Annotated in this window: 113 protein-coding genes, 2 tRNA genes and 2 pseudogenes (2 of these 117 cut by a window edge); 66 read left to right on the top strand and 51 right to left on the bottom strand. The window is 69.4% G+C overall.

The window, feature by feature from the left end:
• The 6 genes in view from coxB to HNQ70_RS15805 are tightly spaced (at most 55 nt apart) and all read left to right on the top strand, a layout consistent with a single transcriptional unit that may run on beyond the window.
• Nucleotides 1–376: the final stretch of a cytochrome c oxidase subunit II gene (gene coxB, locus HNQ70_RS15825; protein WP_183969479.1), read on the top strand. The gene continues 809 nt to the left of window position 1, outside the view; 376 of the gene's 1185 nt are visible here — the last part of the coding sequence; its start codon lies off the left edge, out of view; the stop codon is at nucleotides 374–376.
• 55 nt (nucleotides 377–431) lie between these two features.
• Entirely contained in the window at nucleotides 432–2015 is a 1584-nt protein-coding gene (ctaD, locus tag HNQ70_RS15820) for a cytochrome c oxidase subunit I (protein WP_183969477.1), read from the top strand.
• A gap of 32 nt (nucleotides 2016–2047) precedes the next feature.
• Complete coding sequence (locus HNQ70_RS19970; protein WP_221302841.1) at nucleotides 2048–2173, top strand: cytochrome oxidase small assembly protein; 126 nt, start codon at nucleotides 2048–2050, stop codon at nucleotides 2171–2173.
• A 37-nt stretch (nucleotides 2174–2210) separates the two neighbouring features.
• Nucleotides 2211–2798 carry a cytochrome c oxidase assembly protein gene (locus tag HNQ70_RS15815; protein WP_183969475.1) on the top strand — a complete coding sequence of 196 codons (588 nt, stop codon included), beginning with the start codon at nucleotides 2211–2213 and terminating at the stop codon, nucleotides 2796–2798.
• Nucleotides 2798–3010 carry a DUF2970 domain-containing protein gene (locus HNQ70_RS15810; protein WP_183969473.1) on the top strand — a complete coding sequence of 71 codons (213 nt, stop codon included), beginning with the start codon at nucleotides 2798–2800 and terminating at the stop codon, nucleotides 3008–3010. The genes HNQ70_RS15815 and HNQ70_RS15810 overlap by 1 nt, the downstream gene beginning before the upstream one ends.
• A 38-nt stretch (nucleotides 3011–3048) precedes the next feature.
• Nucleotides 3049–3915, top strand: coding sequence for a cytochrome c oxidase subunit 3 (locus HNQ70_RS15805; protein ID WP_183969471.1), 867 nt, complete (start codon nucleotides 3049–3051; stop codon nucleotides 3913–3915).
• A gap of 128 nt (nucleotides 3916–4043) precedes the next feature.
• Here HNQ70_RS15805 and HNQ70_RS15800 read toward each other — a convergent pair whose 3' ends face one another.
• On the bottom strand, nucleotides 4044–4259 hold the full coding sequence (locus HNQ70_RS15800) for a twin transmembrane helix small protein (protein ID WP_183969469.1): 216 nt from the start codon (nucleotides 4257–4259) through the stop codon (nucleotides 4044–4046).
• Between the two features lie 18 nt (nucleotides 4260–4277).
• Here HNQ70_RS15800 and HNQ70_RS15795 point away from each other — a divergent pair, with 18 nt between their 5' ends.
• The 6 genes from HNQ70_RS15795 (at nucleotide 4278) to HNQ70_RS15770 (ending at nucleotide 8775) form a co-directional block, all read left to right on the top strand.
• The gene (locus HNQ70_RS15795) at nucleotides 4278–5045 is read left to right on the top strand and encodes an SURF1 family protein (protein WP_183969467.1); all 768 of its coding nucleotides are present in this window, start codon (nucleotides 4278–4280) and stop codon (nucleotides 5043–5045) included.
• Entirely contained in the window at nucleotides 5029–5628 is a 600-nt protein-coding gene (locus tag HNQ70_RS15790) for an SCO family protein (RefSeq protein ID WP_343060806.1), read from the top strand. Before HNQ70_RS15795 ends, HNQ70_RS15790 begins: the two co-directional genes overlap by 17 nt.
• Nucleotides 5628–6791, top strand: coding sequence for a COX15/CtaA family protein (locus HNQ70_RS15785; protein WP_221302840.1), 1164 nt, complete (start codon nucleotides 5628–5630; stop codon nucleotides 6789–6791). The genes HNQ70_RS15790 and HNQ70_RS15785 overlap by 1 nt, the downstream gene beginning before the upstream one ends.
• An 86-nt stretch (nucleotides 6792–6877) precedes the next feature.
• The gene (gene cyoE, locus HNQ70_RS15780; RefSeq protein WP_183969462.1) at nucleotides 6878–7768 is read left to right on the top strand and encodes a heme o synthase; all 891 of its coding nucleotides are present in this window, start codon (nucleotides 6878–6880) and stop codon (nucleotides 7766–7768) included.
• Nucleotides 7769–7776: 8 nt separating this feature from the next.
• Entirely contained in the window at nucleotides 7777–8367 is a 591-nt protein-coding gene (locus tag HNQ70_RS15775) for an SCO family protein (protein WP_183969460.1), read from the top strand.
• 9 nt (nucleotides 8368–8376) lie between these two features.
• A complete protein-coding gene (locus HNQ70_RS15770) occupies nucleotides 8377–8775 on the top strand; it encodes a sirohydrochlorin chelatase (protein WP_183969458.1) in 399 nt (132 codons plus the stop codon).
• Nucleotides 8776–8925: 150 nt separating this feature from the next.
• Here HNQ70_RS15770 and rpoH read toward each other — a convergent pair whose 3' ends face one another.
• The gene (gene rpoH / locus HNQ70_RS15765) at nucleotides 8926–9822 is read right to left on the bottom strand and encodes an RNA polymerase sigma factor RpoH (protein ID WP_183969456.1); all 897 of its coding nucleotides are present in this window, start codon (nucleotides 9820–9822) and stop codon (nucleotides 8926–8928) included.
• A 237-nt stretch (nucleotides 9823–10059) separates the two neighbouring features.
• Here rpoH and HNQ70_RS15760 point away from each other — a divergent pair, with 237 nt between their 5' ends.
• A complete protein-coding gene (locus tag HNQ70_RS15760; RefSeq protein ID WP_246435005.1) occupies nucleotides 10060–11874 on the top strand; it encodes a diguanylate cyclase in 1815 nt (604 codons plus the stop codon).
• Between the two features lie 59 nt (nucleotides 11875–11933).
• Here the strand turns inward: HNQ70_RS15760 and ftsY are convergent, their stop codons facing one another.
• On the bottom strand, nucleotides 11934–13199 hold the full coding sequence (ftsY, locus tag HNQ70_RS15755) for a signal recognition particle-docking protein FtsY (RefSeq protein WP_183969928.1): 1266 nt from the start codon (nucleotides 13197–13199) through the stop codon (nucleotides 11934–11936).
• A 143-nt stretch (nucleotides 13200–13342) separates the two neighbouring features.
• On the opposite strand from ftsY, the gene HNQ70_RS15750 reads away from it, so the two are divergent.
• The 7 genes from HNQ70_RS15750 to HNQ70_RS15720 all read left to right on the top strand — a co-directional run bounded on the left by HNQ70_RS15750 (nucleotide 13343) and on the right by HNQ70_RS15720 (nucleotide 19096).
• Entirely contained in the window at nucleotides 13343–14782 is a 1440-nt protein-coding gene (locus HNQ70_RS15750; RefSeq protein WP_183969452.1) for a M16 family metallopeptidase, read from the top strand.
• A 73-nt stretch (nucleotides 14783–14855) separates the two neighbouring features.
• Nucleotides 14856–16184 carry a M16 family metallopeptidase gene (locus HNQ70_RS15745; protein ID WP_183969926.1) on the top strand — a complete coding sequence of 443 codons (1329 nt, stop codon included), beginning with the start codon at nucleotides 14856–14858 and terminating at the stop codon, nucleotides 16182–16184.
• Nucleotides 16185–16186: 2 nt separating this feature from the next.
• Nucleotides 16187–16780 carry a 16S rRNA (guanine(966)-N(2))-methyltransferase RsmD gene (gene rsmD / locus HNQ70_RS15740; RefSeq protein WP_343060804.1) on the top strand — a complete coding sequence of 198 codons (594 nt, stop codon included), beginning with the start codon at nucleotides 16187–16189 and terminating at the stop codon, nucleotides 16778–16780.
• 1 nt (nucleotide 16781) lies between these two features.
• Nucleotides 16782–17273 carry a pantetheine-phosphate adenylyltransferase gene (gene coaD / locus HNQ70_RS15735; RefSeq protein WP_183969450.1) on the top strand — a complete coding sequence of 164 codons (492 nt, stop codon included), beginning with the start codon at nucleotides 16782–16784 and terminating at the stop codon, nucleotides 17271–17273.
• Between the two features lie 14 nt (nucleotides 17274–17287).
• On the top strand, nucleotides 17288–17590 hold the full coding sequence (locus HNQ70_RS15730) for a YfhL family 4Fe-4S dicluster ferredoxin (RefSeq protein WP_183969448.1): 303 nt from the start codon (nucleotides 17288–17290) through the stop codon (nucleotides 17588–17590).
• 84 nt (nucleotides 17591–17674) lie between these two features.
• A complete protein-coding gene (locus tag HNQ70_RS15725; RefSeq protein WP_183969446.1) occupies nucleotides 17675–18139 on the top strand; it encodes a SixA phosphatase family protein in 465 nt (154 codons plus the stop codon).
• Nucleotides 18140–18295: 156 nt separating this feature from the next.
• Nucleotides 18296–19096, top strand: a complete 801-nt coding sequence (locus HNQ70_RS15720; protein WP_183969444.1) for a GNAT family N-acetyltransferase — start codon at nucleotides 18296–18298, stop codon at nucleotides 19094–19096.
• A 62-nt stretch (nucleotides 19097–19158) separates the two neighbouring features.
• Here the strand turns inward: HNQ70_RS15720 and plsB are convergent, their stop codons facing one another.
• Nucleotides 19159–22032, bottom strand: coding sequence for a glycerol-3-phosphate 1-O-acyltransferase PlsB (gene plsB, locus HNQ70_RS15715; protein WP_183969442.1), 2874 nt, complete (start codon nucleotides 22030–22032; stop codon nucleotides 19159–19161).
• Nucleotide 22033: 1 nt separating this feature from the next.
• Nucleotides 22034–23533 carry a Ppx/GppA phosphatase family protein gene (locus HNQ70_RS15710; protein WP_183969434.1) on the bottom strand — a complete coding sequence of 500 codons (1500 nt, stop codon included), beginning with the start codon at nucleotides 23531–23533 and terminating at the stop codon, nucleotides 22034–22036.
• 188 nt (nucleotides 23534–23721) lie between these two features.
• Here HNQ70_RS15710 and ppk1 point away from each other — a divergent pair, with 188 nt between their 5' ends.
• Nucleotides 23722–25785, top strand: coding sequence for a polyphosphate kinase 1 (gene ppk1, locus HNQ70_RS15705; RefSeq protein WP_183969922.1), 2064 nt, complete (start codon nucleotides 23722–23724; stop codon nucleotides 25783–25785).
• 74 nt (nucleotides 25786–25859) lie between these two features.
• The gene (locus HNQ70_RS15700) at nucleotides 25860–27971 is read left to right on the top strand and encodes a PhoX family protein (RefSeq protein ID WP_183969432.1); all 2112 of its coding nucleotides are present in this window, start codon (nucleotides 25860–25862) and stop codon (nucleotides 27969–27971) included.
• A 36-nt stretch (nucleotides 27972–28007) separates the two neighbouring features.
• Here the strand turns inward: HNQ70_RS15700 and HNQ70_RS15695 are convergent, their stop codons facing one another.
• The 3 genes from HNQ70_RS15695 to HNQ70_RS15685 all read right to left on the bottom strand — a co-directional run bounded on the left by HNQ70_RS15695 (nucleotide 28008) and on the right by HNQ70_RS15685 (nucleotide 30991).
• On the bottom strand, nucleotides 28008–29327 hold the full coding sequence (locus tag HNQ70_RS15695; RefSeq protein ID WP_183969430.1) for an MFS transporter: 1320 nt from the start codon (nucleotides 29325–29327) through the stop codon (nucleotides 28008–28010).
• The gene (locus HNQ70_RS15690) at nucleotides 29324–29887 is read right to left on the bottom strand and encodes a cysteine dioxygenase family protein (RefSeq protein WP_183969921.1); all 564 of its coding nucleotides are present in this window, start codon (nucleotides 29885–29887) and stop codon (nucleotides 29324–29326) included. Before HNQ70_RS15690 ends, HNQ70_RS15695 begins: the two co-directional genes overlap by 4 nt.
• Nucleotides 29888–30226: 339 nt before the next feature.
• A complete protein-coding gene (locus tag HNQ70_RS15685; protein WP_183969428.1) occupies nucleotides 30227–30991 on the bottom strand; it encodes a crotonase/enoyl-CoA hydratase family protein in 765 nt (254 codons plus the stop codon).
• A gap of 314 nt (nucleotides 30992–31305) precedes the next feature.
• Between HNQ70_RS15685 and HNQ70_RS15680 the strand changes: the two genes are divergently transcribed.
• On the top strand, nucleotides 31306–32889 hold the full coding sequence (locus tag HNQ70_RS15680) for a 3'-5' exonuclease family protein (protein WP_343060803.1): 1584 nt from the start codon (nucleotides 31306–31308) through the stop codon (nucleotides 32887–32889).
• Here HNQ70_RS15680 and HNQ70_RS15675 read toward each other — a convergent pair.
• The 3 genes from HNQ70_RS15675 to HNQ70_RS15665 all read right to left on the bottom strand — a co-directional run bounded on the left by HNQ70_RS15675 (nucleotide 32808) and on the right by HNQ70_RS15665 (nucleotide 34161).
• Nucleotides 32808–33584 (bottom strand): SDR family NAD(P)-dependent oxidoreductase, encoded by a 777-nt coding sequence (locus tag HNQ70_RS15675; RefSeq protein ID WP_183969424.1) that lies wholly within the window; start codon nucleotides 33582–33584, stop codon nucleotides 32808–32810. The two genes, HNQ70_RS15680 and HNQ70_RS15675, sit on opposite strands and share 82 nt — an antisense overlap.
• 93 nt (nucleotides 33585–33677) lie before the next feature.
• Nucleotides 33678–33938 carry a type II toxin-antitoxin system RelE family toxin gene (locus HNQ70_RS15670; RefSeq protein ID WP_183969422.1) on the bottom strand — a complete coding sequence of 87 codons (261 nt, stop codon included), beginning with the start codon at nucleotides 33936–33938 and terminating at the stop codon, nucleotides 33678–33680.
• Entirely contained in the window at nucleotides 33925–34161 is a 237-nt protein-coding gene (locus tag HNQ70_RS15665; RefSeq protein WP_183969420.1) for a CopG family transcriptional regulator, read from the bottom strand. Before HNQ70_RS15665 ends, HNQ70_RS15670 begins: the two co-directional genes overlap by 14 nt.
• 93 nt (nucleotides 34162–34254) lie before the next feature.
• Between HNQ70_RS15665 and HNQ70_RS15660 the strand changes: the two genes are divergently transcribed.
• The gene (locus tag HNQ70_RS15660) at nucleotides 34255–35514 is read left to right on the top strand and encodes an AAA family ATPase (protein ID WP_183969418.1); all 1260 of its coding nucleotides are present in this window, start codon (nucleotides 34255–34257) and stop codon (nucleotides 35512–35514) included.
• A gap of 46 nt (nucleotides 35515–35560) precedes the next feature.
• On the opposite strand, the gene HNQ70_RS15655 is transcribed toward HNQ70_RS15660, so the two are convergent.
• Complete coding sequence (locus HNQ70_RS15655) at nucleotides 35561–35980, bottom strand: PIN domain-containing protein (protein WP_183969416.1); 420 nt, start codon at nucleotides 35978–35980, stop codon at nucleotides 35561–35563.
• Nucleotides 35977–36216, bottom strand: coding sequence for a CopG family transcriptional regulator (locus HNQ70_RS15650; RefSeq protein ID WP_183969414.1), 240 nt, complete (start codon nucleotides 36214–36216; stop codon nucleotides 35977–35979). Before HNQ70_RS15650 ends, HNQ70_RS15655 begins: the two co-directional genes overlap by 4 nt.
• A 247-nt stretch (nucleotides 36217–36463) precedes the next feature.
• Between HNQ70_RS15650 and arsB the strand changes: the two genes are divergently transcribed.
• Genes arsB through HNQ70_RS15630 form a run of 4 tightly spaced genes read left to right on the top strand, consistent with a single transcriptional unit; the run spans nucleotide 36464 to nucleotide 39695 of the window.
• A complete protein-coding gene (gene arsB, locus HNQ70_RS15645) occupies nucleotides 36464–37492 on the top strand; it encodes an ACR3 family arsenite efflux transporter (protein WP_183969412.1) in 1029 nt (342 codons plus the stop codon).
• 49 nt (nucleotides 37493–37541) lie between these two features.
• The gene (locus HNQ70_RS15640) at nucleotides 37542–37964 is read left to right on the top strand and encodes an OsmC family protein (RefSeq protein ID WP_183969410.1); all 423 of its coding nucleotides are present in this window, start codon (nucleotides 37542–37544) and stop codon (nucleotides 37962–37964) included.
• A gap of 24 nt (nucleotides 37965–37988) precedes the next feature.
• The gene (locus tag HNQ70_RS15635; RefSeq protein WP_183969408.1) at nucleotides 37989–39437 is read left to right on the top strand and encodes a permease; all 1449 of its coding nucleotides are present in this window, start codon (nucleotides 37989–37991) and stop codon (nucleotides 39435–39437) included.
• A 21-nt stretch (nucleotides 39438–39458) separates the two neighbouring features.
• The gene (locus HNQ70_RS15630; RefSeq protein WP_183969406.1) at nucleotides 39459–39695 is read left to right on the top strand and encodes a thioredoxin family protein; all 237 of its coding nucleotides are present in this window, start codon (nucleotides 39459–39461) and stop codon (nucleotides 39693–39695) included.
• A 46-nt stretch (nucleotides 39696–39741) separates the two neighbouring features.
• On the opposite strand, the gene HNQ70_RS15625 is transcribed toward HNQ70_RS15630, so the two are convergent.
• The 4 genes from HNQ70_RS15625 to HNQ70_RS15610 form a co-directional block, all read right to left on the bottom strand.
• A complete protein-coding gene (locus HNQ70_RS15625) occupies nucleotides 39742–41202 on the bottom strand; it encodes a class I SAM-dependent DNA methyltransferase (protein WP_183969404.1) in 1461 nt (486 codons plus the stop codon).
• A 135-nt stretch (nucleotides 41203–41337) separates the two neighbouring features.
• Nucleotides 41338–42792 (bottom strand): ATP-binding protein, encoded by a 1455-nt coding sequence (locus tag HNQ70_RS15620; protein ID WP_183969402.1) that lies wholly within the window; start codon nucleotides 42790–42792, stop codon nucleotides 41338–41340.
• Entirely contained in the window at nucleotides 42785–44203 is a 1419-nt protein-coding gene (locus HNQ70_RS20540; RefSeq protein ID WP_183969400.1) for a restriction endonuclease subunit S, read from the bottom strand. The genes HNQ70_RS15620 and HNQ70_RS20540 overlap by 8 nt, the downstream gene beginning before the upstream one ends.
• A gap of 83 nt (nucleotides 44204–44286) precedes the next feature.
• Nucleotides 44287–47067 carry a type I restriction endonuclease subunit R gene (locus HNQ70_RS15610; protein ID WP_183969398.1) on the bottom strand — a complete coding sequence of 927 codons (2781 nt, stop codon included), beginning with the start codon at nucleotides 47065–47067 and terminating at the stop codon, nucleotides 44287–44289.
• Between the two features lie 214 nt (nucleotides 47068–47281).
• Here HNQ70_RS15610 and HNQ70_RS15605 point away from each other — a divergent pair, with 214 nt between their 5' ends.
• Genes HNQ70_RS15605 through HNQ70_RS15595 form a run of 3 tightly spaced genes read left to right on the top strand, consistent with a single transcriptional unit; the run spans nucleotide 47282 to nucleotide 48445 of the window.
• Nucleotides 47282–47923, top strand: a complete 642-nt coding sequence (locus HNQ70_RS15605) for a LysE family translocator (RefSeq protein ID WP_183969396.1) — start codon at nucleotides 47282–47284, stop codon at nucleotides 47921–47923.
• A 44-nt stretch (nucleotides 47924–47967) separates the two neighbouring features.
• Entirely contained in the window at nucleotides 47968–48192 is a 225-nt protein-coding gene (gene relB / locus HNQ70_RS15600; RefSeq protein WP_183969394.1) for a type II toxin-antitoxin system RelB family antitoxin, read from the top strand.
• Nucleotides 48176–48445 (top strand): type II toxin-antitoxin system RelE family toxin, encoded by a 270-nt coding sequence (locus HNQ70_RS15595; RefSeq protein ID WP_183969391.1) that lies wholly within the window; start codon nucleotides 48176–48178, stop codon nucleotides 48443–48445. The genes relB and HNQ70_RS15595 overlap by 17 nt, the downstream gene beginning before the upstream one ends.
• 147 nt (nucleotides 48446–48592) lie before the next feature.
• On the opposite strand, the gene ychF is transcribed toward HNQ70_RS15595, so the two are convergent.
• From ychF to HNQ70_RS15580, 3 genes are all read right to left on the bottom strand, one after another.
• On the bottom strand, nucleotides 48593–49687 hold the full coding sequence (ychF, locus tag HNQ70_RS15590) for a redox-regulated ATPase YchF (protein WP_183969389.1): 1095 nt from the start codon (nucleotides 49685–49687) through the stop codon (nucleotides 48593–48595).
• A 101-nt stretch (nucleotides 49688–49788) separates the two neighbouring features.
• Entirely contained in the window at nucleotides 49789–51063 is a 1275-nt protein-coding gene (locus HNQ70_RS15585) for an acetate/propionate family kinase (RefSeq protein WP_183969387.1), read from the bottom strand.
• Nucleotides 51060–52487: a bifunctional enoyl-CoA hydratase/phosphate acetyltransferase gene (locus HNQ70_RS15580; RefSeq protein WP_183969385.1), complete on the bottom strand. Its 1428-nt coding sequence runs from the start codon at nucleotides 52485–52487 to the stop codon at nucleotides 51060–51062. Before HNQ70_RS15580 ends, HNQ70_RS15585 begins: the two co-directional genes overlap by 4 nt.
• A 194-nt stretch (nucleotides 52488–52681) precedes the next feature.
• On the opposite strand from HNQ70_RS15580, the gene HNQ70_RS15575 reads away from it, so the two are divergent.
• Nucleotides 52682–53599 carry a 5'-nucleotidase gene (locus HNQ70_RS15575; RefSeq protein WP_183969383.1) on the top strand — a complete coding sequence of 306 codons (918 nt, stop codon included), beginning with the start codon at nucleotides 52682–52684 and terminating at the stop codon, nucleotides 53597–53599.
• Between the two features lie 19 nt (nucleotides 53600–53618).
• Here the strand turns inward: HNQ70_RS15575 and pth are convergent, their stop codons facing one another.
• The 7 genes from pth to HNQ70_RS15540 all read right to left on the bottom strand — a co-directional run bounded on the left by pth (nucleotide 53619) and on the right by HNQ70_RS15540 (nucleotide 59517).
• A complete protein-coding gene (gene pth / locus HNQ70_RS15570) occupies nucleotides 53619–54203 on the bottom strand; it encodes an aminoacyl-tRNA hydrolase (protein WP_183969381.1) in 585 nt (194 codons plus the stop codon).
• A 79-nt stretch (nucleotides 54204–54282) separates the two neighbouring features.
• Entirely contained in the window at nucleotides 54283–54885 is a 603-nt protein-coding gene (locus HNQ70_RS15565) for a 50S ribosomal protein L25/general stress protein Ctc (RefSeq protein ID WP_183969379.1), read from the bottom strand.
• A gap of 100 nt (nucleotides 54886–54985) precedes the next feature.
• Nucleotides 54986–55918 (bottom strand): ribose-phosphate pyrophosphokinase, encoded by a 933-nt coding sequence (locus HNQ70_RS15560; RefSeq protein WP_183969918.1) that lies wholly within the window; start codon nucleotides 55916–55918, stop codon nucleotides 54986–54988.
• A gap of 110 nt (nucleotides 55919–56028) precedes the next feature.
• Nucleotides 56029–56105, bottom strand: a tRNA-Gln gene (locus tag HNQ70_RS15555).
• Nucleotides 56083–57027: a 4-(cytidine 5'-diphospho)-2-C-methyl-D-erythritol kinase gene (ispE, locus tag HNQ70_RS15550; RefSeq protein ID WP_183969377.1), complete on the bottom strand. Its 945-nt coding sequence runs from the start codon at nucleotides 57025–57027 to the stop codon at nucleotides 56083–56085. The genes HNQ70_RS15555 and ispE overlap by 23 nt, the downstream gene beginning before the upstream one ends.
• Nucleotides 57024–57620 (bottom strand): outer membrane lipoprotein LolB, encoded by a 597-nt coding sequence (locus HNQ70_RS15545; RefSeq protein ID WP_183969375.1) that lies wholly within the window; start codon nucleotides 57618–57620, stop codon nucleotides 57024–57026. Before HNQ70_RS15545 ends, ispE begins: the two co-directional genes overlap by 4 nt.
• A complete protein-coding gene (locus HNQ70_RS15540) occupies nucleotides 57607–59517 on the bottom strand; it encodes a tetratricopeptide repeat protein (protein WP_183969373.1) in 1911 nt (636 codons plus the stop codon). The genes HNQ70_RS15545 and HNQ70_RS15540 overlap by 14 nt, the downstream gene beginning before the upstream one ends.
• A 65-nt stretch (nucleotides 59518–59582) precedes the next feature.
• Between HNQ70_RS15540 and mutM the strand changes: the two genes are divergently transcribed.
• From mutM to mutY, 3 genes are all read left to right on the top strand, one after another.
• Nucleotides 59583–60404 (top strand): bifunctional DNA-formamidopyrimidine glycosylase/DNA-(apurinic or apyrimidinic site) lyase, encoded by an 822-nt coding sequence (gene mutM / locus HNQ70_RS15535; protein ID WP_183969371.1) that lies wholly within the window; start codon nucleotides 59583–59585, stop codon nucleotides 60402–60404.
• Between the two features lie 192 nt (nucleotides 60405–60596).
• The gene (locus tag HNQ70_RS15530) at nucleotides 60597–62567 is read left to right on the top strand and encodes a dynamin family protein (RefSeq protein WP_183969370.1); all 1971 of its coding nucleotides are present in this window, start codon (nucleotides 60597–60599) and stop codon (nucleotides 62565–62567) included.
• Entirely contained in the window at nucleotides 62557–63627 is a 1071-nt protein-coding gene (gene mutY, locus HNQ70_RS15525) for an A/G-specific adenine glycosylase (protein ID WP_246435003.1), read from the top strand. Before HNQ70_RS15530 ends, mutY begins: the two co-directional genes overlap by 11 nt.
• Here mutY and rapZ read toward each other — a convergent pair.
• The 10 genes from rapZ to HNQ70_RS15475 form a co-directional block, all read right to left on the bottom strand.
• The gene (rapZ, locus tag HNQ70_RS15520) at nucleotides 63602–64480 is read right to left on the bottom strand and encodes an RNase adapter RapZ (protein WP_183969367.1); all 879 of its coding nucleotides are present in this window, start codon (nucleotides 64478–64480) and stop codon (nucleotides 63602–63604) included. The two genes, mutY and rapZ, sit on opposite strands and share 26 nt — an antisense overlap.
• Nucleotides 64481–64501: 21 nt before the next feature.
• Nucleotides 64502–65434 (bottom strand): HPr(Ser) kinase/phosphatase, encoded by a 933-nt coding sequence (hprK, locus tag HNQ70_RS15515; RefSeq protein ID WP_183969365.1) that lies wholly within the window; start codon nucleotides 65432–65434, stop codon nucleotides 64502–64504.
• A gap of 13 nt (nucleotides 65435–65447) precedes the next feature.
• Nucleotides 65448–65918, bottom strand: coding sequence for a PTS sugar transporter subunit IIA (locus HNQ70_RS15510; protein WP_183969362.1), 471 nt, complete (start codon nucleotides 65916–65918; stop codon nucleotides 65448–65450).
• A 252-nt stretch (nucleotides 65919–66170) separates the two neighbouring features.
• The gene (gene hpf / locus HNQ70_RS15505; RefSeq protein ID WP_183969360.1) at nucleotides 66171–66521 is read right to left on the bottom strand and encodes a ribosome hibernation-promoting factor, HPF/YfiA family; all 351 of its coding nucleotides are present in this window, start codon (nucleotides 66519–66521) and stop codon (nucleotides 66171–66173) included.
• A gap of 37 nt (nucleotides 66522–66558) precedes the next feature.
• Entirely contained in the window at nucleotides 66559–68058 is a 1500-nt protein-coding gene (locus tag HNQ70_RS15500) for an RNA polymerase factor sigma-54 (protein WP_183969358.1), read from the bottom strand.
• Nucleotides 68059–68103: 45 nt separating this feature from the next.
• Nucleotides 68104–68829 carry an LPS export ABC transporter ATP-binding protein gene (lptB, locus tag HNQ70_RS15495; protein ID WP_343060817.1) on the bottom strand — a complete coding sequence of 242 codons (726 nt, stop codon included), beginning with the start codon at nucleotides 68827–68829 and terminating at the stop codon, nucleotides 68104–68106.
• A gap of 80 nt (nucleotides 68830–68909) precedes the next feature.
• Nucleotides 68910–69551 carry a lipopolysaccharide transport periplasmic protein LptA gene (lptA, locus tag HNQ70_RS15490; protein WP_183969354.1) on the bottom strand — a complete coding sequence of 214 codons (642 nt, stop codon included), beginning with the start codon at nucleotides 69549–69551 and terminating at the stop codon, nucleotides 68910–68912.
• 16 nt (nucleotides 69552–69567) lie between these two features.
• The gene (gene lptC, locus HNQ70_RS15485) at nucleotides 69568–70161 is read right to left on the bottom strand and encodes an LPS export ABC transporter periplasmic protein LptC (protein ID WP_183969352.1); all 594 of its coding nucleotides are present in this window, start codon (nucleotides 70159–70161) and stop codon (nucleotides 69568–69570) included.
• Entirely contained in the window at nucleotides 70161–70745 is a 585-nt protein-coding gene (locus HNQ70_RS15480; protein WP_183969350.1) for a KdsC family phosphatase, read from the bottom strand. Before HNQ70_RS15480 ends, lptC begins: the two co-directional genes overlap by 1 nt.
• Nucleotides 70745–71740: a KpsF/GutQ family sugar-phosphate isomerase gene (locus tag HNQ70_RS15475; RefSeq protein WP_183969348.1), complete on the bottom strand. Its 996-nt coding sequence runs from the start codon at nucleotides 71738–71740 to the stop codon at nucleotides 70745–70747. Before HNQ70_RS15475 ends, HNQ70_RS15480 begins: the two co-directional genes overlap by 1 nt.
• Before the next feature lie 105 nt (nucleotides 71741–71845).
• Between HNQ70_RS15475 and HNQ70_RS15470 the strand changes: the two genes are divergently transcribed.
• The 22 genes from HNQ70_RS15470 (at nucleotide 71846) to tatC (ending at nucleotide 86653) form a co-directional block, all read left to right on the top strand.
• Nucleotides 71846–72646, top strand: a complete 801-nt coding sequence (locus tag HNQ70_RS15470; RefSeq protein ID WP_246435002.1) for an ABC transporter ATP-binding protein — start codon at nucleotides 71846–71848, stop codon at nucleotides 72644–72646.
• Nucleotides 72643–73419 (top strand): lipid asymmetry maintenance ABC transporter permease subunit MlaE, encoded by a 777-nt coding sequence (mlaE, locus tag HNQ70_RS15465; RefSeq protein ID WP_183969346.1) that lies wholly within the window; start codon nucleotides 72643–72645, stop codon nucleotides 73417–73419. Before HNQ70_RS15470 ends, mlaE begins: the two co-directional genes overlap by 4 nt.
• A gap of 15 nt (nucleotides 73420–73434) precedes the next feature.
• A complete protein-coding gene (mlaD, locus tag HNQ70_RS15460; RefSeq protein WP_183969344.1) occupies nucleotides 73435–73905 on the top strand; it encodes an outer membrane lipid asymmetry maintenance protein MlaD in 471 nt (156 codons plus the stop codon).
• Nucleotides 73902–74618 (top strand): MlaA family lipoprotein, encoded by a 717-nt coding sequence (locus HNQ70_RS15455; protein ID WP_183969342.1) that lies wholly within the window; start codon nucleotides 73902–73904, stop codon nucleotides 74616–74618. The genes mlaD and HNQ70_RS15455 overlap by 4 nt, the downstream gene beginning before the upstream one ends.
• A gap of 163 nt (nucleotides 74619–74781) precedes the next feature.
• On the top strand, nucleotides 74782–75399 hold the full coding sequence (locus tag HNQ70_RS15450) for an MlaC/ttg2D family ABC transporter substrate-binding protein (RefSeq protein ID WP_183969341.1): 618 nt from the start codon (nucleotides 74782–74784) through the stop codon (nucleotides 75397–75399).
• A gap of 5 nt (nucleotides 75400–75404) precedes the next feature.
• Nucleotides 75405–75686 carry an STAS domain-containing protein gene (locus tag HNQ70_RS15445; protein ID WP_246435001.1) on the top strand — a complete coding sequence of 94 codons (282 nt, stop codon included), beginning with the start codon at nucleotides 75405–75407 and terminating at the stop codon, nucleotides 75684–75686.
• Nucleotides 75673–76581, top strand: a complete 909-nt coding sequence (locus HNQ70_RS15440) for an ABC transporter ATP-binding protein (protein WP_183969339.1) — start codon at nucleotides 75673–75675, stop codon at nucleotides 76579–76581. The genes HNQ70_RS15445 and HNQ70_RS15440 overlap by 14 nt, the downstream gene beginning before the upstream one ends.
• A complete protein-coding gene (locus HNQ70_RS15435; protein ID WP_246435000.1) occupies nucleotides 76582–77352 on the top strand; it encodes an ABC transporter permease in 771 nt (256 codons plus the stop codon).
• A 66-nt stretch (nucleotides 77353–77418) separates the two neighbouring features.
• Nucleotides 77419–77661, top strand: a complete 243-nt coding sequence (locus tag HNQ70_RS15430; protein ID WP_183969337.1) for a BolA family protein — start codon at nucleotides 77419–77421, stop codon at nucleotides 77659–77661.
• A 26-nt stretch (nucleotides 77662–77687) separates the two neighbouring features.
• On the top strand, nucleotides 77688–78938 hold the full coding sequence (gene murA / locus HNQ70_RS15425) for a UDP-N-acetylglucosamine 1-carboxyvinyltransferase (protein WP_183969335.1): 1251 nt from the start codon (nucleotides 77688–77690) through the stop codon (nucleotides 78936–78938).
• Nucleotides 78939–78945: 7 nt separating this feature from the next.
• On the top strand, nucleotides 78946–79602 hold the full coding sequence (gene hisG / locus HNQ70_RS15420) for an ATP phosphoribosyltransferase (RefSeq protein WP_246434999.1): 657 nt from the start codon (nucleotides 78946–78948) through the stop codon (nucleotides 79600–79602).
• Nucleotides 79603–79606: 4 nt separating this feature from the next.
• A complete protein-coding gene (hisD, locus tag HNQ70_RS15415) occupies nucleotides 79607–80932 on the top strand; it encodes a histidinol dehydrogenase (RefSeq protein WP_183969333.1) in 1326 nt (441 codons plus the stop codon).
• The gene (hisB, locus tag HNQ70_RS15410) at nucleotides 80929–81522 is read left to right on the top strand and encodes an imidazoleglycerol-phosphate dehydratase HisB (RefSeq protein WP_183969331.1); all 594 of its coding nucleotides are present in this window, start codon (nucleotides 80929–80931) and stop codon (nucleotides 81520–81522) included. Before hisD ends, hisB begins: the two co-directional genes overlap by 4 nt.
• Nucleotides 81522–82160 carry an imidazole glycerol phosphate synthase subunit HisH gene (gene hisH / locus HNQ70_RS15405; protein WP_183969329.1) on the top strand — a complete coding sequence of 213 codons (639 nt, stop codon included), beginning with the start codon at nucleotides 81522–81524 and terminating at the stop codon, nucleotides 82158–82160. The genes hisB and hisH overlap by 1 nt, the downstream gene beginning before the upstream one ends.
• Nucleotides 82161–82257: 97 nt before the next feature.
• Nucleotides 82258–83004 (top strand): 1-(5-phosphoribosyl)-5-[(5-phosphoribosylamino)methylideneamino]imidazole-4-carboxamide isomerase, encoded by a 747-nt coding sequence (gene hisA, locus HNQ70_RS15400; protein WP_183969327.1) that lies wholly within the window; start codon nucleotides 82258–82260, stop codon nucleotides 83002–83004.
• Nucleotides 83005–83008: 4 nt separating this feature from the next.
• Nucleotides 83009–83782 carry an imidazole glycerol phosphate synthase subunit HisF gene (gene hisF, locus HNQ70_RS15395; protein ID WP_183969325.1) on the top strand — a complete coding sequence of 258 codons (774 nt, stop codon included), beginning with the start codon at nucleotides 83009–83011 and terminating at the stop codon, nucleotides 83780–83782.
• Nucleotides 83779–84231, top strand: a complete 453-nt coding sequence (gene hisI / locus HNQ70_RS15390; RefSeq protein ID WP_183969323.1) for a phosphoribosyl-AMP cyclohydrolase — start codon at nucleotides 83779–83781, stop codon at nucleotides 84229–84231. The genes hisF and hisI overlap by 4 nt, the downstream gene beginning before the upstream one ends.
• On the top strand, nucleotides 84224–84577 hold the full coding sequence (locus tag HNQ70_RS15385) for a phosphoribosyl-ATP diphosphatase (protein ID WP_183969321.1): 354 nt from the start codon (nucleotides 84224–84226) through the stop codon (nucleotides 84575–84577). The genes hisI and HNQ70_RS15385 overlap by 8 nt, the downstream gene beginning before the upstream one ends.
• 52 nt (nucleotides 84578–84629) lie before the next feature.
• A complete protein-coding gene (locus tag HNQ70_RS15380; protein WP_183969320.1) occupies nucleotides 84630–84992 on the top strand; it encodes a histidine triad nucleotide-binding protein in 363 nt (120 codons plus the stop codon).
• A 73-nt stretch (nucleotides 84993–85065) separates the two neighbouring features.
• Entirely contained in the window at nucleotides 85066–85281 is a 216-nt protein-coding gene (gene tatA / locus HNQ70_RS15375; protein ID WP_183969318.1) for a Sec-independent protein translocase subunit TatA, read from the top strand.
• Nucleotides 85282–85394: 113 nt separating this feature from the next.
• Nucleotides 85395–85826, top strand: coding sequence for a Sec-independent protein translocase protein TatB (gene tatB / locus HNQ70_RS15370; protein ID WP_183969316.1), 432 nt, complete (start codon nucleotides 85395–85397; stop codon nucleotides 85824–85826).
• A gap of 38 nt (nucleotides 85827–85864) precedes the next feature.
• Nucleotides 85865–86653 (top strand): twin-arginine translocase subunit TatC, encoded by a 789-nt coding sequence (gene tatC / locus HNQ70_RS15365; protein WP_183969314.1) that lies wholly within the window; start codon nucleotides 85865–85867, stop codon nucleotides 86651–86653.
• A 90-nt stretch (nucleotides 86654–86743) separates the two neighbouring features.
• Here the strand turns inward: tatC and HNQ70_RS15360 are convergent, their stop codons facing one another.
• Nucleotides 86744–87934 carry a Do family serine endopeptidase gene (locus HNQ70_RS15360; RefSeq protein ID WP_183969312.1) on the bottom strand — a complete coding sequence of 397 codons (1191 nt, stop codon included), beginning with the start codon at nucleotides 87932–87934 and terminating at the stop codon, nucleotides 86744–86746.
• Between the two features lie 37 nt (nucleotides 87935–87971).
• Here HNQ70_RS15360 and HNQ70_RS15355 point away from each other — a divergent pair, with 37 nt between their 5' ends.
• On the top strand, nucleotides 87972–88709 hold the full coding sequence (locus tag HNQ70_RS15355; protein WP_183969310.1) for a Nif3-like dinuclear metal center hexameric protein: 738 nt from the start codon (nucleotides 87972–87974) through the stop codon (nucleotides 88707–88709).
• Nucleotides 88710–88815: 106 nt separating this feature from the next.
• Here HNQ70_RS15355 and mscL read toward each other — a convergent pair whose 3' ends face one another.
• Nucleotides 88816–89256, bottom strand: coding sequence for a large conductance mechanosensitive channel protein MscL (mscL, locus tag HNQ70_RS15350; protein ID WP_183969303.1), 441 nt, complete (start codon nucleotides 89254–89256; stop codon nucleotides 88816–88818).
• A 217-nt stretch (nucleotides 89257–89473) separates the two neighbouring features.
• Here mscL and petA point away from each other — a divergent pair, with 217 nt between their 5' ends.
• The 6 genes from petA to HNQ70_RS15320 all read left to right on the top strand — a co-directional run bounded on the left by petA (nucleotide 89474) and on the right by HNQ70_RS15320 (nucleotide 93754).
• On the top strand, nucleotides 89474–90079 hold the full coding sequence (petA, locus tag HNQ70_RS15345) for a ubiquinol-cytochrome c reductase iron-sulfur subunit (RefSeq protein ID WP_183969301.1): 606 nt from the start codon (nucleotides 89474–89476) through the stop codon (nucleotides 90077–90079).
• Between the two features lie 35 nt (nucleotides 90080–90114).
• A complete protein-coding gene (locus tag HNQ70_RS15340) occupies nucleotides 90115–91536 on the top strand; it encodes a cytochrome b (RefSeq protein WP_183969299.1) in 1422 nt (473 codons plus the stop codon).
• 22 nt (nucleotides 91537–91558) lie between these two features.
• Nucleotides 91559–92419, top strand: coding sequence for a cytochrome c1 (locus tag HNQ70_RS15335; RefSeq protein ID WP_183969297.1), 861 nt, complete (start codon nucleotides 91559–91561; stop codon nucleotides 92417–92419).
• Between the two features lie 93 nt (nucleotides 92420–92512).
• A complete protein-coding gene (locus HNQ70_RS15330; protein ID WP_183969295.1) occupies nucleotides 92513–93127 on the top strand; it encodes a glutathione S-transferase N-terminal domain-containing protein in 615 nt (204 codons plus the stop codon).
• Between the two features lie 5 nt (nucleotides 93128–93132).
• On the top strand, nucleotides 93133–93669 hold the full coding sequence (locus HNQ70_RS15325) for a ClpXP protease specificity-enhancing factor (RefSeq protein WP_183969293.1): 537 nt from the start codon (nucleotides 93133–93135) through the stop codon (nucleotides 93667–93669).
• A 9-nt stretch (nucleotides 93670–93678) separates the two neighbouring features.
• Nucleotides 93679–93754, top strand: a tRNA-Thr gene (locus tag HNQ70_RS15320).
• Nucleotides 93755–93878: 124 nt separating this feature from the next.
• Here the strand turns inward: HNQ70_RS15320 and HNQ70_RS15315 are convergent.
• The 12 genes and pseudogenes from HNQ70_RS15315 to ilvA form a co-directional block, all read right to left on the bottom strand.
• Nucleotides 93879–94910 (bottom strand): tripartite tricarboxylate transporter substrate binding protein, encoded by a 1032-nt coding sequence (locus HNQ70_RS15315; RefSeq protein ID WP_183969291.1) that lies wholly within the window; start codon nucleotides 94908–94910, stop codon nucleotides 93879–93881.
• Nucleotides 94911–95122: 212 nt separating this feature from the next.
• The gene (locus HNQ70_RS15310; protein ID WP_183969289.1) at nucleotides 95123–95737 is read right to left on the bottom strand and encodes an LON peptidase substrate-binding domain-containing protein; all 615 of its coding nucleotides are present in this window, start codon (nucleotides 95735–95737) and stop codon (nucleotides 95123–95125) included.
• Between the two features lie 20 nt (nucleotides 95738–95757).
• Nucleotides 95758–96900 (bottom strand): hypothetical protein, encoded by a 1143-nt coding sequence (locus tag HNQ70_RS15305; RefSeq protein WP_183969283.1) that lies wholly within the window; start codon nucleotides 96898–96900, stop codon nucleotides 95758–95760.
• A 14-nt stretch (nucleotides 96901–96914) separates the two neighbouring features.
• Entirely contained in the window at nucleotides 96915–97262 is a 348-nt protein-coding gene (locus HNQ70_RS15300; RefSeq protein ID WP_183969281.1) for a phage holin family protein, read from the bottom strand.
• Nucleotides 97263–97341: 79 nt separating this feature from the next.
• Nucleotides 97342–97767 (bottom strand): universal stress protein, encoded by a 426-nt coding sequence (locus HNQ70_RS15295; protein WP_183969279.1) that lies wholly within the window; start codon nucleotides 97765–97767, stop codon nucleotides 97342–97344.
• Entirely contained in the window at nucleotides 97764–98372 is a 609-nt protein-coding gene (locus tag HNQ70_RS15290) for a UbiX family flavin prenyltransferase (protein WP_183969277.1), read from the bottom strand. The genes HNQ70_RS15295 and HNQ70_RS15290 overlap by 4 nt, the downstream gene beginning before the upstream one ends.
• 35 nt (nucleotides 98373–98407) lie before the next feature.
• Nucleotides 98408–100438: pseudogene (locus tag HNQ70_RS20255) on the bottom strand (recombinase).
• A gap of 9 nt (nucleotides 100439–100447) precedes the next feature.
• Nucleotides 100448–100768: a Grx4 family monothiol glutaredoxin gene (gene grxD, locus HNQ70_RS15275; protein ID WP_183969270.1), complete on the bottom strand. Its 321-nt coding sequence runs from the start codon at nucleotides 100766–100768 to the stop codon at nucleotides 100448–100450.
• Between the two features lie 88 nt (nucleotides 100769–100856).
• Nucleotides 100857–101690, bottom strand: a complete 834-nt coding sequence (gene prmC / locus HNQ70_RS15270; protein ID WP_343060801.1) for a peptide chain release factor N(5)-glutamine methyltransferase — start codon at nucleotides 101688–101690, stop codon at nucleotides 100857–100859.
• Nucleotides 101691–101817: 127 nt separating this feature from the next.
• Nucleotides 101818–102906: a peptide chain release factor 1 gene (prfA, locus tag HNQ70_RS15265; protein ID WP_183969266.1), complete on the bottom strand. Its 1089-nt coding sequence runs from the start codon at nucleotides 102904–102906 to the stop codon at nucleotides 101818–101820.
• Nucleotides 102903–104207 carry a glutamyl-tRNA reductase gene (hemA, locus tag HNQ70_RS15260; protein ID WP_183969264.1) on the bottom strand — a complete coding sequence of 435 codons (1305 nt, stop codon included), beginning with the start codon at nucleotides 104205–104207 and terminating at the stop codon, nucleotides 102903–102905. Before hemA ends, prfA begins: the two co-directional genes overlap by 4 nt.
• A 115-nt stretch (nucleotides 104208–104322) precedes the next feature.
• Nucleotides 104323–105825, bottom strand: a pseudogene (gene ilvA, locus HNQ70_RS15255) (threonine ammonia-lyase, biosynthetic); the annotation flags it as partial.
• Nucleotides 105826–105922: 97 nt separating this feature from the next.
• Here ilvA and HNQ70_RS15250 point away from each other — a divergent pair.
• Both HNQ70_RS15250 and HNQ70_RS15245 read left to right on the top strand, forming a co-directional pair.
• Nucleotides 105923–106414 carry a YqaA family protein gene (locus HNQ70_RS15250; protein ID WP_183969260.1) on the top strand — a complete coding sequence of 164 codons (492 nt, stop codon included), beginning with the start codon at nucleotides 105923–105925 and terminating at the stop codon, nucleotides 106412–106414.
• 57 nt (nucleotides 106415–106471) lie between these two features.
• Nucleotides 106472–107312, top strand: the start of a protein-coding gene (locus tag HNQ70_RS15245) for a DUF3683 domain-containing protein (protein ID WP_183969258.1). Its footprint extends 3242 nt past the window's final position; the window shows 841 of its 4083 coding nt (coding positions 1–841); it begins with the start codon at nucleotides 106472–106474; its stop codon lies beyond the right edge, outside the window.

The raw sequence follows: 107312 nt of genomic DNA, 5'->3' as shown, positions 1-107312 counted from the left end.
CGCCTGGGTCGAGCAGAAGAAGAAGGAGATCCTCGCCGCCCAGGAGGATCCGAACAAGGAGTGGGAACCCGCCGCCCTGGCGGCGCGCGGCGAGAAGGTCTACGCGTCCAACTGCGCGTCCTGCCACCAGCCCACCGGCGCTGGCATGCCCCCGACCTTCCCGGCCCTCAAGGGTTCGCAGATCGTCCTCGGCCCGCAGGACGGCCAGCTCGACATCGTCCTCAAAGGCAAGGCCGGTACCGCGATGTCCTCGTTCAAGCAGCTTTCGGACACCGAACTGGCCGCCGTCATCACCTACACCCGCAATGCCTGGGGCAACCAGCCCGAGGACAACGTGGTCCAGCCCGGGGAAGTGCTCGCCGCCCGCGGCAAGTGACGTCGCAGCGCATGCGTCGGCCTAGAGAATTCGGGAATTCAGTCAGGAGTTGGAAATGAGTGCAGTGCTGGATCATCACAGCGGTCACGACCATGCGCATGACCATCCGCATGGATGGCGCCGATGGCTCTTCGCGACCAACCACAAGGACATCGGTACGCTGTACCTGTGGTTCTCGTTCGCGATGCTCATGGTGGGCGGGGTCAACGCGCTGCTGCTGCGCAGCGAGCTGTTCCAGCCGGGACTGCAGATCGTCGAGCCGGAGTTCTTCAACCAGCTCACCACGATGCACGGCCTGATCATGGTGTTCGGCGCGATCATGCCGGCCTTCGTGGGCTTCGCGAACTGGCAGGTGCCGCTGATGATCGGCTGCTCCGACATGGCCTTCGCGCGGATGAACAACTTCAGCTTCTGGCTGCTGCCGGTCGCCGCCACGCTGCTGATCGTCTCCTACCTGGTTCCGGGCGGCGCCACCGCCGCCGGCTGGACGTTGTACGCGCCGCTCTCGACCCAGATGGGTCCGGGCATGGACCTGGCCATCTTCGCGGTCCACATCATGGGCGCGAGCTCCATCATGGGCTCGATCAACATCATCACCACCATCCTGAACATGCGCGCGCCCGGGATGACGCTGATGAAGATGCCGATGTTCGTCTGGACCTGGCTGATCACCGCCTACCTGCTGATCGCGGTGATGCCGGTGCTCGCGGGCGCGATCACCATGGTGCTGACCGACCGTCACTTCGGCACCTCGTTCTTCAACGCGGCCGGCGGCGGCGACCCGGTGATGTACCAGCACATCTTCTGGTTCTTCGGGCACCCCGAGGTCTACATCATGATCCTGCCGGCCTTCGGCATCGTCAGCGAAGTGATCCCGGCGTTCGCGCGCAAGCGGCTGTTCGGCTACAGCTCGATGGTCTACGCCACGGCCTCGATCGCCATCCTGTCGTTCATCGTGTGGGCGCACCACATGTTCACGACCGGAATGCCTGCCACCGGACAGCTCTTCTTCATGTACGCGACGATGCTGATCGCGGTTCCGACCGGCGTGAAGATCTTCAACTGGCTGGCCACGATGTGGCGCGGCTCGATGACCTTCGAGACGCCGATGCTGTTCGCGATCGGCTTCATCTTCGTGTTCACGATGGGCGGCTTCACGGGCATCATCCTCGCGGTGGCCCCGCTCGACATCGCGCTGCACGACACCTACTACGTGGTGGCGCACTTCCACTATGTGCTGGTGGCCGGCTCGCTGTTCGCGCTGTTCGCGGGCACCTACTACTGGCTGCCCAAGTGGACCGGCCACATGTACAGCGAGACCCTGGGCAAGTGGCACTTCTGGGCCAGCCTGATCACCTTCAACATCACCTTCTTCCCGATGCACTTTCTCGGGCTGGCCGGCATGCCGCGCCGCTACGCCGACTACCCGATGCAGTTCGCCGACTTCAACGCGCTGATCACCGTTGGCGCCTTCGGTTTCGGCCTGTCGCAGCTGATCTTCCTGTGGGCGGTGATCAAGTGCATCAAGGGTGGCGAGAAGGCGGCCGACAAGCCCTGGGAGGGCGCTGAAGGCCTGGAGTGGACGGTGCCCAGCCCCGCCCCCTTCCATACCTTCGAAGTCCCCCCGACGGTCCGCTGAGCGCAAGCGGCGGCAGGCGGAGCGGCGAAGCCATGGCACGACATGCATCCTCCGGACAGGGCGGCGGCAGCAATCTGCGCACCGCCCTGATCCTGCTGTCGATCGCCGCGGTCTTCTTCCTGGGCGTGATCGTCAACCGCTGGCTGTTCGGCGCCTGACGGCGCCGTCGCAAGCAACTCGAAGGGTGCGCAGGTCGTGAACGAATCGGGTCATCAGCAGGCGGAAGTCCCCCTGTCCAACCGAGTGCTGCTCAGGAAGCTCGCGGTGATCGCGCTGCTGATGTTCGGCTTCGGCTTCGCGATGATCCCCATCTACCGGGCGATCTGCGAGGTCACCGGCATCGGCCTGGTCACCCCGCGCGACAAGGAGGCCGAGGCCTTCGCGCGCAACACCCAGGTCGACACCACCCGCAGCATCGTCGTGGAGTTCGACTCCAACTCGCACGGGCAGTGGCAGTTCCGGCCAGAGCGCCGTTCGGTCACCGTGCATCCGGGCGAACTGGTGACGGTCGAGTACGAACTGGTCAACATGCAGGACCGGACGATGTCCGGCCAGGCGATCCCCAGCTACGCGCCGCAGCAGTCCGCAGCATATTTCCGCAAGGTCGAATGCTTCTGCTTCCAGCAGCAGACCTTCGGGGCGAAGGAAACCAGGCGCTTCCCGGTGGTGTTCGTGGTCGATCCCGAACTGCCGAGCAACGTCGGAACGATCACGCTGTCCTACACGTTCTTCGAGGTCGGCGGCATGCAGGCCGCTGACGGCGGGAAGCCCCGGGACGGCTGATGCAGGAAAACGGGAACAAGACCGGGCGCAAGGCAGGGCTGCTCGACACGATGAAGGCGGTGGGTGCATCGTTCTTCGGCGTACGGGGCGGCAGGGCGCACGATTTCGACATGGGCAACCTGAACCCGGTGCACGTGATCCTCGTCGGGATCGGGCTGGCACTGGCATTCGTGCTCACGCTCGTCCTCGTGGTGCGCGCGGTGGTCGGTTGAACGAGAAACCAGAAAGCAAGAGAGAGGGAACAACAACCATGGGCGGAACCACTACTCACGGCGCGCCGTACTACTTCGTGCCGGGCCAGTCGAAGTGGCCGGCAGTCGGGGCGATCGCGCTGGCGCTCTTCGGCTTCGGCCTGGCGAGCTGGTTCAATGGGGCAAGCTATGGCCCCTGGCTGTTCGCGGGCTTCGTGGCCGTTCTGATCTACATGATGGTCGGCTGGTTCGGCGACGTCGCGCGCGAGTCCGAGGGCGGCCTGTACAGCCAGCGGGTGGACGGGTCCTTCCGCTGGAGCATGGGCTGGTTCATCTTCTCGGAGGTGATGTTCTTCGCGGCCTTCTTCGGCGCGCTGTTCTATGCGCGCTCGATCTCGATGCCCTGGCTCGGCGACCTCGATCACAAGTCCATCCTGTGGCCGGACTTCACCGCGATCTGGCCGAACGCCGGCCCGGCGGGCACGATCGAGGCCTTCCAGACGATGGGTCCGTGGCCGATCCCCACGATCAACACCGCGCTGCTGCTGACCTCGGGCGTCACGCTGACCATCGCGCACCATGCGCTGAAGGAGAACCGCCGCGGCTCGGCGCAGTTCTGGCTGCTGGCCACGGTGCTGCTGGGCTTCATCTTCCTCGGGTTCCAGGCCTACGAGTACATCCACGCCTACCGCGACCTGAACCTGAAGATGACCTCCGGGATCTTCGGCTCCACCTTCTTCATGCTCACCGGCTTCCACGGCTTCCACGTGACCGTCGGCGCGATCATGCTGGCCGTGGTGCTGTTCCGGATGACCAGGGGGCACTTCACTGCGGAGAACCACTTCGCCTTCGAGGCTGCCGCCTGGTACTGGCACTTCGTCGACGTGGTCTGGCTGGGCCTGTACATCGTCGTCTACTGGCTCTGAGCACCGGTCCGGGGGCGCTGGCCGGTTGCCGGCGGCGCAGGCCCGGCCTCAGGATCCGGGCGGCGGACGGTCAGGTTCCCGCAGACAAGGCCGCACTTCGGTGCGGCCTTGTCGCGTATGGGCGCCGCTCAGCGCAGCCTTCCGACGGGAACGCCGCCGGCCTCGATCCAGCCGAGCTGATGCCCCAGCAGGATCAGCAGGAAGAGCGCGATGGAAAAGCCCACGCGCAGAGCAAGCGCGCGCACGACGTTGCGCGTGCGGCCGCGGTCGCGGATCAGGAATACCATCGCCGACATGAGGCTGCCGATGATCAGGATGAAGGCGACGACGATGACCCACTTCATGGCGTCCGGGGGCAGGGATTGAGCAGCGCGCATTCTAGCGGCTCGCCCGCGGGGCGCCGTTGGCGGCGCCCCGCGGCGCTGCCGACCCTGCTGGCGATCGGGCTGGTGGCGCTCACCGTCTCGCTGGGCAACTGGCAGATCCGGCGGGCCGAGGAGAAGGCGTCGATCCAGGCAAGCATCGACGCGGCCGGGCGCGACGCGCCGCTCTCGGTTACCGCCGACGCGACGGACCTGTCGCCGCTCGACGGTCGGCGCGTGCGGGTGCGCGGCAGTTTCATCGCGGAGCACACCGTGTACATCGACAACCGGACCCGCAAGGGGGTTGCGGGATTCCATGTCGTCACGCCGGTTAGAATCGAGGGCTCGCAGCGGCATGTGCTGGTGCTGCGCGGCTGGATCGCACGCGATGCGCGCGAGCGGACCCGGCTGCCGCAGGTGCCCACGCCGCAGGGGCTCGTCGAGATCGACGGGCTCGGCCAGGCCAGCATCGCGCAGGTGCTGGAGTTGCGGGAGGCGCCCGTGCCGGGGCCTGGAGACCGGCTCTGGCAGAACATCGATTTCGACCGTTTTCGCGCGTGGTCGGGCCTGGAGTTGCTGCCGCTGATGATCCGCGAGACAGGCCTGCGCGACGACGGACTGGTGCGCGAGATGCCGCCCGCCGGCGGCGACGTTGCCAAGCATCGCGGCTACGCCTTCCAGTGGTACTCGATGGCAGCGGCCACCATCGGGTTGTGGACCTACCTCACTTTCTTCAGACGACGTGAACGCAGTGCAGAACCCTCCTGAAGCCACGGGCGCCCGGACCAGCCGGGGCCGCTGGAAACTGATCGCAGTGCTGCTGGTGTGCGCGGCGCCGGTGATCGCGTCCTATCTCACCTACTACGTCATCCGGCCCGAGGGCCGGACGAACTACGGCGAGCTTATCGAGCCGATGCCCGCGATCACGGGTCTGGCGGTCGGTACGGCCGCGGGCGCTCCGTCCGACCTTGGGGCGGTAGGCGGCAAGTGGACCATGGTGGTGATCGAGCCGGGCGACTGTGCGAAGGTCTGCCAGGATCGCCTCTACGCGATCCGCCAGGTGCGGCTGACCACCGGCAAGGAGCGCGAGCGCGTGGAGCGGCTTCTGCTGCTGACCAGCCCGGCCGTGCCGGCCCCGGAGGTGCTCGCCGGCCACGAAGGGCTGCACCTGCGCCGCGCCGCGCCCGCGGCGGTGGCCGGTGTGTTTCCCGCGCCGGGCGGTGCGGCGTCCGACCACATCTACGTGGTCGACCCCCTGGGCAACGTGATGATGCGCTTTCCCGCGGACGCGGATCCGAGCCGGATGAAGAAGGACCTGGCCAAGCTGCTGCGCGCGTCGAGGATCGGCTGATGAGCAAGGTCGGTCCGGGATCGGCACGCAAGAGCGCCAAGCGCGCCGCGCGCGCTGCCGCCGCCGACGGCGCCGCGCTGTACGAGGTTGCCTACGACGCGACCCGCGACGTGGTCGCCAGGGTCAGCGCCCGGCCCGCAGCGGCCGGACCGGATCGCCGGGCCCTGCGCTTCCGGCGGCTGCTGGGCATCGCGGTCGTGCTCACGCTGGGCCTGCTGATGCTGGGCGCCTGGGTGCGCCTGACCGACGCGGGGCTGGGCTGTCCGGACTGGCCTGGCTGCTACGGCAAGCTGACTCCGGTACAGGCTGGCGCGCAGATCGCCGAGGCGGTCGCTCAGCAGGGCGGCGAGCACGGGCCGGTCTCGATGGGCAAGGCCTGGCGCGAGATGGGGCACCGCTACGTCGCCACCCTGCTGGGAATGCTGATCGTGGTCATCGCCGTGCTGGCCTGGTGCTGGCGCGCGCGGCTCGGGCAGTCGCCGTGGCTGGCCACGGTGCTGGTCGGCGTGGTGATCCTGCAGGGGCTGTTCGGCAAATGGACGGTCACGCTGCTGCTCAAGCCGGCGATCGTCACCGGGCACCTGCTCGGCGGACTGCTGGTCTTCGTGCTGCTGCTGTGGCTGTGGCTGCGCCAGTTGCCGCCGGCGCGCTACGTCGATCCCGAGCCGGCGGCCGGGCTGACGATGCCGGTGCGGATCGGCCTGCTGGTGGTGCTGGCGCAGATCTTCCTGGGCGGCTGGACCAGCACCAACTACGCCGCGCTGGCCTGTACCGACCTGCCCACCTGCCAGGGCAGCTGGTGGCCCGCGGTCAACTTTGCGGACGGCTTCCACTTCCTGCGCGAGCTCGGAATGACCGGTGACGGCGAACTGCTTCCCGCGCAGGCGCTGACCGCGATCCACCTCAGCCACCGGATCGGGGCGCTGGTCGCGCTCGCGGTCGTGGGCTGGGTGGGCTGGAGGGCCATGCGCGCCCCCGGCGAAGAGCGCCTGGGCGCCGCCCTGCTGGCCGTGCTCGCGCTGCAGTGGCTGCTCGGGCTCTCGAACGTCTGGTTCAGCCTGCCCCTGCCGGTGGCGGTCGCCCACAACGGCGGTGCGGCTGTTCTGCTGGCGCTGCTGGTGGTGCTACACTTCCGCGCAGCTCGCGCCCGACGGATGATCTGACCCGGGCCTGCCGCGGTGCCGTGCATTTCCGGCGCCGAACGCGGCCCCCGCACAGGGGCCGTCCGCGTCCACGGCGCTTCCCATCCATGCACGCCCACCCCACGCACCCTACCGACTGGCGACACATCGCATCGCAATATCTCGCGCTGACCAAGCCGCGGATCGTGCTGCTGGCGGCGTTCTGCGCGCTGATCGGGATGCTGCTGGCGACCGAGGGAATGGTGCCGCTGCGGATCCTCTTCTTCGGCACCTTGGGCATCGCCCTGCTGGCCGCGGCGGGGTTCGCCTTCAACTGCCTGATCGAGCGCGGCATCGACGCGAAGATGGCCCGTACCCGCGCCAGGCCGCTGGCCCGCGGCGAGGTCGGGGCGACCGGCACCGTGATCTTCGCCGTCGTGCTCGGCGTGCTCGGCGCCTGGATGCTCCATGCCTTCGTGAACGCACTGACGATGTGGCTGACGCTGGCCACCTTCGTCGGCTATGCGGTCGTGTACACGGTGCTGCTCAAGCCGGCCACGCCGCAGAACATCGTCATCGGCGGCGCTTCAGGCGCGATGCCGCCGCTGCTCGGCTGGGTCGCCGTCGCCAACGAGGTGAGTGCGCAGGCGCTGGTGCTCTTCCTGATCATCTTCGTCTGGACGCCGCCGCACTTCTGGGCGCTGGCGCTGTACCGCATCGAGGACTACCGAAAGTCCGGGCTGCCGATGTTGCCGGTCACCCACGGCTCCGAGTTCACGCGCCTGAACATCCTCCTCTACACCCTGCTGCTGGTGGCCACCACCGTGCTGCCATTCCTGATCGGGATGAGCGGATGGTTCTACCTGGTGTGCGCGCTGGCGCTTGGCGGCGTGTTCCTGGCCTACGCCTGGCGGCTCTGGCGCAACTACTCGGACGCGCTGTCGAAGCGCACCTTCGGCTATTCGATCTTCTACCTGGCGGCGCTGTTCGGCGCCCTGCTGATCGACCACTATCTCTGAGAGGCCCCATGCGCAGACGCCTGATGCTCCTCGCGCCGGCGTTGGCCGCGCTCTGGCTGACCGGCTGCGATTCCGACAAGCCCGCGTTCCGCAACACCGACGTCACCGGCGCTGACTTCGGCAAGGGCTTCGAGCTCACCGATCACAACGGCCAGCGCCGGACCCTGGCGGACTACCGCGGCAAGGTGGTCACCATCTTCTTCGGCTACACGCACTGCCCGGATGTCTGCCCGACGACGCTGAGCGAGATGGCGGAGGTGATGCGCCTGCTCGGCGACAAGGCCGAGCGCGTCCAGGCGCTGTTCGTCACGGTGGACCCGGAGCGCGACACTCAGGAACTTCTGGCCAGCTACGTTCCCGCGTTCGATCGCCGCTTCGTCGGACTGTACGGCGACCCGGAGAGCACCGCCAAGGTCGCCAAGGAGTTCAAGGTCTTCTACCAGAAGGTCCCCGGCAGCGCGCCGGGCATCTACACGGTCGACCACAGCGCGGGCAGCTTCGCGTTCGACGCCAAGGGCCGGGTGCGCCTGTTCATCAAGCACGGGCAGGGCGCCGAGCCGCTCGCCCAGGACCTCGAGCGCCTGATCGACGAAGGCTGATTTTCTGCGATGGACCAGCCTGACGAAGCACTCATCCTGTTCGCCCATGGTGCGCGCGACCCCCAATGGCGCGCGCCGCTGGACGGCCTGCACGAGCGGATGCAGGCGGCATTGCCCGGCTGCGCGGTGTCGGTGGCCTTCCTCGAGTTCATGTCTCCCGGCCTGGGGGATGCGATCGACGCTGCGGTGGCTCGCGGGGCGGGCCGCATCGAGGTTGCGCCGGTGTTCTGGGCCGCGGGCGGCCACCTGCGCAATGACGTTCCCGTGCTGCTCGACGCCGCGCGTGCGCGCCATCCGGGGGTGGAGATCGGGCTATGGCCGGCGCTGGGAGAGAGCGACGAGGTGCTCGATGCCGTCGCTGGCGCCTACCGGCGCCTGTGGGCGCGCAGCCGCAGCCCGCAACGCTGATCCGCGCAGCGCGTCCTCCCGCCTCAGGAAAGAAAAAGCCGCCTTCGGAAGATCCGTTGGCGGCCAAGGAGGAGGGAGGAAAAACACCGGAGAACCGGTTGCATTCGGCGACCGGAGCGCTCTCGCCGCTCCGACCGCGTCATGCACCCTTTAGACGTACTGCGCGAGCGAACCTTTCATCTTCTGCAGCGCCTTGGCCTCGATCTGGCGGATCCGCTCGGCGGACACGCCGAACTCGCCGGCCAGATCGTGCAGGGTGCGGCCGCCGCCTTCGTCCTCGTCGCGAAGCCAGCGGGCCTCGATGATCCGGCGGCTGCGGTCGTCCAGCCCGGCGAGCGCCTGCTCCAGGCCTTCGCCCTGCAGCTGGTCGTACTGGCGCCGCTCCAGGATCTGGCTGGGCTCGGACTGCGCCGCCGCCAGGTAGGAGATCGGGGCGAAGTCGTCGTCGCCGTCGTCCGAGCCCGCTTCCAGCGCAATTTCCTGGCCCGTCAGCCGGGCTTCCATCTCGACGACGTCCTTCTCTCGGACGTTCAGCTCCTTGGCGATCACCGCGACGTCTTCGGGCGACAGGGTGCGGGAGCCGGTCTTCATCGAGCGCAGATTGAAGAAGAGCTTGCGCTGCGCCTTGGTGGTGGCCACCTTGACCATCCGCCAGTTCTTCAGGACGTACTCGTGGATCTCGGCCTTGATCCAGTGCAGCGCGAAGGACACGAGCCGCACGCCGCGCTCGGGGTCGAAGCGCCGCACCGCCTTCATCAGACCGATGTTTCCTTCCTGGATCAGGTCGGCGTGCGGCAGGCCGTAGCCCAGGTACTGGCGCGAAATCGACACCACGAGCCGCAGGTGGGACATCACCAGGTCACGGGCGGCTTCCAGGTCGTTGTGGTCGCGCAGCCTGCGGCCGAGATCGGTTTCCCGCTCGGGCGACAGCATCGGCAGCCGGTTCACGGCGCTGATGTAGGCATCCAGGTTCCCGACGGCCGGCAGCATCATCGCGGCGCCGCCGGCGCGGGCGGAGATCAGGGCAGTCGGATTCCGTTCGGACATGTGTTCGCGTTCCTCTCTTGGTGCGTCGCCATATGCGACTTGGATTCAAAGAATAGCACTCATGGGTCGAGAGTGCTAATGGATCCTGGCGATGATCGCGATAGGCCCCGGCAATGAATCCGCGGCGCGCCTGGGGTGCGTAAAGCATTGATCCGAAAAGAGTTCATGCCCTGAGCGTGGGCGCGGTGGACATCCTGGCGGGCAGGCCTCAGGATCGAAGAAAACAGGTTCCTCCTCATGCGTCTGCTGACTCCTGTGTCGTCTTGCCGCCGCCTTCTGCGGCTGGCTGCAAGCTGTCTCCTCTTCGTCGCCGGATGCCTCCCGATCCTGTCACACGGTGCGGGCGGGCCCGTGCGCATCGGCGATTGCAGTCCCCTGGAGCTCGGGGCCCGGCACCTGGAGGCCTTGCGCGATCCCGCAGGCAGGACCGACCCGGTGGCAGTCCAGGGGGAGGCCTTTGCACCCTCTGACGGGAATCGCCTGAACTTCGGCCTCGTCAAGGGCGCGGTCTGGCTGCGTTTCGTGGTGGAGGCGGGCTCCGGCTGCCACGAGCCCGTGTTCCTCAAGCTCGGCAATCCGTTCGGCAACCGGGTGAGCGTGTTCCGGCGCGTGCAGGGCGAAGGATGGACGCTCGAGGCGTCGCCGCTGGATCCGGTCACGGGCGCCGGTCAGTTGCAGATCCGTCAGGCGATGGTCCCGGTCAATCCTCTGCCGGACCATGCCGCCGAGTACCTGATCCGGGTCGCCGGGCCGGGGCCGGTGCTGGCGGCACCGACGATCGTCTCCGGCCGGGGCCTCGCGGACGAGGTCGGCGACCGCACGCTGCTCGGCGGCCTGCTGGCTGGCGGCATCGTCTCGCTGGTGGCCTACTGCGCAGTGCTGGCGCGGCTTACCCGGCTGCGCGGCCTGTGGGCCTACTCCGCCTCCGCACTGGCGCTGGCGCTCTTCTACGGCATCGCCAGCGGGGTGTTCGACCGCGCCCTGCTGTGGCTGCTGCCGGCGGGGCAGGATCCCTTCGGCGCGGTGCAGCGGGTCAGCGGCTTCGCGGTGGCGATCGCCGCGCTGTTCCACTGGTTCTTCGTGCGCGGACTGCTGGCTGCCGATGCCGCCTCGTGGCGCAAGCCCTGGCATGCCGCGCTGCTGTTCGGCTGGCTGGCGCTGGCGATCTCGCTGCCCTTCGCGGCGACGCAGGCGATCGCGCTGCTCAGCGTCGCGGTCACGATCGCTGCGCTGGTCGCGGTCGCCGCGGAGATCGCCGCAGCGCTGCGCCGCGCACATCCGTTGGCGCGGGCCACCGCGGTGGCCTTCGGCTCGCTCGCGGTCGCCGCGACCGGTTTCGTCGCCATGTACCTCGGGCTGCTGCCCTGGTGGCCGGCGCTGATCCATGCGACGGCGCTGGGCGTCTGGGCAGAGGCGATCCTGCTGTCGGTGGCGGTGGGCTCGCAGGTCCGCGACCTGCGCGGCGAGCGCCAGCGGCTTGCCGAGCGGACCCAGGAGCTTTCTCGCCTGTCGCAGCGCGATGCGCTGACCGGCCTAGGCAATCGGCGGGCGTACGACCGCACGGTGCCCGAGACGCTCGATCGATGCCGTCGCGCCGGGGCGGCTGTTTCGCTGCTGGTGGTCGACATCGACCACTTCAAGGAGGTCAATGACAGGCACGGCCACGGCTTCGGAGATCAGGTCATCCAGGCGCTGTCGGCAACGGTGACCTGCAGCATCCGCACCAGCGACTTCGCGTTCCGCTACGGCGGCGAGGAGTTCGTGCTGCTGCTGCCGGGGCTTGCCATGGCCAGGGCGCTCGAGGTGGCCGAGCGGGTGCGGTCGGGCATGCGGGACTCGCGCCGCGCCGCTCCAGACGGCAGCCAGCCGGTGGTGTCGGTGAGCGTCGGCGTCGCGCAGATGCAGCCGGGCGACACCGCGGAGACGCTGTTCGCGCGTGCGGACGCGGCGTTGTACCGTGCCAAGGCCGCGGGCCGCGACCGCGTCGAACTCGAGACCGGCGGGGCGGGCGGCGCCGGGGCCGGTCCGTCCGGGGCGCGCTTTCCGGCCTAGCGTGAGCCCGCGCCACCGCCCGGCTGGCCGGCGGGGCGGGGCGTCGGCGACGAGGGCTGTCAGTCGACCAGCGCCGAGGCGAACTCTTCCGCGCTGAATGCCTGCAGGTCGTCCAGGCCCTCGCCCACGCCGATGAAGTAGACCGGGATCGGACGGTCCCGCCGCGTGTGCGCCAGCGCCGCCAGCGCGCCGCCCTTGGCGGTGCCGTCGAGCTTGGTCACGATCAGCCCGGTCAGGCCGACCGCCTCGTCGAAGGCCCGCACCTGCGCCAGCATGTTCTGGCCGGTGTTTCCATCCAGCACCAGCAGGCTCTCGTGCGGTGCGTCCGGCATCGACTTCGCGATCACCCGCCGGATCTTCTTCAACTCGTCCATCAGGTGGGTCTGCGTTGGCAGGCGGCCGGCAGTGTCGACCATCACGACCCCGACGCCGCGTGCCCGCCCGGCGGACACCGCGTCGAAAGCCACCGCGGCCGGGTCGCCGCCCTCCTGGGCGATCACCTGGACGTTGTTGCGCGCCCCCCATTCAGCCAGCTGCTCCCGCGCGGCGGCCCGGAAAGTGTCGCCGGCGGCGAGCAGGATGGACTTGCCCTCGCGCTGCAGGTGGTGAGCGAGCTTGCCGATCGAAGTCGTCTTGCCGGCGCCGTTGACGCCCGCGATCATGACCACCAGCGGCGTCGCCCGATCGATGTCCACCGGCTGCTCCAGCGGCTTCAGAAGTTCCACCAGCAGCGCGCGCAGCGCGTCGCGGACCTGGCTGGCCTCGGTCAGCCGCTGCTGGCGCACCCGCGTACGCAGGGAGTCCAGCAGCCACTGGGTGGTCTCCACGCCGGCGTCACTGACCAGCAGCGCGGTCTCGAGCTCCTCGTAGAGCACGTCGTCGATCTTCGCACCGCCGCCGAACAGCCCGGACAGATTGCTGCGCGTCTTGCTCAGGCCCTGGCGCAGGCGCTTCATCCACGACTGGCGCTCGGCAGCCGACGGCACGACCAGAACGGTCTCGACGGCAGGTTCGGCGGGCGCTGGAGCGGGAACCGGAGCGGGAGCCGGAGGCGGAGCAGGAGCCGGGACAGGAGCCGGGACAGGAGCCGGGACAGGAGCCGGGACAGGAGCCGGGACAGGAGCCGGGACAGGAGCCGGGACAGGAGCCGGGACAGGAGCCGGAGCCGGAGCAGGGGCCGGAGCAGGCACCGGTTCCGCCCGCAGGAACGACGGGATCGCCCGCTCGCTGGGCGGCGGCGGCGTGGCGGCGGCGTCGGCCGTTACGGGGGAAGACGGCTCGGAGGGAGTCGCCCCGGGCTGCTTGCGTCTGAGGAAACCGAACATGTTGGCGGGCCGCCGCCCGGAGGGGCGCCGGCGAAGGGAGGGCGTCAGGATCGGCGGGCCGGGCTCGACCATGAGGTCAATCCGGTTGCCGGAGGGCAATTCGGAGACAATTCTATCCGCACCCCGAACCCGGACCCCCATAGATGCCCCGACCCGCCCGTCAGTTCTTCGTCTCCCTTCGCTTCGCCAGGCCCGGGGCGTTGCGCGCACCCCGATCTGCGCGGACCTGGCTGCAGGCCCTGCTGCTCGCGCTCGCGCTGCCCTGGGCCGTGGGGGCCGCGTCAGCGCAGACCACCGAGCGAACGCTGGCCAACGGCATGAAGATGCTCGTCATCGAGGATCATCGCGCGCCCACCGTGGCCCACATGGTCTGGTACCGCGCCGGTTCCTACGACGAGGCGAGCGGCCGCACCGGAGTGGCCCACGTGCTCGAGCACCTGATGTTCAAGGCCACGCGCACCCTCGCGCCCGGCGAGTTCTCGCGCAGGGTCGCGGCGATGGGCGGCCGCGAGAATGCCTTCACTTCGCGTGACTACACCGGCTACTTCCAGCAGGTGCATCGTTCCCGCCTCGGTGAGGTGATGGCGCTCGAGGCCGACCGGATGGCCAACCTGGTGCTCGATGCGGACGAGTTCGCGCGCGAAGTGAAGGTGGTGATGGAGGAGCGCCGCTGGCGCACCGAAGACCGCGCCACCGCGCTGGTCTACGAGCAGCTGATGGCTGCCGCCTTCGTCGCCTCCCCGGTGCGCACGCCGGTGGTGGGCTGGATGAACGACCTGCAGTCGATGACCGTCGATGATGCGCGCGACTGGTACGAGCGCTGGTACGCGCCGAACAACGCGCTGCTGGTGGTGGCGGGCGACGTTGCGCCCGACGAGGCGTTCGCGCTGGCGGAGCGCACCTACGGCGGCATCCCGGCGCGAGCGCTGCCGGCGCGCAAGCCCCAGGAAGAGCCGCCGCAGCGCGGCGTGCGGCGCCTGTGGGTCAAGGCGCCCGCCGAGAACCCCTACCTGCTGATGGGCTTTCGCGTGCCCTCGTTGAGCGACGTCGAGCGCGACAGCGACCCCTACGCGCTCGAGGTCCTTGCCGCCGTGCTGGACCTGGACGAGAACGGCCGGCTCACCCGCTCGGTGGTGCGGGAGTCGCGCGTCGCGAACCAGGCCGGCGCTGGCTACGACATGTTCTCCCGGGGACCGGTGCTGTTCCTGCTGTCCGGCACGCCCGCCGCGGGCCAGGACGCTGCTGCGCTCGAGCGGGCGCTGCTGGCGCAGGTGCGGCGCATTGCCGAGGAGGGCGTCAGCGAGGAGGAACTGCGCAGGGTCAAGACGCAGTACGTCGCCAGCCGCGTCTACCAGCGCGATTCCGTCTTCGGCCAGGCGATGGAGGCGGCCGGGCTGGAGAGCGTGGGCTTCTCGCACCGCGACGCCGACCGGGTGCTCGAGCGCATCCGCGCAGTCAGCCCCGCGCAGGTGCGCGAGGCCGCCCGCCGGTGGTTTGGCGAGGATGCGCTGACCGTCGTCACCCTGCTGCCTCAGCCAGTCGAAAACGCAGGCGCCCGCCCGCCTGCCGGCCTGCGTCACTGAACCGGATCCACCGATGAGCCTCGTCCTTTCCCTTTCCCGTTCGTCGCAGGTCCACGGCCTCCGCCACGGTCGCATGGTGCGCCCCGCCCGCGGCGCGCCGACCTTCCTTCTGCTGACCTTCCTGCTGCTCGCTGCGCTGTGGCCCGGACGTGCCCACGCCGTGCTCCCGATCGAGCACTGGACCACGTCCTCGGGCGCGCGGGTCTTCTTCGTCCATGCGCCGGCCATCCCGATGCTCGACCTGGCGATCACCTTCGATGCGGGCGGCCGCTACGGCGCCGCCGACCGCGTCGGCCTCGCATCGCTGACCAACACGATGCTCGGCAAGGGCGTCCCGGGGCTCGGGGAGCCGGAGATCGCCGAGCGCTTCGCTTCGGTGGGCGCGCAGCGAGGCGGCGGCGCCAGCAGCGACCGGGCCACCGTCTCGCTGCGCACGCTGTCCAGCGCGGAGGAGCTCGGCGCCGCGCTCGAGATGCTCGAGCGGCTGCTGGCCGAACCCACCTTCCCGGCCGAGGTTCTCGCGCGCGAAAAGGAGCGCGTGATCCAGGCGCTGCGCGAGGCCCAGACCAAGCCCGAGACCATCGCCGGCCAGGAGTTCTCCGCGCTGCTCTATCCCGGTCATCCCTATGGCCGGCATGCCACACCCGAGACGGTGGCCGCAGTCACGCGCGACGACCTCGTCGCCTTCCATCGCGCGCACTACTCGGCGGACCGGGCAGTGGTCGCGATGATCGGCGCGGTGACCCGCGCCCAGGCCGAGTCGATCGCGCAGCGGCTCACCGCACGCCTGCCCGCCGGCAGCCCGTCGCCGGCGCTGCCCGAGGTGGCGCGCCCAGGGCAGGCGATCGAGCGGCGCATCGCTCACCCGGCCAGCCAGAGCCACATCCTGGTCGGTGCGCCGGCCATCGCCTGGGGCGATCCCGACCAGTTCGCGCTGATGGTGGGCAACTATGTGCTCGGCGGCGGCGGCTTCGTGTCCCGTCTCTACGACGAGGTGCGCGAGAAGCGCGGCCTGGCGTACAGCGTCTATTCCTACTTCTCCCCGTCGCTGCAGCCCGGACCCTTCACCATCGGCCTGCAGACCAAGAAGGAGCAGACCGGGCTGGCGCTGCAGGTGGTGCGCGAGACGCTGTCGCGCTTCCTCGCCGACGGGCCCTCAGCGGACGAGCTCAAGGCGGCGAAGGCGAACCTGGTGGGCGGCTTCCCGCTGCGCATCGACAGCAACGGCAAGATCCTCGACAACCTCACCACCATCGGCTGGTACCGCCTGCCTCTGGACTGGCTCGAGCGCTGGCCGCAGCGGGTCGAGGAGGTCAGCGCGCAGCAGATCCGGGACGCCTTCGCGCGGCACGTCCGCGCTGACCGGCTGGTCACCGTCGTCGTCGGCGACGACGGCCGCTGAACGTGGGCGCTGCACCGCATCGCGTGCGCATCGTCGGCGGCGCCTGGAAGCGCACGCCGCTCCAGGTGCCCGAGGTCGAGGGCCTGCGCCCGACGCCCGACCGGGTGCGCGAGACGCTGTTCAACTGGCTGGGCGGCGATCTCGCCGGCGCCAGCTGCCTGGACCTGTTCGCGGGCACCGGCGCCCTCGGCCTGGAGGCGGCGTCGCGCGGCGCGGCGACCGTATGGCTGGTGGAGAAGGACCGGCGCGCCCAGGCCGCCATCCGCGCCACCATCGCCCGGCTCGGCGCGGCACAGGTCTCGCTGCTGCCGGGCGATGCGCTGGCGGCGCTGGATCGTGCCCGCAGGGAAGGGCTGCGTTTCGACCTCGTGCTGCTCGATCCGCCCTTCGGTGCGGGCTGGCTCGAACGGGTGCTGCCGCTGCTGCCGCCGGTGCTGTCGGAACAGGCGGCGATCTACGTCGAAAGCGGAGAGGCGCTGACCGAGGATGTGCTCGGGCGGCTGCTGGGCCCGGGCTTCCGGATCGCGCGCGCCGGCCGCGCGGGCCAGGTGTTCTACCATCTGGTCCTTCGTTCGATTCCACAGGAAAGCGACTGACATGGCGACAGCGGTCTATCCCGGCACCTTCGACCCCCTCACCGGCGGTCACGAGGATCTCGTGCGGCGTGCATCGTCGCTCTTCGACCGCGTGGTCATCGGCGTCGCGCACAGCCGCGGCAAGAGCCCGTTGTTCGAGCCCGAGGAGCGGCTGGCCGTCGCGCGCGAGGTGCTCGAGCCGCTGGGCAACGTCGAGGTGGTGAGCTTTTCGGGGCTGATGGTGGACTTTGCGCGCAAGCACGGCGCCACGGTGGTGGTGCGCGGCCTGCGCAGCGTGACCGACTTCGACTACGAGTTCCAGCTCGCCGGAATGAACCGCCACCTGATGCCGGAACTGGAGACGGTCTTCCTGATTCCGGGCGAGCGCTACCAGTTCGTGTCCGCCACGCTGGTGCGCGAGATCGCGATCATGGGCGGCGAGGTGGGGCAGTTCGTGTCGTCGAAGGTCGAAGCGCGGCTGCGCGAGAAGGTCGCCTCGCTCAAGCGCGGCTGAGGCAGGAGCCCGCGATGGCACTCAAGATCACCGACGAATGCATCAACTGCGACGTCTGCGAGCCGGAGTGCCCGAACGGCGCGATCTCGATGGGTCCGGAGATCTACGTGATCGACCCCGCGCTGTGCACCGAGTGCGTCGGCCACTTCGACGAGCCCCAGTGCCGGCAGGTCTGCCCGGTGGACTGCATCCCCAACGATCCCCGGCATCCGGAAACGCGCGAGGAGCTCGAGGCGAAATTCCGCCGGCTCGAGGCGGGCGCGGCAGGGCCAGCGGATCCCGCAGGCCAGCCGGCCGCCCCTGCGACCGGCAGGTGACGATCCGGCGCGCCGATTCCGTCGCGCCGACATGCGCCCGTAACACGGGCGGGGGATGATGCCGGTCTTTCCGTGGAGGCGCCGATGAACCTGATCCTGTGGCGGCACGCCGAGGCCGAGGACGCGGAGCCCGATCTCGGGCGCAGGCTCACCGCGCGCGGCCGCAAGCAGGCGGAGAAGATGGCCGCCTGGCTCAAGCCGAAGCTGCCGGAGCGCTACGTGGTGCTCGCGAGTCCGGCGCAGCGGACCCGTCAGACGGCGGACGCGCTCGGCCCCGGCTATCGGGTGGACCTGCGGCTCGCCCCCGACGGCGACGTCCCCGACTGCCTCGCTGCCATCGAATGGCCTGAGGGGCCGCGAGACGCGGCGGGCACGGTCATCCTGGTCGGCCACCAGCCGACGCTCGGACGGCTGGCCAGCCTGCTGCTCTCCGGTCAGGAGGCGGACTGGAGCGTGCGCAAGGGCGCGATCTGGTGGCTGTCCACCCGCGAGCGCGACGACCGCCGCCAGCTGGTGCTGCGCACCGTGATCTCCCCCGAGCAGATCTGAGTCGCGCGGCGCCCCGGCGCGGCCCCGGTCCGCCGTGGCCGGCGCCTCGCTCGCGACGCCGGCTGCGGGAGTTTCATCCAATCTTCATCGCCCCGTCACCGGCAGGACATGGCGTCCCGGCATCTTGCGGTCATCCCCGAACCAAGGAGACCGCCGATGACCGCAGTGCATGCCGATGCGCGCCTCCCCGCGCTGCTGAAGGCGCCCAGCACCCCATCCCCAGCCCCGATCGCCCGTGCCGGGGATCTGGTCGTCACGGTGGCCGAAACTCCTGAAGAGGTCGAGCAGGCGCTTCGCCTGCGCTACCGCGTGTTCGTCGGTGAACTCGGCGCCAGCCACGGCGCGCGCGACGGCGTCGACCGAGACATCTTCGATCCCTACTGCCGGCACCTTGTCGTCAGCGACAGTGCCAGCGGCGCGGTGGTCGGCACCTATCGCGTGATGCTCCCCGAGCAGGCGCGGCTGCTCGGCTGCCTCTACTCGGACCGGGAATTCTGGCTGACCCGCCTGAACCCGCTGCGCGACTCGATCGTCGAGCTGGGCCGGGCCTGCGTGCATCCGGACTACCGGACCGGCGCGACCATCATGCTGCTGTGGTCTGGCATCGGCGCGCTGCTCGCTTCGTGCGGGCACCGGCACCTGCTGGGCTGCGTCAGCGTGCCGCTGGCCGACGGCGGCGCGCATGCGTCGCGTCTTTACCACTCGCTCGCCCGCAGGCACCTTGCCGACGAGACGCTGCGCGTGTGGCCGCGACAGCGGCTCGACCTTGGCGCCGGAACCGAGGCCGCTGGCGCGGGCGATGCCCCGATTCCTCCGCTGATGCGCGGCTACCTGCGCGCCGGGGCGAAGCTGCTGGGTGAGCCCAGCCGCGACGACGAGTTCGGCTGCGCCGACTTTCCGATGATGCTGCGTCTCGACGAGCTGACCGGCCGGTACCAGCGCCGCTTCATGCAGTGAAGCGCTGCGGTGGCGCAGGCGGTGGCGCAGTGGCGCTGTCGCGCCGCGGCCGGATCGCCCGTTCAGCGCCGCGGCTTGGCCGGCCGCAGCGCCCGCCGACGTCGCGCCGCCGGCTTCGTGCGGTGCGCGCCCAGGTCGGGCGCATGCTCCAGGTCGGACTGGGGCAGCGCTCCGGCATGCGCGATCGCCGATCGCACTTCGTCGGAGAGCAGGTGGTCGGCATCGCGGGCGCTGCGCTGCAGCGGCGGGCCGAAGTGCAGCGTGCCATCGCGCAGCTGCGCCAGCCCGGCCTCCTGCAGCGTGGTCACGACCGAGCGGAAGGCCACCGGGTCGGTGAAATCCGGGCCATCCGGCTCGTACAGATAGGCGAAGCGTTCGGCCAGCAGCACGCAGCGCTCCTCCAGCGCGGCCGGCGAGAGCGTTCCGCTGCCCGAGCCCACCAGCGCCTTCACGGTCAGGAAGTAGCGCTCCAGTGGCTGGCTGATCACCCGGGCCAGACCCTGCAGCGCGAGTGCTTCGCGCCGGTTCGGCGCGGGCGCCAGCAGCAGCGCGCCGTCGCGGGCGCGCAATGCGAACTCGCGCAGCCGGGTGGCGGGCTGATCCGCCTCGACCGCTCCTTCCACGTCCAGCAGGCCCAGTTCCGCGAGCAGGTCGATGCAGGCGTCCACCCGGGCGTCCAGCGTGGCCTCCGGCCAGGACAGGAACATTTCCGCGCGCAGGAAGGGGAAGAGCTGGCGGGTCAGCTCGCGCATCCGCGCGATGGTGATGCGCGGGTCGCGCAGCACCAGGCAGGCCACGAGCGAGGGCAGCGCCCAGGCGTGCAGCACGTTGTTGCGGAAGTAGGCGAGCAGCGGCACTTGGCGCGGGACCACGCGCACGATGTCGCCGAGCGGGTGCGCGATGCGCTCGATCCAGCCCTGCTGCTGCGCGTGCGCGATGACCGCGGCGCCGTCCATCGCGCTGAGCTGCTGCCGCCGCGAGTAGGGAATCCGGCCTGCGAGGCTGGCGAGCAGGTCGATCTGCTCCGCGAGCCGACCGGCGTCCATCGCCTGCCGCGACGCGCCCTGCATCGCGGTGGCCAGCAGGTTGACGGGGTTGATCACCAGCGCATCGTTGATGTGGGTGACGATTTCCCGGCCCAGCGCCTTCACCGTGGCCTCGCGCCGGTCGGCGGGGCCGTCCGGCCGGGACGGGCGCTTCGCGGTCGCTTCGGCGCGGTCGCTGCCGTCCTCGAGAAAGCTCAGCTGTGCCGCCTCGGCCGGCGCCGACACACCGCCCGATTCAACGCCCGATTCAACGCCCGATTCAACGCCCGATTCAACGCCCGATTCAACGCCACGCGCAACACCGTCGCGCGCATCCCCGCCGCTCGCTTCACCCTTGGGCGCATCACCGCCGCTCGCATCACCGTCGCCCGCTTCACCGCGCGCCGCGGCGACCGCCTCCCTGCGCCAGTCCGGCCAGTGCGCGTCGAGCACCCGGTCCAGGCGGATCGGCTCGCCGATGTTGACGTGCACCTTTCCGAAGCGGCGTCCGCGGATGTCGGCGATCGCGCGCAGCAGGCCGCCGAGGGTCTCCTTGCGCTTGGGCTGCCCGGAGAGTTCGGCGACGTAGCTGTCGCCCTCGAAGACCTGTTCGTAGCCGATGTAGACCGGAACGAAGACCACCGGACGGCTCGGCGCCCTCAGGTGGCTGTCGACCGTCATGCCGAGCATTCCGGTCTTGGGCGGCAGCATGCGGCCGGTGCGGCTGCGGCCGCCCTCGACGAAGTACTCGATGGGGAAGCCCTGGCGCATGATGGTGTGCAGGTACTCCTTGAACACGGCGGCGAACAGGGCTTCGCCCTTGAAGCTGCGCCGCAGGAAGAACGCCCCGCCCTTGCGCAGCAGCGCGCCCACCACCGGCAGGTTCAGGTTGCCGCCCGCCGCGATGTGCGGCGGCAGCAGTCCGCGGTGGTAGATGACGTAGGAGAGCAGCAGGTAGTCGAAGTGGCTGCGGTGGCAGGGCACGTAGACGATCTCGGCGCCGGCGCCGGCCTGGGCGATGTCCTCGAAGCGATGCACCTCCACGCCGCTGTACATGCGGTTCCACAGCGCGCCCAGGGCCACGTCGTAGGCGCGGATGAAGGGGTAGGAGTAGTCGGAGGCGATTTCATAGGCGATGCGCCGGGCGGCGAGCTCGGCCTGCTCGGTCTTGATCCGGCGCCGGCCAGCCTCCTCGTCGATGGCGCAGCGCACTGCGGGCGCGTCGACGATGACGTTGATCAGCGTCTGGCGGTGCGACAGGTTGGGACCCACTGCCAGCTCGCGCTCGCGGCGGAACTCCGTGCGCAGCAGCCTGCCGACCCGGCGCAGCGGCGAACGGCGCTCAACGGGTTCGCCGGCGCACTCGCGCAGCACTGCCCGCAGGGAGATCGGCGCGCCGAAGCTGAGCTGGGTCTGGCGGCCGTGGATCAGCAGCCGCAGTGCCTGGCGCAGGAAGCCGGGCGCCACCCAGCTGTCGGCGAAGAGCGCCTTGAGCACCGAATCCTGCTTGTCCGGCGCGCGACCCCAGAAGATGCTCACCGGCACGACCTGGACGTCCAGCGCGGGATCCGCCTCCACCGCGGCGATCAGCCGCTCCAGCCGCTTCGAGTACTCGTAAGGATTGCGCCGCAGCGGCGAGGGCTGGCCGCTGCGGGTCAGGAAGAAGAAGGAGCTGGGCTCAGGAGCTGCGCCCACGTCGAGCGGCGCCGACGGCAGCGGCAGGCCCAGGCGGCGCGCGACGTCGTCCAGCACCAGGAAGGCCGACAGCTGGCGGATGTGAAGCGCATAGCAGACCGGGCGGGAGCGGTCGATCCCGAGCAGGTCCGGATCGTCCGGCAGGCTGCGGTGCCGCACCACCAGGCGCAGCAGCGGCCGCAGCAGCGCGAGGATGAAGCGGTCGAGCGCGCGCATTTCAGATCCGTTCGTAGCTGACGTGCTCGAACACTCCGATCTCGTTCCAGGCTGCCGCCTCGGCGGTCAGCGTGGCGTCGCTCAGCGGATGCTCGAGGGCCCAGACGCGCGGCAGCTCGAGGCGCACCCTGCGACGCTTGAGGAACAGCGCCGGCAGGGGCACGTGGGCGCCGTCGCGCCGCCGGTGAAGGATGGAGGCCAGGCGCAGGCAGAGGATCATCAGCCACACGCGCTCGTCGGCGACCAGTTCGCGCAGCTTGCGCAGTCCGCCGACCTGGCCGAGCGCGATGTGCGACATCAGCGTCTGCTCCGCGCGAGTGAAGCCGGGCATGTCGGCGTTGCGCAGGACGTAGGCGCTGTGGCGGTGGAAGTTCTCGTGGGAGATGGTCCTGCCCGTTTCGGCGAGTTCCGCAGTCCAGCGCAGCAGCTCCCGGTGCTCGTGCAGCAGTTCGGCCACGCCGCGCGCAGCCTGGTCGTACAGCGCGAGCGCGGTGGCCGCCACCCGCCGTCCGTGGCTCTCCGACACCGCATAGCGGCTGCGCATCTGCGCCACCGTGATCTCGCGCATGTCGGCGCCCGCGTCGCGGCCGAGCAGGTCGTAGAGCACGCCCTCGCGCAGCGCCGCCGCGCAGTAGCGCATCTCGTCGACCTCGAGCTCGTCGAACACCGCGGACATCAGCGCCAGGCCGCCGGCGAACACAGGCCGCCGGTCGGCGCGCAGCCCGTCGAGCTTCAGGCGGTCCGCATGACCGGCCTTCTGCAGTAGCCGCGCCATCCGGTCCAGCGCGTCGCGGTTGAGCACCGGCAGTCCGAAGGCCAGCTGCGCGATCTGCGTCAGCGCCTTCGCCGTTCCTGAAGTCCCCACCGCGTAGCCCCAGCCGTGCTCCCGATAGGCGGCGCCGATCGGGGCCAGCGTATCCCGGGCAGCGAAGCGCGCCTGTTCGAAGTTGCGCGCGTCCACCTCGCCGCCGGGGAAGAAGCGTTCGGAGAGCGACACGCAGCCCACGGGCGCAGACTCCAGCAGCGCCGGCGTGTAGCCCTCGCCCAGCATGCACTCGGTGGAGCCCCCGCCGATGTCGACGATCAGCCGGTGCGCGGCGTCCGCTGGCAGCGCGTGCGCCGCCCCCATGTAGATCAGCCGTGCTTCCTCGCGTCCTGCGATGACGTCGATGGGGAAGCCCAGCGCGGCTTCCGCGCTCGCCAGGAAGTGCGCGGCATTGCGGGCCACCCGCAGCGTGTTGGTGGCGACAACGCGCACCGTGTCCGGGCTGAACGAGCGCAGTCGTTCGCCGAAGCGATACAGTGCGTCGACGCCGCGCTGGCGTGCGGCGGCGTCGAGCATGTTCTCGCCATCCAGGCCGGCGGCGAGCCGCACCGACTCCTTGAGCGTGTCCAGGGGCAGGATCTGCATGCCGAAATCGGTGGTCTCGACCCTGCCGATCAGCAGGCGAAAGCTGTTGGACCCCAGGTCCACTGCGGCGAGCAAGCGAGGTCCGGTCATCGATGGCAGGTTCGGGTGGGCGGCGCGAAGAGCGTCTTGCGCCGCGCAGGGTACCGCATTGCAGGGCATGCCGCAGTGGCGGCAGCCTCCGGGAGGCAGCCAGGATGGGCAGCATGGCAAAGAACGGCAATGTCATCAAATCGTCATCCGAGCGACCGACACTCGTGAAGATGACTACCCATGCTCCGATCGGGCAGGAGTACCCGCGACTGCTCAACCGAGAGCTGGGGATCCTCGCCTTCAACGAACGCGTCCTGGCGATGGCCGAGGATCTCGAGGTGCCGCTGCTCGAGCGGCTGCGCTACGTCACGATCGTGTCGAGCAACCTCGACGAGCTGTTCGAGGTCCGCATGGCCGAGCTGCGCGAGCTGGCGCTGGTCGACCGGCCCGACACCGCCCAGGTGCGCGAGTGCATGCGGCGCGTCGCCGAGCGGGCGGGCAGGCTGGTGGTCCGCAAGTACGCGGTTCTCAACCACCAGCTGATCCCGGCGCTGGCCGCCGAGGGCATCGTCCTGCACATGAGCGGCAGCTGGAACGAGACCCAGCGCGAATGGGCGGAGCGCCTGTTCCATGACGACATTGAACCGCTGCTCACGCCGATCGCGCTCGACCCCGCGCATCCCTTTCCGCGCATCCTCAACAAGAGCCTCAACTTCATCGTCGAGCTCGAGGGACAGGACGCCTTCGGGCGGCACCCCGGTTTCGCGGTGGTGCAGGCTCCGCGCGCGCTGCCGCGGGTGCTGCGGGTGCCCAGCGAGGTGTCGGGGGTGCGCGACGGGATGATGATGCTCACCTCGGTGCTGCTCGGCTTCGTCGGTTCGCTGTTCCCGGGGCTGAACGTGCGCGGCGTCCACCAGTTCCGCGTCACGCGCAACAGCGAGCTGTTCGTCGACGAAGAGGAGATCACCGACCTGCGTGCCGCGCTGCAGGGGGAGCTGCCTCAGCGTCACTACGGCGACGCGGTGCGCCTGGAGGTGTCCTCCGGCTGCCCTGAAGCGGTGCTCGAGCTCCTGCTGCGCGAGTTCGACCTCACCCGCGAGGACTGCTACATGGTCGACGGGCCGGTCAACCTCAGCCGCCTGGCGCAGGTGATCGACCTGGTCGACCGGGCGGACCTCAAGTTCCCGCGTTTCGAGCCGGCGGTGCCCGCCGCGCTGCGCGGTCGCGACCTGTTCGATGCCATCCGCAAGGCCGACATCCTGATGCATCACCCCTACGAGTCCTTCGTGCCGGTGATGGAGTTCCTGAGTTCCGCGGCCACCGACCCCAACGTGGTCGCGATCCGGCAGACCGTCTATCGCACCGGGGCCGACTCGGTGCTGATGGAATCTCTGCTGGCGGCTGCGCGCGCCGGCAAGGAGGTCACTGTGGTGCTCGAGCTGATGGCGCGCTTCGACGAGGAAGCCAACATCAACTGGGCCGAGCGACTGGAGCGCGCCGGCGCGCACGTGATCTACGGCGTGGTCGGCCACAAGACGCACGCCAAGATGGCGCTGGTGCTGCGCCGCGAGTCAGGCCGCCTGCGGCGCTATGTCCACCTCGGAACCGGCAACTATCACCCGCGCACCGCGCGGCTCTACGAGGACTTCGGGCTGTTCACCGCCAACGAGGAAATCTGCGCCGACGTCCACGAGATCTTCCGCAGGCTCACCGGCCTGGGCCAGGCAGGCGAGCTCAACGCGCTGCTGCAGGCCCCGTTCACGCTGCATGACGGCGTGCTGGAGGCGATCCGCCGCGAGGCGGAGCACGCAAAGGCAGGGCGGCGCGGCTACCTCGCCGCCAAGGTCAACGCACTGCTCGAGCCGCGGGTGATCGAGGAGCTCTACAAGGCCAGCCAGGCGGGGGTGAAGATCGACCTGATCGTGCGCGGAGTGTGCGCGCTCAGCCCCGGCGTGCCGGGCCTGTCCGAGAACATCCGGGTGCTCTCGGTGGTCGGGCGCTTCCTCGAGCACAGCCGCATCTACTACTTCTGGAACGACGGCGCGCGCGATGTCTGGCTCGCCTCGGCCGACTGGATGGACCGCAACCTGCTGCGGCGGGTCGAGGTCGCCTTCCCGATTCGCGAGGGTCGCCTCAAGCGCCGGGTGATCGAGGAAGGCATCCAGGAGCACCTGCGCGACAACTGCATGGCCTGGGTGATGGCGCCGGACGGCAGCTACGCGCGCCGGCGGCCGCGCGGGGCACGGCGGGTGTCGCAATTGCGCCTGATGGCCAAGCTGGTGGGCAAGCCGGAGCCCGACACCGGCGTGTAATCTGCGCGTCACTGCGCCGTCATCGTCGCGGCGAATACTCCGGCGTTCCAATCCAAGCTGGAGCGTGCCCGGAAATGTCCCATCTCCTCGATGACGACGGCGTCTCGAACCCGTCCCCGAACACCAATCTGACCGAACTCGTCGAACGCGCGATCGCGCGTTCGCCGGCCCGGCGTTCGATGCTCAAGTCAGGCCTGGGCCTTGCTGCGCTGTCCTTCATGGGCCTTGGGCTGAGCGCCTGCGGCAGCGATGGCGACGGCGGCGACGATGCGGCGACGCCGGCGCCGGTGCAGTCCTCCTTCAAGCCGATCGCGATCTCGATCGCTGACAACGTCCAGGTTCCCGAGGGCTACGTTGCGGAGCCTCTGCTGCGCTGGGGCGACCCGCTGGTCAATGGTGCGCCGGCCTGGATCGGCGACGGCAACGACACCTGGCAGGCGCAGGAGATGCAGTTCGGCGACAACTGCGACGGCAACTGGTTCTTCCCGTTCGCAGACGGCGCCGGCAAGCCGCGCAGCGATCGCGGCCTGTTCGTGTCGAACCACGAATACATCAACCCCGAGTACTTCTACGCTCCGGGCAACGACGCCGCCGACTGGCGCAACCCGTTCAGCTTCGACAAGGTCAAGAAGGCGCTCGCGGCCCACGGCGTGTCGGTTGCCGAAGTGCAGCGCGGCTCCGACGGCAAGTGGTCGATGGTGCAGGGCTCGGTCTACAACCGGCGCATCACCGGCTACACCCCGATGGACGTCACCGGTCCTGCTGCCGGCCATGCGTTGCTGCGCACTGCCGCCGACCCCTCGGGCAGCGAGGTGCTGGGCACGCTGAACAACTGCGCCGCCGGCTGGACGCCCTGGGGCACCTACGTGACCTGCGAGGAGAACTTCAACGGCTACTTCGGCTGGAACGGCGAGCGCACACCGAACGCGCTGGAGAACCGCTACGGCGTCGCCAGGGACGGCTTCGGCTACCGCTGGCACGAGGTGGATCCGCGCTTCGACGTCAACGCCACGCCCAACGAGCCGAACCGCCACGGCTGGATCGTCGAGATCGATCCCTTCAACCCGGCGTCCAAGCCGAAGAAGCGCACCGCGCTGGGCCGCTTCAAGCACGAGAACGCCGAGGTGGTGGTCGCCCCCAACGGCAAGGTGGTGGTCTACTCGGGCGACGACGAGCGCAACGAGTACATCTACAAGTTCGTCAGCGACCGCGCCTACAAGGCGGGCGACGCCGCCGGCAACCGCGACCTGCTGGAGTCCGGCACGCTGTACGTAGCGCGCTTCGACGCCGGCGCCACCGCCGGCGACCAGAAGGGCACGGGCGTGTGGATGCCGCTGGTGTTCGGCCAGAACGGCCTGACGCCGGAGAACGGCTTCGCCAGCCAGGCCGACGTGCTGATCCGCACCCGCCAGGCCGCCGATCGGCTCGGCGCCACGATGATGGACCGGCCCGAGTGGATCACGGCCAACCCGAAGAAGGCCGGCGAGGTCTACTGCGCGCTGACCAACAACAACCGGCGCGGCACCACGACCGCCTCGAGCAACAAGGCCGACGGCAGCACGGTGGCCGGCAGCGCCCGTCCGGCGGTCGACGACGCCAACCCGCGCGCCAACAACCTGTGGGGCTCGATCATCCGCTGGAACGAGGCTGGCGGCGACGTGACCGCGACGAGCTTCGACTGGGACATCTTCCTGATCGCCGGCAACCCGAAGAAGTACCCGGACCGCAGCGACCTGCGTTCGGGTTCGGCGGCGATCACCGTGGACAACCAGTTCAACAGTCCCGATGGCATCGGCTTCGACTTCCTGGGCCGGCTCTGGATCCAGACCGATGGCAGCTACAACAATTCCGGCGAGTACGACGGCCAGGGCAACAACCAGATGCTGATGGCCGACGTCCTCACCGGCGAGGTCAAGCGCTTCCTGGTCGGCCCCAGCGGCTGCGAGGTCACCGGGCTGACGTTCTCGCCGGACATGAAGACGATGTTCGTCGGCATCCAGCACCCGGGCGAGGTCGGCGGTCATCCCAACGCTCCGAAGAAGACCGACGGCAGCACCTACGGCGACAACGACATCGCGCGCGAGCCGACGAAGTTCTCGACCTGGCCGGACGGCGCGGCCGCCAGGCGTCCCCGCTCCACCGTGCTGGTGGTACGGCGCGCCGACGGGGGCGTGATCGGCACCTGAGTCTCGCGGGGCCGGCCGGGCGCCGCCCGGCGGGCTTCAGCGGGCCGCGGCGCGGTGACGCTGCCGCGCCGCGCGCACCAGCGTCACCGCGGCCACCGCAGCGACCCCGATCAGCACCAGCAGCACGTGATCGTAGTCGCCCAGCAGTTCCCAGAGCAGCGAGGCAGCCAGCGGGCCGGTCGCGGTCGCAGCAAGCACCGGGCGCGCGATCGCGCCCTGGATCCTGCCGTAGTGGCTGCGGCCCCACAGCTCCACCACCGCGCTGCCGCGCACGATGGTGATCAGCCCGTTGCCAAGGCCATAGGGCAGCGCGAACAGCGCCAGGATCCAGAAGGTCGTGCCTGCGGGCATCGACCACAGCAGCAGCAGCGCCAGGGGCAGGGTGCAGATCGCGATCACGCCCAGGTTCAGGATCGGCAGCCGGCGTCCCCAGCCAAGTTCGAGCAGCCGCCCGACCACCTGCATCGGCCCGATCATTGCGCCGATCAGCGCCGCGTCCGAAGTCGACAGCCCCTTGGCCTGCAGCAGCGCCATCAGGTGGGCCGACAGCGTGGAGAACAGCAGCGCGTGGCCGATGAAGCTCAGGCGAAGCGCCTTGAAGAGCGGGTCCTTGCGCACCGCCTCCGGGGCGGCTTCGGAGGGGGCCGGCGAGGGCGGAGCGGCCGCTGCAGCCGTCGCCGGCATTGCTGCCGTCCCGGCCCCGGCCGACGGTGCTCCAGCCGACGGTGCTCCAGCCGACGGTGCGGCAGCCGGCGGTACCGCCGGGCCCTCTGCGCCGAGGTCGGGTACCAGGAGCGCGTGCAGCGGCGCGCTCACCAGCAGGTTGAGCCCGGCGAGCACAAGCAGCGTGTCGCGCCAGCCCAGCCAGCCGATCAGCGCCTGCGTCAGCGGCCAGAAGATGGTGCCCGCCAGTCCGCCGAACAGGGTGACCAGCGTGATCGCCCGGCGCGGGTTGGCCCGGAATGCATGCGTGAGGACCACGAAGGTCGGCTCGTACAGCGTGCAGGCCATCGCTGCGCCCAGCCCCGCGTAGATCAGATAGAGCGCCGGGGCGGACTCGGCACGCGACAACGCGAACAGCAGCACTGCCACCGCAAGCGAGCCCGCGGTCATCAGCCGGCGTCCGCCGACGCGGTCGATGGTGGCCCCGACGCGGGGCGCGAGCAGCCCGGAACACAGCAGCGCCACCGAGAAGGCGCCGCCCACTGCGCCCCGGCCCAGGCCGAGGGCTTCCTGCATCGGCGCCATCAGGAAGCCGAAGCTGTAGAAGATCGAGCCCCAGCCGACGATCTGCGTGATGCCCAGCGCGACGATCAGCGACGCGCCGGGGTGGCGCTGCGCGCCCGCGGGGTTCACGCCTTGCCGGCGCGCACTTCCGCCGAGCGGTCCCAGAGGTTGGGCAGGCGCGCCGACGAATAGCCCGAGACGAAGTCGACGATGCGTCCGGCGTCGTCCAGGCGATGGCGGCGCACCGCGCCGATGTTGGCGCCGTAGACGTGGATGCTCACCGAGGGGCGGTCCTCCAGCGCATTGGCCACCAGGTGCCAGTCGCCCACGGTCGGCGACACCGCCTCGATCATTCCCGGCTTCATCGTGTGCTCCAGGCCGCGCGCCACGACGCTGCCTTCATTTGGCGCGTACTCGGTGCAGCGCTCGGCGCCGCGCAGCACGCCCACCAGCCCCCAGACGGTGTGGTCGTGGATCGGCGTGCGGTGGCCCGGGCCCCAGACGAAGCTGACCACGCAGAAGCGCTCCAGCGGGTCGCAGTGCAGCAGATATTGGCGGTAGGTGTCCACCGCGGGTTCGGCGAATTCGCCGGGCAGCCAGGCGTCGTCGGCGATCAGCGCGGCGAGCAGCTCGCGCCCGCGCGCCAGCAGGGTGGGCTCGTCGGCGGTCCGGTCGACCAGGCGGGTCATGCCGGTGACGAACTCGCGCAGCGGCGCGATGCGGTCGGTGGGGGAAGGCGGGACGGGCGGCGGCACTGCGTGTTCTCCTTCGGGAGCGCTGGCCCGGCCTTCGGGCAACGGCGCAGGGACGAGCGTAGCGCAAACGCGGGCGGCGCATCGCCGACGCCCGGGCGAAACGAACTTGAGACTGCGACCGGTCGGAAGATCTGCCGCGGCCGATCGGAGCGAGCTTCGCGGCCGATCCCGAAAACAGAACGCCGCGGCCGGAAACTTCCCGGCGCGCGGCGCTCCTGCTCTGAACGCCGCCCCGTCGAGGGCGGTGTCCAGATTCCGTCGATCAGGCGCGGATCACTTGCCCTGCCACTTCGGCGCGCGCTTCTCGGCGAAGGCGGCAGCGCCTTCGCGGGCGTCGGCGGAGGTGAAGACCGGCGCGATGATCTCGGCCTGCTTCTTCCACATTTCCTCGGCGTGCCAGTCGAAGGACTCGGCGACGATGCGCTTGCTCGCGGCGATCGCCAGCGGGCCGTTGGCGGTGATGCGGGCGGCCATCTCGATCGCGCCCTGCAGCGCCTGGCCCTTGGGCACCAGCTTGTTCACCAGGCCGAAGCGGTGGGCATCGGCGGCCGGCATGTGGTCGCCGGTCAGCACGTACTCCATCGCCACGTGGTAGGGGATGCGGCGCGGCAGGCGGATGACGCCGCCGGCAGCGGCGACCAGGCCGCGCTTGACCTCGGGCACGCCGAACTTGGCGTCTTCGGCGGCAATGATCAGGTCGCAGGCCAGCGCGAGTTCGAAGCCGCCTGCCAGCGCGTAGCCCTCGACTGCCGCGATGATCGGCTTCCTCGGCGGGCGCTCGGTGATGCCGCCGAAGCCGCGGCCCTCGACGCTGGGACGCTCGCCGCGCAGGAAGCCCTTGAGGTCCATGCCGGAGCAGAAGGTGCCGCCGGCGCCGGTCAGGATGGCAACGGTGAGGTCGGCGCGGCTCTCGAGCTCGTCGATCGCGGCGGCGATGCCCTCGGCCGCGGCCTTGCTCATCGCGTTCTTCGCCTCGGGGCGGTTGATGGTGATGATCTGGATGCCGTTCTCGGCCTTGACGATCACTTCGCTGGTCATGTCGCGGTTCTCCTGTGAAAGGTTGGATCTGGAAGAGGGCAATGGCTGGACCTGCCCGGGCCCGGATAGCCCATAAGAATGCCCGAGGCGCCGGGCGGAGTCGAATCGGGGCGGTTCGTTCGACGGGGTTCGACCCCGCGGCCGGAGCCGCGCGCGGCCTGCCGGAATTTCCGTACCATTCGCAGCCGGACCCCGGGTTCCGACCACCCCCGCACGACCGTCCCCGCCACACGATTCCGATCGCCCCTGCCGCCCGTGAACCGCCCCATCCGCAGCAGTGCCACCTTGCCGGCTCCGGACCGGTCTTCCGGCCCGTGACCGTGACTTTGCACGGGCCCTGGGTGCCGCCCGGGGGCCTGGCCTTCATCGACCTGGAGACCACCGGCGGCCCCGCTCAGCGCGAATCGATCACCGAGATCGGCATCGTCGAGGTGGACGGGAACGAGGTGCGCGAGTGGTCCAGCCTGGTGCGGCCCGGCATGCGCATCTCGCCGCACGTGGCGCGCCTGACCGGGATCGACGACGCGATGCTGGCCGACGCGCCGCCCTTCGAGGCGCTGGCGGGCGAAGTGTTCGATCGCCTGCAGGGCCGGCTGCTCGTCGCGCATAACGCGCGCTTCGACCACGGGCACCTGCGCGCCGCCCTGCGCCGCGCAGGGATGGACTTCAGGCCGCGGGTGCTGTGCACGCTGAAGCTGTCGCGGCTGCTGTTCCCCGAGGAGCGGCTGCACGGTCTGGATGTGCTGGTCGAGCGCCATGGGCTGCAGTCGCCGGGGCGGCATCGCGCGCTGGGCGATGCGCGCCTGCTGTGGCAGTTCTGGCAGCGGCTGCATGAGCGCATGGCGCCGGGTACGATCCGTGACGCGGTGCGCGAGCTGGCTGGCCGTTCAACGCTGCCGCCGCACCTTGACCAGGCTGCGCTGGACGACATGCCCGACGCCCCCGGGGTCTACCTCTTCTATGGAGAGAACGAACTGCCGCTCTACGTGGGCAAGAGCCTGCGCCTGCGCGAGCGCGTCATGTCGCATTTCTCGGCGGATCATCGCGACGACCGCGAGCTGAGCCTGAGCCAGCAGGTGCGGCGCATCGACTGGATATGCGCCGAGGGCGAGATCGGCGCGCTGCTCGAGGAGGCGCAGTTGGTCAAGCGCCTGCAGCCGACCCACAACCGCCAGCTGCGCCGCAATCGCGAGCTGTGCGCCTGGCGGCTGTCCGGCGACACCGACGCCGGGACCGGGACCGGGACCGGGCCGCGGATCGAGCTGGTTCATGCCGGCGACCTGGCCTTCGGACGCCAGGACCGGCTCTACGGCCTGTTCCGCAGCCGCCGCGAGGCCACCGAGCGGCTGCGCGCGCTGGCCGCCGAGCATGCGCTGTGCCCGGCGCTGCTCGGGCTGGAGAAGCTGCCGCCCGGGCGGCGCTGCTTCGCCCGCCAGCTGGGCAGGTGCCGTGGCGCCTGCTGCGGCGACGAGCCGCGGCAGGCGCACGGCCTGCGCCTGCTAGAGGCGCTGCGCGGGCTGGAGGTGCAGGCCTGGCCGCACGAGGGCCCGGTGGCGCTGCGCGAAGGCGCCACGCTGCACGTGCTCGACGGCTGGCGCTACCTGGGCGCCGCGCGCGACGAGGAGCAGGCCGCGGCGCTGCTGCGCAGCGGCCGTCCCGCTTTCGACCTCGACATCCATCGGATCCTGCGCAAGGCGATGGAACGCCTGGGGCCGCCGATTCCGCTGGACGCGTGCGCAGGCGGCTCGGCCGGCGCACGCGCGACCGGCGGAGCGGGCGGCGCCCGAAGGCGGACGCCCGCCGCCGTTCCTGGCCGTCAGCCGCGCGCCAGCGTCACCCCGCCGTCGACCACCACGGTCTCGCCCACCACGAAATCGCCCGCCCGCGAAGCCAGGTAGATCGCGGCCGCGGCCATGTCCTCCTCGGTGCCCACGCGGCCGGCGGGCACCCGCTTGGCCACCTGCTCGGCGTTGTCGCGCGCGTCCACGTTCATCTCGGAACCGAAGGGGCCCGGCGCGATCCCCGAGACCACCACGTTGTCTCGGATCAGCTCCATCGCCATCCGCTTGGTGAGGTGCAGGATGCCGGCCTTGCTCGCGGAGTAGGCGTAGGTGTGCCACATGTTGACCGAGATGCCATCGATCGACGAGACGTTGATCACCTTGGCCGGACGCGACTTCGCCGCGGCGCGCAGCTGCGGCGCCAGCGCCTGCGTGAGGAAGAAGGGCGTCTTCATGTTGAGGTTCACGGTCTTGTCCCAGCCGCTCTCGGGGAACTCGTCGAAGGGCGCGGCCCAGGCGGCGCCGGCGTTGTTCACCAGGATGTCGAGCGCCGGCTCGCGTTTCGCGATCTCGGCGGCCAGCGCGCGGATGCCGTCCATCCTGGAGACGTCGCCGGGGATGGAGACGCAGTCGCCCAGCGCCGAGAGTTCGGCCGCCGCGGCGTCGCACTGCTCTGCCTTGCGCGAAGTGATGTAGACGCGCCTGGCGCCCTGGCCCAGCAGGCCCTTGACGATCATCTTGCCGATGCCGCGCGAGCCGCCGGTGACCAGGGCCACGCGGCCTTCGAGCGAGAAGAGTTTCGAGGTGTCCATGGTGAGTCTCCTTGTGTTCAACGTGTTCGATACGCTTGGCGGCGCCGGAGTCCCGCATGACTCTGGGGCCGTGCAGCGACTCAAAGGTGTGTGTCAGAGCCGATAGATCTCGCGCCGGTGGCCGATCCGGATCACTTCGACCACGATGTGCAGGTCGTCGATCGAGTAGACGATCCGGTAGCGGCCCTGCCTGATCCGCCAAAGCGTCTGGCCGGCCAGACGCTCCGAGCCTTCGGGGCGAGGGGTGTCGCGCAAGGCTTCGATGCGCTCGAGAATCCGGCGCACGTCTGCCACGGGAACTCCGCGCAGGTCCTTTGCAACCGAAGGCTTGAAGCGCAGCTCAAAGCGTGCCATCGGCCTTGAGCTTGCCCAGGAATGCCTCGTAGCTGATCGTGGGTTCCTCGGCCCGCAGCGCAGCGCTGCGCAGGTCTTCCTCGTCTTCGCGCAGGGACTCGCGCACTGCTTCGGTGACGAGCTCGGAGATCGAGCGGCGCGTGAGCGCGGCCTTGAAACGCAGGGCCCTGTGAAGCTCCGAATCGAGGTAGATGGTTGCGCGGGTGGTCGATGGGGAGTCCATCAGTTGCTCCAGGGGGCATGAATCGATTCTGTCGTTTTGGCATCATGACGTCAAGACGGCTTGGCGTCTGCCCGCTCCGGTATCTTGCCGCTCATGTGGGAATCCTTCGTCGAAGCGCTCCGTGCCCAGCTGGCCAACCAGATGGTGGCCGGAGCGATCGCGCTGGGCCTGGTCGGCGTGCTGGCGGCAGCCTTGCGCAAGGTGCCGGGCGCGCTGTGGTCGCAGGCGAAGCGCGCCTTCGTGGTCACCGCCACGCTGGACAGCCGCAACGACCTCTTCCCCGCCTTCGTCGCCTGGATGGACGAGCAGCGCTTCGGCCGGCGCAGCCGCTGGTTCAGCGTGGTGCAGGCGCCGCCCGCGGTGGCCGGCGACGACGCCGAAGCCGACGACGCGCCGCCGCTGCAGTACAGCCCCGCGCCCGGCTTCCACCTGTTCTGGTACCGCGGCCGCCTGATGTGGCTGCACCGGGACATCGCGATGAACCTGCAGGTGGTGGAGACCATCCGGCTGGGCGCGCTGTTCGCCAGCCGGCGGCTGATGGAGGAACTGATGGAGGGCGTGGTGCGGCACGCCGGCGCGCGCCGCGCGCATCGGCTGTCGCTCTACACGATCGACCGCTGGGGCGAGCAGTGGCACCTGTCCGACACCAAGCCGCGCCGCAGCCTGGATTCCGTGGTGCTCGACGAAGGCGTGGCCCGCCGCCTGCACGACGACATCCACGAGTTCTTCGACCGCCGCGACTGGTACGCGCAGCTGGGCATTCCCTGGCGCCGCGGCTACCTGCTGCACGGCCCGCCGGGCACCGGCAAGACCAGCGTGGCCTATGCGCTGGCCGGCGAGCTGCGCCTGAAGCTGTGCACGCTGTCGCTGACCAACCCCAAGCTCAACGATCACACGCTGTCGGACCTGCTGCAGCGCACGCCGCCGCGCTCGCTGATCCTGATCGAGGACATCGACGCCTTCTTCAAGGCCCGCGACAAGCAGGATGCCCGCATCGAAGTGAGCTTCTCGGGGCTGCTGAACGCGCTGGACGGCGTGGCTGCGCAGGAAGGCCGCATCGTGGTGCTGACCACCAACCACCGCGAGCGGCTCGACCCCGCGCTGATCCGCCCGGGCCGCATCGACGTCGAGGTGGAGCTGGGCAACGCCAGCGCCGAGCAGCTGCGCGGCCTGCTGCTGCGCTTCCATCCCGAGGCCGGCGAGCGCGCCGCGCGGCTGGCGAGCGACTACCCGCCGGGCGTGCTGTCGCCTGCGCAGGTGCAGCAGATCCTGATCGAGGCCGACAGCCTGGACGAGGCCGAGGCGGCGCTGCGCGCGGCCTGGCGGGCGAAGGGCGCCGGCGACGGCGGGTGATCCGGCGGGCGGTTTGCCGATTGCGCAGGGACACGCCTCGCCCGCATCAGAAGGCCGCTGCGAACGCCGCGGGCTCGATCACCCGGCCGCCCATGCCGGGGTCTCGCAGCAGCAGTTTGTCCCCGGTGACCAGGAGCAGCTCCGGGCGCGCCGCAAGCAGCTCCCAAAGCAGCTGATCGCCGGGGTCGGGAGCGGGTCGAGCCGGAGCGGGAGCGAGCACGATCGCGTTGAATGCGATGTCGGTCAGCAGGGCGTCGATCTCCGTGACGCTGAGCCCGTGCAGTTTGCACAGCTGCGGCCGCACGAGCACCGTGCGGTACTCCGCGAGGAGGGCTTCGGACAGGGCATACGTGAATGCTCCAGTCAGCATCCCGTCGAGGATCCTGGCAACGGGCGAAGCGGCGTTGCCCGTCAGGAGGCCGGCCACGACGACGTTGGTATCGACGATGACCGCCTGCCTGCTCATGGCTTCGCGCGGACCGTGCGCACTTGGTCGAGGGCCACCGACATCGCCTCGTCTTCGGTCATGCTGCTGCGCGCGCGCGCGCGCCGCACGAGCTCGCGCGCATCTTCGCGGGACTTGATGCCGTAGAACTCGAGGCTCTCGTCGATGAGTTGGCCGATGGTCTTGTCGCGTTGCGCAGCGGCCTCCTTGAGCGCCCGGTAGCGGGCCTCCGAAAGCGTGATGGTCAGACGGCTCATGGCGATCTCACATTGATGTAAAAACACCAATATGCTACCGAAATTGGCGGCATTTTTATCCAATAGTTCAAGGATGATTGTAGACTTACGGGCCGCTTACGCGATCCATGCGTGCGGCGACCTGCCCTACCTGCCCCGGAGAAATCCATGAAACGCCTCCACGTCCGCCAGCATGTCGACGACCGCGCCGAACTCGCCGGCATGAAGGCCCGGGCCGATGCTCGGCCCGGCGCCGGCCGCTGATCCCATGGGTCTCTTCGAGCGTTACCTCACCGTCTGGGTCGGGCTGGGCATCCTCGCGGGCGTCGGCCTGGGGCTGGCGGCCCCGGGGCTGTTCGAGGCGGTGGCGCGCATCGAGTTCGCCCACGTCAACCTGGTGGTCGCGCTGTTCATCTGGGTGATGATCTATCCGATGATGATCCAGATCGACCTCGCGGCAGTGAAGGACGTCGGGCGGCGGCCGCGCGGCCTGCTGCTCACGCTGGTCGTCAACTGGCTGATCAAGCCGTTCACGATGGCGGCGCTGGCGGTGCTCTTCTTCGAGCACGTCTTCGCGCCCTGGGTCGATCCCGCGTCGGCGTCCGAATACATCGCCGGGATGATTCTGCTGGGCGTCGCGCCCTGCACCGCGATGGTTTTCGTCTGGAGCCAGCTGGTCAAGGGCGATCCGAACTACACGCTGGTGCAGGTGTCGGTGAACGACCTGGTGATGGTGTTCGCCTTCGCGCCGATCGCAGCCTTCCTGCTGGGGGTCACCGACGTCACCGTGCCCTGGGAGACGCTGCTGCTCAGCACCATCCTCTACGTGGTGCTGCCGCTGATCGCTGGCGCGCTCACCCGGCGGGTCTGGCTGCGGCAGGGGCAGACGCGGCTGGCGCGCGGGGTGGCCGCGCTCAAGCCCTGGTCGGTGGTCGGGCTGATCGCCACCGTCGTGCTGCTGTTCGGTTTCCAGGCGGGGACGCTGGTGTCGAAGCCGCTGGTGATCGCGCTGATCGCGGTGCCGCTGATCCTGCAGAGCTACGGAGTCTTCTTCATCAGCGCGCTCGGCGCGCGCCTGCTGCGGCTGCCGCACGCGATCGCCGCGCCGGCCTGCCTGATCGGCACCTCCAATTTCTTCGAGCTGGCGGTGGCGGTGGCAATCTCGCTGTTCGGCCTGAGTTCGGGCGCGGCCCTGGCCACCGTGGTCGGCGTGCTGGTCGAGGTGCCGGTGATGCTGTCGCTGGTGGCGATTGCCAACCGCACGCGGCACTGGTTTCCGGCGGTCGGCCGGGTGTAGATCCCGCAACGATGTGCTGCCGCACTTCATTCGCAATCCAGGCGGGGCGATGAACGAACCCAAGGCGAAGATGCAGTTCGAACTCCAGGCGGTGCGCGTCGACGCGCACGGCAGTCTTGCCCGGTGCAAGGACGCCGAGATCATGCTGGATACGGATCTCGGCGGCCGCACCGACGCAATGAATCCTGCAGAGCTGCTGCTGGCGGCGCTGGCCGCCTGCATGATCAAGGGGATCGAACGGGTCACCCCGATCCTGAAGTTCCGCCTCCAGGGGGTGCGTGTCAGGGTTCACGGCGTGCGCCAGGATGCCCCTCCGGCCATGGAGTCCATCGACTACGAGATCGTGGTCGACACCGACGAGGACGATCGCCGGCTCGCCCTGCTGCACGAGAACGTGCGCAAGTACGGCACCGTCTTCAACACCGTCGCGCCCGGAACCCGTCTGTCGGGAACGATGCGCCGGGGCGGCTGAGCGGCACACTTGCAGGCACTGCCAATGGAACTCTTCTTGCAGCTCCTCGCCGGCGGCGCCGGCAACCTGGCGGCCTACCTGGCTGCCCACGTGCTGCTGTGCCTGCTGCCGGCCTTCTTCATCGCCGGGGCCATGGCCGCACTGATCCCCAAGGCCAGCATCACGCGCTGGCTGGGGCGCACCGCTGCGCCGTACGTCTCCTACCCGGCTGCGGCCGCCGCGGGCTCGCTGCTGGCGGTCTGCTCCTGCACCATCGTCCCGCTGTTCGCCGGCATCTACCGCAAGGGCTCGGGCCTCGGGCCGGCCATCACCTTCCTGTTCTTCGCGCCGGCCGGCAACATCATGGCGCTCGCCTACACGGGCAGCGTGCTGGGTGCGGAGTTCGCCTTCGCGCGCTTCCTGCTGAGCCTGGTCTTCGGCATCGGCATCGGGCTGCTGATGGCGCTGATCTTCTGGCGAGACGACGCAGCCCACGACGCGCAGACCGACACGCTGTTCGCGGAGAAGGCGCGCATCGCGCCGGCGGCCGTGGGGGTGCTGCTTTCGCTGATCGTCCTGCTGATCGCCGGCACGCTCAAGCTCTGGCCGCTGACTGCCACCGTGGCCAGCATCGATCTTCCGTTGTCGTGGGCGCAGGCCTGGCAGGAAACGCTGCTGCGCTGGGTGCCCTTCGACGAGGCCAAGGGCGAGGAGGGCGTCAGCGTGCAGGGCTCGCTGCTGATCGCGCTGCTGGTGGCGATCGGGCTGACCGCCTGGAAGGGCATGGAGGACATCGTCGAGGGCGCCAACCGCTGGACCTGGGTGGCGCTGGGGCTGGCCGCACTCACGCTCGTGGTCGCCGCGCTGCGCTTCACCCCGCATGCCGGCGGCCTGGAGATCGGGTTCACCGGCCGCGCCTTCGCGGTGGCCCTTGCGATCTGGTCGGTACTGAGCTTCGCAAAGCGCCTGCCCCCCGAGGACTGGCAGAGCTGGCTCTGGGAGGCCTGGCGCTTCGTCAAGCAGATCTTCCTGCTGCTGGTGGTGGGGGTCTTCATCGTCGGCATCGTTCGCGAACTCATCCGGCCGGAGTGGATCCAGGCGCTCGCTGGCCGCAACGACCTGCTCGCCAACGTGGTGGCGGTGGTCTTCGGCGTCTTCATGTACTTCCCGACGCTGGTCGAGGTCCCGGTGGCGCGGATGTTCCTGGACCTGGGAATGCACCCGGGCCCGCTGCTCGCCTACCTGATGTCCGACCCCGAGCTCAGCCTGCAGAGCATCCTGATGGTGGCGGCGGTCATCGGCCGGCCCAAGACCTTCGCCTACGTCGGGCTGGTGGCGATCTTCAGCATCGTCGCGGGCCTGGTGTACGGTGCGTGGGTCGACGGCGCGAGCGTTGCGGGCATCGGGCTCGGCCTGCTGGGCTTCCTGTTCGTCCTCGCGTTCGTCCTGGGCTGGCTGCACCGGCGCAGGCAGGCCGCGGTCCGTACCACCTGACACACCCTCGGAGAACACATCATGCTCACCGTCAAGATCCTCGGTTCCGGCTGCGCCAACTGCAGGAAACTGGAGGCGGTTGCGCGCGAGGCCGCTGCCGGCGCGGGCCTCGAGGCCGAGTTCGTCAAGGTCACCGACATGAAGGCAATCATGGCCTACGATCTGCTGGCCACACCGGGGCTCGTCATCGACGAGAAGCTGGTCAGCAGCGGGCGGATTCCCACTCAAGCCGAAGTGCGGGGGTGGATGGGCGCCTGAGCCTCGCGCGGGGTGCATTGCCGCAGGCCCCAACTGATGCAGCCTGCTATGTCTTCGGCAGTGCAGCGGCCACGTCTCGAAACGACGCCAGCGCCGCCTCCAGGTGCTCGATGATCTCCTGCTGCAGAACGTCGGGCGGCGGCAGGTCGTCGAGGTTGTCCAGGCTGTCGTCCTTCAGCCAGAAGACGTCGAGGCTGGCCTTGTCGCGCGCGATCAGTTCGTCGTACGGGTAGTACCTGAACCGTTCGGTCTCCTGACGCTCGTGGCGGTTCGCCGGGTTGTAGCAGCTGATGAAATTCTGCAGGTCGTCGAAGCGCAGCGGCCGCGTCTTCAGCGTGAAGTGCCGGTTGGTGCGCAGGTCGTAGAACCAGACGCCCTTCGTGTGGATCCGGCCGTCCCGGGGTGCATTGTCGAAGAACACCACGTTGGCCTTTACCCCCTGCGCGTAGAAGATGCCCGTGGGCAGGCGCAGGATGGTGTGCACGTCGCAGGTCTCCAGCAGCTTGCGGCGGATCTTCGCGCCGGCGCCGCCCTCGAACAGCACGTTGTCGGGCAGCACCACCGCGGCCTTGCCGTCCGCCTTCAGCATGCTCACGATGTGCTGCAGGAAGTTGAGCTGCTTGTTCGACGTGGTCTCCCAGAAGTCCTGGCGCTCGTAGGTGAGCGCGTCGCGGTCTTCCTCGCCCTCCTCGTTGGTGATGGTCATGCTGCTCTTCTTGCCGAAGGGCGGGTTGGCCAGCACGTAATCCACCTTGTGCCTAGGCTCCGCGATCAGCGCGTCCGAGCGCTCGACCGCGGGCTCCCCGTCCAGTTCGCCGATGTTGTGCAGGAACAGGTTCATCAGGCACATGCGGCGCGTATTGGCGACGATCTCGTTGCCGACGAAGGCCTGGTTGCGCAGGAAGGCCTTCTGCGCCTTGTTCAGGCTGGCGCCGGGGCGCGTGAGCCACTGGTAGGCGCCGAGGAAGAAGCCCCCGGTGCCGCACGCCGGGTCGGCAATTGACTTGCCCGGTTCGGGGCGCAGGCATTCGACCATTGCCCGGATCAGCGGCCGCGGAGTGAAGTACTGGCCGGCGCCGCTCTTGGTGTCCTCGGCATTCTTCTGCAGCAGGCCTTCGTAGAGGTCGCCCTTGGTGTCGGCGTCCATGCCCACCCAGCTCTGCTCGTCGATCATCTGCACCAGGCGCGAGAGCTTGGCGGGGTCCTGGATCTTGTTCTGCGCCTTGAAGAAGATGGCGCCCAGCATGCCCGTCTGCTTCCCGAGGGCATGCAGCGTTGCCAGGTACTGGGCCTCCAGCGGTTCGCCGACCTTGCTGCGCAGGCTGGCCCAGTCGTGTTCGGCGGGGATGCGGGTGTCCCGGTTGTAGGGCTCCTGCGCGTACTCGTCGGCCATCTTCAGGAACAGCAGGTAGGTGAGTTGTTCCAGGTAGTCGCCATAGCCCACGCCGTCGTCACGCAGCGTGTGGCAGAAGTTCCAGACTTTCTGGATGAGGGTCGAGGTGTTCATCGGGGTTTGGTGTCCGGGCGCTCGGTCATCAAGTACCCGTCAAGTACCTGATGACCTGCAAGCTGTTGATTGGATGAGAGTTTCTGTTCTCCGCGGCTGCTCGCGGATGTTTCCATCAAGTACCTGTCAAGCAAATCACGCCCAGGACGGCACGTAGCGCCTGAGCTTGGGCGGCGCTTCCGGGTCCTGCAGGCGAACCGAGCCTGCGGCCAGGGCCTCCCGGAGCAGGCGCGATGCAGTGGCGCTGTTCTTCACGTCGATCCCGAAACGCTCGCGCAGCGAGGTGTTCGTCATGTGCTCCCGCTGGACGTAGCGCAGGCAGGCATGCAGGTAGACGGCCCGTATGCGGTCGTCCTTGTCCATGCGCGTCAGCGGTTGCGGCGCGAACAGTGTGCTGCGTGTCGAGTCGCCCACGACCTCGAACAGCGGCGCAGGCAGCTGATAGAGCTCGGTCTGGAACACCACCTTGTCCACGCCGCTGCCGCGCTCCTCGCAGACGCCGATCCGGCGCATCAGCGAGGCCAGGTGCTCGTTTCGAGAACGCGGCGGGCTATCCAGCAGGCGCTGCGTGTCCACCAGCGGAATACCGGGGTTGGTGATCTCCATGCGGTCATCGAAGATCTCCACCATCGGCCCGCTGCCGGTGATGCTGAAGTCCTGATGGATGAGGGCGTTTGCCACAAGTTCGCGGATCGCAAGTTCCGGGTACACCCGGACCGACTTGCGAAGCGCCTGCCCGATTACCTCGTTCACCGGCAACAGCCCGTTGATGAACTCGATCAGCCCGCCGAAGCCGGCGGCGTAGCCGCGGCCGCCTTCCTGCTCGCGCAGGGTCTGTACGCGGCCCTTGCCCTGGTACACCACCACGCGCACCGCCTTGCGCTGCAGGCGGTTGAAGTCGGCCAGGCGCCTGGCGAACAGGAGCGCCCCCAGGTTGAGGATGCGCCAGTGCCCGCCGCCCATGGGCTCGATCAGGCGATCGGCGGCCAGTGCGTCCAGCGTTCCGTCCCGTCCGCTCGGCAGCGGCCGGTCCAGCAGCTCGAAGTACGCCGGGTAGTCGAGCAGGCGAAGGACCTCGTCGCCGCTGATCTTCTCGGCGCATGGCAGCAGCTCGAAGGGCATTGCGTCGAGGACGCGCCAGAGGGCGCGCGCCTTCTCCGGGAAGTCCTTCAACCGCTTCTTGTAGGAGCCGACGCGGATGAACTCCGCGCCGCCGAACTGGACCGGGTGACGGTAGGCGCGGTCGATCTCCAGGACCACCAACGGCAGGCCTTCGATCATGACCCGCACGAAGCGAAACCCGATCTTCGGCGCAAGCTGGCGCAGCAGCCAGCTCTCCAGCTCCTCCTGGCCCACTCGTCGAGCGGGGTCGAAGCCCGTTCCGACCACCGCATGGCCGGCGTCGTCGATTCCCCACAGCAGGTAGGCATGCGCCTTGCCCTCCAGCGCGGCCGAGTTGGCCAGCGCCGAGATGTACTCGCCGATCTCCTGTGGCTCGCCCTTGTTGCGCTTGAACTCCAGCCAGCCGGTTTCGTCGGGCAAGGCACGCAGCTCGTGGACGAGGCTGAGCCAGTAGGCGTCGTCACGCATCGGCGGCTTTCCTGGCCTTCGTCCGGCGCGGCTTCTTCTCCTCGGCCTGCGCCGCGCGCTGCGCGCGGATGCGCGCCAGCAGCACGCTGGCAGGTTCGTCGTCGGGGTCTTGCGGGACCAGTTCGCCGGCGAAGGCGGCGCGGAGGATGTTCTGGCGTTGGGCGGCGGAGTGTCTAAGAGCGTGATCGATCGCGGAATGCTGCCGCTCGATCTGATCCAGTGCATGGTCGACGAGACGAACGATTTCCTGCATCTCGGCCAGCGGGGGTAAAGGCATAACGACACGCTCAACTATGGACTTGTTCAAGGCCGGTTGGTTGTTTCCGCTGCTTCCGCGCCGCGTCTGCTCGTACTGCGACCATAGCCAGCTGAAAACGTACTCAGGAGGTGCCGGGGTCTCGCTGACCCAAATGGCGGCGCAGTTCTGATTGTTGGCTGCCGGCATGTCGAGGATGGCAACCTGGCCGCGGGTTTTCCCCTCACCAATCATGCCGAGCAGAACGCTTCCGGCGGGGTTGATCCTAGTGCTGCTGTTCTCCAAACCGGCCTGGGTGATGGTTTCTCGCGTTCCTTTGATGCGGGTGAATCGAACTTCGCCTGAGCTGACCCATGGAATCGGTCCGCCCCAATAGCGCGTTTCCTTTCGGCTGGGGGTGGCCCCCACTAAGACCTGAAAGCACTCTCCCAGAGAGGTCCATACCCATTGCTCCGGAAGCATCGGCAGATCGCTGACATCCGGCTTCGCCGGCTCGACGTACTTGTCCTTCCAGTTCTTCGGCGGAGCCTTCCCCTGCTGCTCGAACTTGGCAAGTTGCCCCGCCTCCCAGCGAGCGCGACGCTCGGTGAGGATGCGCTGGAGGAGCTGGGCGCCGGTCTCGGACGGCGGGTTCCCTGCGCGCCACTCGGCGGTCAGGGCCCCTTCCACAGCGGCCTTCAGCAGTGCCTGACGATAACGCTCCAGCTTCTTGCGCGCGGCATCGAGTTCGGCGACTCCGGCGTCGAGGTCGGAGAGCAGTTCCTCGAGCTTGTCGACGATGCGCTCCTGCTGATTCGGTGTGTGGAAGGTCAATCGGTAAGCATCGATATCCTTTGGCCGCACCGCTGGATAGAGCGCGCCCTGGACGGCCGCCGTCATCGCTTCGATGAAGTCACGGGTCTGCACCAGCCGGTACAGGTACTGTGGGCGCAGCCAGCGTGACCGAAGTACGTGAAAGCCGGTCGAGGCGATGGCGCCGTCTAGTTCGGTTGGAACAACAGCAACGGCGTTCAGGTTCGGGCGCGTCATCGAAACCAGAACGTCCCCCGTCTTCAAAACCTGCCTGGCCCTGCTTGGGGCTTGATGGGCCTCCATCGACTTAGCGGCAAAGATCCGCTTCGTGTCCCTGTCGATGCTACTGATGTCGATGTACACGAACGACCTCGTAGGTCCCGTCTGATCCACCGGTTCGTCAGTCAGCTCTCCCAGGCAAGCCAGCGGTGCAATTTGGCCGTCGATCACGCCACCAGCTCCCGATTCATCTCGTCCATCAACGTATCCAGCTCCTTCCCGAATAGCCCCCAGGCGCGCTGCAGCCCGCCCCTGTCGGCCAGCTCCGCGAGATCGAAGTCGTCGCGGCCGATGCTGCAGCTGCTGGCGATATGGTCCTTCATCAGCCGCAGCCATTCGGTCTGCTCCGGCGTGAAGGCGGTGCCGCGCTGCGCGTTGTGCCGGAAGATCCAGGTCTGGAAGCGCTTGTCCACTTCGTCTGCAAAAGGCTTCAGTTCGCCGTCCAGGCCCAGCGCGAAGCGCACCAGCGACACCAGGTCGGTCAGCTGGCGCCGGCGGTCGGTGCCCTTAACCTGGCTCGCCTGCACCCGGGCGTAGGCGTTCCACAACCGCTCGGTGGTGAGCATCAGGGGCGGCCGGGCCAGGTGCTCGTGAAGCTCGTCGATCATGTCGAAGGTGAGCGCGCGCCGCCGGTACGGCTGCTCGTAGAAGAAGCCCAGCGCAGCGATCTCGTCCCGGTGCCGTTGCAGGTACTCGGCAAAGCCCTGGGTCGCCGCCCGGGCCTGCGCATCGGCCTGCTCTGAAAAATCGGAGACGACGACCGTGTCCAGGTTGATGTGGTCGATCAGCTGTTCGCGCTCGCGGCGCGCATTCTCGATCGCGTCGCGCAGCTCCGGTTTGTCGAAGGGCGCGCACGCGGCGGCCACCCGTTGCGCGCGCGCGGCCTCGATCTCCTCGGGCAGCAGTGTGTCCTCGGAGCGGGTGATGCCCTTGGCGCCGGCGGCGGCAAGGGCGGCCTGCACGATGGCGTCCGGGTTCACCGCGGCAATCAGGGCCTTGCCGAGCTCGCCGAGCGGGATGCCGGCCGCGGCTGCCTGGATACGCGCCTTGGCCTTGTCATCCAGCTGCTTGTCCAGGCGCACCAGCCGGCTGGCGAGCGAAAGTACCGTGTCGTCGTCGCGGCTGCCGATGGCCACGCCCACCAGCAGGTCCTTCAGCGGCACGCCTGGCTTCTTCTCCAGCGGCCGGCTCTCGGTCTTCAGCGACTTCTCCACGCCCACCGCGTCGATCAGCACGAAGCGGCTCTTGGCGCCCTCCGCGCTGTTGCTCACCCGTCGCAGGCCATCGGCATCCAGGCTGCGCACGCCGCGGCCCTTCATCTGCTCGTAGTAGCCACGCGAACGCACGTCGCGCATGAACAGCAGCACCTCCAGGGGCTTGACGTCGGTGCCGGTGGCGATCATGTCCACGGTGACCGCGATGCGCGGGTTGTAGTCGTTGCGGAAGCTCGCGAGCACGCTGTCGGGGTCTTCCTCGGCGCGGTAGGTGACCTTCTTGCAGAAGGCGTTCCCCTGGCCGTAGACCTCGCGCAGGATGTTGATGATGTCGTCCGCGTGGCTGTCGGTCTTCGCGAAGATGAGCGTCTTCGGCGTTTCCTTGCGCGCCGGGAAGATCTTCGTCTCCACCGCGGTCTTCATCGCCTGGATCACCTGCCGGATCTGGCTGAGGTTCACCACCGAGCGGTCCAGTTCCCTGCCGGTGTAATCGACGTTTTCCTCGGTTTCCGCCCAGCGCTTCTTGCGGGTTGCGCGGTCCCGATGGTCTACCCATTCCCTGGCCTTGACTTCGGCGCCCCGTTGGGTGACCTCGGTGACGATCTCGTAGACGTCATAGCCGACGTTGACGCCGTCGGCCACCGACTGCTCGTAGCTGTACTCGGCCACGATGTTCTCGCTGAAGAAGCCGAATGTGCGCTTGTCCGGCGTGGCGGTCAGGCCGATCAGGAAGGCATCGAAGTAGTCGAGCACCTGTTTCCACAGGTTGTAGATGCTGCGGTGGCATTCGTCGATGACGATGAAATCGAAGGTCTCCACCGGCACGGCCGGGTTGTAGCGGACGAGTTTCTGCTGCCCCGCGGCCTGACGGATTTCGTTCAGGGACACGTCCTCCGCGGACTCGTCGATGGGCTCCCCGCTCAGGATGGAGTACATGCGCTGGATGGTGCTGATGCAAACCTGCGAATGCGGGTCGATCGTCGAGGAGGCCAGGCGCTGCACGTTGTAGAGCTCGGTGAACTTGCGCGCGTCGTCCGGCGGCGTGTAGGCGGCGAATTCCTGGTGCGCCTGCTTGCCCAGGTTGCGGGTGTCCACCAGGAAAAGGATGCGGCGAGCCTGGCCGAACTTCAGCAGGCGGTACACCGCCGTGATGGCGGTGAAAGTCTTGCCTGCCCCGGTGGCCATGTGGATCAGCGCGCGGGGCTTGTTCTGCGCCAGCGACTTCTCCAGCCCCGTGACGGCGCTCACCTGGCAGTCGCGCAGGTTCTCCACGGGCAGCGCGGGCATCCGCGTGCCGAGGCGCCCGCGCAGGGTGTCGGGCTGCGCGGCCCAGGCGGCCAGCGTTTCCGGCCGGAAGAAATGGAAGACCTCACGCGACCGCGGGACCGGGTCAGCGCTGTCGGTGAAGCGGATGATCTGGCCGGTGGCCTCGAACAGGAAGCGCAGCGGCGTCTGCTCCTTGCGCCACTTCAGGCCGGCAGCGGCGTAGCGCTCGGTCTGGCGTTCGACGTCGGTGAGGTTCTCGCCCGCTGCGTCCTTCTTGGCCTCGATCACCCCCACCGCATTGCGGTTCACGAACAGCACGTAGTCGGCAGGCCCGGTGTCCGTGGGGTACTCGCGCACGGCCACGCCCATGCCTGCCGACGGATTCAGCGCCTTCAGGTCCTGCACGACCCAGCCGGCCTGCGTGAGCTTCTGGTCGATCTGTTGCCGTGCCGCGGCTTCCGGCGTCATTCGTGGGTCTCGAGTGTGAGTGCCATCGGGTTCAAAGGCTGTGTCCCCTGACATGTATCATCGTTTGACGTTCCTGCCGGTTCACGGCGTGGACCGAGAAGCCACCGGTTGGCGATGGGCAAGCCGATCCTGGCTGCGTCAACTCTAGCAACATGCGCCGGGTGCAGCCAGTGAGCCTCGCTGTGAGCTGGACCGATCCGGCAAGAAGGCGACCATGTCCACCGACCTCCTGCTCACCCTGCCGCAGGCCACCGCCTTCCTTGGCGCAGCCCTGCTCGTCGCGCTCGCCCCGGGCCCCGACAACCTGATGGTGCTGAGCCTGGGCATGGCGCGCGGCCGCAGGGCCGGCATGGCTTTCGGCCTGGGCTGCGCGCTGGGCTGCCTGAACCACACGCTGCTGGCGGCGATCGGCGTGAGCGCGCTCATTGCCGCCTCGCCGCTTGCGTTCACCGCGCTGCGGATCGCCGGCGGCGTCTACCTGGTCTGGCTGGGCATCCAGGCGCTGCGCAACGCGCGCCCCGTCGGTGCGCCGGCGGCGCAGGTGCGGCAGGAGTCCGCCGGCAGGCTGTTCACCAAGGGCCTGGTCGCCAACGCGATCAACCCGAAGGTGATCCTGTTCTTCCTCGCCTTCCTGCCGCAGTTCGTCGACGGCGCGCGCGGCGGGGCGGCCTGGCAGATCCTCCAGCTGGGCCTGCTGTTCACGCTGACGAGCGTGCTGGTCTTCGGCGCCATCGGCTGGTTCGCCGGCGGCATCGGCGAGCGGCTGGCGCGGCGGCCCGCCATCGGCACCTGGCTGGACCGGTCGGCGGGGCTGGTGTTCGTGGCGCTGGGGGTGCGGCTGCTGGCAGTGCGGTAGTCGACGCTATACTTGTATAGCGCCGTTCACAGGAGCGCCAGATCATGCTTGCCATCCGACTGCCCCCCGAAGTCGAAAGTCGTCTCGAGGCACTTGCGCGGGCTACCGGGCGAACGAAAACCTTCTATGCCCGTGAAGCCATCCTTCAGCACTTGGAGGATCTCGAGGATCTGTACCTTGCCGAGCAGCGCCTGGCCGACATCCGCGCCGGCAAGACCAGGGCGGTACCGCTCGATGAAGTGATGAAGCAGCATGGCATGGAGGATTGAGCTCGACCCGGCCATCGAGCGCGAACTGGGCAGGATCGACCCTCAGCATGCCAGGCGGATCCTGGCTTTCCTGCGTGACCGATTGGCTGCGCTGGATGATCCTCGAAGCATCGGCGAAACCCTCAAGGGATCGCGCCTCGGGGTGTTCTGGAAATACCGTGTCGGCGACTATCGAATCATCGCCAGCATCGAGGACGGCGCCTTGCGCATCCTTGTCGTGAGGATCGGCAATCGCCGCGAGGTGTACCGATGACAAGGGGCCCGCATTGATCGCGGCTGCATGGCGGCGCGAGGCGCGGCATCAGAGCCCCTGAAGCACCGCCGTCGCCACGAGCCGCCGACCTCGCACGGCACAGTGTCGATGTCGCAGCGCTGGGCGTAGTGCGCCTCGTCGACTGCGTCAGACGTTGAACCTGAAGTGCATCACGTCCCCGTCCTTCAGGACGTAGTCCTTGCCCTCCAGCCGCATCTTGCCCTTCTCCTTCGCGCCGGCCTCGCCCTTGCAGGCGATGAAGTCGTCGTAGGCGATGGTCTCGGCGCGGATGAAGCCGCGCTCGAAGTCGGTGTGGATCACTCCTGCGGCCTGCGGCGCGGTGGCGCCCACCTTCACGGTCCAGGCCCGCACCTCTTTTACGCCCGCGGTGAAGTAGGTCTGCAGGCCCAGCAGCGTGAAGGCGGCGCGGATCACTCGATTCAGGCCTGGCTCCGTCATGCCCATGTCTTCGAGGAACACCGCCTTGTCCTCGTCGGCGAGGTCGCCGATCTCGGCCTCGATTGCGGCGCACACCGGCACCACGATCGAGTTCTCGGCGGCCGCGTGCTTCTTCACCGCCTCCAGGTGAGGGTTGTTCTCGAAGCCGCCCTCGCGCACGTTGGCCACGTACATCGTGGGCTTGGCGGTGATCAGGCACAGCGGCCGCAGCAGCACCTGCTCTTCCTCGTAGAGTTCGAGCGAGCGCACCGGCCTGGCCTGGTCGAGCACCGCCATGCATTTCTCGAGCACCGGCACCATCCGCTGCGCTTCCTTGTCGCCGCCGGCACGGGCCTGTTTCGAGTAGCGCGTCAGCGCCTTCTCAACGGTGGCCATGTCGGCGAGCGCAAGCTCGGTGTTGATGACCTCGATGTCGGAGAGCGGATCGATCTTCCCGCTCACGTGCACCACGTTCTCGTCCTCGAAGCAGCGCACCACGTGGACGATCGCGTCGGTCTCGCGGATGTTGGCCAGGAACTGGTTGCCCAGGCCCTCGCCCTTCGACGCGCCCGCGACCAGGCCGGCGATGTCGACGAACTCGACCGTGGCCGGCAGCACGCGCTGCGGCTTGACGATGGCGGCCAGCGCGGCCAGCCGCGGATCGGGCACCTCGACGATGCCGACGTTGGGCTCGATCGTGCAGAACGGGTAGTTCTCGGCTGCGATGCCGGCCTTGGTCAGGGCGTTGAAGAGGGTCGACTTGCCGACGTTGGGCAGGCCGACGATGCCGCATTGGAGGGACATGGGATACCTTTCTCGAGGGCAGCATTGTAGCCGGCCGGGGGAAGCGGTCCGCCCGGCCGCGCAGGCGCCCGGCGGTGGCCGCACGGACGCGCGCGCTCCGGTCAGCCCTGCGCCAGCACCCGCTGCACGTGCCGCGCGATCATCCGTTCCTCGTCGGTGGGGATCACGCGCACCTCCACCCGTGAGCCCGGCGCGGAGATCAGCCCGTCGCGGTCGCGGCCGTGCCTGGCGTTGGCTGCCTCGTCCAGCTCCACGCCAAGCCAGCGCAGCCGCGCGCAGGCATGCGCGCGCAGCGCGGCGTCGTTCTCGCCGATGCCGGCGGTGAACACCAGCGAGTCCAGTCCCTCGAGCACCGCGGCCAGCGCGCCCACTTCGCGCAGCAGCCGCGCGACGAACACCTCGATCGCCTCGCGGGCGGCCGGCGCGTCGCTCGCGCGCAGGTCGCGCATGTCGTTGGAGATGCCGGACAGGCCCTTGAGCCCGGAGCGCTTGTAGAGCAGGTCGGAGATCGCTGCGGCGTCCATGCCGCGGTCGGTCATCAGCCAGAGCAGTACGCCGGGGTCGATCTGCCCCGGGCGGGTGCCCATCACCAGGCCGTCGAGTGCGGTGAAGCCCATGGTCGAGGCCACCGAGCGGCCGTCGCGAATCGCGCAGGCCGAGGCGCCGCTGCCCAGGTGCGCGACGATCACTCGGCCGCGGCCCGCCTTGGGCGAGAGCTGGGCAAGCCGGTCGGCGACGTGCTCGTAGGAGAGACCGTGGAAGCCGTAGCGGCGCACGCCTGCGTCGTAGAACTCGCGCGGCAGTGCGAAGGTTTCGTCCGCGAACGCGTGGCCGCGGTGGAAGGCGGTGTCGAAGCAGGCCACCTGGGGCACTGCGGGAAAGCGATCGCGCGCGGCGCGCACGCCCTCCAGGTTGTGCGGCTCGTGCAGCGGCGCCAGCGGCACCAGCTTCTCCAGTTCGCCGAACACTGCGTCGTCGACCAGCACCGGCGCGGCGTGCACGGCGCCGCCATGCACCACGCGGTGGCCGATCGCGCGCACCGACAGCGGCCGCACGTTCTCGTGCAGCCATTCGAGCACCACGCCGAGCGCGGCGCGCACGTCGCGCGGCGCGCCGGCTTCGCCGGGCGCCCAGCGGCGGTCGGCGGCGCGCTGCCTCGCCGCCGGCGCGCCCGCGCCCGCATCGGCGGCCGCGGCGACGTCCCCGTCCGCAGCGAGGCCCCCGTCCGCAGCGAGGTCCACCTTGAAGCGCGGCCGGCCCGGCAGGCCCTCGACCTGCCCGCGCAGCCGCTCGCGCAGCGCCCGCCCGTCCTCCTCGAACAGCGCGAACTTCAGCGACGAGGAACCAGCGTTCAGGACCAGCAGGTGTGCGCTCATCCCTGAAGCACCCGGCCGGCGCCGCCATCCTCCGGGCGCGGTTTGCCGCCGCGCCGGTGCCAGTCGTCGTGCAGCACCGCCAGCGCGCAGGACACCAGCCGCGCGCGGGCGCTGTCGGCCCGGCTGGTCAGCATCACCGGCACCGCTGCGCCCATCGCCAGCCCGGAGGATTCCGCGTGGGCGATGAAGGTCAGCTCCTTGGCGAGCATGTTGCCTGCCTCCAGGTTGGGCACGATCAGCACCTGGGCGCGGCCGGCCACCAGCGAAGTGATGCCTTTGCTGCGCGCCGCCTGCACGTCGACCGCGTTGTCCATCGCCAGGGGGCCGTCGACCAGTCCGCCGGTGATCTGGCCGCGCTCGGCCATCTTCGAGAGGATCGCTGCGTCCAGCGTCGAGGGGATGTTGGGGTTGACCGTTTCGACCGCCGACAGGATGCCCACTCGCGGCAGCTCGATGCCGCAGGCGCGCGCCAGGTCGATCGCGTTCTGCGTGATGTCGACCTTGGCGGCCAGGTCCGGGGCGATGTTGATCGCCGCGTCGGAGATGAACAGCGGATGCTCCATGCCGGGGACGTCCATCACGAAGACATGGCTGACCCGGCGGCCGGTCCGCAGCCCGCCGTCGCGCTTGACGATCTGGCCGAGCAGCGTGTCCGTGTGCAGCGCGCCTTTCATGATCGCCCGCGCCTTGCCCTGCTGGACGAGGCGCACTGCGTGCTCCGCGGCAAGTTCAGGCTGGGCGATGTCGAGCAGCTCGACGCCGTCGATGTGCCGGCCCAGCGCGCCGGCGGCGCGCTCGATCTCGACGCGCGAGCCGATCAGGATCGGCACGATCAGGTTGGCCGCGGCGGCCAGCAGCGCGCCCTCGAGCGAGGGCCCGTCGTGCGGGCAGACCACTGCGGTGGGCAGCGGCTCCAGCGTCTCGCACATCGCCAGCAGGCGCTCGAACTGCTCCTGCCGGTTGACGATCACAGAGGGCACCGACAGCTCCTCGAACACCATCTTCTTCGTGGGCGCGTAGACCTCGCCGATGCCGTCGGCCACCACCTCGCCGCTGTGCTTCGCAACGCGGGTGGCGACCACGATCAGGTCGGGCTCGCGCTTCTCGATGACCCGCACCGAGATCACCAGCTCATCGCCGACATGCACCCGGTCGCCGAAGGTGAAGGACTGCGCGCGATACAGCGAACCTGGCCCAGGCAGCAGGTTGCCGATCACGTGGGAAACCAGCGCGCCGACCCACATCGATGGGGCGAGCGGCGGGGTGGAGGGGTCGTCGTCCCCGTCGCGGTCCGGCAGGCTCAGCGGGTTCAGGTTGCCGGATGCGTTGGCGAAGATGAACAGGTCGTTCTCGGTGCAGACGCGTCGGGCGGAAGCGGTGTCGCCGACGGAGATCTCGTCGAACAGTCGGTTGGATATCGTCATGTCGCTCGAAGGAGGAGTGGCCGGTCGCCGACGTCGGTTGACCGAGGGGCAGTGAGGGGCACGGAGGGGCGGGGAGGGCGCCGCCCCCGCGGCATTGTCCGGTTGTGGGCGTGAAACGCAAGGCGGGCCGGCGCTATCATGGCGCGCACGCCAGGTTCGAACCCGCGCCGGCGCGCCATTCCACCGGACACCACATGCCTGCCACGCTGGAAGGAAAGCTCGTCGTCGCGATCTCGTCGCGGGCGGTCTTCGATTTCGAGGAGGAGAACCGCGTCTTCGAGCGCGACGACGACGCCTCGTACATGGCGCTGCAGCGCCAGCGGCTGGATCTGCCGGCGCCGCCTGGCGTGGCCTGCGCGCTGGTGCGCAAGCTGCTGGCCTTCGATGCGCCGCAGGTGCCGGAGCGCGAGCGGCTGGTGGAGGTGGTGGTGGTCTCGCGCAATGACCCGGTCAGCGGGCTGCGGGTGTTCCGCTCGGCGCGCCAGGCGGGACTGCGCCTGGAACGTGGCGTGTTCACGCGCGGCCGCAACCCCTGGCCTTACCTTGCGCCGCTCAAGGCCAACCTGTTCCTGTCGGCCAACGGCGACGACGTGCGCGCGGCGCTCGAGGCCGGGATCCCCGCGGCGCGGGTCTATTCCGAATCGGTGAAGGCGTCCGAGTCGCACCCCGAGGAGATCCGCATCGCATTCGACGGCGACGCGGTGCTGTTCTCCGACGAATCGGAGCGGGTGTTCCAGAGCGGCGGTCTCGACGCCTTTCAGCGCCACGAGGACGAGCACGCGGCGCTGCCGCTGCCTTCGGGGCCCTTCAAGCCGCTGCTCGAAGCGCTGCATCGTCTGCAGCGCGAGGGCGGCAGCGGCGGGATGCGGATCCGCACCGCGCTGGTCACCGCGCGCAGCGCGCCCGCGCACGAGCGGGCGATCCGTACGCTGATGGGCTGGGGTGTGGAAGTGGACGAGGCGATGTTCCTCGGCGGGCTCGAGAAAGGCCCGTTCCTGTCGGCCTTCGAGCCGGACTTCTTCTTCGACGACCAGACCGGCCACTGCGAATCGGCGGCCCGGGTAGCTCCCGCCGGGCACGTGGTCGCGGGCATCGCGAACGAGCGCCGCTGAACCAGGACGCCGCGCCTTCCTAGCGCGTGTGCAGCTTCATCGTCGCCGCCTCGAAGTGGCCGGCGACGGCGTCGGGCAGGCAGCGCAGCGCGCGGTCGATCGCATCGTCGATCTCCTGCCGGTGCTCGCGGCTGGGCCGGTGCAGCACGAAGTCGACCACCTGTTGCTCCAGCTGCAGCGTGCGCGGGTGCCCGATGCCCAGCCGCAGCCGCCAGTAACCGGGGCCGCCGAGCCTGGCGCCGATGTCCTTCAGCCCGTTGTGGCCAGCGCTGCCGCCACCCATCTTCAGCTTCGCCTGGCCGGGCAGCAGGTCGAGCTCGTCGTGCGCGACCAGGATCTCCGCCGGGGCGATCCGGTAGAAGCTGGCCAGCGCGGCCACCGCCTGGCCCGATCGGTTCATGTAGGTCTGCGGCTTGAGCAGCCAGACGGGGCGTCCGCCCAACTGGCTCTTCGCCACCTCGCCGTAGAACTTCGCTTCCTTCGCGAAGCCGCCGCCGTGCGCACGCGCGACCGCGTCGACGAACCAGAAGCCGGCGTTGTGCCGGTCGTGCTCGTGTCCGGGCCCGGGGTTGCCGAGGCCAACGATCAGTCGGATGCCGTCCATCGTTCCTCTGGGGAGAGCAAAGAAAAAAAGGCCCGGGGTTCACCCGGGCCTTCGTGCCGCGCGCCCGGTCGGGCGGGGCTCACTTCTTGCCGGCGGGGGCGGCGGGCGCCGGCTCGGCTTCGGCGATCGGCACCGTCACGTTGATGACGGCGGGGTTCTCGCCGGCGCGCAGGACGATGGTCACGCCCTCGGGCAGCGCGATCTCGCGCAGGTGGATCGTCTTGCCCGTCTCGAGGTTGGAGAGGTCGACCTCGATGAACTCGGGCAGGTTGCCCGGCAGGCAGGAAACCTCGATCTCGTTGAACACGTGACCGATGATCGCGCCGCTCAGCTTGACCGCCGGCGACAGTTCCTGGTTGGTGAAATGCAGCGGCACCTTCATCGTGATCTTCTGCGCCGCGTCGATGCGCTGGAAGTCGATGTGCAGCACCAGCTGCTTGTACGGATGCCACTGCACGTCGCGCAGCAGCACCTTCTCCGCCTTGCCGTCCAGCTCCATGTCGAGGATCGACGAGTGGAAGCTCTCGACGCGCAGCGCGTGGAACAGATTGTTGTGGTCGATCTCGATCGACGTGGGCGTGACGGTGCCCCCGTAGACGATCCCCGGCACCTTGCCGGCCCTGCGCAGACGGCGGCTCGCACCCGTACCTTGCGCGCTTCTCGTGTTGGCAACGACTTTCATCGTGTACTCCTGGTTCGGCCCCGTGTCCGCGACCAGACTGCGGGGCATTGCATGAGCCCGGGGCCGCGGCGCGGCCCGGACGGTCGGAAAACTGTGAGGGTCAGTCGACGAACAGCGACGAGACGGAATCCGCGCGATTGATGCGCAGGATGGTTTCCGCCAGCAGCTGCGCGCAGCTGATCACGCGGATCTTCTCGTTCACCCGCGCATCCTTGGGCAGCGGAATGGTGTCGGTCACCACCAGCGTGTCGAGCTCGGAGTTGGCGATGCGGTCGACCGCGCCGCCCGAGAGCACCGGGTGCGTGCAATAGGCCAGCACTCGGATGGCGCCGTGCGCCTTGAGCGCGGATGCGGCCTTCACCAGCGTGTTGGCGGTGTCGACCATGTCGTCCATGATCACGCAGGTGCGTCCGGACACGTCGCCGATGATGTTCATCACCTCGGCCACGTTGGCCTTGGGGCGGCGCTTGTCGATGATGGCCAGGTCGCAGTCGAGGCGCTTGGCCAGCGCGCGCGCGCGCACCACGCCGCCCACGTCGGGCGACACCACCATGACGTTCTCGAACTCCTGCTTGTGCACGTCGGCCAGCAGGATAGGCGCTGCGTAGATGTTGTCGACCGGGATGTCGAAGAAGCCCTGGATCTGGTCGGCGTGCAGGTCCATCGTGAGCACGCGGTCGACGCCGGCGATCTGCAGCATGTTCGCCACCACCTTGGCGCTGATCGCGACGCGCATCGAGCGCACTCGGCGATCCTGGCGCGCATAGCCGAAGTAGGGCAGCGCGGCGGTGATGCGTCCGGCCGAGGCGCGCTTGAGCGCGTCGACCATGATCATCACTTCCATCAGGTGGTCGTTGGTGGGCGCGCAGGTGGACTGCAGCACGTAGACGTCCTTGCCGCGGACGTTCTCGAGCAGTTCCACCATCACCTCGCCGTCGGAGAAGCGCCCGACGGTGGCCTTGCCCAGGGGGATCTGCAGGTGGGAGGCGACGTCCGCAGCCAGCTTCGCGTTCGCGTTGCCGGTGAAGATCATCAGCCCTTCGGGAGACAAGACATCCGCGTTGCGGCGCTGCGCCTGCTGCATGATTGAACCCGGTGTGCGTGGACTAGCCGGCGGCGCGAGGCTGCTCGAGCTGTATAGGTTGGCTGGGGAGGAAGGATTCGAACCTTCGCATGCCGGAATCAAAATCCGGTGCCTTAACCAGCTTGGCGACTCCCCATCTGTTCATCAGGCTGCCGGTGCGACGCTGACGCGTGCCCGAAAGCCCATTCGCGAAGCGGATGCCCGGTGAGCGATCCGGCGACGGTGACGACGGCGTCAGTGCGGCCCGAGAGCCACGCCTTCACCTCGTTCGCCGCTGGCTCTTCATCCAACGGAAGGAACACGCAGGCGCCCGAGCCGGTCATCCGGGCCAGCGATGCCGGTACACCGGCTTCCCTGGCGGCCTGCCTCAGGGCTTCGAGCGCCGCGGCAACCCTGGGTTGCCGCGCCACCACGACGCTCTGCAGGTCGTTCCTTCCGCGAAACACTGAGTTACCCCGCGAAAGACCGTGGATTCTCAATGGTTTCGTGTCCCGTGTCAAATCGGGTGATGCAAAAACCCCCGCAGTGGGCACGGACACCGGTGGCGAGAGCACCACGTACCAGCGCCTGGGCAGCACGAGCGGGCGCAGCCGTTCGCCGACCCCGGTGGCGTAGGCGCTGCGGCCGTGCACGAAGACCGGCACGTCGGCGCCCAGGCGCAGCGCGAGCGCTGCGAGCCGCTGAACGGGCCAGTGCAGCGCCCAGAGCCGGTTGAGCGCAAGCAGCGTGGTGGCTGCGTCGGAGCTGCCGCCGCCCAGCCCGCCGCCCATCGGGATGCGCTTGTCGACTTCGATCCGTACCCCCTGACGGCAGCCGGACTCGGCGGCCAGCAGCCGGGCCGCGCGCACCGTCAGGTCGTCCTCGGGCGCGACCCCCGGCAGAGGGCGCAGCCGCTCGATGCGGCCGTCCTCCAGGAGCCGAAAATGCAGCGTGTCGCAGAGGTCGATCAGCTCGAAAACAGTTTCCAGCAGGTGGTAGCCGTCGGCGCGGCGACCGGTCACGTGCAGGAAGAGGTTCAGTTTCGCGGGCGCGGGGCAGTGGCGCAGCTCGGAGATCATCGCGCCCCTGCGGCGCCGGCTGCCGGGTCCTGGGGGTCGAGGAGCAGGCGGATCGTGACCGTGCGCCAGGCGGACGCGACCACCTCGGCAGGCCAGGTTAGGGTGAGCCGCTGCGGGCGGCCGCCTTCGCGGGCGTCGACGCTGACCCTCCAGCCGGAATCCACGAACTGGTCGGGCAGGTTGCCCCGCAGCCAGCCGGGCAGCTGCTGCACCGGCGCCCGCCAGCCGAGCACCGATTCGGTCAGCGCTTCGGGGTTCCCGGCCTCGAAACGGCGCCCGTCGGCGGTCTCCAGAACTGCGGAGCCCGGTTGCGCGAGAGCCCGCGCCACGGTCTGCCCGAAGGGCGAGAACACCTCGAGCTCGGTGCGGTCGCCGGCTTCGCGCAAGGTGAAACGGCCGCTGGCGCTCTCCTCGCGCGGCGGTGGCGACTCCGGCGTCCAGGTGACTGCGAAGCGCCCGGCCCAGGCCCGGCCCTGCTCGCCCGGCCCGGTCGGTGCGACGGGCGTTGCGCAGCCGGCGGCGAGCAGTGCCGCGCCGCAGAAAACGCCCGCAAGGCGGCGGGCCCGCACCGTACCGGCGTCAGAGCGAGACATCGAGCCTTGCCAGCGTCTGTTTGAGGGTCTCGTTCTCCGGCTCCAGCTTGCGCGCCTCTCGCCAGATGCCGCGCGCCTCGTCCCGGTTGCCTGTCGCCCAGAGCACCTCGCCGAGGTGCACGCCGATCTCGGCCTCGGGGCGCAACGCCCAGGCGCGCCGGAGCTGGACCAGCGCATCGTCGAGCTTGCCGCGCCGGTAGAGCACCCAGCCCAGGCTGTCGATGATGTGCGGGTCATCCGGCGAGATCTGCAGCGCCTTCTCGATCAGCGACTGCGCCTCCTCGAGTCTCAGGCTGCGGTCTGCGAGGGAATAGCCGAGCGCGTTGTAGGCATGGGCATTGTCGGGGCGCAGTTCGATCAGCCGGCGCAGGCTCTTCTCGAGCACGTCGAGCCGGTCGATCCGTTCGGCCGCCATCGCATGGTCGTAGAGCAGGTCGGGGCTGTCGGGAGTGTCCTGCAGCGCCCGGTCGATCGTCTCGAAGGCCTCGGCATGCCTGCGGGCCTCGCGCAGCAGCTGGGCCTCGGCGCTTACCAGCTGGGCGCGCTCGCGCGCGCTGGTGGCGCCGGTGCCGCGCAGCAGCTCCCTGGCTTCGTCCACCCGCCCGAGGCGCCCGGTGAGGATGGCGCGGCGGATCTGCGCGCCGAGGTACTGCTCGCCGGGGGTCACCCTGGCGAGCCACTCGATCGCTCGCGCATCCCGCTTGCGGTCTTCTTCGATCTGCGAGAGGAACAGCCACGCCGGGTTGCGATCGCGGGGCACCGAGTCGGGAAGCGCCAGGTAGCGCTTCAGGTAGTCCTCGGCTGCGTCGGGCTGGTCGGCCTGGTAGGCGATCTGCGCCAGCGAGAAGAGGATCGTCGGGCTCTGGGGTTCCTCCCGGAGCGCGAGCTCCATCTGCGCGCGCGCATCCTTGGCGCGCCCCTGCGCTGCCAGCAGCCGCGCGTAGGCGAAACGCGCCTCGGTGGCCTTCGGCTGGCGGCGCAGGAATCCGCCGAGCAGTTCGGTCGCCGCGGGTGCGCCGGCCGCGGACTGCTGCAGATGCCTCGCCGCGGCGATCGCAGTGCGCTCATCGTCGGGCGACAGACGCAGCGCCTCGGACGCTTCGGCCGCTGCGCGCTCGTTGTCCGAGGCCCGCTCGGCCAGGGCGGCGGCGGCAAGTCGCGCCTCCGGCACCGCGCGGTCGGGCGCGGCGAGCCGGTCGAAGAGCGCCAGGGCTGCGCCCCGGTCAGGCGCGCGCATCAGCGAGCGCAGCAGTTCGGGGTAGGCCTGCGCCAGCTGGCCGGCGGCGCGTGCCGCCGACAGCCGCTGGGCGAGCAGCGGCTCGACCGCATCGAGCCGGCCGGTGCTGAGCCACAGCGCCTCGAGCGTCTGTGAGGCCAGCATGGATTCCGGCGCGTACTCGCGCCACAGCTGTGCGGCCTGCAGCGCGCGCTCCAGCGAGCGTTCGGCGAGCGCGAGCTCGGTGGCGCGGCGTGCAAGCCTGGGGTCGCGGGTCTGGCGGGCCAGCGTCAGGTAGGTTGCGGTGGCATTGGCGATCTGCCCGCGCTGCGCGGAAACCTCCGAGGCCAGCAGCTGGAAGACGATCTGCGGCGTGAGCTCGATGTCCGGCAGCTTCTCGGGCGGGACGTCCGGGGTGGGGGCAGGGCGCGCGGCGGGCCGCCGGGCCGAGGGGCTGCGCTCGCCCGCGCCGGCGGGCGTGTCGGCCTGAGCCACCGCGGCGGGGGCGGCACCTGCGGGATCGGACTGCGACGCCAGCGCGGCGCAGCCGCCGAGCGTGAGGACGGCGATTGCGGGGAGGCCGCGGCGCAGCAGGCCCAGGGCCGTCTGCGCCGCCGCGAACCGGGCTGCGCCGGGCGCCTGCGCACGGCGTCCCGGTGTGTTCGGAGGGGGCGGTTTCATCGGCCGATCTTAGGTTCAATTAAACTGATCGGCAAGGAAGCCGCCCTCCGGATCCCGTCTCCACGATGCCAGAACTCCCCGAAGTCGAAGTGGTCCGCCGCGGCCTGCAGGCCAGCGTGCTCGGCCATGCCGTCCGCGGCGCGGAGGTGCGCGTGCCGCGGCTGCGCTGGCCGGTCCCGGAGGGTCTCGAAGCCAGCCTTCGGGGCGAGCGGCTGCGTGCGGTGGAGCGGCGCGGCAAGTACCTGTTGCTCAGGTTCGATTCCGGCTGCCTGATCGTCCACCTGGGCATGTCCGGCACGCTGCGCTTCCTGCCCCGGCCGCTGCCGCCGCAGCGGCATGACCACGTCGACCTGCTTTTCGGGCACGGGGTGCTGCGCTTTCGCGACCCGCGGCGCTTCGGGGCAATGCTCTGGCATCCGTCCGGCGCTGGCGACCCCGCTGCTCACCCGCTGCTCGCGGGCCTGGGCGTCGAGCCGCTGTCCGGCGACTTCGACGGCGGGATGCTGTACCGGGCCACGCGCGGCCGGCGGGTGGCGATCAAGCAGCTGCTGCTGGCCGGCGACGTGGTGGTCGGTGTGGGCAACATCTACGCCTCCGAGAGCCTGTTCCGCGCCGGCATCCTGCCCGGCACGCAGGCCGGACGCATCGGCCCCGAGCGCTGCGAACGGCTCGCCGCCGCGATCCGGCGCACGCTCGCCGAGGCGATCGAGCGCGGCGGCAGCAGCCTGCGCGACTTCGTCGGCAGCGACGGCGCAAGCGGCTACTTCCAGCTGGACTGCCTGGTCTATGGCCGCGCCGGCCAGCCGTGCCGGAGCTGTGGCGCGCCAATCCGCACGCGCATGCAGCAGCAGCGCGCCACCTACTGGTGCCCGCGCTGTCAGCACTGAGCGCGCGTGAACCGACGCCGGGCATCGGAGCCGTTCACGGGCTGCCGTGCAGCGGTACGTCCCGGCCTGTGCCGTCCGCCGTCTGGCGCCGTCTGCGCGCCGTACGACGGTGGGGCGTGGGGCGCCCGCCGGTGGCCGGAACGGCCATGCTAGATTGGCTCGCGCAATCGAGCGCCTAAGGAGACAGGTCCGGTGGCTGTCGGAACTTTCAGGGAGCGCATCGCCGTCTACGGCGCATGGCGCGGCGAGCTCGTCGACGCCGTCCGTCGCTACGGGCGCTGGCTCGGCGACGCAGGTCTCGCCGAGCCGCCAATGCAGTCGCGCATCGAGCGACTGGTCGAGCGGCTGCGCGAGGATCGCATCTCGATCGCCTTCGTCGCGGAGTTCTCGCGCGGCAAGTCCGAGCTGATCAACGCGATCTTCTTCTCCGGCTACGGGCAGCGTGTGCTGCCCTCGGCGGCCGGGCGCACGACGATGTGCCCGACCGAGCTGCTGCACGACCCGTCGAGGCCTCCCTCGATCCGCCTGCTGCCGATCGAGAGCCGGCTGCGCGAGACGCCGCTGTCCGAGCTGCGCGGGCGCAGCGGCGAATGGCACGAGATTCCGATCCGGCCGGGCGATGCGGACAGCGTCGCCGGCGCCTTCGCCGCGGTGCGCGAGATCCGCCGGGTGCCGGCCGCCCAGGCGGCGGCGCTGGGGCTGTACCGGCCCGACGACGACGACTCGCCGGTCCAGCCGGACGCAGCGGGCGAGGTGGAGATCCCGCGCTGGCGGCATGCGATCGTCAACATCCCCGATCCGCTGCTCGAGAGCGGGCTGGTGGTGATCGACACCCCCGGCCTGAACGCGATCGGCAACGAGCCGGAGCTGACGCTGAGCCTGATCCCCGGCGCCGACGCGGTGCTGTTCGTGCTGGCTGCCGATGCCGGCGTCACCCGATCGGACATCGCGGTCTGGCGCGAGCATGTCGATCCCACCCACCGCCACGGCCGCTTCGTGGTGCTCAACAAGATCGACGGGCTCTGGGACGAGCTGCGCGAGGAGCACGAGATCGAGGCGGAGATCGGCGCGCAGGTCGCCGCGGTCGCTCGCACGCTTGAACTCCCGGAGGACCGAATCTTCCCGGTGTCGGCGCAGAAGGGGCTGGTGGCGAAGATCCAGCACGACCCCGCGCTGCTGCAGCGCAGCCGACTGCCCGAACTCGAGCGCGCGCTGTCGCACGAGCTGGTTCCGCAGCGACAGGCGCTGGTGCGCGAGCGCGTCGGACGCGATTTCGACGAGCTCTCGTCGGTGGTCGGGTCGGTGCTCGCCGCGCGCAGGCGCAGCTTCGTCGAGCAGCTGTTCGAGCTCAACGGCCTGCGCGGCAAGAACCTGGGTGTAATCGAGCACATGGCCGCGCGCATCCAGGGCGAGCGCGCGGACTTCGAGAAGAGCCTGCGCCACCTGCAGGCGCTGCGCACGGTGTTCGCGCGGCACTCGCGGTCGATCTACGACTCGATCGCGGTGGAGGCGCTGCGCAGGCACGTGCGCGGTGCACGCGAGCTGATGCGCGCGAGCAACTTCTCGGTGGGCCTGCGCGAGGGGATGACGAGCCTGACCAGCGCGGTGCGCGGGGATTTCGACGCGGTGTCCGCGCTGGTCGACGAGATCACGACGCTGATGCATGCGATGTACCGGACCTTCAACGCCGAGCATGGCCTGAACCTGGGCTCGCCGATGATGTTCTCGATGCGGCGCTACTTCGAGGAGCTCGACCGGATCGAGGCGCTGCACCGTCGCCAGTTCGGCGCGCTCACGCTGGTCACCACCGAGAAGTGGGCGCTGATGCGGCGCTTCTTCGAATCGGTGGCGGCGCGCATCAAGGAGGTCTACGACGTCGCCAACCGCGAGATCGAGGCCTGGCTGCGCGCGGTGATCGCGCCGATCGAGGGGCAGGTGCGCGAGCATCAGATCCAGCTGCGCCGTCGAATCGACTCGGTGAATCGCGTGCGCGACGCGAGCGACAGCCTTGACGAGCGCATCGCCGAGCTCGACTTCGAGCGCAGCCGCGTCGAGGAGCAGCTTGCTCTGGCCGCTGCATATGCCGACCGGGTGCGCGCGGTGCTCGAGGCGCCGCTGCAGGCGGGAACAGAGCGCAGCCCGCGGCACGTCGTTGCCGCCTGAAACCTTCGCCGCGCGCATCGCCGCCTGGCAGCGCACGCACGGCCGTCACGATCTGCCCTGGCAGGGTACCCGGGATCCCTATCGGCGCTGGATCTCCGAGATCATGCTGCAGCAGACGCAGGTCGCCGCGGTGATCCCCTACTACCGGCGTTTCATCGAGCGCTTCCCCGACGTGCAGGCGCTGGCGTCGGCTTCGCTCGACGAGGTGCTGCAGGCCTGGAGCGGGCTCGGCTACTACAGCCGCGCCCGCAACCTCCATGCCGCGGCGCTTGCGGTGCGCGCGCAGGGCGGCTTCCCCGCGAGTGCGGCGGAGCTCGAGCGACTGCCCGGCATCGGCCGCTCCACCGCGGCGGCGATCGCGGTGTTCTCCAGCGGCGAGCTCGCCGCCATCCTCGACGGGAACGTGCGCCGCGTGCTTTGCCGCCACCGCGGCGTCGAAGGCTTCCCCAGCAGCCCGGCGGTCGAACGCCGCCTATGGGCGATCGCGGAAGAGGCGCTGCCGGAACCGGCCGACCTCGATGCCTACACGCAGGGGCTGATGGACCTCGGCGCCACCGTCTGCACCCGCGCGCGGCCCGGCTGCGCCGCCTGTCCGGTGTCGGGGGATTGCGTCGCGCTGGCGACGGCGCGCGTGGCCGAGCTGCCTGCGCCCCGCCCGCGGCGCGAGATCCCGCTGCGCGAGACCGCGATGCTGCTGTTCGTCGCGCGCGGTGCGGTGCTGCTGGAGCGGCGCCCGCCGGTCGGCATCTGGGGCGGCTTGTGGAGCCTGCCCGAGGCGCGCGAGGAGGAGGCGGACGCGGTCGCCGGTTCGCTGGGACTGGCGGTGCTCGGAACCCGGCGCCTCGAGCCCTTCCTGCACCGGTTCACCCACTTCGGCCTGCGGGTGCAGCCGCTGCTGCTGGAGGTCGACGCAGCCGCCCTGCGCGACGCCGGGCCAGGCCCGGAGCGCAGGTGGCTGCCGCTGGAAGAGGCCGGTGCCGCGGCGCTGCCGCGCCCGGTGAAGACGCTGCTGTCGGAGCTGGCGGCAGCCCGGCTCAGGGAGCGTTGCGGCGCTGGGTGAGCGAGCGGTGGCGCACCAGGACGTGCTCCGTGCGCCGGAACCTGCGCGCCAGCTCCTCGATGCAGTAGACCGAGCGGTGCTGCCCGCCGGTGCACCCGATCGCCAGCGTCAGGTAGCTGCGGTTTTCCTGGACGTAGAACGGCAGCCAGCTGTGCAGGAAGTTGCCGATGTGATCGATGAAGCGCTGCACCGAGGGAATCTCCCGGAGGAACTCGGCAACCGGCTCGTCGAGCCCGGTCAGCGGGCGCAGCTCGCTCGTGTAGTAGGGGTTCGGCAGGCAGCGCGCATCGAAGACCAGGTCAGCGTCCAGCGGCACGCCCAGCTTGTAGGCGAATGAGACGAACAGCAGTGTGAGCGGTGCGCGCTGCGCGCCGACCACGTCGCGCACCCACTGCCGGAGCACGTTGGGATGCAGGTCGCTGGTGTCGATCGAGACGCCGAGGTCCTCGATCGCCGACATCAGATCGCGTTCGCGCTCGATCGATTCGGCCAGGGTCGCGGTCTTGTCGCCCTGCATCGGCGGATTGCCGGTGGCAAGCGGGTGCCTGCGGCGGGTCTCCGAGTAGCGCTGCAGCAGCGTGTCGGTGCGCGCGTTCAGGAAGATCACCTTGACGTCATGGCCGCTGCGGCCGAGCCCCGCGACCATCACCCGCAGGTCGGTCACCGAAGCGCCGCTGCGGGCGTCGATCGACACCGCGACGCGCTCGTGGCCGGCCTCGCTCAGCGAACCGATGACGTCCTGCAGGAAGCGCACCGGCAGGTTGTCGATGCAGAAGTAGCCGTCGTCCTCGAGGACGTTGATCGCCACCGACTTGCCGGAGCCAGAGATGCCTGTGATGAGTACGACGCGCATGGGGTGGCACCAGCCTCCGGGTCAGCCTTCCGAGTCCCGGATCAGCCGGTTCTGGCGGGCGATGAAATCGCCCATGGTGTCGATGCCGCGCAGCGACAGCACCGTGCTGCGCACCGCTGCCTCGGTCAGCACCGCGATGTTGCGGCCCGCCGCCACGGGGATCACCACCTTGCGCACCGGCAGGCCGAGCACGTCCTGTGTGAGCGCCTCGAGCGGCATGCGCTGGTACTCGTTCTCCATGGTGCTGGTGCGCACCAGGTGGACGATCAGCTTGAGCTTCATTTTCGGCCGCATCGAGGTCTCGCCGAAGATCGCCCGGATGTCCAGCAGCCCCAGCCCGCGCACCTCGAGCATGTTGCGCAGCAGCGGCGGGGAGCGGCCCTCGATCGCGTGCGGTGCGATGCGCCGGAAGTCGACCACGTCGTCCGCCACCAGGCCGTGCCCGCGGCTGATCAGCTCTAGCGCGAGTTCGCTCTTGCCCAGACCGGATTCGCCGGAGATCAGCACCCCCATGCCCAGCACGTCCATGAACACGCCGTGCATCGAGGTGCTGTCGGCAGTGGCCTTGGCGAGCCAGTAGCGGAGCAGGTCGATGACGTTCGCGGCCTCCTGCGGCGACGACAGCAGCGGCAGGCCGTCGGCCTCGGCGAGCGCGACCAGCTCGGGGTCGGGCACGATGCCTTCGGTGACGATGATCGCGGGCGGATGCCCGGCGACCAGGTCGCCGAGGATGGCGCTGCGCCTGGCCGGTTCGAGACGCCCGTAGTATTCGGTCTCCGCGCGCCCGAACACATGGACCCGGGCGGGGTGGATCAGGTTCAGGTAGCCGATCAGGTCGGCGGGGGCGCTGCCGCCGGTGCCCAGCAGCCGGTCGGCGCCGCGGCGGCCGGCGATCCAGCGGAACTGCAGCGACTCGGCGTTGGCGTCGACGAGCTGCTGCACCGTGACGGACATGTCGTCCGCCCGGTCAGGCTGCAGGGCGACAGGGCGCCCAGGTGGCCAGGATGCGATGCGCCTTCGCGGGGTCGTCGCAGGACATGAGGCTCTCGCGGATCGCCCGGTCCGACAACAGCTCGGCGAGCTCGCTCAGAAGTTCGAGGTGCTCCTCGGTCGCCTGCTCCGGAACCAGCAGGAACACCAGCAGACGGACCGGCTGCCCGTCGGGGGCGTCGAAGGGAATGGGGTCCTGCAGCCGCACCACCGCGGCCAGCGCCTCGCGCAGTCCCTTGATCCTGCCGTGGGGGATGGCGACGCCCTCGCCGAGGCCGGTGGAGCCCAGCCGCTCGCGGGCGAACAGCGAGTCGAAGACCTTCCCGCGCTCGATCCCGTGGTTGTTCTCGAACAGCAGCCCGGCCTGCTCGAACAGGCGCTTCTTGCTGGTCACAGAGAGGTCGACCACCACATTGGTCGACGGCAGAAGACTTGCGATTCGGTTCATCTCTTCCCGTCGCTCCGTGCTGCTGCGATGCAGCATCCAAGGGAGTGTCGAATGGACAGGCGGCAAGCGTAGAAGAATCCTGCCGGCCCGTCTAGGTCGGATGACCTCCGGGGCCCTTGCGAATGGCCTTTTGCGCGATGCACAAAAACAACGGCCAGGCGGGCGGCGCAAGATGAAAGGGCGGCCGAGCCGCCCTGGCCGACCGCCCCTGGGGACGAATGCGCATGGGCAGGCCCGCAGGCCCGCAGGCGCCTAGAGCTGACCCTGCTCCTGCTCCTGCTCCTGCACCTGCACCTGCTGCTTCAGCGCCTCATGGCCATGGTCGTTCTGCTTTTCCTTGTGCTTGAGCACCTGCCGGTCGAGCTTGTCGGCCAGCGCGTCAATGGCGGCGTACAGATCCTCGTGCGTGGACTCGGCGAAGATGTCCTTCCCGCGAATATGGATATTGATTTCGGCCTTCTGCACCATCTTGTCCACCGACAGTAGCACCTTGACGTCGATCACCTTGTCGAAATGGCGGGTGATCCGCTCGAGCTTCTGCGTGACGTAGTCGCGAAGGGGGGCGGTGACTTCGAGGTGATGGCCGGTGATGGAGAGGTTCATGTTTCCTCCTGTGCGGGAAAGGGAGCTGGTTCGTTCCTTATAGCACTTTTCGAAGGGCCACCGCCGGGATGGAGCAGGCCTCCCGGTACTTCGCCACGGTGCGCCGCGCGACAACGATTCCCTGCTCGCCGAGCAGCTCGGCGAGCCTGCCGTCGGACAGTGGCTGGCCCGGATCCTCGGCCGCTACGAGCTGGCGGATCAGCGCCCTGATGGCGGTGCTGGAGGCGGCTCCGCCGGCATCGGTCGCCACGTGGCTGCCGAAGAAGAACTTGAGTTCGACCGTGCCGTGCGGGGTGAGCATGAACTTCTGCGTGGTGACCCGCGAGATGGTCGATTCGTGCAGGCCCAGCGTGTCGGCGATCTCGCGCAGCACCAGGGGGCGCATTGCCACCTCGCCGTGCGAGAAGAAGGCCTGCTGCCGCTCGACGATCGCCTGCGCCACCCGCTGGATCGTGTCGTAGCGCTGCTGGACGTTCTTGATCAGCCAGCGCGCTTCCTGCAGCTGCGACGAAAGCCCGTTGGCGGCGCCGCGATTGCGCCGCAGGATCTGCGCGTAGGCCTCGTTGATCCGGAGCCGCGGCAGGACGTCCGGGTTGAGGGAGGCCTGCCAGCCGCCGCGGGTGCGGCGCACGATCACGTCGGGAACCACGTAGGTCGGTTCGTCGGTCGAGAACGCTGCGCCTGGCCTCGGATCGAGCTGGCGAATCAGCGTCTGCGCGTCGCGCAGCTCGTCGTCGTCGCAGCGCAGGACGCGGCGCAGCCTGGTGAAGTCCTTGGCTGCCAGCAGCGGCAGGTGCTGGCGGGCGATGGCGCGGGCCAGCTCCAGCGCGCGGGGTGCCGGCGGCTGCGCCGTGTCCGCCCGGGCGTCGAGCTGCAGCAGCAGGCATTCGGGCAGGTCGCGCGCGCCGACGCCCGCCGGCTCGAAGCTCTGCAGCAGCCGCAGCGCGGTCGTCAGGGCCTCCGGCTCGATGCCGAGTTCCTGCGGCAGCAGCGCGCCGAGCTCCTCGAGGCTGGAGTCCAGGTAGCCGTCGTCGTTGAGGTTGTCCATCAGCATGCCGACGAGCGCGCGATCGACGTCGGTGCACTGCGTGGCGGCGAGCTGCCCGGCGAGATGGTCGCGCAGGGTCCGGCCGGTGGTGGCGATCTGCTGCGAACTGCGCTCGTCGTTCTCGTCGTCGCTTCGCCGCCCCGAGTCCGAGCCCCAGTCGCCGGCGTCGGCATCGCCCCATTCCTCGGTCGAACCGCCTTCGCCGAGGGCCTCCTCCTCTGCGCGCGACTCGGGCGAAGCGCTGATCGTGTCGTCGCGGCTGGCGGCGTCCGTGCCGTTGTGCTGCGTCTCGATCGCCCCGTTGGGACCGATCCGCAGGGCGTCCGAGAAGGGATCGTCGACCCGCTCCAGCAGCGGGTTGTCGGCCAGCGCCTGCTCCAGCTCCTGGTTGAGCTCCAGCGTGGACAGCTGCAGCAGCCGGATCGACTGCTGCAGCTGCGGGGTCAGCGCCAGATGCTGGTTGAGCCTGAGCTGCAGGGACGGCTTCACGCGGGCCTCGGAATCGGTGGATGGAGCCCCGCCAGAGCCGCGGCACTACATCCGGAAGTGTTCTCCGAGGTAGACGCGGCGCACGCTCTCGTTCTCGACGATTTCGTCGGGGCGCCCTGAAGCAAGAACAGTACCAGCGTTGATGATATACGCGCGATCGCAGATGCCAAGCGTTTCGCGGACGTTGTGGTCGGTGATCAACACGCCGATGCCGCGATTCTTGAGGAACTTCACGATCCGCTGGATTTCGATCACCGCGATCGGATCGACGCCTGCGAAGGGCTCGTCGAGCAGGATGAACCGAGGGGACGTCGCCAGTGCCCGCGCGATCTCGACGCGCCGGCGCTCGCCGCCGGACAGCGACAGCGCCGTGTTGGTGCGGATGTGCTCGATCTGCAGCTCGAGCAGCAGTTCGCGCAGACGGCGGTCGAGCTCGGCGCGGTCCAGCGCGCGGCCACGCTCGTCGATCTGCAGCTCGAGCACCGCCAGGATGTTCTCCTCGACGGTCAGCTTGCGGAAGACCGAGGCCTCCTGGGGCAGGTAGGACAGTCCAAGGCGGGCCCGGCGATGGATCGGGAGACGGCCGATCGGCCGCTCGTCGAGCAGGATCTGGCCGGCATCGGACGGCACCAGGCCGACAATCATGTAGAAGCAGGTCGTCTTGCCGGCGCCGTTCGGGCCCAGCAGCCCGACCACCTCGCCGCTCCTGACCTCGAGCGACACGTCCTGCACCACCCTCCGGCCGTGGTAGGCCTTCATCAGGTTCTGCACGGAGAGTCGGCTGGTCGCGCCGGGGCCTGCGGCCTGGGCGGCCGCGCCGGCCGGCCGGGGGGCGCTCGATAGGGGCACGGCTACCTGCGCGCCGGGTCGATGCCCTGCGCCGGGGTAAGCGGGGTCGGGGCGGGCTCCGCGGGGGCGGCCTGCTTGGGTTGGATCACCACGCGCACGCGGCCGCCCGGGTTCTCCGGGGTGGCGGCCGAGGCGCCGCCGCTGCGCACGTCGAAGAATTCGCTGCGACTGTCGTAGACGATCAGGTTGCCGTGGACCTCGTCGGTGACCCGCTCCCGCTCCAGTCGCTTGAGCGTTGCGCGCTGTTCGAAGCGCACGGTCTCGGCCTTGCCGTCGTAGGTGATCTGCTGCCCGGTGCCGACGATGAACTGCTCGACGCCATCGCGCTTCTGCCGGAAGCTGGCGGGGTTGCCGTGGGCGGTGCCGTACTGGTTGCCGGCCGCGTCCTGGCGCAGCACCAGGCGATCGGCCCGGATCAGGATGGTGCCTTTGGTGAGCGTGACGCTGCCGGTGAAGACGTTCACCTGCTTCGCGTCGTCGTATTGCATCGAGTCGGCCTCGATGTTCACCGGTTTGTCGCGGTCGGCGCGCTCGGCCAGCGCGGGCTGCCCGGCGAGTCCGGAGATCAGCGCGATCGCCGCCAGCGGCAGGCGCAGCTTCGACCGGGTGAGGGAGGCGGGAACTGGGAGGAGGCGGGGCGGCATCGGTAGGTGGGGCGGATCAGCGGGCGGCGGGCGCCGCCCAGACGCCATGCACCCTGGACTGGACCTTCAGCACGCGCGCCGCATTATCGAATTCCATGCCGACCCCGGTCAAGGAAGAATCGCCATGGGTGATCCTCACCGGGCGGTCGGTGCGCGCGAGGTCCTGCTGCGGCAGCACCAGCACATAGTCGGTGTCGACCCTCAGGGCCGGCTGTCCGCCCTCGGCGGCGCGAGTCAGCTGCACCGAGTCGTGCAGGTGCGTCTGTTCGCCGCCGCTGGTCGCACGGCCGCGCTCGGCGCGCAGCGTGATCAGCGGCCTGGCGGGGTCCAGGCTCACCAGCACCGGGTTGACGAACTCGCTGGAATCGTCGTCCGGGAAATGCTGCATCCGGTCGGCGGACATCCGGAACACCGGCTGGCCGGTCGCGTTGAGGCGGGTCAGGGCGAGCCCTTCGACGAAGTAGTCGGGCTCGTGCGCCGGCGCACTCGCGCCGGCCGACCGATCCATGCGGCTGGAGATCTCCGCGAGGTAATAGCTGACCCCCGCGAGCCCGGCCAGCAGCGCGATCGAGATGCCCGCGGCGATGCGGTCGTACTGTCGCTGGAACATCACTGCGGCGCCGCCTGCGGGGCGGGGCTGCCGCCGCTGCGGTAGCGCGCCAGCAGCGCATCGAGTTCGCCGCGCGCGGCCAGCAGCCACTCGGCGAACTCGCGCACCGCGCCGTGCCCTGCCGGGCGGGTCGACACCCAGTGCGCCGCGGCGAGCACCGGCGCGCTGGCGCCGACAGGCGCTGCGGCGAGGCCGGCGAGCGCGAAGGCCGGCAGGTCCGGCCAGTCGTCACCGATGCAGGCGATCGCCGTCGCTGGCAGGCCGAAGCGGGCGGCCAGTTCGCGCAGCGCCGCGCCCTTGTCGCCGACGCCCTGAATCACCGTCTCGATCCTGAGCTCCGCTGCGCGCGCCTCGACGATGCGCGACCTGCGCCCGGTGACGATGGCGAGCCGGATGCCCGCGTCGCGCAGCAGCGTGAGGCCGAAGCCGTCGTGCACCGAGAACCCCTTCATCGTCTCGCCGTCCTGGCCGATCCAGATGGTGCCGTCGGTGAGCGTGCCGTCGACGTCGAGCATCACTGCCCTGATCGAGGCCGCGCGCCGTGCGGCCTCAGTGGCGCGCTGGGGGGCGGGGGCGGCGCCCATCAGACCACCTTCGCGGCGAGGAGGTCGTGGATGTGAACCGCGCCCAGCAGGCGGCGATCCGCGTCGACCACCAGCAGCTGGCTGATCCTGCGGTCCTCCATCAGCTTCACCGCTTCGGCTGCGAGCGCGGCCGGGCCGATCGTGGCCGGCGAGGCGCTCATCACCTCCGTGACCAGGAGCCGCCGGACGTCGCCCTCGCGTTCGAGCAGGCGCCGCAGGTCGCCGTCGGTGAAGATCCCTGCCACCCTGCCATCGGCGGAGATCACCGCGGTCATTCCCATCCGCTTGCGGGTGATCTCGAGAATCGCGGCCGGCAGCGCGGCGGTGTCGGGCACCGAGGGGATCGCGTCGCCGCTGCGCATCACGTCGGCTACGTGGGTCAGCAGCCGCCTGCCCAGCGCGCCGCCCGGATGCGAGCTCGCGAAGTCCTCGGGGCCGAAGCCGCGCGCGTCCAGCAGGGCCACGGCGAGCGCGTCGCCGAGTGCGAGCGCGGCGGTGGTGCTGGCTGTCGGCGCGAGGTTGAGCGGGCAGGCTTCGCGCTCCACCGCGGCGTCCAGGTGCGCATCGGCCAGCTCGGCCAGCGGCGAGCCGGGCGTGCCGGTCATCGCGACCAGGCGCGCGCCGCGGCGCTTGACGAGCGGGACGATGGCCAGCAGCTCGGCGGTGTTGCCGGAGTTGGACAACGCGAGCAGCACGTCGTCCGGGGTGATCATGCCCAGGTCGCCGTGGCTGGCCTCGGCAGGATGCATGAAGAAGGCCGGGGTTCCCGTGGAAGCGAGGGTGGCGGCGATCTTGCGGCCGACGTGCCCGGACTTGCCGATTCCGCTGACCACCACGCGGCCCTTGCAGGCGAGCATCAGCTCGCAGGCGCGCACGAAGTCGTCGCCGATCCGGTCGACCAGGGCCTGGACTGCCGCGGCTTCGATGCGCAGCACGTCGCGTGCGCATTCCGTCAGGCGTGCGGCGTCCAGGGGGGCAGGGGAGTCCTGATTCATTGCGGCAGTATATCGGCGCGTTACGCAGGGCGGTTCGGTGCGAATCCGCGCCGCGGGCTAGAATGCGCAGTTCCGCAATCGTCGCGCTTGCAGCGCCTTCCCGCCTTGAACCCGGATTTCCTCGTCCTCGACCAGGTCCGTTTCGGATACCGCGAGCGTCTGATCCTCGATGGGGTCACGATGCGGTTTCCGCGCGGCAAGGTGGTCGCGCTGATCGGCGGCTCCGGCTCGGGCAAGACGACCATCCTGCGCGTGATCGGCGGGCTGCTGAAACCGCGCTCCGGCACCGTCACCTTCGATGGCAGCAACGTGCATGCGCTCGGGCGCCAGGACCTCTACCGGCTGCGCCGTCGCATGGGCATGCTCTACCAGTTCGGTGCCCTGTTCACCGACCTCACGGTGTTCGAGAACGTCGCGTTCCCGCTGCGCGAGCACACGGAGCTGCCCGAGCCGCTGATCCGCGACCTGGTGCTGCTCAAGCTCAATGCGGTCGGGCTGCGCGGGGCGGCCCAGTTCCGTATCGCCCAGCTGTCGGGAGGCATGGCGCGGCGGGTCGCGCTGGCGCGCGCGATCGCGCTCGATGCGCCGCTGATCATGTACGACGAGCCCTTCGCGGGCCTGGATCCGATCTCGCTGGCCACGGTCGCGCACCTGATCCGCAACCTGAACGACGCGCTCAACGTCGCCTCCATCCTGGTGTCGCACGACATCAAGGAGGTGTTCGGCATCGCCGACTACGTCTACCTGCTCGCCAAGGGACGCATCGCCGCCGAGGGCACGCCGGACCAGATGCGCGCCTCGAGCGACCCCAATGTGCGCCAGTTCCTGGATGGCGACATCGATGGGCCGGTTGCCTTCCACCATCAGGCGACACCGCTCGCCGAAGACCTGGGGCTGGGCCGATGAAGCGGACGCTGACGGGCCCGCTGCGCTGGGCCGGGGAGCGGCTCGCCGGCATCGGCGCGGGCACGCGCTTCTTCCTGCGCCTGTGCGGACAGGGCGTGCTGTCGGTGCGCCGGCCGCGGCTGGTGATCGACCAGATCCACTTCATCGGCAACTACTCGCTGTCGATCATCCTGGTGTCCGGGCTGCTGATCGGCTTCGTGCTCGGGCTGCAGGGCTACAACACGCTGCGCCGCTACGGTTCCGAGGAGGCGCTGGGGCTGCTGGTCACGCTGTCGCTGGTGCGCGAGCTCGGGCCGGTGGTCACCGCGCTGCTGTTCGCCGGCCGGGCGGGAACCTCGCTGACCGCGGAGGTCGGCCTGATGAAGGCGGGCGAGCAGATCGACGCGATGGAAATGATGGCGGTCGACCCTGTCGAGCGCGTGCTCGCGCCGCGCTTCCTTGCCGCGGTGATCTGCATGCCGCTGCTTGCGGCGCTGTTCTCGTCGATGGGCGTGCTGGGCGGTTACCTGGTCGGCGTGGAGTCGATCGGAGTCGATCCCGGCGCCTTCTGGTCGCAGATGCAGGACGGCGTCGACTGGGTCGACGACGTCGGAAACGGCGTGGTCAAGAGCGTCGTGTTCGGTTTCACGGTCGCCTTCGTCGCGCTCTTCGTCGGCTACCAGGCCGACGCGACGCCCGAAGGCGTGGCGCGGGCCACCACCACCACGGTCGTGGTCGCCTCGCTCGCGGTGCTGGGGCTGGATTTCATCCTCACCGCGCTGATGTTCAGCTAGACGAAGGGAATTGCGATGAATCGCAGGTCGGTGGATGTGCTGGTGGGGCTCTTCGTGCTGCTCGGGTTCGCCTCGCTGGCGTTTCTGGCGATGCGCGCCGGCAACATGAGCAGCAGCATCGCGCTGAAGGACACCTACGAGGCGGTGGCCCGCTTCGACAACATCGGCGGCCTCAAGCCGCGCGCCGCAGTGCGCAGCGCCGGTGTCGTGGTCGGCCGGGTGACCGGGATCACCTTCAACGACAAGGCCTACCAGGCCGAGGTCACGCTGGCGCTCGACCGACGCTTCGCGTTCCCGAAGGACAGTTCCGCCAAGATCATGACCTCCGGCCTGCTGGGCGATCAGTACATCGGACTGGAGCCGGGCGGCGACAGCGAGATGCTCGCGCAGGGCGACGTGATCACGCTGACCCAGTCGGCCGTCGTGCTGGAGAACCTGATCGGGCAGTTCCTGTACGGCAAGGCCGCCGAAGGAGTCGAGAAATGATGCGCAAGGCGAGGATTGCCGGGGTATGCGCGATGGCGATCGCGCTCTCCGGATGCGCGACCGCCGCCGGGCCGGCCGCGCGGGTCGATCCGCTGGAACCTCTCAACCGGGCGATGTTCGGCTTCAACGAGTTCGTCGACCGCAGCGCGCTCGAGCCCGCCGCGCGCGCCTACGAGGCGGCAGTCCCCGAGCTCTTCCAGTTCATGATCGGCAATTTCTTCTCCAACGTCGGCGACGTCTGGACCGCGGCGAACCAGCTGCTGCAGGGCAAGCCGCGCGAGGCGGCCTCGGATGCCTCGCGGGTGCTGATCAACTCCACGCTGGGCTTCCTGGGCGTGGCCGACGTGGCCAGCGAGATGGGGCTGGAGAAGCACCGCGAAGACTTCGGCCAGACGCTGGGGCGCTGGGGCGTGGGCTCGGGCCCCTACCTGGTGCTGCCGATCTTCGGCTCGTCCAGCGTGCGCGACGGCTTCGGGTTGGCCACCGACATGCTCGCCGACCCGCTGCGCGAGATCGACTCCGAGGGACGCAGGAACAACCTGCGCGCAACCCGGATCCTGGATACCCGCGCCTCGTTCCTGCGTGCCGGCGACCTGGTCGGCGGCGCGGCGCTGGACAAGTACAGCTTCATTCGCGACGGCTACCTGCAGCGGCGCCGCAGCCTGGTGTGGGACGGCGAGCCGCCCGCCGAGGACTACGGCGACGAGGACTGACCCGCGAGGGCGCCGCTGACCCGCGAGGGCGCCGGATGCGGCGGCAGGGCCGGCGGCCTGCGTCGATGCGAGGTGTGCTGGCGCGACCTGGGTTGGCGCGACGTGTGTCGGCCGCGCAGGCCTCTGCTGCGTTGATGGAAGACTGGACAAGCAGGGATTACCGATGAAACGACTGTTCGCATTTCTTTTCGCCGCGCTGATGCTGGCGCCTGCCGTGCAGGCCGCCGAGGCTCCGGACGTGCTGATCCGGCGCCTCAGCACCGAGATGATCGACCGCATCCGTGCCGACGAGCAGCTGCAGTCGGGCAACCTCGCCAGGATGTCGGAGCTGGTCGATTCGGTGCTGATGCCGCACGTGAACTTCCAGCGGATGACCGCGCTCGCGGTGGGCCGCAACTGGCGCGGCGCGAGTCCGGAGCAGCAGAAGCAGCTGATGACCGAGTTCCGCGCGCTGCTGCTGCGCACCTACGCGGGGGCGCTGGCCTCGGCCAAGGACCAGAGCGTGCGGATGAAGCCGATGCGTGCCGACCCGGCCGACAAGGAGGTGATCGTGCGCAGCGAGGTGGTCCAGCCGCGCGGCGGCGAGCCCATCCAGCTCGACTACCGTCTCGAGAAGGCCGGCGATGGCTGGAAGGTCTTCGACGTGAACGTGCTGGGCGTCTGGCTGGTCCAGACCTACCGAAGCCAGTTCGCCCAGGAGGTCAGCGCCAACGGCATCGACGGCCTGATCCGCAGCCTCGTCGAGAAGAACCGCAGCGCCGGCGCTGCGGGGACCCGCTGACCGCGATGGCCACGCCCGAAGTGCTGCGCATGCCCGCGCAGGTCACCCTGCAGACCGCGCCGGCCGTCCTGGAGGCCGCAGCGGCCGCGCTGGCCGCTGGCGGGCGCGAGATCGACCTCGCAGATTGCTCGGACTTCGACTCGTCGCTGATCGCGGTGCTGCTCGAACTCTCGCGGCGCGCAGGCGCTGGCGCCGCGGCGCCACTGGGCCTGCGCAACGTTCCGCCCAACCTGCGCAAGCTGGCGGCCCTCTACGGCGTGGATGAGATCCTCTTTGAACGCAATTGACGTCCAGTCCGTGGTCAAGCGCTACGGCAGCTTCGAGGCGCTCAAGGGGGTCTCGCTGCAGGTGCGCGAGGGCGAGTTCTTCGGGCTGCTCGGCCCGAATGGCGCCGGCAAGACGACGCTGATCTCCATCATCGCCGGGTTGTCGCGGCCGACCTCCGGGCGGGTCTCGGTGATGGGGCACGACGTGTCCGCCGAGTTCCGGGCCGCGCGCAGCGCGCTCGGCGTGGTGCCGCAGGAGCTGGTGTTCGATCCCTTCTTCACGGTGCGCGAGACCTTGCGCCTGAGCGCCGGCTACTACGGCCTGCGGCGCGACGATGCCTGGATCGACGAGATCCTCGCCAACCTGGACCTGGTCTCGAAGGCCGACGTCAACATGCGCGCCCTGTCGGGCGGCATGAAGCGGCGGGTGCTGGTCGCGCAGGCGCTGGTGCACCGGCCGCCGGTGATCGTGCTTGACGAGCCCACTGCCGGCGTCGACGTCGAGCTGCGCCAGACCCTGTGGCAGTTCGTTCGGCGCCTGAACGCGGCGGGCCACACCATCGTGCTCACCACGCACTATCTCGAGGAGGCCCAGGAGCTCTGCGGCCGGATCGCGATGCTCAAGCAGGGCGAGGTGGTGGCGCTGGATCGAACCTCGGACCTCATCCGGCGCTTCGCCGGCGGGCGGCTGCTGCTGCGGCTGGCGGGCGGCACCCTGCCTGCGGTCCTCGAGCCCCTGGTGCTGCCCGAGGACCCGGCGCACACCGGCCGGGTGGCGCTGCGCATCGACGCCTACGACCGGGTCGAGCCCATCCTCGCCACCCTGCGCGAGTCGGGCTGCGCGATCGAGGAGATGGAGTTGCTGCACACCGATCTCGAGGACGTGTTCGTGCGGATCATGCAGGAGAACCGCTGAATGCGCCCGCAACCGATGAGGGGTTTCCTGACGCTGTTCCGCAAGGAGCTGCTGCGCTTCTACAAGGTGAGCGTGCAGACCGTGGGCGCGCCCATCCTGACCTCGCTGCTCTACCTGATGATCTTCTCGCACGTGCTCGAGGACCGGGTGCAGGTGTTCGACCGGGTCGGCTACACCTCCTTCCTGGTGCCCGGCCTGGTGATGATGTCGGTGCTGCAGAACGCCTTCGCCAACAGCTCCTCGTCGCTGATCCAGAGCAAGATCACCGGCAACATGGTGTTCGTGCTGCTGCCGCCGCTGTCGCACCGGCAGCTCTTCGCCGCCTACGTGCTGGCGGCCATGGTCCGCGGCCTCGTGGTCGGCCTCGGGGTCCTGCTCGTGACCGCCTGGTTCGTCCGCCCCGACTTCGCGCACCCCCTGTGGATCCTGGCCTTCGCGGTTCTGGGCAGCGCGATTCTCGGTACAATGGGGCTGATCGCCGGCATCTGGGCGGAGAAGTTCGACCAGATCGCCGCCTTCCAGAACTTCATCATCATGCCGGCCACCTTCCTGTCCGGCGTGTTTTATTCGGTGCGTTCGCTGCCGCAGTTCTGGCAGTCGGTCTCCCACCTGAACCCGTTCTTCTACATGGTCGACGGTTTTCGCTACGGCTTCTTCGGCGCTTCGGACGTTCCGCCGCTGATCAGCCTGGGCGTGGTGCTCGGCGCGCTGGCGCTGGTGTCCGCGCTTGCGCTGCACATGCTGCGCAGCGGCTACAAGCTGCGCCACTGATCCGTTCCCGTGACGGGCGCGCCGCGCCCGCCGCATCCTCCCGCTCGACCCGAACTGCCTGCCGCCATGGTCACCCCTGAAGACGTCAAGAGTTACATCGCCGCCGGACTCGAATGCGACACCCTTGAGGTGTCCGGCGACGGCCACCACTTCGAGGCGCTCATCGTCTCCCCGCACTTCGAGGGCCTGCGGCCTGTGCAGCGCCACCAGCTCGTCTACCGCGCGCTGGGCGAGCGGATGCGCGAGGAGATCCACGCGCTGTCGATGAAGACGCTGACCCCGGCGGAGCACGCCTCGCGCGCCGCCTGAGGCGCCGCGCACAACGGAACCGGAAGATGGACAAGTTGCGCATCGAGGGCGGCCGCCGCCTGGAGGGTCGCGTGCAGGTGTCGGGCGCGAAGAACGCGGCGCTGCCGATCCTTGCCGCAGGGCTGCTCTCCCCCGAGCCGCTCGTGGTCACCAATGTTCCCGACCTGCACGACGTGGGCACCACGCTGCGCCTGCTCGGGCAGCTGGGCGCGCACTGCACGCGCGAGGGCGGCACGATCGCGATCGACGCCTCCAGCCTCACCTCGGTGGAGGCGCCCTACGAGATGGTCAAGACGATGCGGGCCTCCATCCTGGTGCTCGGCCCGCTGCTGGCCCGCTTCGGCGAGGCCCGCGTGTCGCTGCCCGGCGGCTGCGCGATCGGGCAGCGGCCCGTCGACCAGCACATCAAGGGCCTGCAGGCGATGGGCGCCGCGATCAGCATCGAGCACGGCTATGTGGTTGCCAAGGCCGCGCGGCTCAAGGGCGCGCGCATCGTCACAGACATGGTGACCGTCACCGGCACCGAGAACCTGATGATGGCGGCCACGCTGGCCGAAGGAGAAACCGTCATTGAGAACGCCGCCCGCGAACCCGAGGTGGTCGACCTCGCGCGCGCGCTGGTCGCGATGGGCGCGCGCATCGAGGGCGCGGGCACCGACCGCATCGTGATCCGCGGCGTCGAGCGCCTGCATGGCGCGACCTGGGGCGTGATGCCCGACCGCATCGAGGCGGGCACCTTCCTGTGCGCGGTCGCGGCCGCCGGCGGCGACGTCGAGCTCGCAGGCGTCGACCCGGACACGATGGACGCCACCCTCGAGAAGCTGCGCGAGGCCGGCGCGACGCTCGAGACCGGCGCTGACCGCATCCGCATCTCGATGTCGCGTCGTCCGCTGGCGGTCAGCGTTCGGACCGCGCCCTATCCCGGCTTCGCCACCGACATGCAGGCCCAGATGATGGCGATGAACGCGGTTGCCGAAGGCACGTCGGTGATCACCGAGACCATCTTCGAGAACCGCTTCATGCACGTCCTCGAGCTGCAGCGCCTGGGCGCCGACATCGTGGTCGAGGGCAACACCGCGATCGTGCGCGGTGTGCCGCGGCTGTCGGGCGCCACCGTCATGGCCACCGACCTGCGGGCCTCCGCAGGACTGGTGATCGCCGGACTGGTGAGCGAGGGCGAGACCGTGGTCGATCGCATCTACCACCTCGATCGCGGCTACGAACACATGGAAAGCAAGCTCGCGGCGCTGGGTGCGCGCATCGAGCGCATCTCGTGAGCGACCGATGTCCGGCAACCCGATGATCACGCTGGCCCTGTCCAAGGGCCGCATCTTCGACGACACGGTGCCCCTGCTGGAGGCGGCGGGTATTCCCGTCGACCCCTCCGAGCTCGAGTCCCGCAAGCTGATCCTGCCCACCGGCGACCCGCTGCTGCGGCTGGTCATCGTGCGCGCAAGCGACGTTCCCACCTACGTCCAGTACGGCGCTGCCGACATCGGCGTCGCGGGCAAGGACGTGCTCCTCGAGCACGGCGGCGAGGGGCTCTACCAGCCGATCGACCTGAACATTGCGCGCTGCCGGCTGTCGGTGGCAGCGCCCAGCGGCTTCGACTATGCGCAGGCGGTGCGGCGCGGCGCGCGGCTGCGCATCGCCACCAAGTACGTCGAGTCCGCGCGCCGCCACTTCGCGGCCAAGGGCGTGCACGTCGACCTGATCAAGCTCTACGGTTCGATGGAGCTGGCGCCGCTGGTCGGGCTGGCGGACGCCATCGTCGACCTGGTCAGCACCGGCAGCACGCTGCGCGCCAACGACCTGGTCGAGGTGGAGAAGATCATGCCGATCTCCGCCCGGCTGATCGTCAACCAGGCGTCGCTCAAGACCAAGGCCGCGCGGCTGCAGCCGCTGCTGGCCGCGATCGCGGCGGCAGTCAGGAAGGACTGATGCGGTGAGCGACAAGCGCCTGATCAACGAGCTCGATTCCTCTTCCGCGGACTTCCGCCAGCGGCTCGACGCGCTGATCGCGTGGGAGCCCAGCCAGGACGAGGCGGTGGAGCGCACCGTGGCCGGCATCCTGCGCGAGGTCCGTGCGCGCGGCGACGAGGCGGTGCTCGAATACACCAACCGCTTCGACCGGATGCAGGCGCATTCGATGGCTGAGCTCGAGCTCGGGCATGAGGCGCTCGAGGCGGCGCTGGCCTGGCTGCAGGACGAGGACCGCCAGGCCCTCGAGGCCGCAGCGGCCCGGGTACGCGCCTTCCACGAGCGCCAGCGCGGCGAGTCCTGGTCCTACGTCGAGGCCGATGGCACGCGTCTCGGGCAGCGCATCAACGCGATCGAGCGCGTCGGCCTGTACGTGCCCGGAGGCAAGGCCGCCTATCCTTCCTCGGTGCTGATGAACGCCATCCCCGCCAAGGTGGCCGGCGTGCCGGAGCTGGTGATGGTCGTGCCCACGCCGGACGGCGTGCGCAATCCGATGGTGCTGGCCGCCGCAGCGATCGCCGGCGTGAACCGGGTGTTCACGATCGGCGGCGCGCAGGCGGTCGGGGCGCTCGCGTACGGCACCGCCAGCGTGCCGAAGGTGGACAAGATCGTAGGCCCGGGCAATTCCTACGTCGCGGAGGCCAAGCGGCGGGTGTTCGGCACGGTGGGCATCGACATGATCGCCGGGCCGAGCGAGATCCTGGTGCTTGCCGACGGCAGCGGCGATCCCGACTGGATCGCGATGGACCTGTTTTCGCAGGCCGAGCACGACGAGCTCGCCCAGTCGATCCTGCTGTGCCCCGACCCGGTCTTCATCGGGCGCGTGCGCGACGCCATCGCCCGCCTGCTGCCGCAGATGCCGCGGCGTGACGTGATCGCCGCCTCCCTTGCTGGGCGCGGCGCACTGGTGCGGGTGCGCGACATGGAGGAGGCCTGCGCGCTGGCCTCCGACATCGCGCCGGAGCACCTCGAAATCATCGCCGCGGAGCCTTCGCGCTGGGCCGATCGCATCCGGCACGCTGGGGCGATGTTTCTCGGGCCCTGGTCCTCGGAGGCGCTCGGCGACTACTGTGCGGGGCCCAACCACGTGCTGCCGACGATGCGCACCGCCAGGTTCTCGTCGCCGCTGGGCGTCTACGATTTCCAGAAGCGCAGCAGCATCATCGAGGTGTCACGCGCCGGTGCGCAGACCCTCGGTCGCATCGCATCCAGGCTTGCCCATGGCGAAGGCCTCCAGGCGCACGCCCGGGCCGCCGAAATGCGGCTCGACCCATCCGGAACCGAACCATGACCCAACGCACCGCGGAAGTCGTCCGCAACACCGCTGAAACCCAGGTCCGCGTCGCCGTGGGCCTCGACGGCACCGGCCGCTGCTCGCTCGCGTCGGGCGTGCCCTTCCTCGATCACATGCTGGACCAGATCGCCCGCCACGGGCTGATCGACCTGGAGGTCGAGTCCAAGGGCGACACCCACATCGACGACCACCACTCGGTCGAGGACATCGGCATCACGCTCGGGCAGGCCTTCGCGAAGGCGCTCGGCGACAAGACGGGCATCCGCCGCTACGGCCATGCCTACGTGCCGCTGGACGAGGCGCTCACTCGCGTGGTGGTCGACCTCTCCGGGCGGCCCGGGCTGCACTGGCACGTCGACTTCACCCGCGCGATGATCGGCGGCTTCGACGTGGACCTCGCGCGCGAGTTCTTCCAGGGCTTCGTCAATCACGCGATGGTCACCATCCACGTCGACAACCTGCGCGGCGACAACGCGCACCACCAGTGCGAGACGGTGTTCAAGGCCTTCGCGCGGGCGCTGCGCGCCGCGGTCGAGCCCGATCCCCGCCAGGCCGGCCGCATTCCCTCGACCAAGGAAGCGCTGTAATGGGCACGATCGCGGTCGTCGACTACGGCATGGGGAACCTGCGCTCGGTCGCCAAGGCGCTCGAGCACGTTGCCCCCAAGGCGCGGGTGATCGTCACCGGCCAGGCCGCGGAAATCGATGCCGCAGAACGCGTGGTCTTCCCCGGCCAGGGGGCCATGCCCGACTGCATGCGCTACCTGGACAGCGCCGGCCTGCGCGACGCGGTGCTGCGGGCGGCGGCCTCCAAGCCGCTGTTCGGAGTCTGTGTCGGCGAGCAGATGCTGTTCGACTGGAGCGCCGAGGGCGACACCCCGGGGCTCGGCGTGATGCCGGGCAGGGTGGTGCGCTTTCCCGCCGAGGCGATGCGCGGTCCGGATGGCATGCGGCTGAAAGTGCCGCACATGGGCTGGAACCGCGTGCGCCAGGCCAGGCCGCATCCGCTGTGGCAAGGCGTGCCAGACGGCGCGCACTTCTATTTCGTGCACAGCTTCTTCGCGCAGCCCGCTGACGACACGCTGACGGTTGGAACCAGCGAGCATGGCGTCGCCTTTACCTGCGCGGTGGCGCGGGATAATATCTTCGCCACCCAGTTCCACCCCGAGAAGAGCGCCGCCAACGGGCTGCGCCTCTACGAGAATTTCGTCCACTGGAAGCCCTGACGTCCCGCTTTTCGCGAACCGCCCGGACCTCCCTGAGGCTCTCAACCCGCGCGGCTCCTCCGGGCCGCGCATCGCCAGTCCCCCGATACCCCCAGACATGCTGCTGATTCCCGCGATCGACCTGAAGGATGGCCGTTGCGTCCGCCTGCGCCAGGGCGACATGAACGACGAGACCGTGTTCTCCGAAGACCCTGCCGAGATGGCTGTTCGCTGGGTCGAGCAGGGCGCCCGCCGCCTCCACCTGGTCGACCTGAACGGCGCCATTGCCGGCAAGCCGAAGAACGAGGCGGCAATCCGCGCGATCGTCGACGCGGTCGGCGCGCGCGTCCCCGTGCAGCTCGGCGGCGGCATCCGCGACCTCGACACCATCGAGCGCTACCTCGATGACGGCATCGGCTACGTGATCATCGGCACCGCGGCGGTCAAGAATCCGGGCTTCCTGCATGACGCCTGCGGCGCCTTCCCCGGCCAGATCATCGTCGGTCTCGACGCCAAGGACGGCAAGGTCGCCACCGACGGCTGGAGCAAGCTCACCGGCCACGACGTGCTCGACCTCGCCAAGAAATTCGAGAGCTACGGCGTCGAGGCGGTCATCTACACCGACATCGGCCGCGACGGCATGCTGACCGGCGTGAACATCGAGGCCACGGTGCGCCTGGCGCGCGAGTTGCGCGTGCCGGTGTTCGCCTCGGGCGGCCTGGCGAGCATCGACGACGTCGAGAAGCTCTGCGCGGTCGAGGACGAGGGCGTGGAGGGGGCCATCCTGGGCCGGGCGCTCTACGAGGGCAAGCTCGACTTCCGCCTCGCTCAGCAGCGCGCCGACGATCTCAACGGGGCCTCCTGACGCCGTGCTGACCAAGCGCATCATTCCCTGCCTGGACGTCACCGCGGGGCGGGTCGTCAAGGGCGTGAACTTCGTCGAGCTGCGCGATGCCGGCGATCCGGTCGAGATCGCACGCCGCTACGACGAGCAGGGCGCCGACGAGCTCACCTTCCTCGACATCACGGCCTCCAGCGACCAGCGCGACATCATCCTGCACGTGATCGAGGCGGTCGCCGAGGAGGTGTTCATTCCGCTGACGGTCGGCGGAGGCGTGCGCACCGTCGACGACGTCCGCCGGCTGCTCAACGCCGGCGCCGACAAGATCTCGGTAAACACCGCGGCGCTGCAGAATCCGCAGCTGGTCGCCGATGCGTCCTCGCGCTACGGCGCGCAGTGCATCGTGGTCGCCATCGACGCCAAGCGCGCCGCCGACGGACGCTGGGAGGTCTACACCCATGGCGGGCGCAAGACCACCGGGCGCGATGCGGTCGAGTGGGCCGTCGAGGTCGAGCGACTCGGTGCGGGCGAGATCCTGCTCACCAGCATGGATCGCGACGGCACCCGCCAGGGTTTCGACCTCGAGCTCACCCGCGCTGTTTCGGACGCGGTCGGCATTCCGGTGATCGCCTCCGGCGGAGTCGGCACCCTGCAGCACCTTGCCGACGGCGTCACCCTCGGCCGGGCCGACGCGGTACTCGCGGCGAGCATCTTCCATTTCGGCGAGTTCACCGTGCGCGAGGCCAAGGCCTTCATGGCCGCGCAGGGCATCGCGGTGCGCCTGGAGGAGCCGCTCGGATGAGCGCGCCCGCCCCAGGCAACCTGTCCGGTGCCTGGCTCGACGAAATCCGCTGGGACGATGCCGGGCTGGTGCCCGCGATCGCCCAGGAAACCGGCTCGCAGCGCATCCTGATGGTCGCCTGGATGAACCGTGAGGCGCTCGCCGAGACCGCAGCCACCGGGCGCGCGGTCTACTGGTCCCGCTCCCGCGGACGGCTCTGGCGCAAGGGCGAGGAGTCGGGGCACTTCCAGAAGGTGCGCGAGATCCGGCTCGACTGCGACGGCGACGTCGTCCTGCTCGAGGTCGAGCAGCAGGGGGGAATCGCCTGCCACACCGGGCGGCATTCCTGCTTCTTCAGCCGGCTGGAGGACGGCCGCTGGGTGGCGGTCGACCCGGTGCTGCGCGACCCGCAGGCAATTTATCGCAAGGATCCGCACGCCGGGCCTACCAACGGAAATGCAGATGTCTGAAGCACCCAATCCGCCGGGACGCCCGGGGAACGACACCCTCGCGCGTCTGGCCGAGCTCATCGAGTCGCGCCGTGGCGGCGACCCGGACCGCTCCTACGTCGCGCGGCTGTTCTCGAAGGCGCCGGATGGCATCCTCAAGAAGATCGGGGAAGAGGCGACCGAGACCGTGATGGCAGCCAAGGACGGCGCGCGCGAGCGCATCGTTGCAGAGACCGCGGACCTGTGGTTTCACTGCCTCGTCATGCTGGCCCACTACGATCTGCGGCCTGCCGACGTGCTTGCCGAACTCGAGCGGCGCGAGGGGCTCTCCGGGCTCGACGAGAAGGCATCCCGGGCCGCGCGCTGAGGGCGCCGCCTGTCATCGGTCAACATCACAAGCCCGCCCAAGGCTCCGGAGCATGACGACACACAAGCCCGATTGCCTATTCTGCCGGATCGCGCGTGGCGAGATCCCCAGCCGCAAGGTCTACGAGGACGACGAAATTCTCGCCTTCCACGACATCCATCCGTCCGCGCCGGTGCACTTCCTCGTCGTGCCCAAGGCGCACGTCGACAATCTCTACGACGCGGGGCCCGGGCACGAGGCCTTGCTGGGCCGGATGATGGCGCTCACCGGGCGGCTGGCGCGCGAGCAGGGGTCTTCCGACGGTTTCCGCTTGGTCGTGAACAACGGAAGGGTGGGCCGGCAGGAGGTGTATCATCTTCACATCCATGTCCTCGGGGGCCCGGAGCCGCTAGGCTCGGGCATGAACCGCCGGTGATCGCCCCGCCGGCAGGCAGCCGGCGACCGCGTCGCGGCGCATTCCCCGAAGCAACAGTCATCAGGAGCGAATCATGGGATCGTTGAGCATCTGGCACTGGCTGATCGTGCTGGCCGTCGTCTTGCTGGTGTTCGGAACCAAGAAGCTGCGCAACCTGGGGTCCGACCTCGGCGGCGCAGTCAAGGGCTTCAAGGAAGGCATCAAGGAGGCCGGTTCCGAACAGGTGGATGGCGACAAGTCGGCCAACAAGGCCAAGACCATCGACGTCGAAGCCAAGGAAAAGACCTGATCTGCCCCCGCGGCGGCCGCGCGGCTGCAGCCCTGCACCCGCGTCGGGCGCGGCTGGCCGTGGCGCGCTAGCGCCATCGCCGCCGCTTTCCGGTCTTCGTCAATTCCAATCGCATGTTCGATATCGGCTTCTCCGAGATGGCGATCATCGCCGTGGTGGGCCTGGTGGTGCTGGGGCCTGAACGGCTCCCGAAGGTCGCCAGGCAGCTGGGGCAGTGGCTGGGCAAGCTCCAGCGCTACGTCAGCGACGTCAAGTCAGACATCAGCCGCCAGATGGAGCTCGAGGAGCTGCGCAAGCTCCAGGGCGAGATGAAGGACGCGGCTTCCGGCATCGAGGATTCGTTCCGGTCGAGCGTGTCCGAAGCCCGCAGCGAATTCGACTCGATCGCCTCCTCTGTCGAGGGCGGTAGCGGGCAGGGCGCATCGGCCGAACCCGCCACCGACTGGGACCGCGTCTATGCGGCGCGCCGTGCCCGCCAGAAGATCGCCGATCGCCGCCAGGAGCGCGCCCGCGCCCTCGGGCAGAAGCGGCCGAAGCGCCCCTGATGCGGCTGTCTCGTCGCCCCCCCACCGCCGGCGAAGCCATGCCCCAGGAAGAAAGTTTCGTCTCCCACCTGGTCGAGCTGCGCGACCGGGTCATCAGGTCGCTGCTGGTGGTGCTGGCGCTGTTCGCCGTCTGCTTCTACTTTTCCGGCGACATCATGAAGTTCCTGTCGCTGCCGCTGTACCAGTCGCTGCCGCCGGGAACCAGGCCGATCTTCACGGACCAGGCCGGCGCCTTCTTCACCCTCACCAAGGTGGCCTTCCTCACGGCACTGCTGTTCAGCCTGCCCTGGGTGCTCTACCAGGCCTGGGCTTTCGTGGCGCCTGGGCTGTACGAGCACGAGAAGAAGTTCGCGGTGCCGCTGATCGTCTCCAGCGTGTTCTTCCTCGTGGTGGGAATCGGCTTCGCCTACCTGTTCGTGCTGCCTGCCGCCTACAAGTTCTTCTATTCGTTCGCGTCTCAGACCGGCGCCGACGTGCTCCAGGACCTGCAGAAGTACTGGGACTTCACCCTCGCCATCTTCTTCGGTTTCGGGCTCACCTTCGAGGTTCCGGTGGTGGAGATGCTGCTGGTGAAGCTGGGCATGGTGAGCGTCCAGCAGCTGAAGGACGCGCGTCGCTACGTGGTGGTGGGCGCCTTCGTCGTCGCGGCAGTGCTCACGCCGCCGGACGTGGTCAGCCAGTTCATGCTGGCGGTGCCGCTGATCCTGCTCTACGAGCTTGGAATCTTCATGGCGCGCTTCATCAAGGCGCACAGCCGCGCGCCCGACGAGGACGCTGCGGAGCCCCAGGCATCCACCGAAACCGCGCCGACCGAGCGCGGCAGCTGAGCAGCGACGGCCGGCCGGGCCGCTGAAGCCGACCGGGCCGCAGGCGGCGGCAACGCGGCCGACGCGGGGCCGCCTGTCGGCCAGGCAGCGTCACTCCTTGCGGCGCGCGGGCTGCGGCCTCTTCCCGATCACGATCGCCAGTTCCAGCGGCGCGCCATCGCGCAGGAAGCGGAAGCTGGCGGTGGTCCCCGGCGGCAGCTGGGCGATCACGTTGAGCATCTCAGTGGTGTTGTCGACCTGCTTGCCCGCGACGTCCACCAGGATGTCGCCCACCTTGACGCCCGCGCGGTCCGCGGGGCCGCCGCGCATGACTCCGGCGATGATCGCGCCGTCGCGGCGGGGCAGCTTGAAGGCCTCGGCAAGCTCCGGGGTGATGTCCTGGGGCTCGACGCCGATGTAGCCCCGCGTGACCGCGCCGGACGTGACGATCTGGTCCATCACCTGCCGGGCCGTCGAGGAGGGAATCGCGAAGCCGATGCCCATCGAGCCGCCGCTGCGCGAGTAGATCGCGGTATTGATGCCGAGCAGGCGCCCGCGGGTGTCGACCAGCGCGCCGCCCGAATTGCCCGGGTTGATCGCCGCGTCGGTCTGGATGAAATTCTCGAAGGTGTTGATGCCGAGCTGGTTGCGGCCCAGTGCGCTGACGATGCCCATGGTCACCGTCTGCCCCACTCCGAAGGGATTTCCGATGGCCAGGACGACGTCGCCGATCCGGGACTCGGTCTCGCTGCCGAAGTCGATCGCAGGCAGGCCGGTCAGCTCGATCCGCAGCACCGCGAGGTCGGTCTCGGGGTCGCCGCCGACAACCTTGGCACGGCTGCGCCGGCCGTCGGCCAGCAGCACTTCGATGTCGTCGGCCGATTCCACCACGTGATGGTTGGTGAGGATCAGCCCGTCGGCGGACACGATCACCCCGGAGCCGAGGCTGGAGGACTGCTGGCGTTGCTGCTGTTGCGGCTGATCGCCGAAGAAGCGCCGGAACAGGGGGTCGTTGAACAGTGGATGGTTGCGCGGCAGCCGCACTTCCTTGGTGGTGAAGATGTTGACCACGGCGGGTGTGGCCCGCTGGGCCGCATCCGCGTATGACAGAATCTCGCCGTTGGCCTTGGGTGCGGCGACCGGCACGGCCGGCGCTGGCGATGGGCTGACGGCGGCGGTTTCAGGCGCCTGCGGCGCAAGCTGTCGGGGAAGCCACTCGGGCCGCAGGGTGGCCAGGATGAACAGGGCGGCCAGGCCGACCGTGATCGCCTGGGCGAAGGTCAGCCAGAGGTTTCGGAGCATGGGAAGACTCGGGGGAGCGGGAGAGGGGGTCGGGGCCATGGAGATCGCTGCCTTCGCGCAAGCGCTCCTGTCGGCGGCCAGGTTCAAGGATTATTGCCCAAACGGCCTGCAGGTGGAAGGCGAGGGGCCGGTGCGCCGGCTGGTGAGCGGCGTCACCGCGAGCGAGGCGCTGATCCGGGCGGCGATCGAGCGCGATGCGCAGGCGATCCTCGTGCATCACGGCTACTTCTGGCGCGGCGAGGACCCCCGGCTGCTGGGCGCCCGGCGGCGCCGGATCGCCCTGCTGCTGGAGCACGGACTGCATCTGTTCGCCTACCACCTGCCGCTGGACGTGCACCCGGAGCTCGGCAACAACGCGCAACTCGCGCGAGTGCTCGGCTGGACGGTCGACGGGCGCTTCGGCGAGGAGGGCCTGGGCTGCTGGCACGATCTGCCCAGGCCGCTGGCCCCCGGTGCGCTGGCCGCGCACGTCTCGCGGCGGCTGGGGCGGCGGCCGCTCGGCGTCGGCGCGCCGCCGCCGGCGATCCGGCGTGTTGCCTGGTGCACCGGCGCCGCGCAGGACATGCTCGAGCAGGCGGTGGCCGAGGGCGCGGACGCCTTCATCAGCGGAGAGATCTCGGAGCGGACCACCCACGTCGCCCGCGAGGCGGGGGTCCTGTACCTGTCAGCCGGCCACCACGCCACCGAGCGTTTCGGCGTGCAGGCGCTTGGCGAGCGCCTGGCGGCCGAGTTCGCGATCGATCATCTGTTCGTCGACGACCCGAACCCGGTCTGAGGGGCCGCGCAGGCATTGGTGCGGCGGCCACAGCGCCGCCTGCAGGGGCCGCCTGCAGGGGGCCGCCGTCCCGCGCGCGGGCGTTGCGCGCGGGCGTTGCGCGGCGTCAGGCCGTGCGCTTCTTCAGCTCGTCGCGGATCTCGGCAAGCAGCACCTCGCTGGCCGACGGCGCGGGCGGCGCCTCCGGGGCGGCGGGCTCGGCCTGCTTCCAGCGGTTCATCATCTTGATCATCATGAAGATGATGAACGCGAGGATGATGAAGTTGATCAGGATGGTGATGAAGTTGCCGTAGGCGAACACCGGCACGCCGGCCTTCTTCAGTGCGTCCAGGGTCATCGCCGTGCCCTCGGGCACGGCGCCCAGCGGAACCAGGAAACTGCTGAAGTCGAGCTGGCCGCCCAGAAGTGCCGAAATCACCGGCATGATCACATCACCGACCATCGAGTCGACGATCTTGCCGAAGGCGCCGCCGATGATCACGCCGACGGCGAGGTCCATCACGTTGCCCTTCATCGCGAAGGTCTTGAATTCGCTCATCATTCCCATGGTGTAACCACTCCCTTTGTTGTCGTTCGTGCCGGCGCTGGCCGCGTGGGCGGAATGCGCATCGCGTCGAGAGCCTGCACTCGGCACCCCCGAGGTTATCGCACGCGGGTCGGCGACGAGGGGTTTTCCTTTGCGCAGGGCTATAAGCTAAAATGGATAGTTGGCCAAAGCGGCACGCCAGAACTTACAAGACACGTCGACCTTCAGGGAAAGCCTCATGAGCGACTCCATCCTTCCCGCCGATCCTTCCCGGCGCAACGCCGTACTCGCAACCTGCACCGCCGGCGCGGTCGGCGGTGCTGCGGTCGCCTGGCCTTTCCTGAAGAGCCTCAGGCCGTCCGAGCGCGCGCTCGCTGCCGGCGCGCCGGTCGAGGTCGACATCGGCGCCCTTGCCCCCGGCGAAATGAAGCGCGTCGAATGGCGCGGCAAGCCGGTCTGGATCCTGCGCCGCACGCCCGAGATGCTCGCCGCGCTGCCCTCGATGACGCCCAAGCTGGCCGACCCCGACTCCAACCGCGCGGGCGAATATCCCACGCCGGAATACGCGCGCAACGCAGCCCGCGCCATCAAGGAAGAGTACCTGGTGGTGGTCGGCATCTGCACGCACCTCGGCTGCTCGCCCACCGACAAGCTCACGCCCGGCCCGCAGCCCTCGCTGCCGGACGACTGGCAGGGAGGCTTCCTGTGCCCCTGCCACGGCTCGCTCTTCGATCTCTCGGGTCGCGTCTACGCGAACATGCCCGCGCCTGACAACCTGGAAGTGCCGCCGCACTACTACCTGTCGGAAACGACGTTGCTGATCGGCGAAGAAAAGGCCGCCTGACGGCAGCCCTGCGAGAACAGGAAAGGGAACACGACATGGCCGCTGAGAAGCAACTGCCGCCGGGCGCGTCGGCGCTCGACAAGACGATGAACTGGGTGGACGCCCGGTTCCCGCTCACTTCCACCTGGAAGGCGCATCTCTCCGAGTACTACGCGCCGAAGAACTTCAATTTCTGGTACTTCTTCGGTTCGCTGGCGATGCTGGTGCTGGTCATCCAGATCCTCACCGGCATCTTCCTCGTGATGCACTACAAGCCGGATGGCTCGCTGAACGCGGCCGGCGTGCCGGTGGCCTTCGCCAGCGTCGAGTACATCATGCGCGACGTGCCCTACGGCTGGCTCATCCGCTACATGCACTCCACGGGCGCTTCGGCCTTCTTCGTGGTCGTCTACCTGCACATGTTCCGCGGGCTGATGTACGGCTCCTACCGCAAGCCGCGCGAGCTCGTCTGGATCTTCGGCTGCCTGATCTTCCTGTGCCTGATGGCCGAAGCCTTCATGGGCTACCTGCTGCCCTGGGGCCAGATGTCCTACTGGGGCGCGCAGGTGATCGTGAACCTGTTCTCCGCGATCCCCTTCATCGGGCCGGACCTCTCCGTCTGGATCCGTGGCGACTACGTGGTCAGCGACGCCACGCTGAACCGTTTCTTCTCGTTCCACGTCATCGCGGTGCCGCTGGTGCTGCTCGGGCTGGTCGCCGCGCACATCGTCGCCCTGCACGAAGTCGGGTCCAACAACCCGGACGGCGTCGAGATCAAGGCGAAGAAGGACGCCAACGGCGTGCCACTGGACGGCATCCCCTTCCACCCGTATTACACGGTGCACGACATCGTGGGCGTCTCGGTGTTCCTGATGCTGTTCTCGGCGGTGGTCTTCTTCGCGCCGGAGATGGGCGGCTACTTCCTCGAGTTCAACAACTTCGTCCCGGCAAATCCGCTGGTGACGCCGACGCACATCGCGCCCGTCTGGTACTTCACGCCGTTCTACTCGATCCTGCGCGCCACCACCGAGGACTTCCTGCTGTTCTGGATGATCCCCTTCCTGATCTTCTATGCGGTGCTGGTGCTGCTGGGAGCGCGCAACGGAGCGTTCAAGCTGATCGGCCCGGCCATCAGCCTCGTCCTCATCATCGGCTTCCTGGTGATCGACGCCAAGTTCTGGGGCGTGGTTGCGATGGGCGCGTCGGTGATGATCTTCTTCGGCCTGCCCTGGTTCGACAACAGCCCGGCCAAGTCGCTGCGCTATCGGCCGGACTGGCACAAGTGGCTCTACGGCCTGTTCGTCGTCGTGTTCCTGGTGCTCGGATACTTCGGCGTGCTGGCGCCCTCGGCGATCGGCAGCCTCTTCTCCAAGATCGGCACGCTGCTCTACTTCGCCTTCTTCCTGCTGATGCCGTGGTGGAGCAGGATGGGCAAGTTCAAGCCGGTGCCCGACCGTGTCACCTTCGCCGCGCACTGAGGCTACGGGGAGCGAAAACAACATGAACGCCTTTAAAAAGTTCCTCATCGCACTGCCGCTGGCCCTGGGCCTTTCGGTCGCCCAGGCGGCCGCGGGCGGCTATCCGCTGGACCACTTCCCGACCGGGAAGCTGACCGAGCAGGCGGCCCTGCAGAACGGCGCGAAGCTGTTCGTCAACTTCTGCCTGAACTGCCACGGCGCGTCCTCGATGCGCTACAACCGGCTGATGGACATCGGCCTGTCCGAAGAACAGATCAAGAAGAACCTGCTCTTCAGCGCCGACAAGGTCGGCGAGCCCATGAAGATCTCGATGGATCCGGTCGATGCCAAGGTCTGGTTCGGCGCCCAGCCGCCCGACCTTTCCGTGATCGCCCGTGCCCGTGCTTCAGGCGCCGGGTCCGGCGCCGACTGGCTCTACACCTACCTGCGCGCCTACTACCGCGATGCCAGCCGGCCCATCGGCTGGAACAACGCGGTCTTCCCGAGCGTGGGCATGCCGCACGTGCTGTGGGAGATGCAGGGCAGCCGCGGCGCCACCATCGAGGACATCAAGGCGGTCAAGGACGAGGGCGGCGCCACCACCGGTTTCCAGAAGATCGTGGTCAGCTTCGACACCGACGGCAACCGTACCGAGGTCAAGGAGAAGGTCGACGGCCATCCGCATGAGGGCACGACCGTGACTCTGGGCAAGGCGGAGGGTGGAAGCTTGTCAGCGGCGCGCTACGACGAGGAGGTCGCCGACCTGGTGGCCTATATCACGTTCATGTCCGATCCTTCCGCTCAGGCCCGCACCCGCATGGGCGTCTGGGTGCTGCTGTTCCTCGCGTTCTTCACCGTGCTGGCCTGGTGGATGAACAAGGAATACTGGAAAGACATCAAGTAAGCAGGCGCCTGCCGCCCGCCCGACGGGGTGAGCCGGAAGCCGGGCTCACCCTGCTTTTTTTTGCACGACATTCGCCTTAAGGAGCCGCTCGCCATGATGGTCTTGTACTCGGGCACCACCTGCCCGTTCAGCCAGCGTTGCCGCTTCGTGCTGTTTGAAAAGGGCATGGACTTCGAGATCCGCGACGTCGATCTCTATAACAAGCCCGAAGATATCTCGATCATGAACCCCTACGGTCAGGTGCCCATCCTGGTCGAGCGCGACCTGATCCTGTACGAGTCGAACATCATCAACGAGTACATCGACGAGCGCTTCCCGCACCCGCAGCTGATGCCGGCCGACCCGGTGATGCGCGCGCGTGCGCGTCTGTTCCTGTTCAACTTCGAACGTGAACTGTTCGTGCATGTGCAGCAGCTCGAGCGGCGCGACCACTACAAGGACGCCGCCAAGCACATGGACCGTGCCCGCCAGCAGATCCGCGACCGTCTCACGCAGCTCACGCCGATCTTCCTGAAGAACAAGTACATGCTGGGCGAGGAGTTCTCGATGCTGGACGTGGCCATTGCGCCGCTGCTCTGGCGCCTGGACCACTATGGCATCGAGATGCCGAAGACCGCCGCGCCGCTGCTGCGCTACGCGGAGCGGATCTTCTCGCGGCCGGCCTACATCGAGGCGCTCACCCCGTCCGAGAAGGTGATGAGGCGCTGACACGCATGTCCGAGACTTCCACCAAGCCCTACCTGATTCGTGCGATCCACGAGTGGTGCGTCGACAACGGCTACCGGCCCTACATCGCGGTGACGGTGGACCAGAACACCATCGTGCCGCTCGAGTTCGTGCGCGACGGCGAGATCGTGCTCAACGTGTCGTCCGAAGCCTGCAACCGCTTGCGGATGGGCAACGACCTGATCGAATTCGAGGCGCGCTTCAATCGCGTTGCGCGCCAGATCTCGATACCGGTCGAGAACGTCTCCGCGGTCTATGCCGCCGAGACCGGCCAGGGCATGGCATTCGAGGTGCAGTTGGAGATCGCCGACGAGGGTGACGGGGCCGTCGTGTCGCCGGCGCCGGATTCGCCTGAGCCCGCGGCCGCGCGTCCCGCGCTCGGTCGGGGGCCGGTACTGGTTGGCGCTCCGCGAGCGCCCGAGCCGCCCGCCGCTGCCGACGCCGGCACGGAGGCCGCGCCCGGGCCCTCGGAGCCCCCGCCATCGCCGCCTGGTCAGCGCCCCAGGCTCACCCGCGTAAAGTAGTTCAGGATTGCCGGCTTAGCTCAGCTGGTAGAGCAGCGGTTTTGTAAACCGAAGGTCGGGGGTTCGAGCCCCTCAGCCGGCACCAAGGGAAAAGCCCGCGCGAGCGGGCTTTTTTCTTGGCGACGGCTAGCGCCTGCGCGCTGTGCGCGGGGGGCTCGAAGCGACCGGCCTGCAGGCCGGTCGGCGGCCCTCGCCGTGTGGGCGAGGCCCTAGCCGGTCGGGCCCAGACCCAGCTCCTGCACCGCCTTGCGGTCGATCTCGTACTGCTCGGCCGCGTATTTCCTGAAGGCCTCGCTGTCCATGTAGATCTCCGGCTGGTTGTCGGCGAACAGCACGCGCTGGAACGCCGGATCCCTGGAAGCCTTGCGGAAGGCGTCGTGCAGGACTTTCACCACCGCCGGATCCATGCCCTTCGGGCCGCCGATGCCCAGCATCGACATCGCGGTGAGGTCGTGGCCCTGCTCTTTCAGCGTGGGCACGTCCGGGAACGAGGGTAGCCGCTGCGGCGTCATCACCGTCAGCAGGCGCACGCGGCCCGCCGAGGCGAGCGTTCCCCAGCCGGCATCCGCCACCACGTCGATGTGGCCGCCGACCAGCGCGGGCATGAACTCCGAGGCTCCCTTGAACGGCACCAGGTTCATCTTGAAGCCGGCCAGGCGGCTCAGGCGTTCCATCGCGATGTGGCCGGTGCCCCCGCGGCCCGAGGTGCCGTAGGTGATCTTTTCGGGGTTCGCCTTGGCGTCTGCGATCAGGTCCGCCAGCGTCTTCCAGGGGGCGTCGGCGCGCACCGCCACGGCGAAGGTGTAGGTGGTGAGCCCGATCACGTAGCTGAAGTCGCGCAACGGGTCCCAGCTGACGCGCTGCAGGTGCGGGATGCGGAACAGCGTCGAGGGGATCACCGACAGCGAATAGCCGTCGGGCGGGCTGGTCTGCGCCATCGTCGAGGGCCCTAGCGTGCCGTTGACGCCGGGCTTGTTGGTGACGACGATGTTCTGGCCGAGTTCCTTCGAGGCGAGCTGCGCGAGCGCGCGGAACTGGTTGTCGGTGGAGGCGCCGGGGCCAAACGGCACGATCAGGCTGATCGGCCGCGCAGGATAGGTCTGCGCGCGCGCCGGGCGCGTCAGCGAGCCGGCCAGCAGCGCGGAGCCGGCCGCCAGTCCGATCAGCTGACGCCGGCGGGCGGAGTCCGGTTGCGCCGAGGTCGTGAGACCCGGCTGGTCGATGTGATCGTGCTCAGGCATGGCGAATGTCTCCGTAGGGGGTTGGCGCCGCGCGCGGCGTTCCCGCCATGCCAGCCGATGGTGGCCGGCGGAAGTCGGGCGAGTATATCCGGCTGCCTGAGAGGCTCTCCCGCGCGTTTGGCACATTGCGGAAGGCGGGCGCCTCGACGCACGAGATGGCTGTCGCCGGGGGCATCCGATTCGTTGAAGGCAGTCACGTCTTCAACGGCCTGCTATCGGTCGCCCAGCATCTCCGCAATCAGGCGCAACCTCGCGAGCGGATCGCCCTCGCCCAGCAGGCGCTGGGCGTCCTCGGCGTCGAGCGGAATGAGCTCGGCCAGGCGGTTGGCCACCCAGCCGCAGTCGTCGAGCCGGAAGGGCTGGTAGAGCGGGAGGCGGTCCGTGGTCCCCCGCCAACTGGCGTCGGCGATCAGCCTGCCGAGCGGGTCGGCCAGGTGCTTCAGATCGTCGGGGATCGGGACCTCAGGGTCAGCGGGGAAGTGGCGCACGCGCCCCTGCCATACGCCGAGCGGTCCGGCTTCGTGCGCATCGAGCGCAAAGCGAGTAGTGCCCTGGCAGCGCACCTGAAAGAGCGCCGGCTGCAAGGCCTCCAGTTCGCGCACCAGCACCTGGCAGCCCCAGGGGTGCAGCCGCGGGATCTCACCGGGCACCTGCACCTCCCGGCCCTCGGCCAGCCAGGCCACGCCGAATGGGGTGCCTTCGCGGTGGCAGCGCCGGATCAGGTCCAGGTAGCGCACCTCGAAGATGTTGAGCTGCAGCATTCCGTCTGGGAATACGCCCCGTGACAGCGGGAAGAGCGGAATGCGGTCAGGCGAATCGGAAGCCATGCAGGCAGCTGATCGGAAGGTCAGAAGCGATGCGTGTACCGGACGTAGATGTCATCGTCCACGCGCCGTTGCGACGTGTCCATCAGCTGTTCCAGGTCGCGCCGGGTCCGAATGCGCGCCTCGATCGACTGAGCTGCGGACAGCCGCCACTGGTAGCGCAGCTCCAGCAGTTCCTGATTGTTGCCGAAGTCGGGCGAGAGTAGCCAGCCGCCGCCAGCCTGGCCGTAGACCAGGCCCACGCTGTGGCCCGGGGCGAAATCGACCAGGTTGACCGAGGTCTGGAAGGCAAGCCCGCTGGCATCGCCGGAACCCGGCAGGCGCAACGCAGCCTTGGTCGGCGTGTCGGGCGCGAAGCCCGCTTCGCCTGCCCAGACGAAGCGCATGTTGCCGGCCATCGGCCATTGCAGTGCCAGTCGACCGGTGATGCCGAGATGGTCGTCGATCCGGCCGGTGGCGCTGCCGTCCACGCGCAGCGCGTCCGGGATGTAGGTGAGGTCCCAGCCCAGCTGAAGGATGCGCCCCTTCGGATCCTTCTTCTCCATGCCGGCGTAATAGGTGAGGTGGCTTGCCGACCTGGTGAACGCCAGCGGGCTGCGCCGCACGGTGGTGGGGCCCTCGTCCTCGCTTCTCTGGAGGATGGCGTGGTAGTTCCAGCCGGCCGCGTCGGCATAGCGGACGTGAATGCCGTCGGTCCAGGTGATGTCGGTGTTGGGCGAATCGTTGCGGCTGAGCGATTTCTTCGCCACGCCCTCCAGCTCGAAACTGGTCTGCATGCGGCCCACCCTGACGTCCCAGCTGTCGCCTGGTTTGTAGCGCAGGTAGAACTCGTCGAAGGTGGAGTCGCCGAAGCGCAGGCCGTCGCTCGCGGGGATCGAGGTGAAGAACCTGGAGTGGTTGCGGTTGCTGTCGTCGGTCGAATAGCGTCCCGCGACGCGGGCCTTGGCGCTGAGTTCCGGGGTGATCTGCCAGAGGGCGCCGGGGCGGATGCGGATGCGCCAGTCGTCGCTGTCGCTGCGGGCACCGTCACGGTCTTCGCGCTCCCGGGCGAAGTACCCCAGCCGAACGTCTGCGCTGAAGGCGAATTCCTTCGGGGCCGGGTCGGCGGCGCCGGCGGGGAGCGGCGTGGTCAGCGCAAGTGCAAGGGCAAGCAGCATCGGCTTCATCGGAGTCTCCCGGATCAGTCCCGCGAACCCATCAGCAGGCTGCTCACCGCCCAGCTGACCAGGCTGTAGACGATCGCCGCGATGATCGCCCAGCCGAAGCTGGCCACCGAGAAGCCGTCGACCAGCCGCGACACGACCCAGAACAGCAGGCCGTTGATCACGAAGGTGAACAGCCCCAGCGTCAGGATGTTGATCGGCAGCGTGAGCACGAGCAGCACGGGGCGGATCAGCACGTTCAGCAGCCCGAGCACCAGCGCCACGACCAGCGCGGTGCCGAAACTCTGCACCTGGACCGCGCTCAGCAGGTAGGGCAGGGCGAGGAGGCTGAGGGCATTGATCGCCCAGCCGAGCAGCATTCTCATGGCAGTCTCCTTCGGGCCGGGGCGGCCCGCGATGCGGAACAAGGGGCGCCGGACATGCCGGCGTCCTCAAATGCGATGCTCAGCGCACCAGCAGCACCGGCACCTTGGACAGCTCCACCACGCGCTGCGCGACCGAGCCCACCAGCAGATCCTTGAGCCCCGAGCGGCCCTTGGAGCCCATCACGATCATGTCGAACTTGCCGCTGCTGCCGGCCTCGGCGATCTCGGCGGCGATGTGGCCGTGGCGGATCACCATGTCGTGCTTGACCCCGGCCTTGTCGAGGATCTTGCGCGCCTCGGCGAGGTCCGTGTCGCTCAGGTCGCGAAGGTATTCCTCCACCGCCTTCTTGCCCACGAAGCGCTGCGCGTGGCGCAGCGCGGTGTCGTCATGCACGCTGATCAGCGTGATGGTGCCTGGCGCAGTGGTTTCGCCGAGCAGGCGGATCGCGAACTTCACGGCGTGCATCGAGTGCTTGGAGCCGTCGGTGGCGAGGAGGATCTTCATGCGTGGGTACTCCCAGGATCAGGATGGCGTTGTGCGGCAATGCCCTGCCAGCTCGGCGACAGACCCTGGGCGATGCCCAGCAGGTCGAGCACGCGGCCGCAGGTGTGGTCGACCTGCTCGGCGATGGTCTGCGCGCGCTGGTAGAAGGCCGGCAGGGGTGGGTAGACGATCGCGCCCATCTCGGTGGCCGCGACCATGTTGCGCAGGTGGGCGAGGTTCAGCGGCGTCTCGCGCACCATCAGCACGAGACGGCGCCGCTCCTTCAGCGTGACGTCGGCGGCGCGGGCCACGAGGTTGTCCGAGAGCCCGTGGGCGATCGCGGCCAGGGTGCGCATGGAGCAGGGCGCCACCACCATGCCGTCGGTGGCGAAGGAGCCTGACGCGATGCTGGCGCCGACCTCCCGCACGCCGTGCACGACGTCCGCCAGCGCCTCGATTTCAGGGCGTCTGCGCTGCAGTTCCTGCTCCGCGTTGAGCCAGCCGGCGGGCGTGACCACCAGGTGCGTCTCCACGCCGCCGATCTCCCGCAGGGCTTCGAGCAGGCGCACGCCGTGGACGGCGCCGGAGGCCCCGGTGATTGCGACGATCAGACGCTTGGCGGACATGCCGGCATTCTACCGAGTCGCCTGCGAGCGCTGGCTCAGCTGCGCGGCGCGCGCGGCGCCGGAGGCCAGAAGAAGGAGGTGGGCGAGCGCAGGAAGCGCCGCTTGAGCAGCTCCCAGAGGCGGCGCTGCTCGGTCAGGCGGACTCCGTTGGCGCGCAGTGCGGTGCCGAGCGCGAGGGTGAAGCTCACCCCAAGGTTGACCAGTCCGACCGCGAAGACGCCGACGCACAGCAGCGCGAGCTCGTGCCACGGCAGCGTCCATCCGGTCGCCGCGGCTCCGAAGGCGAGGTTGGCGGCGGAGAAGGTGACGTGGCGGATGTCCAGCGGTGCGCCCAGCAGCAGCCCGACGAAGCCTGTCATCCCCAGCAGGAAGCCGAACACGACGTTGCCGGCAAGCGCGCCGAGGTTGCGCTCGACGTAGGCGGCGAGCCGGTCGCGGGTGGCGGGCGCCAGCCAGCCGAGCCAGGGCGCGCGCCGGATGCGCTCCGGCATGCGGGTCAGCGCGCCCAGGTTGTCGTAGTAGCCGGCGACCACCCCCGCCAGGTAGAGGCAGACGCCTGCGATCGCGGCGTGCACCAGCGCGAGGCTGGCAAAGGGATGCTGCTCGTGCAGCAGCTTCGCAGCCTTCCCCGCGGAGATCCAGTCGGGCCCGGCGAGCCAGGTCACCGCCAGGAAGAGCCCCACCGCGGTGGGGAAGGCGGCCAGCACGTTGCCCGCGATCGCCACCATCTGCGTGCGGAAGATCGCGACGATCAGATTGGCGAGCCTGGAGAGGGAACGGCGCCCGTGGCGGTCGGCGCGCAGCGTCGAGGCGATCAGGGCCGCGGTCATCGCCGGCTGCTTGGTTGCGACCGTGAAGTGGAGCAGGTGGATGACGACGAAGCCGGCCGCGTAGTTGAGCGAAACCGCCAGCGCGTGCCAGAGCGGCGGCAGGTCCAGCGAGGTGATGCCGAGCTTCATCAGCGCCATCAGGCCCACGATCAGGCCGGCGCCGAAGGCGGCCCGGAACATCGAGAGCCACTCCGGCCGGGTGTCGGCCACGTAGTGTTCGCCGGCCCTGCCAGCCTGCTCTGTGATCTGCAGCGCCAGCAGGTTGGTGCTTCTGCGCCAGAGGTGGCGCAGGCTGGTCTCGAGGTTCTGCTCCTCGACCAGCTTCTGGAACAGCCGAAGCCCGCGACGGAAGCGCTCCTCGGCGTTGCGCGGCGCGACCAGCTGCGCCAGGATGCGCAACCGCGCGAGCATCTGTCCGGCGCCCAGCAGCTGCTGTCAAAGTTCGGAGGTGGTGCCATGCACCTGCATCAGCCGGCGCCACCTGGCGAGCTCGCGATCGCATTCTGCGATCGCATCCTGGAGCACCGCCCGGCGCGACTCCGAGGCCTCGGGCGAGCCCGACAGGCCGCGCCCGAAACCGCGCGTCAGCGTTGCCAGCGCCTCGAACACCGTGGGGTCGCTGTGCTCGTCGACGTGCAGGCGGATGATCTCCGGCTCGTTGGCCAGCGTCTGCAGCCGCACCGCGAGCAGGTTCATCGCCTCGAGGATCTCGCGCTGGGCGCGCTTGAAGCCGGGCAGGGCGGACTCCGCCTCGATTCCCAGGGCATTCCAGAGCGCCTGCCAGTCGTCGGCGGGCACCGCCTGCACCCAGAGATGGTCGTCCGCGCGATCGAACAGCTGCAGGAACAGGTCGCGCAGGTAGCTGCCGTGCGGCGCCCTTGGCAGCAGCCTGGCGCCGACGCGCCGCAGCATGCCGCGGAGCACCCCCTCGGCGCGCGCGATCCCGGTGTCCGCGTACAGGTAGCGATGCTGGCGCACCGCCAGGATCTCGGCGATGTTGGTGCGCAGCGCCTGCGCGCTCGGCGGGTGCGCGACGAGCCGCCGGGTGAGCGCGCGCACCGCTTCGATCGCCTCCTGCGGATCGCGCTTGCGCCCCGGGCGCAGCCCATGCACCAGTGCGATCAGGACGGTCGGATCGGCGTGACTGGGCAGCGCGGCGACCGCTTCGGCGATCGAAGCGTCAGGGACAGCAAGGTCCCCGGCGGCAGGCGCCGGGGATCCGTGGGGAGCGACCAAGCGCGAGGCTCAGGCGCCCGCCTGCTCCGGCAGGATCTTCTTGAGCTCGCCCGACTGGTACATCTCGTACATGATGTCCGCCCCGCCGACGAACTCGCCGTTGACGTAGAGCTGGGGGATGGTCGGCCAGTTCGAGAAATCCTTGATCGCCTGGCGGACGTCGTCGTCCTCGAGCACGTTGATCGTGGTCAGGTTGTGCACGCCGCAGGCCTGCAGGATCTGGATGGCGCGGCCGGAGAACCCGCATTGCGGGAACTGCGCGGTGCCCTTCATGAACAGCACGACCGGGTTGTCGGTCACTGTCTTCTGGATGAAATCCTTCGCGTCCATGTCTTCTTCCTCGAGCGTAATCAGGGATTCTAGGCAACTGCCGGGCCTCGGGTCAAAGCGGGGCTGCTTGACCCTGCGGGCGCCGCAGTCATCCAGCCTGTGCCGGAGCAGCTGGAGCCTGCCCGACGGTGAGCCGGTCTCGGTCTTCGTCGTCGCGAAGCGTGCGCACTTTCCCGAAGCCGGCGTTCGCCAGCAGCGTGCGCACTGCGGCCCCTTGGGTCCAGCCGTGCTCCACGCCCAGCCAGCCGCCGGCCCGCAGGCGTGCTGCCGCCCCTGCGACGATCGCCGCCAGCGCGCGCAGACCGTCGGCGCCGTCGGTGAGCGCCGACGCCGGCTCGTGGCGCAGGTCGCCCAGTGCGAGGTGGGGGTCGTCCGCAGCCAGGTAGGGCGGATTGGCGACGATCAGGTCGAAGCGTTCGTCCTCGTCCAGGGCCGCGTACCAGTTGCCCTGGCGCACCCGCAGCGCGCTGGCGCCGAGCGCCTGCGCGTTGCGCGCCGCCACCTCGACCGCCACCGGGCTGACGTCGGTGGCCTCCACCGCGAGATCCGGCCGTTCCAGGGCCAGGCTCACTGCGATCGCGCCGCTGCCGGTGCCGAGGTCCAGCACGCGGCCGCGCTGCGCCGCGACGCTGCAGGCCCAGCGCACCGCGACTTCGGTGTCGGCTCTGGGGATCAGGATGCCCTCGCAGACCTCGAAGCGGCGGCCGTGGAACTCGCGCCAGCCCACCAGGTAGGCGAGCGGCTCGCCGGCGCGCCTGCGCCGGGCCAGTTCGGCGAAGGCCGCGGCCACCGCCTCCGGGGCTTCTTCGTCGCCATGTGCGATCAGCCACTCGCGCCGGCGGCCGCTTGCGTGCTCGAGCAGCGCGCGCGCCTCGGCGCGGGGCAGCAGGCTGGCGGTGGTCAGCGAATCGTAGGTGGTCACCGGGAGGCGCTGAGGATGTCGAGGGTGCGTGCGTGCAGGGGCGGGGCGTGCAGGGGCGGGGCGTGCAGGGGCGGGGCGTGCAGGGGCGGGGCGTGCAGGGGCGGGGCGTGCAGGGGCGGGGCGCCGCTCAGGCGACCGACTCCTCCGCCATCGCGGCAAGCTGCTCGGCCTGCAGCGCCGCGCCGAGCGCATCGATCAGCTCATCGAGCTCGCCGTCCATGACGCGCTCGATCTTGTAGAGCGTGAGGTTGATCCGGTGGTCGGTCACCCGGCCCTGGGGGAAGTTGTAGGTGCGGATGCGTTCGGAGCGGTCGCCGGAGCCGATCAGCGACTTGCGGTGCGCCGACTCCTTCGCGTGGGCCTCCTGCAGCCGGCGGTCCTTGAGCCGGGCCGCAAGCACCCGCATCGCCTTTTCGCGGTTGCGGTGCTGCGAGCGGTCGTCCTGGCACTCGACGACGATTCCGGTGGGCAGGTGGGTGATGCGCACTGCCGATTCGGTCTTGTTGACGTGCTGTCCGCCGGCACCCGAGGCGCGGAACACGTCGATGCGCAGATCGTCCGGGGCGATCTGGACCTCGCCCTGCTCGTCGGCCTCGGGCATCACCGCCACGGTGCACGCCGAGGTGTGGATGCGGCCCTGGGCCTCGGTTTCCGGCACCCGCTGCACCCGATGCCCGCCGGACTCGAACTTGAGCCGCGCGAACACCCGGTCGCCGGTGATCCGAACGATGACCTCGCGGTAGCCGCCGAGATCGGAGGGGCTCTCGGACATCAGCTCGGTCTGCCAGCGCAGGCGCTCGGCGTAGCGCAGGTACATGCGCAGCAGGCTGCCGGCGAACAGGGCCGATTCGTCGCCGCCGGCTCCCGCGCGGATCTCGAGGATGACGTCCCGATCGTCATCCGGGTCACGGGGCAGCAGCAGGCGCTCGAGCACCGACAGCTCCAGTTCGGCGCGAGCGGCGGCGGCGGCCCCTTCCTCGTCGGCGAACTCGCGCATCTCGGGGTCTGCGCGCATCTCCCCGGCCGCGGCGGCATCCTCGGTGGCGCGCCGCCATGCGTGGTAGTGGTCGATCACCTGGCTGAGGTCGGCACGCTCGCGGTTCAGCTGGCGAAACCCCGCCTGGTCGCGGGTGGCTGCTTCGGAAGAGAGCAGGCGGTTGACCTCCTCGAGCCGGCGTTCGAGCCGCTCGAGCTTGGTCAGCATCGAGTCCTTCATCGGATCGGCGGGCTCGGCGGCGCGTCGGCGGGAGGATGGCCGCCGGGCTCTGGCAGCAGGTGCTCCACGATGCGGCCGAGCGCGTCGCGCTCCAGGTGGGCGTGGTGGACCAGCGTCATCGGACCGTGCAGGAACTTGCCGGTGAGGCCGTGCGCGAGCGCCTCGAGCACCGCTTCCGGGTCGTCGCCGCGGGCCAGCATCCGCCGGGCCCGGTCGAGTTCCGCCTGCCGGATGGCCTCGCCGCGGTCGTTGAGCTGGCGGATCATCGGCACCATCTCCCTGGACGACAGCCACTGCATGAAGCCATCCACCCGGGTTTCGATGATCGCCTCGGCCTGGGCGACCGCCGCGCGGCGGCTCTCGACGGCGCTCTGCGCGAGCCGGCCGAGGTCGTCGACGGTGTACAGGTAGACGTCGTCGAGCCGCGACACTTCCTGCTCGATGTCGCGCGGCACGGCCAGGTCCACCATGAAGATCGGCTTGCGGCGGCGCGCGCGCGAGGCGCGCTCGACCATTCCCAGCCCGATGATCGGCAGCGTGCTCGCGGTGCAGGACACCACGATGTCGAATTTCTCGAGGGAGTCGGGCAGCTCGGCAAGCCGCAGGGTGTCGGCGTTGAAGCGCTGGGCGAGCCGCTCGCCGCGCTCGATCGTCCGGTTGGCGATCGCGATGCGCCTGGGGTGCTGCGCTGCGAAGTGCGTCGCGCAGAGCTCGATCATCTCGCCGGCCCCGACGAACAGCACCGAGGTCTCGCGCAGGTCCTCGAAGATCCGCCGTGCGAGCCGGACCGCGCCGGCGGCCATCGAGACCGAGTGCGCGCCGATCTCGGTGGTGGTGCGCACCTCCTTGGCCACCGCGAACGAGCGCTGGAACAGCTGGTGCAGATTGGCGCCGAGCGCCCCGGCGTCATGCGCCACCCGCATCGCCTCTTTCATCTGCCCCAGGATCTGCGGCTCGCCGATCACCATGGAGTCCAGGCCGGCGGCAACGCGGAAGGCATGGCGGACCGCTTCGTCGCCGGGCAGAGCGTACAGATGGGAGTCGAGCTGGCCGCCGGGCAGCCCCTGGCGGGTCGACAGCCATTCGGTGAGCGCGCCGCGCGCGTCGCCCGGATCCGGCGTTGCGCAGTAGATCTCGGTGCGGTTGCAGGTGGAGAGAATGGCCTGTTCGGGCACCAGGCGGCGCAGCCGGGCGCCGAGGTCGGCGAGCGCGTCGCTGATTCTGTCGCCCGGGAACGACACCTTCTCGCGCAGCGAGAGCGGCGCGGTGGCATGGTTGAGTCCGAGCGTCAGGAGGTACATAACTGCTTGAATAAATGGGAAATTATACCGCCTGGCCCTTGCGTGGCGCAGGACCGCTCCGCCTGCGCGCGCTCGGCGGCGCAGGCGCCGGGCCGATGGCCTCGCCGTTGGCCGCCAGGAACAGCCGGTAGGCGGGGTGCTGCGTCTCGTCCCAGTAGCGGTAGCCGAGGGTGGCCAGGAAGGCCTTGAACTCGCGCTTGTCCTCCGGCGGAACCTGCATTCCGACCAGGATTCGGCCGTAGTCGGCGCCGTGGTTGCGGTAGTGGAACAGCGAGATGTTCCAGTCCGGATCCATGCTCGACAGGAAGCGCATCAGCGCACCGGGCCGCTCCGGGAACTCGAAGCGGTACAGCACCTCGTCGCGGGCCAGCGCCGAGTGCCCGCCGACCATGTGCCGGATGTGCAGCTTGCCGAGCTCGTCGTCGGTGAGGTCGAGGATGCCGAAGCCGGCGCCTTCGAAATCGGCGGCGATCGCGGCGCCCTCGGCCCGGCTGGCCACCTGGATGCCGACGAACACGTGCGCCTGGCGGGCGTCGGCGATGCGGTAGTTGAACTCGGTGACGTTGCGCGGTCCGACCAGCTCGCAGAAGCGGCGGAAGCTGCCGCGCTCCTCCGGGATCGTGACCGCAAAGACCGCCTCGCGCTGCTCGCCGATCTCGGCGCGCTCGGCGACGAAGCGCAGGCGGTCGAAGTTCATGTTGGCCCCCGAGGCCACTGCCACCAGCGTCTGGCCGCGGATGCCCTCGCGCTCCGCATAGGCCTTGGCTCCAGCGATCGCCAGCGCGCCGGCGGGCTCGAGCACCGCGCGAGTGTCCTGGAAGACATCCTTGATCGCCGCGCACAGCGCGTCGGTGTCGACCAGGATCACCTCGTCGAGGTACTCCTTGCACAGCCGGTACGTTTCCTCGCCGACCTTCTTCACCGCGGTGCCGTCCGAGAAGAGCCCCACGTCGTGCAATTCGATCCGGCGCGAGGCGGCCAGCGACCGCGCCATCGCGTCCGAGTCGGTGGTCTGCACGCCGATCACCTTCACCTCGGGGCGCACCTGCTTGACGTAGGCGGCGACCCCCGCCGCCAGCCCGCCGCCGCCGATCGACACGAAGATCGCGTGCAGAGGGCCCTGGTGCTGGCGCAGGATCTCCATGCCGATCGTGCCCTGGCCCGCGATCACGTCCGGATCGTCGAACGGGTGGACGTAGGTCAGCCCCTGCAACTGCTGCAGCTCCGCGGCGTGCGTGGCGGCATCGCTGTAGGAGTCGCCATGCAGAACCACCTCGCCGCCGCGGGCCCGCACCGCGGTGATCTTCAATTGCGGAGTGGTCACCGGCATCACGATCACCGCGCGGCAGCCCAGCCGCCGGGCGGCCAGCGCCACGCCCTGCGCGTGGTTGCCGGCCGACGCGGCGATCACCCCGCGCGCCAGCTGCTCCTGGCTGAGGTGCGCCATCTTGTTGTAGGCGCCGCGCAGTTTGAAGGAGAACACCTGCTGCATGTCCTCGCGCTTGATCAGCAGCGTGTTGCCGATGCGCTGGCTGAGCTCAGGGGCGAGGTCGAGCGGGGTTTCCTCGGCAACGTCGTAGACGCGCGCGTTCAGGATGCGTTTCAGGTAGCTCGTCATCGATTCATGGCGTCCGCAGCCCCTGGGCGGGGAGCGTTCAGGGCGCATCTCCTGGGGCGCGATTCTACGCGTGCATGCGCTGCTAGACTGCCGCCCGATGGAAGAGCTCGCCCACCGGCTGATCGAATGGTTCGCGCTGCCAGCCCACGGACTGGCGTCGGTGTTCGCCATCGCCTTCGTGTCGGCGACCCTGCTGCCGATGGGCTCGGAGCCGGCCGTCTTCGGTTTCGCCAAGCTGAACCCCGACCAGTTCTGGACCGTGGTGCTGGTCGCCACCGCCGGCAACACGCTGGGCGGCATGGTCGACTACTGGCTGGGCTGGGGGGCGCACGTCGCGGTCGGCAAGCACCGGGCGGCGCACATCCGCTGGCTGGAGCGCCTGGGACCCAAGGCGATGTTCTTCTCGTGGCTGCCCGCAGTGGGCGACCCGCTGTGCGCGGTGGCCGGCTGGCTGCGCATGGCCTTCTGGCCCAGCGTGTTCTGGATGGCGGTGGGCAAGTTCCTGCGCTACACCACGATGACCGCGCTGCTGCTGTGGGTGCCCAACGACTGGTGGCGCTGGCTGCTCAGGCCCTTCACGGGCGGCTGACTCCGGGCCGCGCCGAGGCTGCAGGCCGGCGGCGGGCCGGCTAGAATTCGTGGTTCCATGAATGCGCCCATCCCGGTTTCTGCGCTGCGCCCCGAGGCCGCCGCACCTGCTCGCCTGCGCGAGATCCCCTACAACTACACCTCGTTCTCCGATCGCGAGATCGTGATCAGACTGCTGGGCGACGAGGCCTGGCGCATCCTGGACGAATTGCGCGGGGAGCGGCGTACCGGCCGCTCGGCGCGCATGCTGTTCGAGGTGCTGGGCGACCTGTGGGTGGTCCGGCGCAATCCCTACCTGCAGGACGACCTGATCGACAACCCGCGGCGCCGGCGCCTGCTGATCGAGGCGCTGCACCACCGGCTCGGCGAGATCGACCGCCGGCGCGAGCTCGACCTGGAGCAGGCGAGCGGCGAGGCAACCTCGCAGTCCGGGGCCCGCAGCGAGCGGGTGAGCAGACTGGTGGCGCTGGCGCGCGAATCGGTCTCGGCCTTCGAACGCGAGTTCGGCCAGGCCGACGGGCTGCGGCGCCGCGCGCTGCGGCTGCTGGCCAGGCACACCGACCGCGACAACATCAAGTTCGACGCGATGTCGCGTGTCTCGCACGTCACCGATGCCACCGACTGGCGCGTCGAGTATCCCTTCGTCGTGCTCATGCCCGATGGCGAAGCCGAGATCGCCGGCCTGGTGGCAGGCTGCATCGAGCTCGGCCTCACGATCATCCCGCGCGGCGGCGGCACCGGCTACACCGGCGGCGCAGTTCCGCTGACCGCGCTGTCGGCGGTGATCAACACCGAGAAGCTCGAGAAGCTCGGGGCGGTCGAGCGGACCGTGCTGCCGGGGCTCGATCAGCCGGTCGCGACGGTGTTCTCCGAGGCCGGAGTGGTCACCCGCCGCGTCA

Source organism: Quisquiliibacterium transsilvanicum (genome assembly GCF_014202215.1).
Lineage (GTDB): Bacteria > Pseudomonadota > Gammaproteobacteria > Burkholderiales > Burkholderiaceae_E > Quisquiliibacterium > Quisquiliibacterium transsilvanicum.
This window is presented reverse-complemented; position numbering and strand designations above follow the sequence as displayed.

What these genes read in the sequence shown, in the direction of transcription:
- ctaD (WP_183969477.1), top strand. Translation starts at nt 432, where the DNA reads ATGAGTGCAGTGCTGGATCATCACAGCGGTCACGACCATGCGCATGAC.
- HNQ70_RS19970 (WP_221302841.1), top strand. Translation starts at nt 2,048, where the DNA reads ATGGCACGACATGCATCCTCCGGACAGGGCGGCGGCAGCAATCTGCGC.
- HNQ70_RS15810 (WP_183969473.1), top strand. Translation starts at nt 2,798, where the DNA reads ATGCAGGAAAACGGGAACAAGACCGGGCGCAAGGCAGGGCTGCTCGAC.
- HNQ70_RS15805 (WP_183969471.1), top strand. Translation starts at nt 3,049, where the DNA reads ATGGGCGGAACCACTACTCACGGCGCGCCGTACTACTTCGTGCCGGGC.
- HNQ70_RS15800 (WP_183969469.1), bottom strand. Translation starts at nt 4,259, where the DNA reads ATGAAGTGGGTCATCGTCGTCGCCTTCATCCTGATCATCGGCAGCCTC.
- HNQ70_RS15785 (WP_221302840.1), top strand. Translation starts at nt 5,628, where the DNA reads ATGAGCAAGGTCGGTCCGGGATCGGCACGCAAGAGCGCCAAGCGCGCC.
- cyoE (WP_183969462.1), top strand. Translation starts at nt 6,878, where the DNA reads ATGCACGCCCACCCCACGCACCCTACCGACTGGCGACACATCGCATCG.
- HNQ70_RS15775 (WP_183969460.1), top strand. Translation starts at nt 7,777, where the DNA reads ATGCGCAGACGCCTGATGCTCCTCGCGCCGGCGTTGGCCGCGCTCTGG.
- HNQ70_RS15770 (WP_183969458.1), top strand. Translation starts at nt 8,377, where the DNA reads ATGGACCAGCCTGACGAAGCACTCATCCTGTTCGCCCATGGTGCGCGC.
- rpoH (WP_183969456.1), bottom strand. Translation starts at nt 9,822, where the DNA reads ATGTCCGAACGGAATCCGACTGCCCTGATCTCCGCCCGCGCCGGCGGC.
- HNQ70_RS15760 (WP_246435005.1), top strand. Translation starts at nt 10,060, where the DNA reads ATGCGTCTGCTGACTCCTGTGTCGTCTTGCCGCCGCCTTCTGCGGCTG.
- ftsY (WP_183969928.1), bottom strand. Translation starts at nt 13,199, where the DNA reads ATGTTCGGTTTCCTCAGACGCAAGCAGCCCGGGGCGACTCCCTCCGAG.
- HNQ70_RS15750 (WP_183969452.1), top strand. Translation starts at nt 13,343, where the DNA reads ATGCCCCGACCCGCCCGTCAGTTCTTCGTCTCCCTTCGCTTCGCCAGG.
- HNQ70_RS15745 (WP_183969926.1), top strand. Translation starts at nt 14,856, where the DNA reads ATGGTGCGCCCCGCCCGCGGCGCGCCGACCTTCCTTCTGCTGACCTTC.
- coaD (WP_183969450.1), top strand. Translation starts at nt 16,782, where the DNA reads ATGGCGACAGCGGTCTATCCCGGCACCTTCGACCCCCTCACCGGCGGT.
- HNQ70_RS15730 (WP_183969448.1), top strand. Translation starts at nt 17,288, where the DNA reads ATGGCACTCAAGATCACCGACGAATGCATCAACTGCGACGTCTGCGAG.
- HNQ70_RS15725 (WP_183969446.1), top strand. Translation starts at nt 17,675, where the DNA reads ATGAACCTGATCCTGTGGCGGCACGCCGAGGCCGAGGACGCGGAGCCC.
- HNQ70_RS15720 (WP_183969444.1), top strand. Translation starts at nt 18,296, where the DNA reads ATGACCGCAGTGCATGCCGATGCGCGCCTCCCCGCGCTGCTGAAGGCG.
- plsB (WP_183969442.1), bottom strand. Translation starts at nt 22,032, where the DNA reads ATGCGCGCGCTCGACCGCTTCATCCTCGCGCTGCTGCGGCCGCTGCTG.
- HNQ70_RS15710 (WP_183969434.1), bottom strand. Translation starts at nt 23,533, where the DNA reads ATGACCGGACCTCGCTTGCTCGCCGCAGTGGACCTGGGGTCCAACAGC.
- HNQ70_RS15700 (WP_183969432.1), top strand. Translation starts at nt 25,860, where the DNA reads ATGTCCCATCTCCTCGATGACGACGGCGTCTCGAACCCGTCCCCGAAC.
- HNQ70_RS15690 (WP_183969921.1), bottom strand. Translation starts at nt 29,887, where the DNA reads ATGACCCGCCTGGTCGACCGGACCGCCGACGAGCCCACCCTGCTGGCG.
- HNQ70_RS15685 (WP_183969428.1), bottom strand. Translation starts at nt 30,991, where the DNA reads ATGACCAGCGAAGTGATCGTCAAGGCCGAGAACGGCATCCAGATCATC.
- HNQ70_RS15675 (WP_183969424.1), bottom strand. Translation starts at nt 33,584, where the DNA reads ATGGACACCTCGAAACTCTTCTCGCTCGAAGGCCGCGTGGCCCTGGTC.
- HNQ70_RS15670 (WP_183969422.1), bottom strand. Translation starts at nt 33,938, where the DNA reads ATGGCACGCTTTGAGCTGCGCTTCAAGCCTTCGGTTGCAAAGGACCTG.
- HNQ70_RS15665 (WP_183969420.1), bottom strand. Translation starts at nt 34,161, where the DNA reads ATGGACTCCCCATCGACCACCCGCGCAACCATCTACCTCGATTCGGAG.
- HNQ70_RS15660 (WP_183969418.1), top strand. Translation starts at nt 34,255, where the DNA reads ATGTGGGAATCCTTCGTCGAAGCGCTCCGTGCCCAGCTGGCCAACCAG.
- HNQ70_RS15655 (WP_183969416.1), bottom strand. Translation starts at nt 35,980, where the DNA reads ATGAGCAGGCAGGCGGTCATCGTCGATACCAACGTCGTCGTGGCCGGC.
- HNQ70_RS15650 (WP_183969414.1), bottom strand. Translation starts at nt 36,216, where the DNA reads ATGAGCCGTCTGACCATCACGCTTTCGGAGGCCCGCTACCGGGCGCTC.
- arsB (WP_183969412.1), top strand. Translation starts at nt 36,464, where the DNA reads ATGGGTCTCTTCGAGCGTTACCTCACCGTCTGGGTCGGGCTGGGCATC.
- HNQ70_RS15640 (WP_183969410.1), top strand. Translation starts at nt 37,542, where the DNA reads ATGAACGAACCCAAGGCGAAGATGCAGTTCGAACTCCAGGCGGTGCGC.
- HNQ70_RS15635 (WP_183969408.1), top strand. Translation starts at nt 37,989, where the DNA reads ATGGAACTCTTCTTGCAGCTCCTCGCCGGCGGCGCCGGCAACCTGGCG.
- HNQ70_RS15630 (WP_183969406.1), top strand. Translation starts at nt 39,459, where the DNA reads ATGCTCACCGTCAAGATCCTCGGTTCCGGCTGCGCCAACTGCAGGAAA.
- HNQ70_RS15625 (WP_183969404.1), bottom strand. Translation starts at nt 41,202, where the DNA reads ATGAACACCTCGACCCTCATCCAGAAAGTCTGGAACTTCTGCCACACG.
- HNQ70_RS15620 (WP_183969402.1), bottom strand. Translation starts at nt 42,792, where the DNA reads ATGCGTGACGACGCCTACTGGCTCAGCCTCGTCCACGAGCTGCGTGCC.
- HNQ70_RS15610 (WP_183969398.1), bottom strand. Translation starts at nt 47,067, where the DNA reads ATGACGCCGGAAGCCGCGGCACGGCAACAGATCGACCAGAAGCTCACG.
- HNQ70_RS15605 (WP_183969396.1), top strand. Translation starts at nt 47,282, where the DNA reads ATGTCCACCGACCTCCTGCTCACCCTGCCGCAGGCCACCGCCTTCCTT.
- relB (WP_183969394.1), top strand. Translation starts at nt 47,968, where the DNA reads ATGCTTGCCATCCGACTGCCCCCCGAAGTCGAAAGTCGTCTCGAGGCA.
- HNQ70_RS15595 (WP_183969391.1), top strand. Translation starts at nt 48,176, where the DNA reads ATGGCATGGAGGATTGAGCTCGACCCGGCCATCGAGCGCGAACTGGGC.
- ychF (WP_183969389.1), bottom strand. Translation starts at nt 49,687, where the DNA reads ATGTCCCTCCAATGCGGCATCGTCGGCCTGCCCAACGTCGGCAAGTCG.
- HNQ70_RS15585 (WP_183969387.1), bottom strand. Translation starts at nt 51,063, where the DNA reads ATGAGCGCACACCTGCTGGTCCTGAACGCTGGTTCCTCGTCGCTGAAG.
- HNQ70_RS15580 (WP_183969385.1), bottom strand. Translation starts at nt 52,487, where the DNA reads ATGACGATATCCAACCGACTGTTCGACGAGATCTCCGTCGGCGACACC.
- HNQ70_RS15575 (WP_183969383.1), top strand. Translation starts at nt 52,682, where the DNA reads ATGCCTGCCACGCTGGAAGGAAAGCTCGTCGTCGCGATCTCGTCGCGG.
- pth (WP_183969381.1), bottom strand. Translation starts at nt 54,203, where the DNA reads ATGGACGGCATCCGACTGATCGTTGGCCTCGGCAACCCCGGGCCCGGA.
- HNQ70_RS15565 (WP_183969379.1), bottom strand. Translation starts at nt 54,885, where the DNA reads ATGAAAGTCGTTGCCAACACGAGAAGCGCGCAAGGTACGGGTGCGAGC.
- HNQ70_RS15560 (WP_183969918.1), bottom strand. Translation starts at nt 55,918, where the DNA reads ATGATCTTCACCGGCAACGCGAACGCGAAGCTGGCTGCGGACGTCGCC.
- ispE (WP_183969377.1), bottom strand. Translation starts at nt 57,027, where the DNA reads ATGATCTCCGAGCTGCGCCACTGCCCCGCGCCCGCGAAACTGAACCTC.
- HNQ70_RS15545 (WP_183969375.1), bottom strand. Translation starts at nt 57,620, where the DNA reads ATGTCTCGCTCTGACGCCGGTACGGTGCGGGCCCGCCGCCTTGCGGGC.
- HNQ70_RS15540 (WP_183969373.1), bottom strand. Translation starts at nt 59,517, where the DNA reads ATGAAACCGCCCCCTCCGAACACACCGGGACGCCGTGCGCAGGCGCCC.
- mutM (WP_183969371.1), top strand. Translation starts at nt 59,583, where the DNA reads ATGCCAGAACTCCCCGAAGTCGAAGTGGTCCGCCGCGGCCTGCAGGCC.
- rapZ (WP_183969367.1), bottom strand. Translation starts at nt 64,480, where the DNA reads ATGCGCGTCGTACTCATCACAGGCATCTCTGGCTCCGGCAAGTCGGTG.
- hprK (WP_183969365.1), bottom strand. Translation starts at nt 65,434, where the DNA reads ATGTCCGTCACGGTGCAGCAGCTCGTCGACGCCAACGCCGAGTCGCTG.
- HNQ70_RS15510 (WP_183969362.1), bottom strand. Translation starts at nt 65,918, where the DNA reads ATGAACCGAATCGCAAGTCTTCTGCCGTCGACCAATGTGGTGGTCGAC.
- hpf (WP_183969360.1), bottom strand. Translation starts at nt 66,521, where the DNA reads ATGAACCTCTCCATCACCGGCCATCACCTCGAAGTCACCGCCCCCCTT.
- lptA (WP_183969354.1), bottom strand. Translation starts at nt 69,551, where the DNA reads ATGCCGCCCCGCCTCCTCCCAGTTCCCGCCTCCCTCACCCGGTCGAAG.
- lptC (WP_183969352.1), bottom strand. Translation starts at nt 70,161, where the DNA reads ATGTTCCAGCGACAGTACGACCGCATCGCCGCGGGCATCTCGATCGCG.
- HNQ70_RS15480 (WP_183969350.1), bottom strand. Translation starts at nt 70,745, where the DNA reads ATGGGCGCCGCCCCCGCCCCCCAGCGCGCCACTGAGGCCGCACGGCGC.
- HNQ70_RS15475 (WP_183969348.1), bottom strand. Translation starts at nt 71,740, where the DNA reads ATGAATCAGGACTCCCCTGCCCCCCTGGACGCCGCACGCCTGACGGAA.
- mlaE (WP_183969346.1), top strand. Translation starts at nt 72,643, where the DNA reads ATGAAGCGGACGCTGACGGGCCCGCTGCGCTGGGCCGGGGAGCGGCTC.
- mlaD (WP_183969344.1), top strand. Translation starts at nt 73,435, where the DNA reads ATGAATCGCAGGTCGGTGGATGTGCTGGTGGGGCTCTTCGTGCTGCTC.
- HNQ70_RS15455 (WP_183969342.1), top strand. Translation starts at nt 73,902, where the DNA reads ATGATGCGCAAGGCGAGGATTGCCGGGGTATGCGCGATGGCGATCGCG.
- HNQ70_RS15450 (WP_183969341.1), top strand. Translation starts at nt 74,782, where the DNA reads ATGAAACGACTGTTCGCATTTCTTTTCGCCGCGCTGATGCTGGCGCCT.
- HNQ70_RS15445 (WP_246435001.1), top strand. Translation starts at nt 75,405, where the DNA reads ATGGCCACGCCCGAAGTGCTGCGCATGCCCGCGCAGGTCACCCTGCAG.
- HNQ70_RS15435 (WP_246435000.1), top strand. Translation starts at nt 76,582, where the DNA reads ATGCGCCCGCAACCGATGAGGGGTTTCCTGACGCTGTTCCGCAAGGAG.
- HNQ70_RS15430 (WP_183969337.1), top strand. Translation starts at nt 77,419, where the DNA reads ATGGTCACCCCTGAAGACGTCAAGAGTTACATCGCCGCCGGACTCGAA.
- murA (WP_183969335.1), top strand. Translation starts at nt 77,688, where the DNA reads ATGGACAAGTTGCGCATCGAGGGCGGCCGCCGCCTGGAGGGTCGCGTG.
- hisG (WP_246434999.1), top strand. Translation starts at nt 78,946, where the DNA reads ATGTCCGGCAACCCGATGATCACGCTGGCCCTGTCCAAGGGCCGCATC.
- hisB (WP_183969331.1), top strand. Translation starts at nt 80,929, where the DNA reads ATGACCCAACGCACCGCGGAAGTCGTCCGCAACACCGCTGAAACCCAG.
- hisH (WP_183969329.1), top strand. Translation starts at nt 81,522, where the DNA reads ATGGGCACGATCGCGGTCGTCGACTACGGCATGGGGAACCTGCGCTCG.
- hisA (WP_183969327.1), top strand. Translation starts at nt 82,258, where the DNA reads ATGCTGCTGATTCCCGCGATCGACCTGAAGGATGGCCGTTGCGTCCGC.
- hisI (WP_183969323.1), top strand. Translation starts at nt 83,779, where the DNA reads ATGAGCGCGCCCGCCCCAGGCAACCTGTCCGGTGCCTGGCTCGACGAA.
- HNQ70_RS15385 (WP_183969321.1), top strand. Translation starts at nt 84,224, where the DNA reads ATGTCTGAAGCACCCAATCCGCCGGGACGCCCGGGGAACGACACCCTC.
- HNQ70_RS15380 (WP_183969320.1), top strand. Translation starts at nt 84,630, where the DNA reads ATGACGACACACAAGCCCGATTGCCTATTCTGCCGGATCGCGCGTGGC.
- tatA (WP_183969318.1), top strand. Translation starts at nt 85,066, where the DNA reads ATGGGATCGTTGAGCATCTGGCACTGGCTGATCGTGCTGGCCGTCGTC.
- tatB (WP_183969316.1), top strand. Translation starts at nt 85,395, where the DNA reads ATGTTCGATATCGGCTTCTCCGAGATGGCGATCATCGCCGTGGTGGGC.
- tatC (WP_183969314.1), top strand. Translation starts at nt 85,865, where the DNA reads ATGCCCCAGGAAGAAAGTTTCGTCTCCCACCTGGTCGAGCTGCGCGAC.
- HNQ70_RS15360 (WP_183969312.1), bottom strand. Translation starts at nt 87,934, where the DNA reads ATGCTCCGAAACCTCTGGCTGACCTTCGCCCAGGCGATCACGGTCGGC.
- HNQ70_RS15355 (WP_183969310.1), top strand. Translation starts at nt 87,972, where the DNA reads ATGGAGATCGCTGCCTTCGCGCAAGCGCTCCTGTCGGCGGCCAGGTTC.
- mscL (WP_183969303.1), bottom strand. Translation starts at nt 89,256, where the DNA reads ATGGGAATGATGAGCGAATTCAAGACCTTCGCGATGAAGGGCAACGTG.
- petA (WP_183969301.1), top strand. Translation starts at nt 89,474, where the DNA reads ATGAGCGACTCCATCCTTCCCGCCGATCCTTCCCGGCGCAACGCCGTA.
- HNQ70_RS15340 (WP_183969299.1), top strand. Translation starts at nt 90,115, where the DNA reads ATGGCCGCTGAGAAGCAACTGCCGCCGGGCGCGTCGGCGCTCGACAAG.
- HNQ70_RS15335 (WP_183969297.1), top strand. Translation starts at nt 91,559, where the DNA reads ATGAACGCCTTTAAAAAGTTCCTCATCGCACTGCCGCTGGCCCTGGGC.
- HNQ70_RS15330 (WP_183969295.1), top strand. Translation starts at nt 92,513, where the DNA reads ATGATGGTCTTGTACTCGGGCACCACCTGCCCGTTCAGCCAGCGTTGC.
- HNQ70_RS15325 (WP_183969293.1), top strand. Translation starts at nt 93,133, where the DNA reads ATGTCCGAGACTTCCACCAAGCCCTACCTGATTCGTGCGATCCACGAG.
- HNQ70_RS15315 (WP_183969291.1), bottom strand. Translation starts at nt 94,910, where the DNA reads ATGCCTGAGCACGATCACATCGACCAGCCGGGTCTCACGACCTCGGCG.
- HNQ70_RS15310 (WP_183969289.1), bottom strand. Translation starts at nt 95,737, where the DNA reads ATGGCTTCCGATTCGCCTGACCGCATTCCGCTCTTCCCGCTGTCACGG.
- HNQ70_RS15305 (WP_183969283.1), bottom strand. Translation starts at nt 96,900, where the DNA reads ATGAAGCCGATGCTGCTTGCCCTTGCACTTGCGCTGACCACGCCGCTC.
- HNQ70_RS15300 (WP_183969281.1), bottom strand. Translation starts at nt 97,262, where the DNA reads ATGAGAATGCTGCTCGGCTGGGCGATCAATGCCCTCAGCCTCCTCGCC.
- HNQ70_RS15295 (WP_183969279.1), bottom strand. Translation starts at nt 97,767, where the DNA reads ATGAAGATCCTCCTCGCCACCGACGGCTCCAAGCACTCGATGCACGCC.
- HNQ70_RS15290 (WP_183969277.1), bottom strand. Translation starts at nt 98,372, where the DNA reads ATGTCCGCCAAGCGTCTGATCGTCGCAATCACCGGGGCCTCCGGCGCC.
- grxD (WP_183969270.1), bottom strand. Translation starts at nt 100,768, where the DNA reads ATGGACGCGAAGGATTTCATCCAGAAGACAGTGACCGACAACCCGGTC.
- prfA (WP_183969266.1), bottom strand. Translation starts at nt 102,906, where the DNA reads ATGAAGGACTCGATGCTGACCAAGCTCGAGCGGCTCGAACGCCGGCTC.
- hemA (WP_183969264.1), bottom strand. Translation starts at nt 104,207, where the DNA reads ATGTACCTCCTGACGCTCGGACTCAACCATGCCACCGCGCCGCTCTCG.
- HNQ70_RS15250 (WP_183969260.1), top strand. Translation starts at nt 105,923, where the DNA reads ATGGAAGAGCTCGCCCACCGGCTGATCGAATGGTTCGCGCTGCCAGCC.